Here is a 113505-nt window from a genome sequence, read left to right as displayed (position 1 = left end):
CGCGAGCACGACCTTGTCGCGGTGCGCGGGGCTCTTGGCGAACCAGGTGCCGATGATCTCCTCGGTCCGCCCCTTGTTCTCACCCCACCCGTACACATTGGCGGTGTCGAAGAAGTTGATGCCGGCGTCCAGCGCCGCGTCCATGATCGCGTGACTGTCGGCCTCGTCGGTCTGGGGGCCGAAGTTCATGGTGCCGAGGACGAGTCGGCTGACCTTGAGTCCGGTGCGTCCGAGCTGCGTGTACTTCATGGTCACCCACCCAACGGCGTGGAGTGCGCTCTAGGCAAGCACCGCGTCAGCCGTCCTGCCAACGGAACCCGACGACCGGGCCGCCCTTCGGCGCCTGAGGCATTGGGTGACGGCAGCCCCCGGGCGGTCAGTCGCGGGGGAACTCGTCGGTCTTGAGGGTGAGGCCGAGGTCCGTGACGGTGAGGTCGACATCGCCGCCGAAGGTGACCGTCGTCTCCGTGATGTAGTCGCCGTCCTTGGGCTGGGTGTACAGGTGGCACTTGCCCTGGTAGGGGTCGGCGATGAGGTAGACGGGGACTTCGGCGACGGCGTAGGCGGTCTTTTTGGGGCCGTAGTCATTGGCCGCGGTGCCTTTCGAGATGACCTCGGCCACGAATGCGACGTCTCGGCAGTTCCAGAGGCCCTTCTCGTCCTTCTGTGCGGCCTCGGTCACGAGGGTCACGTCGGTGGCGAAGCCGTTGAGGTGCCCTGGATAGTCGATGCGGACATCGGACTTCACGCGCTTGCGCGGGTACTTGGTGCGCAGTTGCTCGTAGATGTCGGCGATGATCTCCCAGTGCGTGTCCCGCTGCGGCGACATGAAGATGGCCCCCTCGACGATCTCGACCTTGTAGCCCTCGGGGGTCGTCCGCTCAAGCGACTCGAACAGGCTGTCCAGAGTCAGCTCGCCGCTGTCGTCGGCCATCTCGATCCTGTCTTCAAGGACGGTCATCGTGGCGCTCCTCCCCGGCTGCCCAGGTCGGGTGCGGCCGCGCGGTTCAACGATACGCACGGTGACCGGGCAACGGCGGAAATCGGTCAATCCGTTCCGGCCTCGTACTCCTGTCCGACCCCCCACCCCTGCCACATCGCCTTCGCGAACGCCTCCGCTATCCGGTGCTCGCCGCTCGCGTTCGGATGCGTGCCGTCGTAGGTGTCGGTGTGGATGTCGTACGACTCCGGCGGTGACGCGAGCAGGAGAGGGGACCGGGGTTCGTCCAGGTCGGCCACGGCTTTCGCCAACAGGTCGTTGAAGAGCGCCACTTGTTCGGCGAACGGCTCGTCCGACGTGGCCCGGACGTTAGGGATCACCGGCAGCACGACCATGCGGACACGCGGCCTGGTCTCCCGCGCCGCCGCGACGAAGGACCGTACGTTCGCCGCCGTCTGCTCCGCGTTCGTGTAGAAGCCCAGGTCGATCAGGCCGAGGGAGACCAGCAGGACATCGGCGCGACAGGACCGCACCGCCTCCCCGATCAGCGGGGCCATGTGCAGCCAGCCCTCGCCCCAGCCGGCCAGGTGCGCGCGGGGGAAGTCGGGATCGGCGTAGGCGTACGACGTGGGCGCGTCGGCGAGCTTGTCGTACAGCGCCTCGCGCGGGCCGACCAGCGTGAACGGGCCGCCGTACGTCGCGCACAGGTGCTGCCACATGCGGTACCGCCATGTGTGTTCACCCGTGCTGCCGATCGTCATCGAGTCCCCGACGGGCATGAACCTGAGCATCCGCTCATGATGGACGATCAGGGGGAGGGGCGGGGTGTGAGTACCGCCACGTCCCCCGTCATGAAACACAGGGCGGGATGGCAGGCTTGGGCCCATGCGCCGACGATCACTCGCTCTTCTCGCCGGGCTCCTGCTCACGGGTGCCCTCGCCTCCGCACCCGCCGCCTCCGCCACGGACGGCACCGGCGACGAGGGGTTCACCATCAAGGATCCGCGCATCACCGAGTCCAGTGGTCTCGCTGCCTCCCACCTCCATCCTGGCATCTACTGGACGCACAACGACAGCGGTGACGGCCCGTACATCTACGCCGTCGACAGCGCGACCGGGAAGACGGTCGCGAAGGTCACGCTCACCGGCGTCGGCACACCCCGTGACGTCGAGGCCATCTCGATAGGGCCCGACAACCAGATCTACGTCGGTGACATCGGCGACAACTTCGACGGCCGGTGGCCGTACGAGTGGATCTACAAGCTGCCCGAGCCCAAGAAGCTAGTCGACCAGACCGTCCGCGCCACGCAGTACGTCGTCAAGTACGCCAACGGCCCCCGTAACGCCGAGTCGCTCATCGTCCATCCCAAGACCGGGCGCGTGTACATCATCGACAAGAAGGAGGACGGCGGGCATCTCTACGAGGGCCCGGCCACCCTTTCCTCCTCCGGCGCCAACATCTTCAAGCCCATCGCCACCGTCGACCTCTGGGCCACCGACGCCGCCTTCTCGCCCGACGGCAAGCAACTCGTCGTACGCGGCTACTTCGGCGGCATCTACTACGACTGGAACGGCGGCGAGATCAAGCGGGAGGGGCGGCTCGACGTGCCGCTGCAGAAGCAGGGCGAGTCGGTGAGCTACTCCACCGACGGAACCAGGCTGATGTACGGCAGCGAGGGGTCCGACAGCCCCGTGCAGGCCGAGGACGTTCCCGGCGGAAGCGGTAAGTCTGCTTCCAGCAGCGGGAGTTCGGCCTCCGGTGGGGGCAGCGGCAGTCCCGTGACCGGCGGGGTCAAGACCGGCGCGATCGCCGTCGGCGTCGTCGTGCTCGCGCTCTTCGGGCTCCGGCGACTGCGGCGCACCCCTGCGCGCCGTCACTGATCCGGACGGGGAACGGGTCGCCGTACGTCTTGACGTGATGATGGTGCGTCAGTTTCCTGGGAGGTACGCGGCGCATGGGAGCGCTCCCATCGGTTCCGGGGCCGCGCCCCCTCCCGAGAGGAACATGCCATGTTCCGCTTACGCAGCCTGCGAAGAGCGCTGTGTGCTGCCGCCGCCGCGCTCCTCCTGCCCCTGGTGTCGCTCGCCGGCGCGGACTCCGCGCACGCGACGACGACCGCTGTCGGGGCCCCCACCAGGGCCACCACCGCGGCCACCACCGCCGGCGCCGCCGTCGAGGCGAACGCCGGGGCCGGCTACTGGCACACCAGCGGCCGGCAGATCCTGGACGCGGCCGGGCAGCCGGTCCGGATCGCCGGGATCAACTGGTTCGGCTTCGAGACCGCCAACTACGTGGTGCACGGCCTCTGGTCGCGCGACTACAAGAGCATGATCGACCAGATGAGGTCGCTGGGCTACAACACCATCCGGCTGCCCTACAGCGACGACATCCTCAAGAGCACGACCGTCCCCAACAGCATCGACTTCAGCAACGGCAAGAACGCCGATCTGCAGGGGCTGAATTCACTGGGCGTGCTCGACCGGATCGTGGCGTACGCCGGCCAGGACGGCCTCAGGGTCATCCTCGACCGGCACCGCCCGGACGCCGGCGGCCAGTCGGCGCTCTGGTACACGTCGGCGGTCCCCGAGTCGACGTGGATCGCCGACCTGAAGGCGCTGGCGGCGCGTTACGCGTCCGATCCGACCGTCATCGGCATCGACCTCCACAACGAGCCGCACGATCCGGCCTGTTGGGGCTGCGGGGACGCCTCCCTCGACTGGCGGCTGGCCGCCGAGCGCGCCGGGAACGCCGTCCTGTCCGTCAATCCCGACCTGCTGATCTTCGTCGAGGGCGTGCAGACGTACAACGGCGTCTCGGGCTGGTGGGGCGGCAACCTGATGGGCGTCGCCCAGTACCCGGTGCAGCTGTCCGTGGCGAACCGGGTGGTGTACTCGGCCCACGACTACGCCACGAGCGTGGCCCAGCAGAGCTGGTTCAGCGATCCGACGTTCCCGGACAACATGCCGGGGGTGTGGGACAGGTACTGGGGCTACATCTTCAAGCAGAATCTCGCGCCCGTGTGGGTCGGCGAGTTCGGTACGACGCTCGCCTCGACCGTGGACCAGAAGTGGCTCGCGGCGCTGGTGAGTTACCTGCGTCCGACCGCGACCTACGGCGCCGACTCCTTCCAGTGGACCTTCTGGTCCTGGAACCCCAACTCCGGTGACACGGGCGGGATCCTGAAGGACGACTGGGTGACCGTGGACACGGTGAAGGACGGGTATCTGGCCAGCGTCAAGGCGCCGTTGTTCCCGAGCAGCGGGGGCGGCGGGAGCGGCGGGGGCGGAAGCGGCGGCGGGGGTACGTCCGCCGCCTGCTCGGCCTCCTACGCCGTGAGCAGCGACTGGGGGAGCGGCTTCAACGCCGACGTGACGGTCACCAACACCGGTACGACCGCGATCGGTTCATGGACGGTGACCTGGATCTGGAGCGGCTCGCAACAGGTGACGAACATGTGGAACGCGTCGTACACCCAGAGCGGACAGACGGTGACGGCGGTGAACGCCTCGCACAACGGGGCTGTCGCGGTGGGCGGTTCGGCGAGCTTCGGGTTCGGGGGCGCGCCGGGCGGCGGGGGTGTGCCGAGTGTGAGCTGTACGGCGACATGAGGTGACGTGATGTCAAAGAAGGGCGCCCGGTGCCTTGTCCGTGCACCGGGCGCCCTTCACCGCTGTACGCGCTACAGCTTCTCGATCACGTAGTCGACGCACTTCGTCAGCGCCTCGACGTCCGCCGGGTCGATCGCCGGGAACATGGCGACGCGGAGCTGGTTGCGGCCGAGCTTGCGGTAGGGCTCCGTGTCGACGATGCCGTTGGCGCGCAGCACCTTGGCGACGGCGGCCGCGTCGATCTCGTCGGCGAAGTCGATCGTGCCGATGACCTGGGAGCGCTTGGCCGGGTCGGAGACGAACGGGGTGGCGTACTTCGACTCCTCCGCCCAGGTGTACAGCCGGGTCGAGGAGTCCTTCGTGCGGCCGGTGGAGAAGGCGAGGCCGCCCTGGCCGTTCAGCCACTCCAGCTGCTGGTTGAGCAGGAAGAGGGTGGCGAGGGCCGGGGTGTTGTACGTCTGGTTCTTGCGGGAGTTGTCGATCGCCGTGGGAAGCGAGAAGAACTCCGGCACGTGGCGGCCGGACGCGTGGACGCGCTCGGCGCGCTCGATCGCGGCCGGGGAGAAGACGCCGATCCACAGGCCGCCGTCGGAGGCGAAGGACTTCTGCGGGGCGAAGTAGTAGACGTCGGCCTCGGCGATGTCGACCGGGAGGCCGCCGGCGCCGGAGGTGGCGTCCACGAGGACCAGCGCGCCCTCGTCGGCGCCCGCGACCCGCTTGATCGGCATGGCGACACCGGTCGAGGTCTCGTTGTGGGTGAACGCGTAGACGTCGACGCCGGCCTCGGCCTGCGGCTCCGGGTGGGTGCCCGGGTCGGAGGCGATGACGGTGGGCTCGGCCAGCCAGGGGGCGAGCTTGGCGGCCTTGGCGAACTTCGACGAGAACTCGCCGAAATTGAGGTGCTGCGACTTGTTGTCGATCAGACCGTGGGTGGCGACGTCCCAGAAGGCGGTGGATCCGCCGTTGCCGAGGATGACCTCGTAGCCGTCCGGGAGGGAGAACAGGGAGCTGATGCCCTCACGGACCTGGCCGACCAGGTTCTTGACCGGGGCCTGGCGGTGGGAGGTCCCGAGGAGGGACGTACCGGTGGCGGCCAGCGCGTCCAGCGCCTCCACCCGGACCTTGGAGGGACCCGCGCCGAACCGACCGTCCGCGGGCTTGATGTCAGCAGGAATCTGGATGTCAGCCACGAGCCGGAGGGTATCCCTTCGCTGAAACGGGACGGAAACGTGTCCGTCCGATGAGACGAGATCGCCAAGCCGTGGACTTGTGAGGTTGTACGACGATATTGGCCCGGCTGTGGAAAAGTCTCGGTGACTGAGTGTGATCGGATGCATCCTGGACGCATGACGGAACTGGCGGCGGAATTGCGGAGTGCCGTCCGGGGCGACGTCGGCTTCGATGTCACGTCCCGGGCGCTGGTCACGATGGACGCGTCCAACTACCGGCGGGTGCCGGTGGGGGTGGTGGCGCCCAGAGACGCCGACGATGTGGCGGCCGCGCTGGAGGTGTGCCGGTCACGCGGAGTGCCGGTGGTCGCGCGCGGCGGGGGCACGTCGATCGCCGGGCAGGCGACGGGCACGGGTGTGGTGCTGGACTTCACCCGCCATATGAACCGACTGGTCGATCTCGACCCGATCGGATGTACGGCCGTGGTCCAGCCGGGCCTGGTCCTGGACCGCCTCCAGGAGGCCGCCGCCCCGCACGGCCTGCGCTTCGGCCCGGACCCCTCCACCCACGGCCGCTGCACGCTCGGCGGCATGATCGGCAACAACTCCTGCGGATCGCACAGCGTGGCCTGGGGGACGACCGCGGACAGTGTGCGCGAGCTGGACGTGATCACCGTGAGCGGACGGCGGCTGCGGCTGGGGCAGGGCTGGTCGGGCGCCCCGGACGGCCTGCGTGCCCTCGTGGACGGGGAACTCGCCCGGCTGCGCACCGGCTTCCCTGACCTGCCCCGCCGTATCTCCGGGTACGCGCTGGACGCGCTGCTGCCCGAGAGGGGCGCGGACGTGGCCCGCTCCTTCTGCGGGAGCGAGGGCACGCTCGGGATCCTCACGGAGGCGACCGTCCGCCTGGTCGCGTCACCGCGCGCGCGTGCGCTGGCCGTGCTGGGGTACGCCGACGAGAGCGCGGCCGCGGAGGCGGCGGCCGGTCTGCTGGCCTTCGGCCCGCTGACGGTGGAGGGCATGGCCGCCGACCTGGTGCGGTCCCCGGCCGGACTGCCGCGCGGCGGGGCCTGGCTGTTCGTCGAGACGGGCGGGGAGACGGGGGAAGAGGCACGCGCGCGTGCGGAGACGATCGTCCGCGCGGCCGACGCGCTGGACACGACGGTGATCACCGACCCGGCGGAGCAACGGGCCCTGTGGCGCATCCGCGAGGACGCGGCCGGTACGGCGACACGCATGCCGGACGGCTCCGAGGCCTGGCCGGGCTGGGAGGACTGCGCGGTACCGCCGGCCCGGCTGGGCGCGTACCTCCGGGACTTCAGAAGCCTGCTGTCCGCCCACGGCCTGCGAGGCACCCCGTACGGCCACTTCGGCGACGGCTGCATCCACGTCCGTATCGACTTCGACCTGCTCGGCGAGGAGGGCGTGGCCTGCTTCCGCCGCTTCTCGGAGGAGCTGGCCGGGGTGGTGGTGGCGCATGGCGGCTCCCTCTCCGGGGAGCACGGGGACGGCCTGGCGAGGGCGGAGCTGCTGCCCAGGATGTACGGCACGGAGATGGTGGCGCTGTTCGAGCGGGCGAAGGGGGTGTGGGACCCCGACGATCTCCTCAACCCCGGCGTCCTGGTCAGGCCGGCCCCCCTGGACGCGAACCTCCGTTTCTCCGTCCTCCCCCGCGAATCGGTGGACGTGGCCTTCGGCTACCCGTCCGACGGCGGCGACTTCTCGGCGGCGGTCCGCCGCTGCGTGGGCGTGGCGAAATGCCGTACGACCGAGGTCTCCGGCCCGTCCGTCATGTGCCCGTCCTTCCGGGCGACGGGCGAGGAGGAGCACTCGACGCGGGGCCGGGCCCGGCTGCTGCACGAGATGCTGGCGGGTGAGGTGGTGACGGACGGCTGGCGTTCGACGGAGGTCAGAGACGCCCTCGACCTCTGCCTGTCCTGCAAGGGGTGCCGCTCGGACTGCCCGGTGGGGGTGGACATGGCGACGTACAAGGCGGAGTTCCTGCACCACCACTACGCGGGCCGGCGCCGCCCGGCCGCCCACTACAGCATGGGCCGGCTGCCGGTGTGGCTGCGCCTGGTGGCCCGCACCCGTACGGCGGCGGTCGTCAACGCGCTGGCTTCCGTACGACCGCTGGCGGCACTGGCGAAACGCCTGGGCGGGATCGCGCCCGAGCGGAGGATCCCGCGCCTCGCGAGGGAACCCTTCAGCCGGTGGGAGCGGCGACGGCAGCGGAAGCGGCTGGGGGAGTGGGTGACGGCCGCGCAGGCGGGACGCCGACCGGACCTCCCGGCGCAGACGGCCTTCCTCTGGCCGGACACCTTCACGGAGTACCTGTCACCGTCCGTGGGGCGGGCGGCCGTACGGGTGCTGGAGGCGGCGGGAGTGGCCGTGCTGGAGCTGCCTGCGCGGCGGTGGAAGGCACGTCGATCGAACGACGGCGGGCTGGAAGGCTACGGCATGTCCGTCCTGAACCCTCGCCGGCCCCGCGCCTGCTGCGGCCTCACATACCTTTCGACGGGCCAACTGGACCGCGCCAGAGCGGTGTTGCGCCAGACGCTGGACCTGCTGGAGCCGTTCCTCCTGCTGGGCTCGGACCTGGACGTGGAGCCAGAGTCGGACCCGGACCCGGACCCGGCCCCGGAGCTGGAGTCGGACGAAGAGTTCCGGTACCCGCCGCCGTTCGTCGTCCTGGAGCCCAGCTGTGCCGCCGCCCTCCGGTCCGACCTGCCGGAGCTGCTCCCCGACGACCCCCGAGCGGCCCGTCTCGCCGCGAGGGTGCTCACCTTCGCGGAGGCTCTGGAGCGCCTGGCCCCCGACTGGACCCCGCCCCGCCTGGACCGCCCGGTCACGGGGCAGACCCACTGCCACCAGCACGCGGTACTCGGCGACGCCCCGGACCGCCGCCTCCGCGAGGCCGCCGCCCTCACCGGGGACCTCGTCGGCGGCTGCTGCGGCCTGGCGGGCAACTTCGGCTTCGAGAAGGGCCACTTCGAGGTGTCGAGAGCTTGCGCGGAGGAACAGTTGCTGCCCGCGGTGAGGGAGGCGGACCCGGGCACGGTGGTCCTGGCGGACGGCTTCTCCTGCCGGACCCAGCTGGAGCAGCTGGCGGGGGTGCGGGGAAGACACCTGGCGGAAGTGCTGGCGGAGGCCCTGGAGAGCTAGGGACTAGAGAGCCAGGGCACGGTAGCGGGCCAGGGCCTCGCGGGCGTCCGGGACGAAGGAGTCCCGGGCGGCCAGGCCGGACAGTTCGGCGGGCGTCACCCAGGCGTGCCAGGCGACCTCCGAGGGATCGGGCCGGACCGGTCCCGTGACGACGACCTCGTGCAGGCCCAGCCAGTAGGGGGAGATCACGCCCTCGCACAGGAACTTGAGCAGGAAGCGGGGCCGGGCCACGACCCCCAGCTCCTCGGCCAACTCCCGTGCGACCGCGGCCTCGTACGACTCGCCCGCGGCGACGGCTCCGCCGAGCATCCAGTTGAACTGCCCGGGGAAGAGAGGAATGGTGTCGGCCCTGCGGTGCACGAGGAACCGCCCGTCGGCATCCCGGCACACGGTCGTCGCGATCCGATGCAGCAGTCGGCACCGGATCGCCGCGCCCCGCTCCACCACGCCCACCACTCGGTCCCGCTCGTCCACCTGATCGACCAGTTCACCCAGTTCGCCCAGCTCACTCGGTTCGCTCATGGCGACACGATGGCAGGAGGTGCCGTGGTAGGGAGGGGAGATGATCGGTCGGCTGCCTCTGGATGACCAACTCGACGCCCTGCGTGGTGTGTTGAGCCGTAACGACGTCCTCGTGGAGGTGCTGGAGCGGAGTGCGGCGCTCGGGCTGCCCGGGTGGTACGTGACGGCGGGGTGCCTGTTCCAGACCGTGTGGAACGTGGTCACGGGGAGACCGCCTGCCAACGGCATCAAGGACTACGACCTCTTCTACTTCGACGGTGACGACCTGTCCTGGGAGGCGGAGGACCGGGTGATCCGGCGCGGGCGGGAGGCGTTCGCCGGGGTGCCGGCCGAGGTCGAGGTGCGGAACGAGGCCCGGGTGCACCTCTGGTACGCGGAGAAGTTCGGGGTGCCCTGTCCGCCGTACGGGTCGACCGAGGCCGCGATCGACAGCTTCGCGGCGACCACCTGCTGCCTGGGCGTCCGGCTGGAGGAGGGCGGCCGATGGCGGGTGTACGCCCCGCACGGGCTGTCGGACGTGTTCAACCTCGTCGTCCGGCCCAATCCGGTGCTCGCCCCGCGGTCCGTCTACGAGGAGAAGACGGCCCGCTGGCGCGCGTGGTGGCCCGAGCTGACCGTGCTGGAGTGGCCGTGAGCGACACGCCCTCCGCGCTGTGCGGAAACGGGTGGGGAGCACCGCGCGTCTGTTGTTCTTGATCGCATCATCGGTCCGAGAACCCGAGGAGCCCCCGCGCATGACCGCAGACCTCCGCCACCGCCTCCACCTCCGCCTCCAGCCCGTGTCCCGTGCCGAGCACCTCGCCTTCGTCGGCTCCCGTTCCTCCGCCAGCCATATGCAGCTGCCGTCCTGGGGAGACGTGAAGCCCGACTGGGAGGCGGAGAGTCTGGGGTGGTTCGACGGGGAGGGGCGGATGGTCGGGGCCGGGCTGGTGCTGTTGCGGCCGTTGCCCAAGGTGAAGCGCTATCTGGCCTATCTGCCCGAGGGGCCCGTCATCGACTGGCACGACCCCGACCTGGACCGCTGGCTCGATCCGCTGCTGGCGTATCTGAAGGAGCGCGGGGCGTTCTCCGTGAAGATGGGGCCGCCCGTCGTCGTACGACGGTGGAGCGCGGAGGCGGTCAAGGCGGCGATCGCCGATCCGGCGGCCCGGCGGCTGCGGGACGCCGAACCGACCTCGTACGAACCCCACGCCCTCGACCTCGCCGAACGGCTGCGCCGGACGGGCTGGCGGCAGGCGGAGGCGGGCGGCGAGGAGGGGTTCGCGGTGGGCCAGCCCCGGTACGTGTTCCAGGTGCCGTTCGCCGGGCGGTCGTTGGACGACGTCCAGCGCGGGCTCAACCAGCAGTGGCGGCGCAATGTGAAGAAGGCGGAGAAGGCGGGCGTCAAGGTGGTCCGCGGCGGGTACGAGGACCTGCCCGCCTTCTACACCCTGTACGCGGAGACCGCCGAGCGCGACCGTTTCATCGCACGTCCCCTCTCCTACTTCCAGCGCATGTGGACCGCGCTGACCGCCGAGCACCCCGACCGTATGCGCCTCTACCTCGCCCACCACGAGGGCGATGTCCTCGCCGCCGCGACCATGATCACCGTCGGTGCGCACGTCTGGTACTCCTACGGCGCCTCCACCGGCCACAAGCGCGAGGTCCAGCCGAACAACGCCATGCAGTGGCGGATGATGTGCGACGCCCACGAGCTCGGCGCCGCCGTCTACGACTTCCGGGGCATCACCGACACGCTGGAGGAGTCCAACCACCTGCTGGGGCTGCTCCGTTTCAAGGTGGGCGCCGGCGGGGAGGCCGTGGAGTACCTGGGCGAGTGGGACTTTCCGCTCAACAAGCTGCTCCACAAGGCGTTCGACGTGTACATGGCCCGCCGCTGACCCACGTTCGGGCCGGCCGGAGCGTTCAGCTTCCTCAGTCTCATAAGGAGACTCTCAGGTTCGTAAGAGAACTCTCAGGTTCGGGGTCGTTATACAGCTGTTACCCAGGTATTCACAGCGCCTGTTTGCCTTTCGAAAGCCGACTTTGCCGTTCCTTGAGGTCTGGGCCGTGTAAGTTCATCGGTGTCGGGCGGCGGGGATTGCCGAGGATGACGATCCGAAATCCCCGTACAACAGCCCAAGAGAATTCTCGCACCACTTGCACTATTGCACTTCGAAACTCTCAAGGAGTCGGAATGAGCTTCAAGAAGCTGGCCCCGCTGCCCCCCAAGCCGAAGAAGCAGGTCCCCCCGCCGCCGCTGCCGAAGCCCAAGAAGAAGGCTCCGAAGCCGGCCCCCAAGCCGATCCCCGGCGACCAGGACAACTGAGTCAGCCATAAAAAGGACCGACGGTTCGCCGTCGGTCCTTTTTCGCTCCTGAATTTCCGTGATTCCAGTGTCGGAGAGTGGAGGTATGTGAAATGCGCGTGAAGGAGAGTGAGGGCGCAGAATACGAGTACGAAGTCGACGACTCGGAATACGAGGACGACGACGATGACGACGAGTACACGCCCACCATCCCGTCCCGCACCGCCTTCCGCCGCTTCTGGCCGCTGACCAAGGGGCTGCGCGGCTGGCTGGTGATCGTCTGGGTGTGCACGGTGATCGCCGCGCTCGCCGAGACCGAGGCCATCCTCCTCTTCAGCGACCTCACCGACCACGCCCTGCAGAAGGGCTCCCTCAGCGCCTTCTGGAGCCCGGCCGGCAAATGGCTGGGCATCGCGATCGTCGGCGCGATCGTCGCGTACGCCGGCAACTCCCTTGCCGCCTGGGTCACCGAACGCTTCGTCATGCGGCTGCGCGAACACATCTTCGACCATGTCCAGCAGCTGCCCCCGCACTTCTTCCAGCGCCACCGCCAGGGCGACCTGCTCTCCCGTCTGACCAGCGACGTCGAGGCCATCGAGACCATGGTCGTCTCCGGGCTCATCGGCGCCGCGTCGGCCCTGTTCAGCGCCCTGTTCTACGCGGCCGCCGCGTTCTGGCTGCGCTGGGACCTGGCCGCCGCCACCTTCGTCCTCGCCCCGCTGTTCTGGCTGGCCGCCCGCCGTTTCTCCGGCTCCATCAAGGACGTGTCACGGGACGGCCGGGTCGCCGACGGCGCGATCACGTCCGTGGTCGAGGAGTCGCTCGGCAACATCGTGCTGACGCAGGCGTACGGCCGCCGCGACGCCGAGCGCCGCCGTCTGAACGAGGAGGCCAACGCCTGGTTCCGCGCCTCCGTCCGCTCCACCCGCCTCAACGAGGCCTACGGACAGCTCGTCGCGGTCATCGAGACCGTCTGCGTCCTCGCGGTCATCGGCATCGGCGCCTGGGAGATCTCCACCGGCCGCATGACCCTCGGCCAGCTCCTCGCCTTCTCCGCCTTCCTCGGCTACCTCTACCCGCCGGTGCGCGGCCTCGCCCAGCTCGGGCTCACGATCACCGCCGCGACGGCGGGCGCGGAGCGGCTGATCGAGATCCTGGACGTGGAGCCGTCGGTCACCGACCCCCGGCGCGGCTCCGGCACCGACGCCGGCCGCCCCGACGGCACGGTCGAGCTCCGCGACGTCGGCTTCCGCTACCCCGGCGCGGACAAGACCGCGCTGGAGGGACTCTCCTTCAGCGTCAGCCCCGGCGAACTCGTGATCATCACCGGCCCCAGCGGCGCGGGCAAGTCCACCGTCTCCAAGATGCTGCTCCGCTTCTACGACCCGGACAGCGGCGAGGTCCTCCTCGACGGCGTCCCGATCCGCGACTTCCCGCTCGACCGCTTGCGCGAGTACATCACCCTTCTCCCGCAGGAGACCCTGGTCCTGCACGACACCGTCCGCGCCAACATCGCCTGCGGCCGTCCCGGCGCCAGCGACCAGGCCATCGAGGACGCGGCGAAGGCCGCCGACGCACATGACTTCATCATGAAGCTCCCCGAGGCCTACGACACGAGGGTCGACCCCAACTCGGCCCGTCTCTCCGGCGGCCAGCTCCAGCGCCTCGCCATCGCCCGCGCGATCCTGCGCGACGCCCCCGTCCTCGTCCTCGACGAGCCGACCACCGGCCTGGACGCGATGGCCGCCCGCCGGGTCGTCAAGCCGCTGCGCCGCCTGATGACCGGCCGTACGACCATCATGATCACCCACGACCTCAACCTCGCCCCCGACGCCGACCGCATCCTCGTCGTCGACCGAGGCCGCATCGTCGAGACCGGCCGCCACGACGAACTCCTCGCCCGCGGCGGCGCCTACTCCCGGCTCCACCGCTCCCAGAACAACGCGATCATGGACACCGGCGAACTGCGCCTGCCGCTGTTCGTCGAACAGGGAGCACCGGCGGAAGCGGCGGCACAGGCTCCGTACGCGGCGACCGCGGCGCAGGCTCCGTACGCGGCGGCCGCGGCTCAGGGCGCCGGCGGCGGGTACGCCTACCAGCAGCCGTACGGGAACGTGTACGACTACGACTACGACGCGTACGCGGCCGCCGGGCTATGGCCCCAGCCCATGTACCAGGCACCCATGGAATCGGCGATGCCCATGGAGGCGGTACCCATGGAGGCGGCCCATATGGACGCCGGATACGGCGCAACCGTCCCGACCACCCTCTCCGACGGCCGCCCACTGTTCCGCGACGAGGAACCCTGGCCGGGCATCTGAGCGGCCCCGGCCCGGCATCCGGGCCGCCCTCCGCGCCTGAGACCCTTCCACCACCCGCCCACGGCCGAGCGGCCGGCGGGTGCCTCACCCGGTGGCCGGCTCGCGCGGCGACGCCGCGTCAACGGCTCTCTCGTTCCGCTGGTCGTCATCACCGCGGTTCTCGGGGGACTGTTGGGTGGCAGCCCCGCCCCGACGGGGCCCGCCAGAACGAGAGAGTGAGAAACGAGTGGGCAAGAGCGGATTCGGCATACCGCCGAAAGCATCACCGGACGTCATCGCCGCACGAAATGTACTGGCTGACAAGGTATGCCGGGAACTGGAGCGGGGCGGGCTTCCCGTCCATCGGGGCGATGTCGAAGGCGACTCGTCACACGAGGCATCCGGCACGTGCGTGCACGTCGACCCGTCCATCAGCGGTGGCGTCTTCGCCGAATGGTGCACGGGTGAAGATCTGAGAGACGCTGCTGTGGAGATTCTCGAAAGGGGCGACTTCTCAAGCATCCCTCCGGCGCTCCGGCATCACGAAACCGTCGTCCAGTGCATGGCCGCGGCTCTCGCGGGAATTCTGGCCTCGGCGGGATTCGAGGTCCAGGAGGCCGATCCGCACACACATGGGAGAGCGGTCCTCGTCAAGGGCATCCACGCATAATGCGCCCCTGATTTCCGGCGTCAGGTTGCCGAAGCCGAGACCTCACGGCTTCGGCAGCCTGGCCCGCGACCGTGTTCGGCGTACCGGGCTGTTGTGTGATGGCGTCTGCGCCGGGCTTGGCTTCCTGAGGTCAGCACGCGCATCAGCTCCTGGCCGGACGTGGTCGGTGCGCCGTACGACGTCACCTCCACCGCGTCCTCGGACGGGTTCTGCACCGGTACCAACGGCTGTGACTCCCTCCTGACCTGTGACTTCCCGGACACCGCACTCGCCGACTGCGTGGGCGACACCTCGGTGGACGCCACAGCCAAGGCACGAGGCACCACGGTCGCAGGCCTGGGCAAGGACGTCCTGCGGGCGAACAAGACTGAGAACTGCGCGCTGATGACGTCTGTACGACTACGACGACCAGGTCCGTACCGTGACCCCGCAGAACCCCAGCGCCGGACCGCGCGCCGACCTGATGCGGTACATCCTGGAGAACCGGTAGCCGATGCGTATCCGAATCAGCGCCTACGAGGGGCCGCTCACCGTGCAGTTCGAGCCTTCGGGCATGGAGTACGAACTGTCCTTGGGAGACCACCTCGACGTCCTTTTCCCGCCCGCGCCCGATGACCAGGTCGGTGGCCATGTCGCGTACGTGCCGGGCATGGCGACCGTGTTCGCCTCCTCGGACGCACCAGGGTTCACCCGGGCCTGGAACGCGAACGGCGAGGAGGTGACCACCTGACGTCGCCGCTCGTCCCGGAATCACCGGAATGTGGGCCGGGCCCTCAACCCCTGCGTCCCGGGGCCCCGGCGCTTGATGTGGCTCGCATCTCACCATCCAGGACAGTCCCATAAGGGGTTCGCACGCCTGTCTCAGTCCATTACCCTGGACTGAGAAGTGCATCGTAATGAACAACGAATCCCCTGGACCGCCCGTGACCACCCCCAGCACCTCACAGCCGACGTCGACGTCCATACCGGCCCCGGTGTCCGTGCCCGCCGCCACCGGCATCGCGGGCCGGTTCGGCTCGCTCGGGCCCGTCGGGCTGGTGCTGGCCGGCGGGATCTCCGTGCAGTTCGGTGGCGCCCTCGCCGTCACCCTGATGCCCAGGGCGGGCGCGCTCGGCGTGGTGACCCTGCGGCTCCTCGCGGCCGCGGTGATCCTGCTCGTCGTCTGCCGGCCGCGGCTGCGCGGCCACTCCCGCACCGACTGGGGCACGGTGATCGTCTTCGGCATCACCATGGGCGCGATGAACGGCCTCTTCTACGAGGCCGTCGACCGCATCCCGCTGGGCCTCGCCGTCACCCTCGAAGTGCTCGGACCGCTCGCCCTGTCCGTGCTGGCCTCCCGGCGCCTGATCAACACCCTCTGGGCGGGACTCGCGCTGGGCGGTGTCTTCCTGCTCGGCGGGGGAGGCTTCAGTGATCTCGACCCCATAGGTGTCGCCCTCGCCCTGGGCGCCGGCGCCATGTGGGCTACCTACATCATCTTCAGCGCCCGTACCGGCCGCCGTTTCCCGCAGGCCGACGGTCTGGCGCTGGCCATGGCGGTCGCGGCCCTGCTGTTCCTGCCGCTGGGCATCGCCGAGGCGGGCACCAGGCTCCTGGACCCGACCACCCTCGCCCTGGGCTCGGCGATCGCGGTCCTCTCCTCCGTCCTGCCCTACACCCTCGAACTCCTCGCCCTGCGCCGCCTCCCCGCCCACACCTTCGCCGTCCTCATGAGCCTGGAACCGGCCATCGCCGCCACCGCCGGCTTCCTCATCCTCGACCAGGCCCTCACGGCCACCGAAGCGGCCGCCATCGCCCTCGTGATCGCGGCGAGCATCGGCGCCGTCCGCACCCAGGTGGGCCGCGGCCGCAGGGCGGCCAGTGGCTCGCAGCCGGATCCGGCGGGCGGCTCCCGGCCGGAGCCGGTGACCGGCCCTCAGCCGGAGGGGAACGGCAGCGCGTCCTGATAGCCGTTCAGCGGCCGCTGGATCTTCTTCACGGTCTCGGCGTCCAGCGCGACCGGCGCCGACTTCGTGCCCAGCCTCCCGCCGGGATGCCAGTTCCCCGTGACCGACACCCAGGTGTTGGCGGGCGGGATGCTGCTGCCGTAGATCCGCACCTTCACGGACTGAGCGTCGGCCGCGCAGCACGAGATGATGATCCGGGTCAGATCCCAGCTCCCGCCCCCCGCGACGGGCGTGACCAGCCCGCTCATCTGCACGGTCCGCCCCTTGATGGCCAGCGAACGGTCCTGTTGCACGCGGGTGGTGAAGTCCGTGAGCGTGATGGGCAGGGGTGAGGTCCCGGGCAGCGGATCGAAGCTGTCCTGCTCCGCCACCACCTTGGCGGGCTGCCGGGCGGCGGTGTACGCGCCGAGCGCCGGCGGGGCGTAGAAGAGCAGGCTCAGCGCGGGGAACAGCAGCAGCCAGGCGACACGGGGGACGGCCGAGTGGTCGTGACCGTGGTGCTGCCCGTCGTTGTCATGTGGTCCGGCGCCATGTGGTTGGCCCCCATGCTTCCCGTGTCCCTTCCTTCCCTCCCGCGCCGCCGCCTCCACGATGCCCAGCACCAGCAGCACGAACCCGGACACGATCAGCAGCGGACGCATCCCGGGCTTGACGTAGCGCAGGCACAGGTCGGTGAAGAGGGAGGCGTGCAGCAGGCCCAGGCCGCTGAGGACCAGCAGGGTCACCTGAAGCGGACGTCTCACAGCAGCACCCCTCCGACCACCACACTGCACAGGACCGCGACGACCGTCGTGGCGGCCGAGAAGCGCGCGGCGAAGGCCCGGCCGAAGGTGCCCGCCTGCAACGCGATCAGCTTGAGGTCGACCATGGGGCCGACCACCATGAACGCCAGCCGGGCGGTGGGGGAGAACCCCGTGAGCGAGGACGCCACGAACGCGTCCGCCTCCGAACACACCGCCAGGATGATCGCCAGCGCGGCCAGGAACAGCACCGACAGCCACGGCGAACCGGAGAAGGTGTCGAGCACCGAGCGCGGTACGGCCACGTTGAAGGTGGCCGCGGCCATCGCGCCGACCACCAGGAAACCGCCCGCCTGCAGGAAGTCGTGCTGGAAGGCGCGCCGGAACTCCGTCCAGCGGCTGTGCCCCGGCTGGTGCCCGGTGTGCCGTACGGCGGGCCGCAGCCACTCCTCCCGGCCCAGCCAGAGCCACAGCCAGCCCATCACGGCGGCGGTGACCAGCGAGGCGAGCAGCCGGGCCAGCACCATCAGGGGGCTGCCCGGGAAGGCGATGGCGGTGGCGGTCAGGACGACCGGGTTGATGGCGGGCGCGGAGAGCAGGAACGCGAACGCGGCGGCCGGCGCGACCCCGCGCCCGATCAGGCTGTTCGCCACCGGCACCGACGCGCACTCGCACCCCGGCAGCACCACCCCGGCGATCCCGGCGACCGGCACGGCCAGCGCGGGCCGCTTCGGCAGCAGCCGGGTGAACACCCGCTCCGGCACGAACGCGTTGATCGCCCCCGACAGCGCCGTACCGAGCAGCAGAAACGGTGTCGCCTGCACGGCCACGGCCAGACACACCGTCTGCCAGGCCTGCAGCGCGGCCTTGCTCACGCCCTGGCCGAGGAGGAAGAGGGCGGTGCCGGGCAGCACGGCGGCGGCCACCAGGAGCAGCGGCCAGAGGCGGGGGAGTCCACGCGCGGGTGCGTCGTCGACCGTCGTGGCCACCGCGTAACCGCCTGCCGGGGGCTCTACGACGACCGTCGCCTCCGGCCCCATGGCGAGTTCGTCAGTCCTCCGCACGCCCCGCACGCCTCACACATCACTCCATCGCCGGATGTTCGCATCGAACATAGGGCATGGGGACAGCGGTGGAACGGCGGGCCGCCCCAAGGATTGCCCCAGGGTCGCCCCAGATGTCCCCAAGGAGCCCCAAGCAGGGCAGATCCCGGGGCGGGCCGGCGGGGCAAATTCATGCAAGCACGCTTGATTGTTTCTGTCGCCGCTGCCATGCTCCTCCCCATGTCCGACCCGACGCCCGTCATCGACGACCTGCGTGAGGAGAGCGCGGAACTCGACCGGCTCGTAGCCGAGTTGGGAACCGAGCAGTGGGCTCTCGCCACCCCCGCGCCCCGCTGGACCGTCGCCCACCAGATCGCCCACCTCGCCTGGACCGACCACTCCTCGCTGCTGGCCGTGACCGACCGGGACGCCTTCGCCCGCGAGGTCGAGAAGGCGCTGACCGCGCCCGGGGACTTCGTGGACAACGGGGCGGAGGACGGCGCCGCCAAGCCCCCCGCACAGTTGCTCGCGGACTGGCGGGCCGGGCGCGACGCCCTGGCGGAGGCGCTGCGCGCGGCGCCCGAGCGGGCGCGTTTCCCCTGGTACGGCCCGCCCATGTCGGTCGCCTCCATGGCCACCGCCCGGCTGATGGAGACCTGGGCGCACGGCCTGGACATCGCGGACGCGCTGGGCGTGACCCGCACCCCCACCGACCGGCTCCGGCACATCGTCCGGCTCGGCGTCCGCACCCGCGACTTCGCCTTCGGCGTGCACGGACTGCCCGTGCCGTTCGAGGAGTTCCGCGTCGAACTGACCGCCCCGTCCGGCGAGCCGTGGACCTACGGTCCCGAGGACGCCGACGACCGTGTCACCGGCCCCGCCCTCGACTTCTGCCTCCTGGTCACCCAGCGCGCCCACCGCGCCGACCTCGCCCTTCGCGCCGAGGGCCCCGAAGCCGACCGCTGGCTGGACATCGCCCAGGCCTTCGCGGGCCCGCCCGGCCCCGGCCGCACCCCGAAGGGCGGCCCCGAGTGACCCTGCGCATAGGCAACGCCTCCGGCTTCTACGGCGACCGCTTCGACGCGCTGCGCGAGATGCTCGACGGCGGCGAACTCGACGTCCTCACCGGCGACTACCTCGCCGAGCTGACCATGCTCATCCTGGGCCGCGACCGCCTCAAGGACCCCGGCGCCGGATACGCCCGCACCTTCCTGCGCCAGCTGGAGGACTGCCTGGGCCTGGCCCACGAGCGGGGCGTGCGGATCGTCACCAACGCGGGCGGCCTCAACCCCGCCGGACTCGCCGACGCCGTACGGAAGCTGGCCGACCGGCTCGGCATCCCTGTGCGCGTCGCACATGTGGAGGGCGACGACCTCACCGCGGCCCACCCCGGCAGCCTCGCCGCCCACGCCTACCTCGGCGGGTTCGGGATCGCCGAGTGCCTGCGGGCCGGCGCCGACATCGTGGTCACCGGCCGGGTCACCGACGCGGCCCTGGTCACCGGGCCGGCCGCCGCCCACTTCGGCTGGCGGCCCGGGGAGTACGACCGGCTCGCGGGTGCCGTGGTCGCCGGCCACGTCCTGGAGTGCGGGACCCAGGCCACCGGCGGCAACTACGCCTTCTTCGCCGAAGCGGAGGCCGCCGGCCGGGACATGCGGCGCCCCGGCTTCCCGCTCGCCGAACTCCACGAGGACGGCAGCTGCGTCATCACCAAGCATCCCGGCACCGGCGGTCTCGTCGACGTCGGCACGGTGACCGCCCAGCTCCTGTACGAGACCGGCGGCGCCCGGTACGCCGGACCCGATGTCACCGCCCGCCTGGACAGCGTCCGGCTGAGCCAGGACGGCCCCGACCGGGTGCGGATCGAGGGGGTACGCGGCGAGGCACCGCCCCCGACCCTCAAGGTCGGCCGCAACAAGCTCGGCGGCTTCCGCAACGAGGTCGTCTTCGTGCTCACCGGGCTCGACATCGAGGCGAAGGCCGCGCTCGTGCGGGAACAGATGGGCGAGGCGTTCACCAAGGCGCCCCCGTCGGAGATCCGCTGGGAACTCGTCCGCACCGACCGCCCCGACGCGGACACCGAGGAGACGGCCAGCGCGCTGCTCCGCCTCGTCGTACGGGACCGTGACCAGGAGGCCGTGGGCCGGGCGCTGAGCGGAGCCGCCGTGGAACTGGCGCTCGCCGGCTACCCCGGCTTCCATGTGCTCGCACCACCTGGGAAGGGCTCGCCCTATGGGGTCTTCGAGGATGTCTACGTCCCTCAGGAGGAGGTGCCCCATGTGGCCGTCCTCCACGACGGGCGACGGATCCCTGTGGCACCGGCCCAGGACACCCTCGTACTCCAGGATCCGCCCGCACCACCCCTGCCCGAGCCGCTCCCCGTGGGCCCCACCCGACGGGCGCCCCTCGGACTCGTCGCCGGGGCGCGCAGCGGCGACAAGGGCGGCAACGCCAACGTCGGCGTCTGGGTGCGGTCGGAGGAGGCCTGGCGGTGGCTGGCGCACACCCTCACCGTCGACACGTTCCGCCACCTCATCCCCGAGAGCCGCGAGCTGACGGTCACCCGGCACCTCCTCCCGAACCTGCGCGCCCTCAACTTCACCGTCGAGGGCATCCTCGGCCGGGGCGTGGCAGCCCAGCACCGTTTCGACCCCCAGGCCAAGGCCCTCGGCGAATGGCTCCGCTCCCGCCACCTGGACATCCCGGAGGCCCTGCTGTGACGGTCATCGAGACCACGCTCGACACCCGCGCCCCCGACTACCGGGCGAACCGCGACGCCATGCTCGCCAAGCTCACCGACCTGGAGACCGAGCACGCCAAGGCCCTCGCGGGCGGCGGCGCGAAGTACGTCGAACGGCACCGGAAGCGCGGCAAGCTCCTCGCCCGCGAGCGCATCGAACTCCTCCTCGACCCCGACACCCCCTTCCTGGAGCTGTCGCCGCTCGCGGCCTGGGGCAGCGACTACGCCGTCGGCGCCTCGCTCGTCACCGGGATCGGGACCGTCGAGGGCGTCGAGTGCCTGATCACCGCCAACGACCCGACCGTGCGCGGCGGCGCCAGCAACCCCTGGTCGCTGAAGAAGGCCCTGCGCGCCAACGACATCGCCCTCGCCAACCGGCTGCCCTGCATCAGCCTGGTCGAGTCCGGCGGCGCCGACCTGCCCTCGCAGAAGGAGATCTTCATCCCCGGCGGGGCCATCTTCCGCGACCTGACCCGCCTCTCGGCCGCCGGAATCCCCACCATCGCCGTCGTCTTCGGCAACTCCACGGCCGGCGGCGCCTACATCCCCGGCATGTCCGACCACGTGATCATGGTCAAGGAGCGCGCCAAGGTCTTCCTCGGCGGACCGCCCCTGGTGAAGATGGCGACCGGCGAGGAGAGCGACGACGAGTCCCTGGGCGGTGCGGAGATGCACGCGCGCGTGTCGGGTCTCGCCGACTACTTCGCCGTCGACGAACCGGACGCGCTGCGGCAGGCCCGGCGAGTGGTCGCCCGCCTCAACCACCGCAAGGCACACCCGGATCCGGGCCCGGCCGAACCGCCCAAGTACCCCGCCGACGAACTGCTGGGCATCGTCCCCGGCGACCTCAAGATCCCCTTCGACCCGCGCGAGGTCGTCGCCCGGCTCGTCGACGCCTCCGACTTCGACGAGTTCAAACCGCTGTACGGCAGCAGCCTCGCCACCGGCTGGGCGAGCCTGCACGGCTACCCGGTCGGCATCCTGGCGAACGCCCAGGGCGTCCTTTTCTCCGAGGAGTCCCAGAAAGCCGCCCAGTTCATCCAGCTCGCCAACCAGCGCGACATCCCGCTCCTCTTCCTCCACAACACCACCGGCTACATGGTCGGCAAGGAGTACGAACAGGGCGGGATCATCAAGCACGGCGCGATGATGATCAACGCGGTCAGCAACAGCCGCGTACCGCACCTCTCCGTCCTCATGGGCGCCTCCTACGGCGCCGGCCACTACGGCATGTGCGGGCGCGCCTACGACCCCCGTTTCCTGTTCGCCTGGCCCAGCGCCAAGTCGGCCGTCATGGGCCCGCAGCAGCTCGCCGGCGTCCTCTCGATCGTCGCCCGCCAGTCGGCCGCCGCGAAGGGGCTGCCGTACGACGAGGAGGGCGACGCCGCCCTGCGCGCCATGGTCGAGCAGCAGATCGAGTCCGAGTCGCTGCCGATGTTCCTGTCCGGGCGGCTGTACGACGACGGCGTCATCGACCCGCGCGACACCCGCACCGTCCTCGGCCTGTGCCTGTCCGCCCTCCACACCGCCCCCTACGAGGGCGCGCGGGGCGGCTTCGGCGTCTTCCGGATGTGAGGCTCATGATTTCCACCCTGCTGGTCGCCAACCGCGGCGAGATCGCCTGCCGGATCTTCCGCACCTGCGCCGAACTCGGCATCCGGACCGTCGCCGTGCACTCGGACGCCGACGAGAACGCGCTCCACGCGCGCGTGGCCGACACGGCGGTACGACTGCCGGGCGCCACACCCGCCCACACCTACCTGCGCGGCGACCTGGTGGTGAAGGCCGCCGTGAGCGCCGGCGCGGACGCCGTGCACCCCGGCTACGGCTTCCTCTCCGAGAACGCGGACTTCGCCCGTGCGGTCCTCGACGCCGGCCTGCTCTGGATCGGGCCGCCCCCCGAGGCGATCGAGGCGATGGCGTCCAAGACGCGCGCCAAGGAACTGATGGGGATCGCGCCGCTCGGTGACGTCACCGAGTCCGACCTGCCGGTGCTGGTGAAGGCGGCCGCGGGCGGCGGCGGGCGCGGAATGCGCATCGTGCGCCGCCTCGAAGAGCTGAGCGCCGCACTGGAGGGCGCCCGCGCCGAGGCCACGAGCGCCTTCGGCGACGGCGAGGTCTTCGTCGAGCCCTACATCGAGCGCGGCCGCCATGTGGAGGTGCAGATCCTCGCCGACACGCACGGCACGGTGCGGCCACTGGGCACGCGCGACTGCTCGCTCCAGCGCAGACACCAGAAGGTGATCGAGGAAGCACCGGCCCCCGGGCTCCCCGAGGGACTGGAGAAGGAACTGCACGCGCAGGCCGTGCGCGCCGCCCGCGCCGTCTCCTACGTCGGCGCGGGCACCGTAGAGTTCCTCGTCGCCGACGGCAGGGCGCACTTCCTGGAGATGAACACCCGCCTCCAGGTCGAACACCCCGTCACCGAGGCGGTGTTCGGCATCGACCTGGTCGCCGAACAGCTCCGCGTCGCCGAGGGCCACCCCCTCCCGCCCGACGCACCACGCGCGCGTGGCCACGCCGTCGAGGCCCGCCTCTACGCCGAGGACCCCGCCCGCGACTGGGCCCCGCAGACCGGCACCCTGCACCGGCTCGCCGTACCCGACAGCGTCCGCCTGGACACCGGCTACACCGACGGCGACGACATCGGCGTCCACTACGACGCGATGCTCGCGAAAGCCGTCGCACACGCCCCCACACGCGCCGAGGCGCTGCGCAAACTGGCGCACGCGCTCGAGAACGCCACCCTGCACGGCCCCACCACCAACCGCGACCTCCTCGTCCGCTCCCTGCGCCACGAGGAGTTCACGACGGCCCGCATGGACACCGGCTTCTACGAGCGCCACCTCACCACCCTCACGGCGCCCGCCCCCGACCCGTACGCCCCGCTCGCGGCCGCCCTGGCCGATGCCCACGGCCGCTCCCGCTTCGGCGGCTGGCGCAATGTCCCCTCGCAGCCGGGGACCAAGCGCTACCTCATGGCCGACGAGGAGCACGAGGTCCACTACCGGCACACCCGCGAGGGCCTCACGGCAGACGGCGTACGGGTCGTGCACGCGGGCGCGCGTCTGGTCGTACTGGACATCGACGGCGTACGCCGGAAGTTCGAGGTGTCCAGGTACGGCGACCAGGTCCACGTCAACAACACGGCCCTCACCGCCCTGCCCCGCTTCCCCGACCCGAAGGCCCAACTGGCACCGGGTTCCTTGCTGGCCCCGATGCCGGGAACGGTCGTACGCGTGGCGGACGGCCTGGAGGCCGGTTCGGCGGTGGAGGCCGGCCAGCCCCTCCTCTGGCTGGAGGCGATGAAGATGCAGCACCAGATCACGGCGCCGGTGACGGGAACGCTGAGCGAGTTGCGGGTCGTGGTCGGACAACAGGTAGACCCCGGCTCCCTATTGGCGGTAGTACAAGCGCCCTTTTAGGGGCGCGGGGAACTGCGCGACCAGCCACGACGATCCCGCACCCGAAGGAGCCACCATGCCCCCCCAAATCGAATCCGACGAACACAAGGCACTCCGCGCAGCGGTAGCCACCCTCGGCGCCAAATACGGCCGCGACTACATCACCCGAGTCATCGCCGAGGGTCGGCACCCCACCGAACTCTGGCAAGAGGCGGGCAAACTCGGTTACCTCGGCGTCAATCTCCCGGAAGGGTACGGCGGCGGAGGCAGCGGCATCACCGAGCTCTCCATCGTCCTCGAAGAACTCGGCGCGGCAGGCTCACCCCTGCTCATGCTCGTGGTCTCGCCGGCCATCTGCGGCACCGTGATCTCCCGCTTCGGCACCGAGGAACAGAAGCGGGCCTGGCTTCCCGGACTCTCCGACGGCTCGCTCCTCATGGCCTTCGGCATCACCGAACCCGACGCCGGCTCCAACTCCCACCGCATCACCACCACCGCCCGCCGCGACCCGGACACCGGCGACTGGCTGCTCACCGGCCGCAAGGTCTTCATCTCCGGCGTCGACATGGCCGACGCGGTCCTGATCGTCGGCCGCACCGAGGACGCCCGCACCGGCAGCCTCAAGCCCTGCCTGTTCATCGTCCCGACGGACGCCGAGGGCTTCCACAAGCACCCGATCGACATGGAACTCACCGCGGCCGAGAAGCAGTTCGAGCTGACCCTGGACGACGTACGGCTGCCCGCGGACGCGCTCGTCGGCGACGAGGACGCGGGCCTGCTGCAACTGTTCGCCGGTCTCAACCCGGAGCGGATCATGACGGCCGCGTTCGCGATCGGCATGGGCCGCTACGCGCTCTCCAGGGCCATCGAGTACGCGCGCGACCGTACTGTCTGGAAAACGCCCATCGGCGCCCACCAGGCCATCGCGCACCCGCTCGCCCAGGCGCACATCGACCTCGAACTCGCCCGCCTGATGATGCAGAAAGCGGCATACCTGTACGACGCCGGGGACGACATCGGCGCAGGTGAGGCCGCCAACATGGCGAAGTACGCGGCGGGCGAGGCGTGCGTCAGGGCGGTCGACCAGGCCGTGCACACCCTCGGCGGCAACGGTCTCACCCGTGAATTCGGGCTCGCGTCTTTGATAACAGCCGCGCGCGTGGCTCGTATTGCTCCGGTGAGCAGGGAGATGATTCTCAACTACGTCTCCCACCAGACCCTGGGCCTGCCCAAGTCGTACTAGGCCGCCGCGCCCGCCTTGGAGGAACCGTGTTCCGCAGTGAGTACGCAGACGTTCCGCCCGTAGAACTCCCCATCCACGAGGCGGTGCTCGGCCGGGCCGCCGAGTTCGGTGACACGCCCGCCCTGATCGACGGCACCGACGGCACCACCCTCACGTACGCACAACTGGACCGGTTCCACCGGCGGATCGCGGCCGCCCTCGCCGACGCCGGCGTCCGCAAGGGCGACGTCCTCGCCCTGCACAGCCCGAACACGGTCGCCTTCCCGACGGCGTTCTACGCGGCCACGCGCGCGGGGGCCTCCGTCACCACCGTGCACCCGCTCGCCACGCCCGAGGAGTTCGCCAAACAGCTCAGGGACTCCGCCGCCCGCTGGATCGTCACCGTCTCGCCGCTCCTGGAGGCGGCCCGCCGGGCGGCCGAACTCGCGGGCGGCGTGGAGGAGATATTCGTCTGCGACAGCGCGCCCGGGCACCGAAGCCTGCTCGACATGCTGGGCTCCACCGCCCCGGAGCCACAGGTCGACATCGACCCGGCCGAGGACGTCGCCGCGCTGCCGTACTCCTCCGGCACCACCGGCATCCCCAAGGGCGTGATGCTCACCCACCGGCAGATCGCCACCAACCTCGCCCAGCTGGACGTCTCCGTCCCCTCGGGCCCCGGCGACCGCATCCTCGCCGTCCTGCCGTTCTTCCACATCTACGGCCTCACCGCGCTCATGAACGTGCCCCTGCGCAACGGCGCCACCGTCGTCGTGCTGCCCCGCTTCGAGCTGCAGAGCTTCCTCTCCGCGATCCAGAACCACCGCATCACCGGCCTGTGGGTCGCCCCGCCGATCGTCCTCGCCCTCGCCAAGCACCCGCTGGTCGAGCAGTACGACCTGTCCTCGCTGAAGTACGTCATGAGCGCCGCCGCACCCCTGGACGCCCAGCTCGCCATCGCCGGCGGACAGCGCCTGGGCCTGCCGCCCGTCGCGCAGGGCTACGGCATGACGGAACTCTCCCCCGGCACGCACATCGTCCCCCTCGACGCCCTGCGCCAGGCACCGCCCGGCACCGTCGGCAAGCTCATCGCCGGCACCGAGATGCGGATCGTGTCGCTCGACGACCCGCACAAGGACGTCGGCGTCGGCGAACCCGGCGAGATCGCCATCCGCGGCCCCCAGGTCATGAAGGGCTACCTCGGCAAACCCGACGCCACCGCCGCGATGATCGACCCCGACGGCTGGCTGCACACCGGCGACGTCGGCCATGTCGACGCCGACGGCTGGCTCTACGTCGTCGACCGCGTCAAGGAGCTCATCAAGTACAAGGGCTTCCAGGTGGCCCCCGCCGAACTGGAGGCACTCCTGCTCACCCACCCGGACATCGCCGACGCCGCCGTCATCGGCGCCTACAACGAGGACGGCAACGAGATCCCGCACGCCTTCGTCGTCCGCCGGCCCACCGCCGACGGCCTCACCGAGAACGAGACCATGCTCTACGTCGCCGAACGCGTCGCGCCCTACAAGCGCGTCCGCAAGGTCACCTTCATCACCGGCGTGCCCCGCGCGGCCTCCGGAAAGATACTCCGCCGCGAACTGCGCGAACTCGCGAAGACCGGGGAACCCGAGGAGGGCCCATGACGTTGATCGGACACACGCGCGCGCGTGCCGTCGCCTCCCTCAGCCTCGACGCCTCCGACACCCGCAACGCCCTGTCCGCCGCCCTCGTCACCGAACTGGCCGAGGCCCTCACCGACTGCGCCAAGGACCCCGACGTCCGCGCGGTCGTCCTCACCCACACCGGTACGACCTTCAGCGCCGGCGCCGACCTGCGCGACCCGCCCGACCCCGACGCCCTCGTCCACCTCCTGCGCCAGATCGTCGAGCTGCCGAAACCGGTCGTCGCCCGCGTCACCGGCCATGTCCGCGCGGGCGGCCTGGGCCTGCTCGCCGCCTGCGACATCGCCGCCGCGTCGACCGGGTCCACCTTCGCCTTCACGGAGGTGCGCATCGGCGTCGCCCCCGCGGTGATCTCCCTCCCCCTCCTCCCCCGCACCGACCCCAGGGCCCTCGCCCGCCACTACCTCACCGGCGAACGCTTCGATCCCGCGGAAGCCGTCCGCCTGGGCCTGCTGACCACGGCCTCCGACGACGTGGACGCCGCCCTCACACCCATCCTCGACGGCATCCGCCGCTCCTCCCCCCAGGCCCTGGCCGAGACGAAACAGCTGCTCACAGCTAGGGTGCTGGAAACATTCGACCGGGACGCGGCCCACCTGACCGCGCTCTCGGCCCGGCTGTTCGCCTCCGACCACGCGCGCGAGGGGATGACGGCCTTCCTCGAACGACGGGATGCGGCGTGGGTGGTGTGAACACGAGTGCGGGTACGGCGGAACGCGCGCCGAAACAGGACCGCAGCCGGGCCACCCGGCAACGGCTCCTGGAGGCCGCCGTGGCCTGCCTCGCCGAGCACGGCTGGGCGGGCTCCACGGTCGCCGTCGTAGCCGAACGCGCCGGCGTCTCCCGGGGCGCCGCCCAGCACCACTTCCCGACCCGCGAGGACCTCTTCACGGCGGCCGTCGAGTACGTCGCCGAGGAACGCTCCACGGCCCTCCGCGCCCTGTTCCCCCAGGGAGCCGCGGGCGACCGCAGAGCCGTCGTCTCGGCCCTGGTCGACCTCTACACCGGCCCCCTCTTCCGCGCCGCCCTCCACCTCTGGGTCGCCGCCTCCAACGAGGCCCAGCTCCGCCCCCGGGTCACCGAACTGGAGGCCCGGGTCGGCCGCGAGACCCACCGCATCGCCGTGGACCTCCTGGGCGCCGACGAGACCCGCCCCGGCGCCCGAGAGACCGTCCAGGGACTCCTGGACATGGCGAGAGGCCTGGGCCTGGCGAACCTCCTGACGGACGACAGGGCGAGGCGGCGGCGGGTGGTGGAGCAGTGGGCGGCGCTGCTGGACGAGGTTCTATGAGAATCAGGGCGCGAAGCGCCTGATTCTCAGGGGCGCGGGGCGTTATCAGGCAACTCAGTGGGCGATATCCACATACCCCTCGATGTCCTGAGGCTTCCGCACCCCCGGCCCCACATACTCCGCCGACGGCCGCACCAACCGCCCCGTCCGCTTCTGCTCAAGAATGTGCGCCGACCACCCCGCCGTCCGCGCACACGTGAACATCGACGTGAACATGTGCGCCGGCACCTCCGCGAAGTCCAGCATGATCGCGGCCCAGAACTCCACGTTCGTGGCGAGCACCCGGTCCGGCCGACGGTTGTGGAGCTCCTCCAGTGCCGCCTTCTCCAACGCCTCCGCGATCTCGAACCGCGGCGCACCCAGCTCCCGCGCCGTCCGCCGCAGCACCCGCGCCCGAGGATCCTCGGCCCGGTACACCCGGTGCCCGAACCCCATCAGCCGCTCACCCCGGTCCAGCGCCTTCCTGACGTACCCGACCGCGTCCCCGGTCCGCTCGATCTCCTCGATCATCCCGAGCACCCGGGAAGGCGCACCGCCGTGCAGCGGCCCCGACATGGCCCCCACCGCACCGGACAGCGCGGCGGCGACGTCCGCGCCGGTGGAAGCGATCACACGCGCCGTGAAGGTCGACGCGTTCATGCCGTGCTCGGCGGCCGAAGTCCAGTACGCGTCCACGGCGGCGACATGCTTCGGGTCCGGCTCCCCCCGCCACCGGATCATGAACCGCTCGACGACCGAGTGCGCCTTGTCGATCTCCCGCTGCGGCACCATCGCCAGCCCCTGCCCACGGGCGGACTGGGCGACGTACGACAGTGCCATGACCGCGGCCCGCGCCAGGTCGTCCCTGGCCTGCGCCGCGTCGATGTCGAGGAGGGGCTTGAGCCCCCACACGGGTGCGAGCATGGCGAGAGCGGACTGGACATCCACCCGGATGTCACCCGAATGGACGGGGATCGGGAACGGCTCGGCCGGCGGCAGCCCGGGATTGAAGGCCCCGTCGACGAGCAGCCCCCAGACGTTCCCGAACGAGACATGCCCGACCAGATCCTCGATGTCGACGCCCCGGTACCGCAGGGCGCCCCCCTCCTTGTCCGGTTCGGCGATCTCCGTCTCGAACGCGACGACTCCTTCGAGCCCGGGTACGAAGTCGGACATGGCGGCTCCTCATGAGGTGTACGGCGGAGGCAAGTGCACCATAACCCCGAGTGCCAGAGTTGGGGAGCCCAACGGCACTCAGTGCCACTCCGTCACTCCCCGGTGCGGCACAGGGCGATACGGCAAGATGACCGCGTGACCGACCGCGACGCCGCCGCCTCCGACGACCTCATCCTCGACCCCGCCGCGATGCGCAAGCACTACCGGGCCGAGGGCCTCGACGAGAACGACCTGGCCGCACACCCCATGGACCAGTTCACCCGCTGGTTCGAACAGGCCGCGCGGGCGGCCCGCGACGGCATGATCTACGAACCCAACGCGATGGTCGTCTCCACCGCCGACGCCGAGGGCCGCCCCAGCTCACGCACGGTCCTGATGAAGCAGTACGACGCCCAGGGCTTCGTCTTCTACACCAACTACGACTCCCGCAAGGCCCAGGACCTCGCCGCGAACCCGTACGTCTCGCTGCTGTTCCCCTGGCACGCGATCGCCCGCCAGGTCGTCGTCACCGGCACCGCCCGCCGCACCGGCCGCGACGAGACCGCCGCCTACTTCCGCACCCGCCCGCACGGCTCCCAGCTCGGCGCCTGGGCCAGCGCCCAGTCCTCGGTCATCTACACCCGCGCGGAACTCGACGCCGCCTACGCCGAACTGAGCGCCCGCTACCCCGAGGGCGAACAGGTCCCGGTCCCCCCGCACTGGGGCGGCTTCCGCATCGCCCCCCAGACGGTCGAGTTCTGGCAGGGCCGCCAGGACCGCCTCCACGACCGCCTCCGCTACGTCGCCGACCCCGACGGCACCTGGCACGTGGAACGCCTCAGCCCCTGAGCGGGGCCCGCACACACAGACGACCCGCGAGCTCGGGTCCCTCCGCCTTACGACGAAGAAGCCGGCCGGACGTACCGGCGAGCTCGCGGGTCGGGTGACTGCTTGGGATTGGGCCGGCTGTACGCATCTGTCACGTGCTGGTCCGGCACCGCACTGGTGTGGTGTCGGGCCGCTAGCCCGCAGCCACCTCACGCGTCCGGTTGTCATACATCTGCCGAACCACCTCCCTTCTCGTGTGCTCCACACCCTACGAAGCGGACGGAGACCGCTCAAGGGATTTTTTTGAAGGTGACGTGTCGCGGCGGAGCCCCCTAGCGTTCCGGGCATGGCAGAGCGGCGGGTGATTCTCAGTGGGTCCGTGTTCGAGGAAGAGATCGGGTATGCGCGGGCGGTGGTGGACGGGGACTGGGTTCATGTGTCGGGGACGACCGGGTTCGACTATGCGGCCATGACCATCTCCGAGGACGTGGTCGAGCAGGCCGAGCAGTGTCTGCGGAACATCGGGTCGGCGCTGGCCGAGGCCGGGTGTGGGTTCAAGGACGTGGTCCGGGTGCGGTACCTGCTGCCCGCGCGGGAGGACTTCGAGCCGTGCTGGCCGGTGCTGCGGCGGGTGTTCGGGGACGTGCGGCCGGCCGCGACGATGATGGTGTGCGGGCTCTCGGACCCCCGGATGAAGATCGAGATCGAGGTGTACGCACGGCGGACGGCGGGGCGGTGAACGGCGGCTTGCAACGATTCCTTCAATCTTGCGGGAACACGGTGTGGGCTGCGTCACGTTCCAGTTGAATGAAGGTGAGTGAGTGAACCGACGCGCCGTGCGTGCGGACGCAGCCTGATGGGGGTCCAGGTGAGTGCTTCCCGGCGTAGTGGGACCACGGACGAGCTGGGGCCCGACGAGCCCGAGCCGGAACCGGAGCGTGAAGGTCCGGAGGACTCGGGTGGCTCCGACCTGCTCGCCGCGCTGCTCGACGGCATGGACGCGGCGCTGTGTGCCTTCGACGCGGACGGGTTCGTGACCCATTGGAACCGTGAGGCCGAGCGCATCCTGGGGTGGAGCGCGGCCGAGGCGGTGGGGCGGCACGGGTTCGCCGGGTGGGCGGTGCGCGAGGCGGACGCCGACGAGGTCGAGGGGCGGCTGATGGCCGCCATGCACGCGCCCGGGCGTCAGGTGCATGAGTTCGCGCTGCTCACCAAGGACGGCGGGCGGGTGCTCGTACGGACGCAGTCGGCGGCCGTGCGCGGTCCGGACGGCAAGCCCGCGGGTGTGTACTGCGCGTTCAGCGAGGTGCACGCGCAGATCGACCTGGAGCGGTCGATCGCGCTGAGCGAGGCCCTGTTCGAGGACGCGGCCTGGGGCGTCGTACTCGTCGACGCGGATCTACGGCCCGCCGTCGTGAACGCGCACGCGGCCCGGGCGCTCGGTATCGGGCGTACGTCGGCGCTGGGGCGGCCGCTGGGCGAGCTGCTCGCGCAGGGCGTGGAGGACCTGGAGGGCGCGCTCACGCACGTGCTGGCCGAGGGCGCGCCGCCCGCGCCGGCCGAGATGTGGGTGAGCGTACGGACGGCGGAGGGCGAGCAGCGCCAGTGCTGGCGTTCGGGGTTCGTGCGGCTGGCGTCGCCGCTCGCGGAGGAGCCGGTGCCGCTCGGGGTCGGCTGGCTGTTCCAGGACGTCACGCAGGCCAAGCAGGGCGAGCAGGAGGCGGCCATGCTGCGCTTCCGCGCCAACCAGCTGCATCGCGCGGCCCGCGCGGCCGCGGAGTGCGAGGACCCGGCGGAGGCGGCCACCGTCCATCTGGACTTCGCGCTGGCCGGGTTCGCCGATCACGCGGTGATCGACCGGGTGGTGGGCGGTTCCCGGGCCGACGGGGACGTGGGGCCGGTCCGGCTGGTGCGGATCGCGGCCACGCCCGCCGGGACGCCGGGGCCGAGTCTGCTGACGGGCGCGGCGGGGCTGCCGGTGCGCTACGAGGAGGGGCATCCGGCGCTGCAGTGCGTGGTGCGGGCCGGGAGTGTGCGGGCGGATGCCGGGTCGGTGCCGCCGGACCGTGCGCGGGCGTGGGCGCTGGACCGGCAGTGGCCCGGTGACGCGGTGCACGCGTTGTGCGCGGTGCTGCGCAGCCGGGGGCGGACGCTGGGCGTGGTGACGTTCCTGCGCGGGCCGGGCCGCAACCGTTTCGAGCGCGCGGACGCGACGTACGCGGAGGATGTGGCCGTACGGATCGCCGCGGCGCTGGACCTGACAGGGCTGCTGAGGGAGCGCTGAGCGCTTCGCTGGAAGTGCCGCGCAGTTGATCGTCTGCGGCGCCGTGGGGGCTGGTCGCGCCCACGCGGCGGTAGCCGCACATGAATACAGCCCCGCGCCCCTTCGGGGCGCCCCGCCCGCTCAGTGCTGGTAGAAGATCCGGTCGCGGTACTCCTCGAACACGCGGGCGTTCCACTCGTGGCCGCCGTCGACGTTGCCGGAGCGCAGCAGCGGGGGTTCGGTGCCGCGGTCGGCGAGGGTGGCCGCGGTGGTGGCGAGGACCGCCTGGAGCAGGGCGCTGGTGACGACCGTGGAGGCGGGTGCGAAGGGCGCCGGGATGGTGTCGAGGGTGAGTTCGGCGTCCCCGACGGCGATCTTCGAGTCGAGGACGACGTCGCAGTGGTCCTTGAGGTAGGTGCCGGAGGAGTGCCGGGAGCTGGTCTGCGTGGCGTACGCCACGGAGGTCACGCCGATGACCTTGGCGCCGCGGTCGCGGGCACCGATGGCCATCTCGACGGGCATGGCGTTGCGGCCGGAGAGCGAGATGATCACGAGGGCGTCGCCGGTGCGCAGGGGCGAGGTGTCGAGGACGGCGGTGGCGAGTCCGTCGACGCGTTCGAGGCGGGAGCCCAGGGTGGCGGGCATCACGTCGACGCCGACGAGACCGGGGACGGCGAGCAGGTTCATGAGGGCGAGGCCGCCGGCGCGGTAGACGACGTCCTGGGCGGCGAGGGAGGAGTGCCCGGCGCCGAAGGCGAACAGCCGGCCGCCGGCCGTGACGGTGTCGGCGAGGAGGGTGCCGGCGGTGGCGATGGCCTCGGCCTCCTCGTCGCGGACCCGTTGCAGGAGGCCGATGGCGGCGTCGAAGAACAGGTCGGCGGGCGTGCCGTCGCTCATGCGGTGCCCCTTCGCAGCGTCAGCGTGTGTGGCGGTGCCGTGTCGCGGATCACCCTCCGGTCTGGACCATCTCGGTGTCAATACGGCCGGGGCGGCAGCGGCCGGCCGAGTTGCCCGGCCCCCGTTCTTTCCGGTGTCGCCCGGTTGTCGGTGGGATCCGGCAGAATTGGTTGCAGGGCCAGCGCACGCGGCCGGGCTTCCGGCAGAGGTAATCGAGGGGCACGTATGTCCGGACTGATCGACACCACGGAGATGTATCTCCGCACCATCCTCGAGCTCGAAGAGGAAGGCGTGGTCCCCATGCGCGCCCGCATCGCGGAGCGGCTCGACCAGAGCGGGCCGACGGTGAGCCAGACGGTGGCGCGGATGGAGCGCGACGGACTGGTGTCCGTCGCCAGCGACCGCCATCTGGAGCTGACCGACGAGGGCCGCAGGCTGGCGACGCGCGTGATGCGCAAGCACCGGCTCGCCGAGTGCCTGCTGGTCGACGTGATCGGCCTGGAGTGGGAGCAGGTGCACGCCGAGGCGTGTCGCTGGGAGCACGTGATGAGCGAGGCGGTGGAGCGGCGGGTGCTTGAGCTGCTGCGGCACCCGACCGAGTCGCCGTACGGCAACCCGATCCCGGGTCTGGAGGAGCTGGGGGAGAAGGACGGCGCGGACCCGTTCCTCGACGAGGGCATGGTGTCGCTGGCCGACCTGGACCCGGGCGCGGACGGCAAGACCGTGGTCGTACGACGGATCGGCGAGCCCATCCAGACCGACGCGCAGCTGATGTACACGCTGCGGCGGGCGGGTGTGCAGCCCGGTTCGGTGGTCAGCGTGACCGAGTCGGCCGGCGGGGTGCTGGTGGGCAGCGGCGGCGAGGCGGCCGAGCTGGAGGCGGACGTCGCCTCCCATGTGTTCGTCGCCAAGCGCTGAGCGCCGGGCGTCGAGCGCCGGGCGCTGAATCCGGAGCTTCGTTCAACTTCCGTTGCTCGTGGGGAAGTTGACGTGTCTTTCCGGCTTTCCCTCGACGTCCCTCCCGGGTTTGTCGAACGCGTCGAATCCAAGATTCAGTGCGCGGAATCGCAGCGGTCGAACGTTTCGCGTGCGAGGCTGTCGCGGGAGGCATATGACCTGAGGGGGGCGGGGAGGATGTGCCGAAGACGTGGAAGATGTGGGCATGGACATGGGGTTGGCCCCGGCACCTTGCGGTGCCGGGGCCTGTCCTCCCCAGTGCTGACCCGGAGCCCCGAGCTCTCAGGGTCATCCCCTCGGACCGTTTTCCCCGAGCGGTCCGCCCCCCGCAGAACAAATCCCCCCGGCGGCGCCGATCATGCCTGGGTGAGGGTCACTCGAACGAGGGGTGTTGCCCGCAGGGACCCGATTTTCGAATAGGTATTCGATAGTCTGCAGCGGTACCGACGCACCACGAAGCGATACGAGGCGACACTAGGCACGCGGAGCTAGGGGGGTGCCAGGCCCATGGCACGGCGCATCGACGTGACAGGAGCCGGCGGCGTACACCTCGCCGCCTGGGAGTTCGCGGACCCGCCCAAGAACGACGATCCGGACCACTCGTCCCCCGGCGTGCTGTTACTGCACGGCCTGATGGGCCGCGCCTCGCACTGGGCGTCCACCGCCCGCTGGCTCTCCGACCGGCACCGCGCCGTCGCCCTCGACCAGCGCGGCCACGGTCAGAGCGACAAGCCCCCGCAGGCCGCGTACACCCGGGAGGCGTATGTCGAGGACGCTGCGGCCGCCGTGGAGCAGCTGGGCCTCGCGCCCGCCGTGCTCATCGGCCACGCCATGGGCGCGCTGACCGCCTGGCAGCTCGCCGCGAAGCGCCCCGAACTGGTCCGGGGTGTGATCATCTGCGACATGCGGGCGTCCGCGCTCGGCGCGGCGTCGCAGCGCGAGTGGGCCGACTGGTTCAAGTCCTGGCCCGTCCCCTTCGCCACGCTCGCCGACGTACGCAAATGGTTCGGCGAGGACGATCCCTGGGTGGAGCGGCCGAACCCCGTGCGCGGGGAGTTCTACGCCGAGGTGATGCACGAGTCCGCCGACGGCTGGCGGCCCGTGTTCGACCCCGACCGGATGCTGAAGTCCCGGGAGACCTGGGTGTACGACGCGCACTGGGAGGAACTGGCCCAGGTGCTGTGTCCCGCGCTGGTCGTGCGCGGGGTGGACGGGGAGCTGGGGCGGGCGGAGGCGCAGGAGATGGTTCGGGTGCTGCCCCGAGGGGAGTATGCCGAGGTGGCGGACGCGGGTCACTTGTTGCCGTATGACCGACCGGAGGCGTGGCGGGCGGCGGTGGAGCCGTTTCTTGATCGGGTGGGGGAGTGACGTAGCGCCTCTTGGGCAGGGGGATGATCGATTTCGGCGGGTGCGGGTGCGTTGTGGCTGATCGCGCAGTTCCCCGCGCCCCTAAAGGGGCGCTTTCCGTCACCCCCTGCTGACAGCCGTCAGGATTTCCGGCAAGTAGGCCGCCGTGCGCGGTGCCGCCAGCCGTAGTCCCGCCCATGTGATCGTCGCGCCGTACACCGCGCCCACCGGGAGCAGTACCCACGTCCACTCCCCGCCCCCCGCGCTTACGTTCAGCGCGATCGTCAGGGCGATGACGGGGGCGCACAGCAGGGCCGCCGACACCATGCCGCCGAAGATCGCGATCCAGGCCAGGCCGGTCTGGCCGGCGGCGACGTTGCGGTGGCCCTCCTGGGGGATGGAGTACGGGAAGCGGGCCGAGGTCCAGGCGCCGGTCGCCAGCATCGCGCCCAGGAGGGCGAAGGAGAGGCCGAGCACCTCGGGCAGCCGGGGCCAGTCGCCCAGCATCGCCGTGGTCAGGACGGTCACCAGGGTCGCGTACGGCAGGGTGATCATCAGCAGGGCCAGCGCCCGTCCGCGCAGTTCGACGTAGGCGTCCCGCGAGGAGGAGATGGTCATGGCCACCATCCAGAACGCCGACGTGTCCTGCCCGAACTGGTTGTACATCTGGATGCCGAGCATCCCGGCCGCGAAGCACGCGAAGTAGATCGACCCGGTGCCCTGCAACGCGTTGAAGACGGGCACGATCAGGCCGATGGCCAGCGAGGTCACCCAGGCGGCCTTGGTCTTGGGGTCGCGCCAGATGTAGCGCAGGCTGCGCGCCATGACCGTGCCGGTGCGTCCGGCGGGGAGCAGCCGGCCCAGCCCCTCACCCGACGACGCGCCCCGCTCGGCGGAGTCGGGCGCCTGGAGCGTCGAGCCGTCCGGTGCGGTCATCAGCCGGGTCAGCGTCCGCGCCCACGCGGCGACGAGCAGCGACAGCGCGACGGCGGAGACGGCGAGTTGGGCGGCGGCCATGCCGTACGCCCCCTCGCTCGCCGAGTGCACCGCCCCGATCGCCGAGGCCGGCGGCAGCCACCGCACCACGTCGGCGACCGGCGCGAGCTGTCCGAGCCCGGCCGAACCCAGGCTCCGCGCGCCGAAGTTGACCAACTGCGCCCCGACCGCGATGACGAGGCCGCTCAGTACGGCGAGGTCACGACCCTTGCGGCTGGTGAGCAGCCGTACGTTCGCGGCGGCCACCGCCCGGGCCAGGGCCACGCAGATCAGCAGCGCGAGGGCCACGGCGACGACCGCGACGCCGAACCCCGCGGCCCCGTGCGCCACGGACACCGCACAGCCCACCAGCAGCAACAGCGTGAACAGAGGTCCGATGCCGACGAGGGAGGCGGCGAGGAGAGCCCGTACCAGCGGCCGGGGCCGGAGCGGGAGCATCACCAGGCGGGTCGGGTCCAGGGTCTCGTCGCCGCTCGGGAAGAACAGCGGCATCACCGCCCACCCCAGTGCCAGTACGGCCGTCCCCAGCACGGCCACCGCGTCCGCGTGCGCCTGCCCGCGCAGCAGGATCAGGCCCAGCAGCTGCAGCACCCCGAACAGCAGCGCGACGACCGCCGACGCGACGAACGCGGCCCGCCGGCCACCGGACTGCCGCAGCCCGTTCCGCAGCAGCGACAGCTTCAGCCGTACGACGGTGGAGGTCACGTCCGTCATCGGGCCGCCCCGCCGCCCAGCCAGTCCAGATCCGAGCCGGCGTCCCGGCCGCTCGCCCCGACCAGCTCCAGGAACGCGGCCTGCAGGGTGGCGTGCGCCCCGCGCACGTCCTCCAGGGTCCCCGTCGCGCGGATCCGCCCGGCGGCCATCACCGCGACCCAGTCGCACAGCGACTCGACGAGTTCCATGACGTGCGAGGAGAAGACCACGGTCGCGCCGGAGGCCGTGTAGCGCTCCAGCACGCCCCGGATGATCTGCGCGGACACCGGGTCGACGCCCTCGAACGGCTCGTCCAGGAAGAGGACTTCGGGATTGTGGAGGAGAGCGGCCGCGAGCCCGATCTTCTTGCGCATGCCGGTCGAGTAGTCGACGACGAGTTTGTGCTGGGCACCGGCGAGATCGAGTACGTCGAGGAGCTGGGTGGCCCGCTTGTCGACCTCGGCGCCGGGGAGGCCGCGCAGCCGCCCGGAGTAGCCGAGCAGTTCGCGCCCGGAGAGGCGCTCGAAGAGCCGGAGCCCTTCGGGGAGGACACCGATGCGCGCCTTCACCGCCACCGGGTCACGCCACACGTCGTGCCCGACGACCTCGACGCTTCCCTGATCCGGCCGCAACAGCCCGGTCACCATGGAGAGGGTGGTGGTCTTCCCGGCTCCGTTGGGCCCGACAAGGCCGACGAACTTCCCGGCGGGCAGGGACAGATCGATGCCGGCGACGGCGACCTGCTGCCCGAACCGCTTCCAGAGACCATGAACACGAACGGCATCGGTCATGGACGAACACTACGGGGAGGACCGCAGCGCCCCGTAGGGGCGCGGGGCTGTATTGAATTTGCGGCTACCGCCGCGTGGGCGCGAGCAACCACGACGTACCCGCAGTCGCCGACGACACGGCACCCGGCAACCCGATGGGCGCCTACCGATCCCTCCCGCACGCATAAGCCAACGGCGAGATCAGCTCCTCCGCATCCGGCAGCCACCGGTTCGCCGGCGTCGGCCGGCAGGCCCACTGCACCGCCCCCCGCGACCCGTACCGCGTCGGCGGCGCGGAGACGTACGCCCCCTCCCCCAGCGCCGTGAGGTCCAGCGACATCGGTGACCAGCCCAGCTTCCGTACCAGTTCCGGCACCTTCACCGCCGCCCCCGGCAGCACGAAGAACTGCATCCGGCGGTCGGGCGTCAGCGTCACCGGCCCGAGCATCAGCTCCATCCGCTCCATCCGGGCGAGGGCCAGGAAACCCGCCGTCTCCGGGACGGACAGCGCGTCGAAGGTACGTCCCGTGGGCAGCAGGATCGACGCCGTCGGCTGCTTCTGCCACATCCGGCGCGCTACCGTCGCACTACCGGTCGCCTGCGACGCCCAGTCCGTGCGCGCCGCGTGCGCGCCGGGCGCCGCGCACGCGACCTCCCCGCAGGAGCAGCGCTGCACCCCCTCGGCCGCTTCCAGCCAGGTGCCCGGGAAGACGTCCCAGTGGCGCTCCTCGGCGTAGCGTACGGCGGTCTCCAGCAGCGATTCCCCACGCTGCTTCGGAATCTGAGCGGCTTCGGTGCCCACGATCGTCTCTTCCACGCTCAACACAACTCCCGCGCCCACCTGGAGTTACGGGCGTAGCGCGCGCGGGGGAGGAGCATCTTTTCCGCAACTGGGGCGCATGGATGCACGTGTGGGGGCGCGCAGGAGGAACCGGGGCGTGAGCGGGTAGTCACAAGTGGGGGGTTGGCAGCGGTGGTACTCACAGTTCCGCTGCGTTTACCCGGCAATCCTCGCATGTCCTGCATTTTCGGTATGTCCGCTGGGCAGTGATCGGCAAGGCCGGATCTTTTCCCTACAGGGAGTTCGCAGGGGGTACGCCATGGCCGCAAGGCCTCTCGTCGCGCGGCAGCCGAACGAACGGTTGCAGGCGCTCATCCAGGAGGCGGGGTGCTCGAACGCCGGGCTCGCCCGCCGGGTCAACATGTGCGGCGCCGAGCACGGTCTCGACCTGCGGTACGACAAGACGTCCGTGGCCCGCTGGCTGCGCGGCCAGCAGCCGCGGGGCCGGGCGCCCGCGATCATCGCCGAGGCGCTGGGGCGCAAGCTGGGCCGTACGGTCACGATCGACGAGATCGGCATGGCCAACGGCAAGAACCTCGCGTCCGGCGTCGGTCTCCAGTTCTCGCCGACGGTACTGGGGGCCATCGAGCAGGTCTGCGAGCTGTGGCGCAGCGACGTGGGGCGCCGGGACTTCCTGTCCGGCTCCTCCGTCGCCGCGTCCGCCCTGGTCGAGCCCAGCCGGGACTGGCTGATCTCGGCACCGGACGCGCAGGTCGCGCGGCAGGCGGGGCCGCGGGTCGGGCCGTCCGACGTCGAGGCCGTGAAGGCGATGACACAGGCGCTGACGGACCTGGACCACCAGTTCGGCAGCGGGCATGTGCGCCCGGTCGTCGTGCACTACCTCAACAGCGTGGTCTCGGGGCTGCTGGCGGGCTCCTACCGGGAGTCGGTCGGGCGGGAGTTGTTCGCCGCGGTGGCCCGACTCACCGAACTCGCCGGGTACATGGCCGTCGACACCGGCCAACCGGGGCTGGCCCAGCGCTACTACATCCAGTCCCTGCGCCTCGCGCAGGCGGCCGGTGACCGCGGTTACGGCGGTTATGTGCTCGCCGCCTCGATGAGCCACCTCGCCGCGCAGCTCGGAAACCCGCGGGAGATCTCCCAGTTGGCGAGGGCGGCGCAGGAAGGGGCGCGCGGTCGCGTGACCCCGCGCGCGGAGGCCATGTTCTTCGCGGCCGAGGCCCGCGGCCACGCCCTACTGGGCGATGCGCGGGCGGCGCAGCTGGCGTCCGGGCGGGCGGTCTCGGCGATGGAGGCGGCCGATCCGTCCTCCGGGGACGACCCGGCGTGGATCGCGCACTTCGACGAGGCCTATCTGGCCGACGAGTTGGCGCACTGCCACCGCGACCTGGGCCAGGCCGAGGCGGCCGCGAGGTGCGCCCGGCAGTCGCTGGACGGCCACCCGGAGACCCGGGCGCGGCGCCGGGCGATCGGCTATGTGCTCCTCGCCACAGCCCAGGTGCAGCAGCGCGAGATCGAACAGGCCTGCGCCACCGGCATGAAGGCGGTGGAGCTCCTGGAGACGGTCCGCTCCAACCGGGGCGCCGAGTACCTGGACGACTTCCAGCAGCGGCTGGAGCCGTTCCGGGACGAACCGGTCGTCAGGGAGTTCGGCGCACGCCTGGACCTGCAGGCGGCCGCGTGAATTCATGCCCCGCGGATGCGTGAACGTGTGGGAAACCACACCTTGCCGCGCAAGAAGCGGCATATACAGCGCACCGCGGGGCGGGTTTGTTACTGCTGTCACAGGGAACAAGATCGCGCCTTCGGCTGCGTGGCACCTGGCTGAGGGGACCCGGTAGCGTGAACCGACGATTCACAAGGTCCCCCATTAGTAGGAGTCCCGGTGACGCAGAGTGGACAGGGCGAGCCCGCGCGCGAAGGCATCGTGCTGCCCTCCGACGGTAGCGAGCCCCTGTTGCCGGGCATGACGGCCGGTCCCGTACCCATATCGCCCCCGCCCGCCCCCGCCCCGGCGCCCTCCGAGGGCCAGGCCTGGGGGCAGCCGTGGGGCCCCGGCCACCAGCAGGGTGCGCCGCAGTCCCCGCAGGGCTGGCCGCAGGCGGCCGGCCAGGAGTGGATCGCCCCCGAGGAGCCCCCCGCCTGGAACGGCCAGTCGCACGCCGGCCAGGCGCAGGCCCCGGGAGCCGGCCCGCTCCCGCCGGAGGGGATGTCCGCACCGTCGTACGGCGGCGGCTACGAGCAGTCGTACGGCTACGGCGCCCAGCCCCAGCAGTCGTACGGCGCACCGCTGCCCCCGGCCGCCGGGCCCGACCCCTACGGCGCTCCGGGTGCCGCGCTGCCCTCCGCCGTCCCGCACGGCGGTCACGGCGGTCTCCCGGGTCTCCCCGGCGCGCTGCCGTCCGCCGACGAGGGCGCGACCCAGTACATCCCGCCGGTGCCCGCCGCTCCGGTGGACGAGGGCGCCACGCAGTACATCCCGCCGGTGGCGGCCGCCCCCGAGGGGGCCACCCAGCTGATTCCGCCGGTGGGCCCCGGTGCGCTGCCGCCGGAGAACTCGCACGAGCAGACCGCCTACCTGGGCCGGCAGCCCGCGCAGCACTCCGACGCCGAGGCCACGCAGTACATCGCGCCGTACCCGGCCGGCGGCCCGCAGGGCACCGACCGGCAGCCGCCCGCGGAGTTCGACAACCTCTTCCGCAGCGCGTCGGGCGGCGAGCCCCCGGCCGCGTCCACGGCCCAGCTGCCCCGTTTCCAGCAGCAGCCGCAGCCGTCCTACACCCCGCCCCCGCCGTCGTACGACCACTACGGCCAGGGCCATGACGGCGACGGTGACGGCCGGGGCGGTCGTACCAAGTCGAAGGTGCCGCTGATCGCGGCCGTCGGGATCGGCATCGCCGTCCTCGGGATCGGGGCCGGTGCCCTGCTCAGCGGGGGCAACGGAAGCTCGGGCAGCGACAGCAAGACGGTGTCCGCCTCCGCGTCCGCCACCGGCGGCTCCTCGTCGGCCGCGGCCGATCCGGCGAAGGCGCAGGCCGTCGCCCTGGACAAGCTGCTCGCCGACAGCGGCAGCAGCCGGGCCTCGGTGATCAGCGCCGTCGCCAGTGTGAAGCAGTGCAACAACCTGGACGGTTCCGCCTCGGATCTGCGCACCGCCGCCCAGCAGCGCACGGAGCTGGTCACCCGGCTGTCGAAGCTGTCCGTCGACAAGCTGGCGAACAACGCCGAGCTGACCGCCGCCCTCACCAAGGCCTGGCAGGCCTCCGCGAACGCCGACAACCACTACGCGGCCTGGGCCGACCAGGTGGGCGGGAAGCACGGCTGCCGCAAGGGCCAGGCCCGCAGCACCGGCCAGACCGCCGCCGGCAACCGCGAGAGCGGCACCGCCAGCAGCCAGAAGGTGAAGGCGGCCGCGCTGTGGAACACGATCGCGAGCAAGTACGGACTGACCCAGCGGCAGCCGACGCAGCTCTGAGAGCGGTGCGGCCGGCCAGGCCGGCTCAGCTGAGGTCGGCGTTCTCCAGGATCGTCGTCATGTCGAGGGCGCCCTTGTTCGCCGACTGCAGCAGGCCGCCCTTGACGGTCTGGACGTTCACGTCGGCGTTGACCAGCCGGGAGAAGCCGGCCGCGGCCAGCTTGCCCTGGTAGGGCCAGCTCAGGGTCGGGGTGAGGTCGCCGGTGGATACCTTCAGGCCGTTGTTGAGGGTACGGCGCACGCTGTCGGAGCTCACCTCGCCGCCGCCGATCTTGTTCAGGGCGGCCGTCAGGACCTTGAAGGCGACCCAGGTGGTCTGCACCCCGGCGTCGGCCGGGTCGATCCGGTTGTCGCCGAAGGCCTCCTTGTTGATGACCTTCTTCATGTCGTCCCAGCGCGAGTCCGAGGCCACCGGGTACCAGCCGGTGATGTACGACCCCTCGTACGGGCCGCTCGCACCGCCGGTGGAGTTGATCACCGTCTGGTCGACGCTGCCGATCTCGGCGGCCGTCTTCACCTTGGGGTAGTCGTTGCGGGCGCGCTGGAAGTTGTCCATGAAGGTGGCCGTGCGGTCCCCGAGCTCGGGCACCACGCAGCCGGTCTTCAGCGAGTCCGAACTGGCGCTCTGCAGCGCCTTCTGCGACTGCTGGTCGTACTCGGTGAGGTCCTCGGCCGCGAGCTGGTCGATCGACTTGGCGTGGCCGCCCGCCTTCAGGCCCGAGTCGAGCAGCTGGGGCAGCTGGTCGCCGGCGATGCTGTCGGGGCGGACCAGGGTGACCGGGCCGCAGGTGTCGGCGAGCGCCTTTCCGAGCCCGGCCAGCAGGGTGAGCTGGCCGCCGTTGACCGGGTAGGAGACGGGGCTGGTGAACTCGTCGTTCGACGCCCCGTAGCCGCCTATGTAGGGGATGGCCGCGCCCTCGAGAGGGGCGAAGTAGGAGTCGCCGTACTGGCTGTAGGAGCCGACCACGGCGACGACGTCCTCGTCGACCGCGCGCTGGGCGCAGTTCGCGGCGCCCACGCTGGTGTTGTGGTCGTTGCAGGTGAGCAGCTTGAGTTTGTGGCCGCTGATGCCGCCCTGGGAGTTGATCCAGCGGACGATGGCGGAGGCCATGGCGGGCATGCCGGGCTTGTTGGTGGCGCTGGTGCCCTGCGGCGCCCAGGTCATGACCTTGATCTCGTCGCTCCCGGAACCCGACATCCCTGGGACGGTGCCGCAGCCGGCGGCCAGTGACGCACAGGCCGCCATGGCCACCGCCGACAGGGCGGTGGCCCTGACGGGACGACGGGTCGAGGGGGGGAAGGTGCTGCGCTGGGGTCGCCTGCCGGTCATGGACACGCACGATTCCGCCACATCAATAACCCGGGAGTGACCCATGGTCAACGAGAGGTGACACGGAGGTGAATTGCGGGGGCCTGTCGCGTGCGGGTGGCGGGGAACGTACGATCGATGACCGTGCAAGGTTCGGAGAACTCTTCCCGTCGTGGCCGTCGCTCCTCCACCATGGGCGACATGCCACTCAATGACATGCCGTGGTGGCGCTGGCGCAGCAATGTGCGCTCCGCGCTGCACATGCTCTCCGACCCGGAGTTCCAGCGGAACGTCTGGCTGGCCGGCCAGGACGGGTACGGCGATGTGACCGACGCGGTCTACCGGCTGGTCGAGGACACCTGGCTGGACAACTGGTCCGCCGAGAAATACGTCGGGACGATATTCCGCGACTCGCAGGAGGCGGCGCTCGTCGACACCGCCGTGCTGCGGGTGCTGCGGATCATGCACCAGGTGGGGCCGGACGCGGCGGTCTCCGTGTACCTCGACCACGAGGCGTGGCCGGACGCGGTCCGCGCGGCCCGGGACGCGCACATACGTCTCGCGACGAGCGACGGCGACGACCCGGAGACGCCGCCGCGCAGCCTCGAGGTGCTGCGGATCATCACGCGGGCCGCGTAGGCCCGTGCAGGTCCGCGTGGCGGACAGGAACCGACGTGGGCGGCGGGGCATGAGACCCTGTGGTGCATGACCGATCAGTCCACCCGAGCCCAGGCCGCCCCGGCCGACCAGTACGTCCTCACGCTTTCCTGCCCGGACAAGAAGGGCATCGTGCACGCCGTGTCGAGCTACCTCTTCATGACCGGCTGCAACATCGAGGACAGCCAGCAGTTCGGGGACCACGACACTGGTCTGTTCTTCATGCGCGTGCACTTCTCGGCCGAGGCGCCGGTGACGGTCGACAAACTCCGGGCGAGCTTCGCGGCGGTCGGTGACTCCTTCCGCATGGACTGGCAGATCAACCGGGCGGACGACAGGATGCGCGTCGTCCTCATGGTCAGCAAGTTCGGGCACTGCCTGAACGACCTGCTCTTCCGTGCCAGCATCGGTGCGCTGCCGGTGGAGATCGCGGCCGTCGTCTCCAACCACACCGACTTCGCCGAACTGGTGGAGTCGTACCACATTCCCTTCCGCCATATCCCGGTGACGAAGGAGACGAAGTCCGACGCCGAGGCCGAGCTGCTCGACCTCGTCCGGGACGAGGACGTCGAACTGGTGGTGCTGGCCCGCTATATGCAGGTCCTCTCGGACGACCTGTGTAAGCAGCTCAGCGGCCGGATCATCAACATCCACCACTCGTTCCTGCCGAGCTTCAAGGGCGCGAAGCCGTACCACCAGGCGCACGCGCGGGGCGTCAAGCTGATCGGGGCGACGGCGCACTACGTGACGGCCGACCTCGACGAGGGCCCGATCATCGAGCAGGAGGTCGAGCGGGTCGGCCACGACGTCACCCCGGACCAGCTGGTCGCGATCGGCCGCGACGTGGAGTGCCAGGCGCTGGCGCGGGCGGTCAAGTGGCACGCGGAGCGCCGCATCCTGCTGAACGGCCGCCGGACGGTCGTCTTCGCCTGACGGTTCCCTTCCGGGCGAGGGCGAGGTGCCGCTCAAAGGGCGAGGTGGTCCGGTCGTGGCGCGAGTGCGGGTGGTGCGTGGTTGCTCGCGCAGTTCCCACCCACCCGCAGCCGCCGATGACTGCGCAACCCACCTCCCCCGTGGGCTACATACGGCTCAGGCTCGCCGCCGCGAAAAGGACGTCCCTGATCGCGGCCCGGTCCCCGAGCTGTCCCGCGGCCGCCTCCTCCGGGGACACGTGGCCCGCGGCCAGCCGGCAGAACTCCACGTCGTCCAGCGCCACGTGCGCCACCTCGTGCTCCGCCGAGCCCACCGCCCCCGGCGAGTCCAGCGGGATCAGCCACTCGCCGCCGCCGTTGCCCTCGATCTCCAGCCGCAGGCTTCGGCCCGGCCGTCCCGCAGGGACCAGATGGGGGGTCTGCCCGGGCGACGCCAGCCCCGCCCGCCGGCGCTCGGCCAGCACGGAGGGCAGCATGCGCGCCGCGAGGTCGATCATCCCGTGCAGGTGCCTGGGGGCCGGGGGCCCGTAGGGGTAGTCCACGGCCTCCGCGATGTCCTCCGCGTGCACCCAGCACTCGAAGGCCCGGTCCAGCATCGCGTCGTGCAACGGCAGCGCGAAGTCGCCGTACGACACCCCGAGCCGCCCGGCGCTGCCGCCGGTGAAGGAGACGGTCTGCACGAGCTGGTGGCTCTGCTCCCGCCAGGGCACCCGCACCGCACGGGTCGGCGGGAAGTGCGAGGCCTGCCAGAAGGCCTCGGTGCGGGCGGCCGGGCCCGGCGCGGGCGAGTCCCCGAGGGGGTCGTCCAGGCCGAGTGCCACCGCCACCAGCCCGTCCACCGACAGCAGATGGGCGATGACCCCGGCGACCGTCGTACGGCGGCTCGTCGGCGCCTCGCCGTCGAACCAGCGCAGCCGCACCGGTGTGTGCCACTCCGCGTCGCCGATGTCCTGGAGCAGCGCGTCCAGGCGGGCGGTCTCGGCGTCGTAGGGTGCCGCCCAGCCGGGGACCGGGATCCGGGCCGGCCGGCGCTCCAGGCAGCTCTCCAGGACGCGGGTGCGCAGCCCGGGGTCGAGGTCGAGGCTCTCCGGCTGGTGCAGCAGGCCGACCGCCTCGCGCAGCCGCCGCGCCTCGTCCGCGCAGGCCCCGCAGTCGCCGAGGTGGACCTCGACGGCAAGGGCCTCCGCCGTCGAGCACGCGGCCAGCGCCCATGCCCCGAGCAGCGACTTCAGGACGTCGTGCGGCAACTCCAGCGGTACGGGCGGCAGGTCGTCCGGTGCGGGCAGCGGCTGCCCGCCGTCCTCGACGGAGGCCCGGGGCAGCGGTATGCGCGGCGGGCCGCCGGGTTCGCCGCCGCCGTCGCGCGGCACGTCACCGCCCCCGGAGCCGCCCGGTGCCTCGAAGGCGTCGCTCACGCGCCACCCCCGTATCCCGGCGGTGAGCCGGCGTCGTGCGCGGTGGACAGCAGCTGCAGGCCCAGGCGCAGCCGGCGGCGGGCCTCGTCCTCGGTGACGCCGAGGTCCACCGCGGTCTGCCGGTAGTCGCGGCGCTGGAAGTAGGCGAGCTCCAGGGCGGTGCGCAGCGGGGTCGGCATGGAGTGGACGATGTAGTCCGCGCGGGCGGCGACGGAGGCGCGCCGCACCTTGCGCTCCAGCTCCTGAGCGGCCTCCTCGAAGCCGGGGTCGCCCGGGGTGAGCGCGGCGGTCTCGGTGGCACGCAGGCGCTGCACGGCGAGCCGGTGGGTCAGCGCGGCGACCCAGGAGCGCAGCGGGCCCTGCCGGGGGTCGTAGGCGTCGGGGTGCTCCCAGACATGGGCGAAGACCTCGCGGGTTATGGAGTCGGCGGCGCTCTCGTCCCCGAGGACGCGGTGGGCGAGGCCGTGCACGAGCGAGGCGAAGCGGTCGTAGAGCTCACCGAGGGCGGCCGCCTCGCCGCGCGCGAGCCGCTGCTGCATCGTGCGGTCCCAGCGGGGCGGTACGTCCTTCTTCGCCATGCGGCCCCCTCCCCGTGCCCGTGTCCAGCGTGTCTCCACCGTCACCTCGAATGTAGTCGGCACGTCCGACCACGCACGCCCCTTTGTGGCAATGCGCGCCCCCTGACGGACTGCGGGTGGTATGAGGCCCCCTCCTTGTGTTCTTTCAGGTGTTCTTCCGGCTCTTGATCGAACAGGATCGATAGTGACCGAAACGAGACCCTTCCTGATCGTCGCTCGTTTGTCATCCAAGGTTTCGGGGAACGGCCGCTGGGCAGCCGCGCGAAAAGAAGCGTAGGAACTGGCTCCGTTTCCGGGCGGTTCCGGGAGATCCGGCGAGCGGAGGGCTGAGCCGTGGCTTTCAAGGTGACCGGCGTCGAACAGGACGGGTGGGCTGTTCTCGGGGTGTCGGGCGAACTGGACCTGGTGACCTCACCGGTGCTGCGCCAGCGGGTGCACGACGCGGTGGCCGAGGGGCACCACAGCCTGGTCCTCGACCTCTCCGACGTCTTCTTCTGCGACTCCAGCGGTGTCGGCGTCCTCATCGCCGCCCGCCGGCTGATCCGCTCCTGCCGGGGCCGGCTGCGGCTGATACTGCCCGCCCACGGCGCGAGTGACGGTTCTCACGTCAACCGGGTCCTCGGTGCCCTCGGCGTACGACGGCTGTTCGATGTGTACGCCGACATCGACAGCGCGACCGCGGACGAGGAGGACCCGCTGTCCGCGTAGCCGGTGGTCCGCGGCGCCCACGGCCGACAGCGCCCATAGCCGACGATCACGACAGTGCCACATTGTTGTCGCGGAATTCCCCCGGTCTTGGCACAACCGTCGTTTTCGCGCTCCCGGGCCGCCGCCCGCGTCGTACGCTCCCTGCGAGATGAACCCCCACGTCACGTAAGGCGGCCCGAACAGACATGGTCAGCACCGAGTACGAGCGACGGATCGCCGCCCGGTTCGCAACCTTCGACCAGGACGGCAACGGCTGGATCGACCGCGGGGACTTCAACGCGGCGACCAAGGCCCTGCTCGCCGAGTTCGGCACCCCCGCCCGCTCGGACCGGGGCCAGGCCCTGTACGCGGGCGCGGAGGCCTTCTGGCAGGGCATGGCCGGCATGGCCGACCGGGACGGCGACCAGCGCATCACCCGCGAGGAGTTCGTGAGCGGAGCCGTCAAGCGGCTGCACGACAACCCCGACCGGTTCGGCGAGATCGCCCGCCCCTTCCTGCACGCCGCCCTCGCCCTCGCGGACACCGCGGGCGACGGCACGGCGAGCGTCGCCGACACCGCGCGCGTGCTGCGCGTCCTCGGGGTGCCCCCGGAGATCGCGCAGGCGGTCGCGGCCGGCCTCGACATCGACGGCGACGGCCGGGTCGCGGAGGCGGAGATCGTCCCGGCGTTCGCCCGCTACTTCACGATCCCGGAGTAGGGCTCGCGCCCTGCGCGGCCGTCCCCGAGAACCGCTCGCGCAGCTTGTACTTGAGCACCTTGCGCAGCGTCTCGTTGCGCGGAAGGGCGTCCACCACCTCGAGCCGCTCCGGCAGCTTGTGCACCGACAGTCCTTCCGCGCGCAGGTGGGCCACCACCTCCGGGAGCGTCAACACGGCTGCTCCCGGCGGCTGTTCGACGACCGCGCACACCAGCTCCCCGCGCTCCGCGTCCGGCAGCCCGACCACCGCCGCGTCGCCGACCGCGGGATGCGCGGCGAGCAGATCCTCGATCTCCTTCGCCGAGATGTTCTCGCCCTTGCGGATGATCACGTCCTTGAGCCGCCCGGTGAGGACCAGGTGACCGGTTCCGGTCATACGGCCCAGGTCGCCGGTCCGCAGGAACCCTTCCTCGTCGAAGGCCTCCGCGGTCTGCGCCGGGTCCAGATACCCCTGGCACACCGCCTCCCCCCGCAACCGCACCTCGCCGCCCTCGGCGATCCGGATCTCCATCCCCTCCGGCGGCTTCCCCTCGGTCGTCGCCAGGTTCTCCGCCGTGTCGTCCGGCGCCCCCATCGTGATCATCGGCACCTCGGTCATGCCGTACCCGTGCGTCAGCTGCACCCCCATCTCGCGTACCACCGCGTGGTACACCTCCGGCGGCTTGGGCGCCCCGCCGCCCGCGAGCAGCCGCAGCGAGGGAATCACCGCAACCCCCGGCTGCTTGCGCTGCTCGGCCAGGAACATCGAGTAGAACGCCGTCGAGCCGCCCGCCACCGTCACCCCGTGCGCGCGGTACTCCGGCAGCGCGTCCGGCAGCGCGAACTGCTCGAACATCACCGCCGGGAAGCCGTACAGCAGCAGCATCACCGTGTAGTCCGGGCCGGCGATGTGCGCGTACGGGAACGCCATCGAGCCCACGTCGTCCGCCGTGAGCCGCAGCGCGTGCGCGAGGCACGAACCGCCCGCGATGAGCGAGCGGTCCGTATGCAGAACGCCCTTGGGGTCCGAGGTGGTTCCCGAGGTCCAGTAGATCCATCGGACGGAGGTGCCCTCGGCGGGCGGGGCGGGCAGCACGGCCGGATCGCCGTCGGGCAGCCGGTCGCCGTCGTACGCCTCGAAGATTCCCTTCGCGCCCAGCCGCCGTGCCATCTCCGTGTGGTCGAAGCCGCGCCAGACGCCCGGCACGGCGAAGAACTCGGCCCTGGACTCGCGCAGGGCGAAGCCGACCTCGCGGTCCCGGTAGAAGGGGATGACGGGGGACTGGACGGCGCCCAGCCGGGCCAGCGCGAAGGACAGCACGGCCGTCTCGATCCGGGTGGGCAGCTGCCAGGCGACCACAGTGCCGGGGCGCACACCCATGCCGTACAGCCCGGCCGCCACGCGTTCGGCACGCGCGCGCAGCCCGCCGAAGGACAGGGTCCGGTCGCCCTGGAGGAACACCGGCCGGTCAGGGGTGAGTTCGGCGCGGCGGACGACCAGGTCCCAGAGCGTGCGGGAGGCGCCCAGTTCGTGTGCGACGGCCTTCGGATCGTGTGCGGTGGCGTTCGTGGCGTCCATGGCCGGGCCCCCTGCTCGCTCCGTTTACTGACGAGTCGTCAGATCGTAGGTCCTGGTGCCTTGTCGGTCCAGAGGCGCGGGGCTAGCCTGCGATATCTGACGAACCATCAGCTCCGTGGGGGTGTCTGCCGGTGGACCTGTCGTACACGCCCGAGGAGGAGGACTTCCGGGCCCGGCTGCGGGAGTGGCTCGCCAAGGCGCTGCCCGGCCTCCCGCCGAAGCCGGCGCCCGAGGACTGGCCGGGCCGCCGCGCCTACGACCTCGGCTGGCAGCGGATGCTGTACGACGCCGGGTACGCCGACGTCCACTGGGACGCCTCCCCCACCGTCCGGCTGATCTTCCTGGAGGAGACCGAGAAGGCCGGCGCGCCCTATGTGGGCGCCAACTTCGTGGGCCTCCTGCACGCAGGCCCGACCATCGCCGCCGAGGGCACCGAGCGGCAGCGGGCACGCTGGCTCGCGCCGATCCTGCGCGGCGACGAGGTGTGGTGCCAGGGCTTCAGCGAACCGGGCGCCGGCTCCGACCTGGCGGCGCTGCGCACGCGCGCGTGGCGCGACGGCGACGACTACGTGGTGAGCGGTTCCAAGATCTGGACCTCGCACGCGGAAGTCGCCGACTGGTGCGAGCTGCTGGTGCGCACGGACCCCGAGGCGCCCAAGCACCGGGGCATCACCTGGCTGGCCATGCCCATGGACGCCCCGGGCGTCACCGTACGGCCGCTGCGCACGCTCGCCGGGTCGGCCGAGTTCGCCGAGGTGTTCCTCGACGAGGTGCGGGTGCCCGTGGCCAACCGGGTGGGCGACGAGAACGACGGCTGGCGCGTCACCATGGTCACCCTCTCCTTCGAACGCGGCACGGCCTTCGTCGGCGAGGTCGTCGCCTGCCGCCGTGTCCTCGGCGACCTCGCGCGCGTGGCGCGTGGGAACGGCACCTGGGACGACCCGGCGCTGCGCCGCCGCCTCGGCCGGCTGAACGCCGAGTTCCGGGCCCTGCGGCGGCTCACCCAGTGGAACGTCAGCGAGGCGGAGGGCAAGGGCGTGCCCGGCGTCGGCGGCTCGGTCTTCAAGCTGCGCTACTCGCACGCGCGGCAGGAGCTGTACGACGCGGCGGCCGACGTGCTCGGCCCGGACGCGCTCGACCTGGACCGGCCCTGGGTCCTCGACCGCCTCTCCTCCCTCTCGTACACCATCGCGGCGGGCACGTCGCAGATCCAGCGGAACATCGTGGCCGAGCGGATCCTCGGCCTGCCGAAGGGGCGGTGACGTGCGTATCCGACGGACTGCCGAGGGGGCAGCGACGTGCGCTTTCAACTGACCGGCGACCAGCGGTCGTTGCGGGACGGAATGCGGGAGCTGCTCACCCGGCGGTTCGGCCCCGGGGTGCTGCGGGCGGCCGTCGGCGCGCCGGGGCGGCTCGACCGGGGCCTGTGGCGGGAGCTGGGGGCGGCCGGGTTCTTCGCGCTGCGGCTGCCGGAGGCCGACGGCGGGGTCGGACTGGGGCTGCCCGAGGCCGTGTTGGTCTTCGAGGAGGCCGGGCGGGCACTGCTGACCGGCCCGCTGGTGGCCACGCACCTCGCGGCGGCCGACGTGCCCGGCGCGGCCGACGGGGCGACCGTGGTGGCCCGCGCGGACGGCGGCCTGGTGGAGTGGCTGGCCGAGGCGGACGCGGTGACGGGGGACGCGTCGGGGGCCGTACCGCTGCGCTCGGTGGACCCGCTGACGCCCCTGCACCGGATCCCCGGGGCGGCCTCTGCCACGCCCCCCGACCCGGTGGCCGTGCTCCTCACCGCCGCCGAGCAGCTCGGCACGGCCACGCGCGCGTGCGAGCTCGCCGTGCAACACGCGCGGACGCGCGAACAGTTCGGACAGCCGATCGGGGCGTTCCAGGCGGTCAAGCACCTGTGCGCCGAGATGCTGGTGCGCGCCGAGACCGCGCGTGCGGCCGTCTACGCGGCCGCCGTGACCGCCGACCCGGTGGACATCGCGGCGGCCCGGCTGCTCGCCGACGAGGCCGCCGTACGCGGCGCCCGGGACTGTCTCCAGGTGCACGGCGGGATGGGCTTCACCTGGGAGGCAGAGGTGCATCTCCACCTGAAACGGGCCTGGGTGCGGGCACAGCGTGGTGGTGGAAACACGGAGAGTGAGGAGATGTTGGCCGCCGAACTGCTCGGTTGAGCGTTCGAAACGGCTCTGGTCTGCGGAATCACTGGTGCGGGTGGTCCGGATGTCGCGGATTGTGGCATACCGGAATCACGGAGCGTTGATACCGGGTTGTGTCCAACGCGTGACTCGTCACGGCCTGGAGTCGAGTGTCCCCTCGGGTACCTTCTGTGGGATGCGAGTGGTTCCGAGGACGAGCCATGCCGGCGGTGCCGTCGAAGCGGCCCCGCGGCTCATGGTGCGCGCCGCTGCTCGCAGGGCGGTAAGGGCTTGCGCCCCCGCTTGTTCGACTCCCCGCCGCGAGCGTCGCACAGTATGCCGTAGGCGTACTCCTTCGCGCTGGAATATGCCCGAAGCGCTTGTTGGGGTGACTGTACGTCAACCATGCTGTCTCGTAAGGGAATCACGTTCTGTGACCCTTGCTCTGGCCGTTGTTCTGGCCATGCAGAAAATGGCTACGATCGTGGCCTTCGTCGTACTGGTCGTCATGGCTCCGGCCGTGGCGCCGGCTCGGCGCGGGTTCATGTGTCCGCCGGTTCGGATGGTGTGAGCGGTGCAGGTGCTTCAAGTGCAGCTGGAGATCCGGCCCGACCCCGCGGAGGTGGGACGGGCCAGAAGGTGGGCCCGCTCGCGCCTCGCCGGGTCCGGCATAGCGGCGGACGAGCCGCTGGCCGAGACGATCGTCCTGCTCGTCTCCGAGCTGGTCACCAACGCGGTGGTGCACACCGGCCGTCCGGCCGTGCTGCGGCTCTCGCTGCCGGGTGCGGACCGCAGAAGCGCCGAGGAAGAGGAAGCGGTCACCGTACGGCTGGAGGTCGCCGACACCAGCAATCGCGCGCCCGTGCCGCGGTGCGCCGGCGGTGACGCGACCGGCGGCCGCGGCCTCGCCCTTGTCGACGGGCTCGCCGACCGCTGGGGCTGGAGTCCCGAAGGCGCCGGCAAGCGCATCTGGTGCGAACTCGACCGGTGTTCGGAGACCCGGCAGGGCGCGGCCATGGCGTACGGGGGCGGACTGGCCTCGTTCGAGGGGCTGGCGTTCGAGGCGGTGTGATCCCGGTGTGCGGTGATGCGCCGGGGGTTGCATCCGTGCGCGCCCATGGTGAACCGGGGCATAAGGCATAAAACGCCGGACGGGTGTTGACGCCTTGTGACCGTGTGATCACGCTTGAGGTCTGCGATTCGCCGCGAGGGGACGGCGAGGGTCTGGACGACGGACGCCCTCGCCGAGTGTGGGTCGAGTCGGACGGCGGCGTGCGGGGCCGGGTTCGGGGCCGCCCGGTGCGTGCGGCCGTCCGGGTATGGGGGGAATGGGGGAGGGTCGGTGTCACGCCGGCTTCGGCGTGACACCGGCTTCCGTGCCGGACGGCCTTCCGTGCCGTCCGGTGTCGTGCGATCTCACAGGACGGCCACGGGTGCCACCGGAGTGCCCGTCGCCCCGACGAACGGCTCGGGCATCGCCGACAGCAGGAACGCGTACCGGCCGGTTTCTCCACAGGCTGTGGACAACTCTTCGAGATTCCAGTTCTGGCCCTGGAGCATCCCCATCTCGACCAGGTCGAGGGCGTGCACGGGCAGCCACAGGTCCTCGATCTCGGGCGGGAAGATCTCGAACGTGAGGGTGTCGTTCGCGACGGCGGCCACATCGCGCGCGTGGAACCACTCCGGGGTGTGCACCGAGAGACCCGGTGACGGATAGCCGTACCCGTGCTTGTCCCCGGCGAGATACACCTGCACCTGCCCGGTCCGCACGAGGACGACGTCGCCGCTCCGGACGGTCGTCCCGGCGAGTTCCTCCGCCGCGTCCAGGTCCTCCGGCGTGACGGCGTGACCGCCCGCCAGCCGGTCCACGCCACGCGCGCGTGCCACGTCCAGCAGCACCCCGCGCGAGACGATGTGCCGCGCCGTGGCGATCCCGCTGAACTCCGCGCCGCCGTGCGCGGTCACGGTGTCCGCCGGACGGCCGTTGTACAGCTTCCCCGAGTGCGAGACATGGGTCAGCGCGTCCCAGTGGGTGCCGGCCTGCAGCCCCATGGTCACGGCGTCGTCGCTGCACGCGACGGTCCCCGGCCCGAAGAGCTCCTGGTTGATCTGCACCATGGCGTGCAGGGGGTTGACCCGCCCGGGGATCATCCCGGTCTGCACGCCGTCCTCCCGGAGCGGCAGGGCGAGGGGGACGCGGCGGCCGGTCCGTACGGTCGCCGCCGCCTCCCGCACCACCTCGTCGGTGATCAGGTTCAGCGTGCCGATCTCGTCGTCGGCTCCCCAGCGGCCCCAGTTGTTGACGCGCTTGGCGATGTCGTGAAACGCGGGATGAAGAGTCGGCGCTGACATCTCGGTCCTCCCCGGGGCTTGTGTCCGCACATCTGACGCGCCATAGAATCTAACGGTCCGTCAGAAACCGCGGGAAGGGGCCGGGCGTGGGGAACTTCTTGGCAGGCAAGGTCGTCGCCGTGACGGGTGCGGGGCGCGGTATCGGACGGGCGGTGGCGCTGGCGGCGGCCGCCGAGGGAGCCAAGGTCGTCGTCAACGACTACGGCGTCTCGATGGACGGCGGCTCGCCCACGAGCGAGGTCGCCGAGGCCGTCGTCAAGGAGATCGGGGCGGCCGGCGGGGACGCGGTCGCCGTGGCCGACGACATCTCCACGATGGCGGGCGGGCAACGGGTCGTGGACGCCGCGCTGTCGTCGTACGGCCGTCTCGACGGCGTCGTCTGCGTGGCGGGGATCCTGCGCGAACGGATGCTGTTCAACATGACCGAGGAGGAGTGGGACCCCGTGGTCGCCACCCACCTCAAGGGCACGTTCACGGTGTTCCGGGCGGCGTCGGCGGTGATGCGGAAGCAGCGCGCCGGCACGCTGATCGGCTTCACCAGCGGCAACCACCAGGGCTCGGTCTCCCAGGCCAACTACAGCGCGGCCAAGGGCGGGATCATCTCGCTGGTCCGCAGCGCGGCGCTGGGCCTGCACAAGTACGGGGTGACCGCGAACGCGGTGGCGCCGGTGGCCCGGACCCGGATGTCGGCCGGGGTCCCGATGGAACTGACGGAGATCGGCGAGCCGGAGGACGTGGCGGCGTTCGTCGTCTACCTCCTGTCGGACGCCGCGCGGGACGCGGGAATCACCGGGCAGGTGTACACGGTGGCCGGGCCGAAGATCGCGGTATGGGCCCAGCCGAGGGAACTCCGGGCCGCGTACGCGTCGGAAGGGCCCTGGACTCCGGAGCGCATCGCGGAGTCTCTGCCGGGGAGCGTGGGGGTGGATCCGATGCCGATGCTGGCGCGACTGGCGGCGATGGAGGCGGCCGCGCGGGCCGGGGAGCGGCCGAACACATGAGACGGCGGGCCGGACGCCTGCCCGCCGTTGCGGGTCACGGCGCGTGCGCGGGTGCGGCGGCACTGCGGCCGGTCGCGCGGTTCCTCGCGCCCCTGGGGGCGTGCGGTGGGTGCGCGGGTGCGGCGGCGTCGTGGCTGGTCGCGCAGTTCCTCGCGCCCCTGGGGTGTTGCGGCTGCCGGTGTGTGTATGTGCGGGGCCTCGGTCGGCTCCGCGGTTTTCGTACGGTCCCAACCCGACGCACCTCTGGAGGTCACCGTGGATTTCGGCGCAGAGCCGGAGGACGAGGTGTTTCGCAGTGAAGTCCGGATCTGGCTCGGTGAGCATGCCGAATCCGGCATGGACCGGCGCAGTTGGGAGTGCACGCTCGGGGCCGCCGGGTGGATAGGGCTCGGCTGGCCGGAGGGCGGCTACGGCAACCGCACCGCCACGCTCACCCAGCAGGTCGTCTGGGCCGAGGAGTACGCGCGGTCGGCCGCGCCGCCGCGGTCCGGGCACATCGGGGAGAACCTGCTCGCCCCGACGCTCATCGCCCACGGCACGGCCGAGCAGAAGGCCCGCTTCCTGCCGCCCGTCGCCGCGGGCGAGGAACTGTGGTGCCAGGGGTACAGCGAGCCGGGTGCCGGGTCCGACCTCGCCGGCGTGCGGACCGCGGCCGTACGGGACGCGGACGGCTACCGCGTCTCCGGGCAGAAGATCTGGACCTCGCTGGCGCACGAGGCCGACTGGTGCTTCGTCCTCGCCCGCACCGACCCCGGCTCGCGACGCCACCACGGCCTCAGCTTCCTGCTCGTGCCCATGGACCAGCCGGGCCGTATCGAGGTCCGCCCCATCCGCCAGATGACCGGCACCAGCGACTTCAACGAGGTCTTCTTCGACGGGGCGCACGCGCGCGTGGAGCACGTCGTCGGCGGCGAGGGCAACGGCTGGCGCGTGGCCATGAGCCTGCTCGGCTTCGAGCGCGGGGTGTCGACCCTCGCCCAGCAGATCGGGTTCGCTGAGGAGTTGGGGCGAGTGGTGCGGGACGCCATGGCGACCGGCGCCGCCGACGATCCTGTCGTACGGGAGCGGCTGGTGCGCCAGTGGGCGGAGTTGCGGGTCATGCGGTGGAACGCCCTGCGCACGCTGGGCGGTTCGGCCGCCGAACCGGGCGCGCCCAGCGTGGCCAAGCTGCTGTGGGCCGGCTGGCACCAGCGGCTCGGAGAACTCGCCGTGCAGGTGCGCGGCGCGGCCGCGAGCGTCGGCCCGGCCGACTGGTCGGCCTCCGCGCCGTACCGGCTGGACCCCGCCCAGCACCTGTTCCTCTTCTCCCGGGCCGACACCGTCTACGGCGGCTCGGACCAGATCCAGCGCACGATCATCGCCGAGCGCGTGCTCGGCCTGCCGAGGGAACCGAAGGGGGTCGAGTCGTGATGCGCGGTGTCGTGTTCGACGGCAAGCAGGTGCAGGTCGTCGACGATCTGGACGTACGGGAACCGGGGCCGGGGGAGGTGCTCGTCGCCGTCGCGGCGGCCGGACTCTGCCACAGCGATCTGTCCGTGGTGGACGGGACCATACCTTTCCCCGTTCCTGTGGTGCTGGGCCATGAGGGCGCCGGCGTGGTCGAGGCCGTGGGTGTGGGCGTCAGCCATGTGGTGCCGGGGGACCATGTCGCGCTGTCCACGCTCGCCAACTGCGGTGCCTGCGCCGACTGCGACCGGGGCCGGCCGACCATGTGCCGCAAGGCCATAGGGCGCCCGCAGAAGCCGTTCACGCGCGGCGGGCGGGCGATCTACCAGTTCGCGTCCAACTCGGCGTTCGCGGAACGCACGGTCGTCAAGGCCGTGCAGGCGGTGCGGATCCCGAAGGACGTGCCGCTGACGTCGGCCGCGCTGATCGGCTGCGGCGTGCTGACCGGGGTGGGCGCCGTACTCAACCGCGCCCGCGTCGACCGCGGCGACACCGTGCTGGTCATCGGCACCGGCGGGATCGGGCTGAACGTCATCCAGGGCGCGCGGATCGCGGGCGCCCTGCGGATCGTGGCCGTGGACGCCAACCCGGCCAAGGAGGAGGTGGCCCGGCAGTTCGGGGCGACCGACTTCCTGACCTCGACGGAGGGCGTCAAGGACCTGCTGCCGACCGGGGTGGACCACGCCTTCGAGTGCGTCGGCCGGGTCGAACTGGTCCGCCAGGCCGTCGACCTCCTGGACCGGCACGGCCAGGCCGTCCTCCTCGGCACCCCCGCCGCCACCGCCGAGGCGTCCTTCGTCGTCGCCTCCATGTTCCTCGACAAGTCCATCCTGGGCTGCCGCTACGGCTCCTCACGCCCCCAGCACGACATCGCCCTGTACGCCGAGCTGTACCGCCAGGGACGCCTGATGCTCGACGAACTGGTGACCGAGACCTACCCGGTGGAGGACTTCGAGAAGGCCCGGTCCGACGCGGAGGCGGGACGGGTGGCACGGGGCGTGCTCACGTTCTAGGAAGCGCGGGCGGGCGGGTTGTCCACAGGGCCGGGAAAACCCCTCGGCGTTGTCGGTGCCCGGCCCTACCGTCGTCCCATGCCCTACCGAGACGTCGTGTCCAAACAGGTCCTGATCTGGGCCTGCACCGCCGTGGGTGCCCGGATGCCGGTCGCCATGGCCCCGTTGGCGCTGGTGTTCCTGGTGCGGGAGCGCCCCGGTGGCTACTCCCTGGGCGCGATGATCGCGGCGGCGTACGTGATCGGCGAGATCCTGTGCGCGCCCGTGCTCGGGATGCGGCTGCGACCCGAGCGCGCCCGGCTGCACCTGGCCGTCGGACTCGCGGTCGGGGCCGCGGCGTTCGCGGGGCTCGGCGGCCTCCCCGACGCGCACCCGGCCGTCCTCGCCGGGCTCGCGTTCGTCGCCGGTGCCGCACCGGCCGCCGCCACCGGGGGCCTGCGGACCCTGCTCACCACGCTGGTCCCGGAGCGTGCGGCCGCGCAGGCGCTGTCCGTCGAGTCGATCCTGACGGCCGCCGTGTGGGCCGCCTCCCCGGCCGCGGTGGCCGGTCTGGCCCTCGGGGCCGCCCCCGCCGTCCCGTTGCGGCTTGCGGCCGTCCTCATGGCCTCGTCGGCGGCCGGGCTGTGGTTCCTGCCGGCTGCCTGGGGCGTGGGCGGGCGGGCCGGGGCCGACGCACCCCTCGCGCGCGTGCTGGCCGGTGCCTGGCCGGTGTACGTCACGGGCGCCGCCAGTCTGACCCTGCTCGGGCTGTCCGAACTCGTCCTGCCCGCCCTGCTCGAACAGCGCGGGATCGGCGTCGGCTGGTCGGGTCCGCTGCTGGCCGGGATGGCGGTGGGCGGCGGGCTCGGCGCGTTCCTGCACGGCCTGCGCGCCTGGCCGGGCCGGCTGCGCACCCACAGCATGCTGCTGATGACCGGTACGGCGGCCTGCACGACGCTCGCCGCGCTGATACCGCACACGGCGGGCATCGCGGTCGCGCTCGTCGTGGGCGGCATGCTCCAGTCCGCCGCGATGCTCACCCGCAACCTGGCGCTGCGCGCGGCCCTTCCGGCGCGTGCCCATGCCGCCGGGTACTCGGTCATGTACGCGGCCGCGGGCGCCGGTTACGCGGCGACCGGCTCCCTCGCCGGTGCGCTGCTGCGGGTGGTGGCGCCGTCCACGGCCGTGCTGGCCGGGGTGGGGGTGACGCTGCTGCTCAGCGCGGTCGGCTGGTGGGGTGAGGTGCGGCGCGCCGGGAGGTCAGCGCGGGGCGCCGACGCCGCCGTGGCGGGCACCGGTGCTCGCCCCGGTGCTCGCCCCGGTGCGGAAGGTCCGGCGATAGGCGGTCGGGGTGACGCCGAGCACTGCCTGTAGGTGCTGGCGCATCGACTGGGCGGTGCCGAAGCCGGCGTCGCGGGCCACCTGGTCGACGGAGAGGTCGGTGGACTCCAGGAGGTGGCGGGCCCGTTCGACGCGCTGCTGGGTGAGCCACTGGCCGGGGCTGACGCCGGTCTCCTCACGGAAGCGGCGCGTGAAGGTCCGTACCGACATGGCCTCCTGTTCGGCCATGTCACGGAGCTGGATGGGCTCGTGGAGGCGGCCCAGGGCCCAGGCGCGGGCCGCCGTGGTGGTGGCGACCTGGGCGTCGGGGACCGGGCGGTGGATGTACTGGGCCTGGCCGCCGTCCCGGTGCGGGGGCACGACCGTGCTGCGGGCCACGTTGTTGGCGACGGCCGTGCCGTGGTCGCGGCGGACCATGTGCAGGCACAGGTCGATGCCGGCGGCCACCCCGGCGGAGGTCAGCACGTCGCCGTCGTCGATGAACAGGACGTCCGCGTCCACCTCCAGCTGCGGGAACAGCTTCTGCAGGTGGTCCGCGTGGGCCCAGTGCGTGGTCGCCGGGCGGCCGTCGAGGTAGCCGGCGGCGGCCAGGACGTAGACGCCGGTGCAGATGGAGGCGAGCCGGGTGCCGGGGCGGATCCGGGCCAGGGCGGCGGCCAGCTCGGGGGTGAGGACGCCCTCGTCGAAGACCGGGCCCAGCTCGTACGACGCCGGGACGATCACCGTGTCGGCGGTGGCCAGCGCCTCCGGGCCGTGCGTCACGTGGATCGCGAAGTCGGCCTCGGTCTCGACCGGCCCCGGCGGCCGGATCGAGCAGGTCACGACCTCGTACAGAGGCCGGCCCCGCGCGTCCTTGGGGCGGCCGAAGATGCGGTGCGGGATGCCCAGCTCGAAGGGGAGCAGGCCGTCCAGGGCGAGGACGACGACGCGGTGCGGACGGAAACCGGGGCCACTGCTCATGGCCCGATCCTAACGAATACTGTCCTCCCGGCCACTCGATGGAGTGAATCCGCTGGCCGAAGCTTTATGGCGTGACCCAGACAACCGAACCCGCAGCAGCCGTCGCGGACTCGAAGCCGCCCCGCTCCCCGCGCATCCACCGTGCCTGGTTCGTCGCCGCCGTCACCTTCGTCACGATCATCGGCGCGGCCGCCTTCCGCTCCCTGCCCGGCCTGCTCATCGACCCCCTGCATCAGGAGTTCGGCTGGTCACGCGGCACGATCGGCGCGGCCGTCTCCATCAACCTCGCGCTCTACGGGCTCACCGCGCCCTTCGCGGCCGCCCTGATGGACCGGTTCGGCATACGGCGGGTGGTGGCCGTGGCCCTGACCGTCATCGCGCTCGGCTCGGGCCTGACCGTGTGGATGACGGCGGCCTGGCAGCTGCTGCTGTGCTGGGGCCTGCTGGTCGGCCTCGGCTCGGGCTCGATGGCGCTCGCCTTCGCCGCCACGGTCACCAACCGCTGGTTCACCACCCGCCGCGGCCTGGTCAGCGGCATCCTCACCGCGGCCTCCGCCTCCGGGCAGCTGATCTTCCTCCCTCTCCTCTCCTGGATGGTCGAGACGTACGACTGGCGCCCGGCCGCCGTCACCGTCTCGCTCGCCGCCCTCGCGGTCGTCCCCTTCGTCTGGCTGCTGCTGCGCGACCACCCGGCCGACGTGGGCCTGAAGCCGTACGGCGCCGTCGATTTCATACCGAAGCCGGCACCGGTCACCGGGGCCGCCCGGCGCACCCTCGCGGTGCTGTCCTCCGCCGTCCGCACCGGGCCCTTCTGGCTGCTGGCCGGCACCTTCGCGATCTGCGGGGCCTCCACCAACGGCCTGGTCCAGACCCACTTCGTGCCCGCCGCCCACGACCACGGCATGCCGATCACGGCGGCGGCCTCGCTGCTCGCGGTCATCGGCGTCTTCGACGTCGTCGGCACGATCGCCTCCGGCTGGTTCACCGACCGCTTCGAACCCCGCCGCCTGCTCGCCGTCTACTACGCCCTGCGCGGCGTCTCGCTCCTCTTCCTGCCGATGCTGCTGGCCCCGACGGTCCACCCCCCGATGATCTTCTTCATCGTCTTCTACGGCCTCGACTGGGTCGCCACCGTCCCGCCCACCCTCGCCCTGTGCCGGGAGCACTACGGCGAGGACAGCGCCATCGTCTTCGGCTGGGTCCTCGCCTCCCACCAGGTCGGCGCGGCCCTCGTCGCCTACCTCGGCGGTGTCGCCCGCGACGTCTTCGGCACCTACGACATGGTCTGGTACGCCTCCGGCACCCTGTGCGCGGCGGCGGCCCTGATGGCCCTGGTGATCCGGCGGCGACCGGTGGCGCCGGTGCCCGCCCTGGGGGTCTAGCCGTCCAGTTGGGCGAACCGCCCCTGGTGGAACAGCAGCGGTCCGACGGGGCTCTCTCCCGTGCCCAGCGCGTTCACCCGTCCGACCACGATCAGATGGTCGCCCCCCGTGTGCACCGCGTGGATCGCACAGTCGATCCACGCGGCGGCACCGGCCAGCCGGGGCGCGCCCGACACCGGGGCCGCGTCGTACCTGACGCCCGCGAACTTGTCCGCGCCGCTCACCGCGAAGGCACGGCACAGCTCGCCCTGCCCGGCGCCGAGGACGTTGACGCAGAAGACGCCGGCGCGGGCGATGCGCGGCCAGCTGGTCGACGTACGGCCGACCATGAAGCAGATCAGGGGCGGGTCGAGGGAGAGGGAGGAGAAGGACTGGCAGGCGAAACCGGCGGGGGTGGAATCGCCTTCGGCGGCCGGTGCGGTGACAACGGTCACCCCGGTCGCGAAGTTCCCCAGCACCCGCCGGAACTCCGTCTGGTCGACCGGCGCCCGCTCGTCCGCGCGCACGCACCGCAACTCCGGGCGCGGCAGCGCCTCCACGGGCCCCGGCGCGGGGGCCGACCTGAGGTAACGGACGGCGGCCGCGGCCGCCCCTGCGTGTCCCATCACCCCTCCATTGAAAGTGACGGGTCGTCAGATGGGAAGGGATACGGCCGGTAAATCAAGGGATGCGGCCGGTATGTCGCTGTCATCGGCCCTGGAAACCGGGGCTTCTGCGCTCCACGAAGGCCCGCAGCCCCTCCTGGGCGTCCCGCGTTGTCATGTTGATCTCCTGCGCGGCGGCCTCGGCGGCGAAAGCGGTCGCCCGGTCGCTGTCCAGCGACGCGTTGACCAGCTGCTTCGTCAGGGCGAGGGTGCGGGTGGGGCCGATGGCCAGGCGCCCCGCCCACTCCCGGGCCGTCTTCGCCAACTCCCCGTCCGGCACGACCCGGTTGACCAGGCCCAGGCGTTCCGCCTCCGGGGCGGAGAGGGCGTCGCCGAAGAACATCAGCTCCTTGGCGCGGTGCGGCCCGATCAGGCGGGGGAGGAGGTACGCGCCGCCGCCGTCGGGGACCAGGGCGCGGCGGACGAACACCTCGATGAAACGGGCCGACTCGGCCGCCAGGACCAGATCGCAGGCGAGCGCGAGATGGGCGCCGAGACCGGCGGCGGTGCCGTTGACCGCCGCGATCACGGGCTTCTCGCAGTCGAGGACGGCGGCGACGAGGCGCTGGGCGCCGAGGCGGATGGTGCGGGCCACGTCACCGGGGACACGCTCGGCCGTGGCGCCGCCGCGCAGGTCGGCGCCCGCGCAGAAACCCCGGCCCGTTCCGGTGATGACCACGGCTCCGATCTCCGGGTCGGCGGAGGCCTCGGAAAGAAGTCGGATGACACGTTCCCGCTGGTCAGGGGTGATGGCGTTGAGGGATTCGGGGCGGTTGAGGGTGAGGCGGGCGACCCGATTGTCAGTGGCGTGCAGTACCAATGACTCAACGGATATTTCCGGCTCTTCGGGGGAATTGGACATGTTCATCTCAGTGGTCGTCTCGTTCGTCATCTCAGCGACACACCGCCAGCGCGTCCAGCGCCACCGCGCCCTGCCCCTGGGGCAGCACCATCAGCGGGTTGATGTCGAGTTCGGCGAGCTGGTCCCCGAGTTCCAGGGCCATGCGCTGGACGCGGAGGATCACCTCGACGAGGGCCTCGACATCGGCCGGCGGCCGCCCCCGGACCCCGTCCAGCAGGGCCCGCCCGCGCAGTTCGGCGAGCATGTCCCGGGCCTGCTCCTCGCCGAACGGCGGCACGCGTACGGCGGCGTCGTGCAGGACCTCGACCAGCACCCCGCCGAGTCCCACCGTCACGGTCGGGCCGAAGAGGTCGTCGTGCGTGACCCCGACGACCATCTCCACACCCCGCTCGACCATCTGGCACACCAGCACGCCGTCGAGGGTCACCCCCTCGTAGCGGGCGATGTCCGTCAACTCGCGGTAGGCATCCCGGACCTGGCTGGCGGAGGTCAGTCCGATCTTCACCAGGCCCAGCTCGGTCTTGTGCGCGATCTGCCCGCCGGACGCCTTCATCACCACCGGGTAGCCGACCAGCCCGGCCGCGCGCACGGCCGCCGCCGCGCTGGTCACCAGCTGCTCGCGCGGCACCCGTATGCCGTACGCGCGCAGCAGCTGCTTCGCCGCGTGCTCGCTCAGCTGCTGTCCCGGCCGCATCAGCGCGAGCGCCTTGCGGTAGGAGGGCGAGGGGGTGCGCGGGGCCTCGTCGAAGGGGGAGCGGTAGGTGCGGACGAAGCGGTGGTGGTCGAGGTAGGCGCGGACGGCGGTGAGGCAGTTGCCGACCGTGCGGAAGGTGGCCACCCGGGAGGAGCCGAGGAGGACCTCGCGGTAGGCGGCCTCCGTGCCGACCGGCGAGCCCCACACCACGCACACCAGCTTGTCGCTGGCCTCGGCCGCGTCGACCAGGTCCCGGACGAGCTTGTCGCTCAGCGGCGGGAAGGGGCCGGTGATCGGGCAGATCAGCACCCCGACCTCCGGGTCGGCGAGGATCGAGTCGATGATCTTCCGGCCGCGCCAGTCGCCCACCGGATGCCCGCCGTTGTCGACCGGGTTGGCCACGTTCAGGTACTCCGGTATCCACTGGTGCAGCTCGGCCTGCCGCGCCTGCGACAGCGTCGGCAGCCGGAGCCCCAGCCCGGAGGCCAGGTCGGCGACGTGCGCGCCCGTGCCGCCCGAGATCGAATAGACGACGACCCCGTCGGCGTGCGGCGCCCGTGCCCGGGCCAGCAGGGCGGCGGTGTCCTGGAGTTCGTCCAGGCCGTCGACGCGGATCACCCCGTACTGCCGTAGCGCCGCGTCGATCACGTCGTCCGCGCCGGTCAGCTTGCCGGTGTGGGAGGCGGCGGTGCGGGCGCCGGCCTCGGTGCGGCCGACCTTCACGGCGACCACCGGCACCCTGCGGCGGGCCGCGCGGTCGGCGGCGAGCAGGAAGGCCCGGCCGTCCTTGAGGCCCTCGACGTAGCAGGCGATGGCTCCGACCTCGGGGAGTTCGGCGAAGTAGGAGATGAAGTCGGCGGTCTCCAGATCGGCCTCGTTGCCGGTCGGGGCCCAGTGCGAGAGGCGGATGCCCAGCTCCTGGGCGGCGAAGACGGGCCGGCCCTGGTGGCCCGACTGGGTGATCAGGGCGATCGCCGGGCCGTCCAGGTCGTCGCGGAAGCGCTCGAAGGCGTTCAGGTTGGTGTTCGGGCCCAGCAGCCGGAGCCCGGAGCGCCGTACGGCGGCCGCGAGGCGGATCTGGGCGGCCGCGCCCTCCTCGCCGGTCTCCGCGAACCCGGAGGCGAAGGCGACCGCGAACTTCACCTTGGCCTCGGACAGTTCCTCGATCACCGGAAGGGGGTCGGCGACCAGGAGTACGGCGAGATCGACCTGCTCGGGCAGGCCGGCGACGGAAGGAACGCAGGGGATGCCGAAGACCGACGGCCGGGTCGGATGCACCGGGTGCACCCGGGCCCCGACCCGCCCGGCCCAGTCCAGCAGCTGCCGGGTGATACCGGTGTTGGGCCGGCCCTCGGTGTCCGAGGCGCCGATCACGGCGACGGACTCGGGCCGGAAGAACCTGTCCAGATCGGGTACGTCCGCGTACAGCGGCCGCCCGCTGACGTCCAGCTCGTCCTCCACGTCGGCCGCCCGGCCGTGGACGGTGGGTCCCGGACGCTGCTCACCGCAGGCGAGGACCCGGGCCCGGCGGGAGTCGGTGGTGAGGGTGCCGTGGGTTGATCCAAGCATCGTTCCGCCCGCTCCTGTGTGACAGCACAATTAACTGACGCAGTGTCAGATTACTGAACTGACACTGCGTCAGGAACTGGTCTGCACGCAAAGTTGAGGCCGAAAACGACCGGCACCCCGGCCGCGGGCGGCTCCCGCCCCTACCCGAGGGCCGCCAGCACCTCCTTCGCCACCCGCTCGCCCGACCGCACCGCCCCGTCCATGAAGCCCGTCCAGAAAGTGGAGGTCTCCGTACCGGCCCAGTGGATCCCGCCCGCCGGTTCGCGCAGCGCGGCACCGTACTCGGTCAGTACACCGGGCGGCGCGTAGGCCACCGGACCGCCGCGTGAGAAGCCTTCATTGTCCCAGCGCTGCAGCACGAAGGAGGTAGGTGATTTGGCCTTGCTGCCGAAGTAGTTGACGTAGTCGGCCAGCACGGCGGTCCTGACGTCGGCCTCGCTCGCCGCGTCGTACGCCCGCATCTCGTCGGCCTCGATGAAGCCCATCAGCGCCCCGTAGGAGGCGTCCGGCGGGGAGTTGTCGAAGGTCGAGCGGACCACGCCGGAGTCGCTGACGGCCTGCCCGTTGAGGCCGTCGGCCCGCCAGAAGGGGGTGTCGTAGACGGCGATGGCCTTGCCGATCGAGCCCATCGGCATCCGCTGGGTGAGCTGGTCGCGGGCGGCCGGCAGCAGCGGGTCGTAGCTGATGCGGGCGGCCAGCGGGGGCGGCAGGGCGACGACGACCCGGGTCGCGGTGACCGTGATGCCGTCCGCCGTGACGACGTAGGAACTGCCGGACTTGGTGATGGAGCGGACCGGGGCGCTCAGCACCACCCGGTCGCCGAGGGTCGCGGCGAGCTTGATCGGGACCTGCTGGGAGCCGCCGACGAAGCGGGACTCCTGGGCGCCGTTCGCGGTGTCGGTGAGGCGTTCCAGGGTGCCGGCGTTGGAGTCGTTGCCGGCGGCGGCGATGTAGTACAGGACGTAGAGAAGGGAGAGTTCGCGGGGCTGGGCCGAGAAGATCGACGTGCAGGCCAGGTCCAGGAGGAACTTGGCGGAGGGGACGATCGCGTTGGCGTTCAGCCAGCTCTCGAAGGTCTGCTTGTCCCACTCGGCGGCCTTGGCGGCGGTCCAGGGTGTGTCCACCGGCACGGTCGCGGCCATGCTGTCCAGCTCGGACTGCACGATCGCCGCGTTGGCGAGCCCGGCCGCGTCCACCGGCGGGACCGAGCCGAGCAGACCGCTGGTGTCGTACGGGGTGCGGGTGCCGTCCTTGTAGAGGAGGTTGTTGCCTGTGTTGTACGTGGTGAAGGTCGCCACGCCCAGGGAGTCGGCGAGGGCCTTGATGCGGTCCTGGGTGGGGCCGATGAACTCGCCGCCGCCCTCGGTGAAGCCTCCGTTGGCCAGCTTCAGGTTCACCACCCGGCCGCCGACCCGGTCCCGGGCCTCCAGGACGGCGACCGTCCTGCCGCCGGCCACCAGGTCGCGGGCCGCGGTGAGCCCGGCGATGCCACCGCCGACGATCGCGACGTCGACGGTCCGGGAGGCGGCCGAGGTCGCCGCCGCTGCCGTACCGGCGGAGACCGCGGTGAGGCCGGCGGCCCCGGCGGCGGCACCGCCGAGCAGGGAACGGCGGGAGAGGGACCTCGCGGGGGCGGGCCGGGGGGAGAGCTGTCTTTCACGTGCCACGTGCGTCCTCCGTGATGAGCGAGAGGGGTGGAGCCGGAAAGTTGAGCAGGGCTCACATTCTGGTCCCGCGCGCACGCAAGGGGCTACCGCCGGTAACAAACAGCTCCTGTCACATCAGTCACATGAGTAACGGCGCCCGTACGTAAGGAGGTTGAGGGTTCCTACGCCACCCGCTGCCGCTTGGCGGCTGCCTTCGCGGCTGTCCTCGCGACCGCCTTCGCGATCTTCTCCGCGTCGATCGCCATCTCGCGGAACATGCCGCTGATCGGGTTGGTGTAGCCGGTGAAGTAGAGGCCGGGGGCGTTCTTCGGGGTGCGGGGGCCGTGGGCGACCGGGCGGCCGCGGTCGTCGAGCACGTCGAGGTGGCCGACCAGGCCCTCCAGCGCGCGGACGTATCCGGTCGCGGCGATCACCGCGTCGGGGGAGACGCGGGTGCCGTCGGCGAGGGCGACCTTGCCGTCCTCGAAGCCGTCGACGGCGGCCACGATCTCGACCTTGCCCCGGCGCACCGCGTCGATGAGGCCGACGTCCAGGATCGGGATGGAGCCCTGCTTGACCCGGCTGTAGAGGCCGGAGTCGGGGCGGGGCAGACCCTGGGCGGCGAGGTCGGGCACGCTGACCTTGGCCATGGTCCGGGCGAGCCGGTCGACGAGGGCCGTCGGCAGGCGCCGTACCAGGATCGAGTTGTACTGGGCGGCCCAGCCCGCCGTGGAGCGGCGCACGAGGTGCGGGACCGTGCGGACGGCGAGCCGTACCCGCGAGGCGCCGCCCTCGACCAGGTCGACGGCTATCTCGGCGCCGGTGTTGCCGGTGCCGACGACGAGGACGTCCTGGCCGGCGAAGGGCTCGGCGTTGCGGTACTCCCCGGCGTGCAGGAACCGGCCGCCGTAGCCGTCCAGGCCGGGCCAGTCGGGGATGCGCGGGGTGTGGTTGAAGCCGGTGGCGACCACCACCGCGGAGCCGGTCAGCTCACGCCCGCCGGAGGCGTGCAGCAGCCAGCCGGCACCGTCGGGCGAGCGCTCCACGCGGGAGACCTCGACGCCGGTGACGATCTCCAGCTCGTGGTGCTCGGCGTACTTCTCCAGATAGCGCACCACGTCGTCGCGGGAGACCCAGCGGCCGAAGCGGCGCGGCATGGGCAGCCCGGGCAGGGCGGAGAGCCGGCGGGTGGTGTGGAGGTGGAGACGGTCGTAGTGGCGGCGCCAGGACGCGGCGACGTCGTCGGACTTCTCCAGGATCACGGCGCGGATGCCCCGGGCTCGCAGCGCGTACGCGGCAGCGAGCCCTCCGGGGCCGGCGCCGATGACGTAGACGGGCGAGACGGTAGGGGGGAACACGGCCATGAGCGGGAGCGTAATCACAGGTGACGTTGATGGGTCTCGGTCAAGACCGGAATTGGTTGCGAATTGATCACACCCGTAGGAGAAGTGGGTGGGATTTGTGGCGTAGCCCACCTCATCTGTGCTCATCCGTGAAAAAGAAAGGCCCGTGACGTCGGGCCCCGGTGCGCTGGGGCCCGACGTCACGGGTGGGCGGTGTCCTTGGACAGACGGGAAAGGACACCGCGTTCGGGGAGGCTATCGCGGCTTCGAGAGCGCCATCACGATTGTGAGAGCTTCTTACTTCCGCGGCGGCCTATTGGTTCCGCTTGCCCTTCTTGCCCTTGCCGGAGCCCGTCACCTTCGCGATCCAGGTGATGAAGTCACCCGGGTCGGTGTTGGCGCCGTGGCCCTGGTCCCAGTAGTAGAGGTGGTTCACGTCGTCGCCGAGGTTGTCCAGGCGGGCGGCCAGGTTCGCGGAGATGACGTGCGAGGTGTCGGAGTCGCTGGTGCCGAGGCGGATCCACCAGTGCTTGGAACGGCTGTCGTTGACCCTCTCCACCAGGTGGTACATCGGGTTCATCAGGCTGAGCTTCTCGGGGATGTCGGCGGCGACCCGCTTGGTGCTGAGGCCGGTGGAGTCATTCTTCGCGCCGTACGCCGTGAAGTGGCGGGTCTCGGTCGTACCCGCTCCGAATTCATTGTTCTCGCCGGCCGACAGGTCGAAGGCGTCGAAGGCCGGGGTGTCCTTCTTGCGGGCGCCCACGTGGGTGAGGAAGTCGTCCCAGGTGAAGGCGGCCTTGCCGCCGGACCAGGTGATGAAGGTGTTCGTCGAGAGGTACGTCTCGCGGTCCGAGTCCGACAGGTCCGTCAGGTACTTCGTGGCCGACGGCTGCAGATACTGCTCGACCAGGTAGTCGTCGTAGTTGCGGGCGTTCAGCGGACCGAAGCCGTTCAGGCCGCGCAGCTTGAGGCCCGCCTGGTACTCGGCGAACTGGGCCCTCAGCTCCTTGGAGACGGTCTGGTCGACCTGCTTGCCGGTGGAGAGGTCGTTGGCGCCCCAGTTCCACTCGTAGGCGCCGTCGGCGTGCTCCAGGTCGGTGATCGGGCACCAGGCGCCGACCGCGAAGATCGCGTCGGAGGCGTCGGCCGCGCCGAGCTCCTTCAGGTACTTGTCGTAGATCGGGCTGTCGCCGGACGCGCCGAGCAGCGAGGACAGGGCGCCGCCCGCGCTCGTACCGGCGGACACGATCCGCTCGACGTCACCGGGGATGACGCCCTTGTTCGCCTTGATGTAGCGGACGGCGGCCTTGAGGTCGACGATCGCGGCGGGGGCGGTGCCGTAGTACTCGCCGTCGGAGTTCTTGAGGGTACGGCCGCGGGCGCCGGGCTCGATCACGACGTACCCGGCGGCGAGCGCGAGGAGCTGGTTGCTGGAGGTGGCGCCGCCGGTGGCGTTGGTGTTGCCGTTGGCGCCCGGTGCCGCGCTGGTGGAGGAGCTGGGGGCCGCACCGCTGGGGGCCGCGCCGCCGCCCATGGCCGAACCGCCGCCGCCGACCTCGGTGGCGTCCGCCACGGAGGAGGGCATGTAGCCGCCGATGGAGTTGGCGAGCAGGATCGGGGCGTCCGTCGGGTCGACCGCCGTGCCGTCGATCTCCACCGGGGCGCTGACGATCAGGGACTGGTAGGTCTCGTCCACGGGGTTGGCGACATAGGTGATCGCCTTCCAGAAGTGGTAGGTCACCGAGTGCTCGGTGCCCTCCGTGTCCGTGATGGTCTTGGTCAGCTTCGTGTAGGCGTCCGGGTCGAACGCCAGGGAGTCCGAGGAGCCCGACGAGGAGGTGCCCGACGCCTGCGCGCTGAGCGCGATGCCGCCCACCGCCGCGACACCGGCCGTGGCGCCGATGCCCATGACGATCGTCCTGCGCTTCACTGCCGTGTGCTTCACCTTGCTGCCCCTCGTCTGCTGACTCCTTGGCCTTGCGGCTGCGAACGTATGCGAGTATCAACAAAATCGTCAACAATTCTACGGGATTCATGGGTGCCCCACAGCGGCATGGGGCATGCACAGCCCCTTCCCATCCGGTTCCCACCCGGCTCTGGGCTTTTCCCTCCATCTGACATAACGTCAGATTCATGGATGCGACGACCGCCGAGCGGCGCTTCGACCTCCCCGAGCCGGACGCCTTCACCCGCCCCTACTGGCAGGCGGCGGCCGAGGGACGGCTCCTGCTGCGCCGCTGCCGCTCCTGCGGCCGGGCCCACCACTACCCCCGGGAGTTCTGCCCGCACTGCTGGAGCGAGGACGTCATCTGGGAGCCCGCGACCGGCCGCGCGACGCTCTACACCTGGTCCGTCGTCCACCGCAACGACCTCCCGCCGTTCGGCGGCCGGGTCCCGTACGTCGCCGCCGTCGTCGACCTGGCCGAGGGCCCGCGCATGATGACCGAGCTGGTGGACGCACCCGAGCCGCGCGCCGGTCTGGACCTGACAGTCGCCTTCCGGGAGGGCGTGCCGGTGTTCCGCCCCGCGGCGGACTGAGGCGGGCTGGGCCACCACCCGGCGCAGGGCTTTCAATGGCCCCATGGCCCAGACCGACGAGCAGCCCTCCGCCCACCGCACCTCCGCCATCCCGTACGGTCGCGGTCACGACCTGCGGCTCGACCGCTGGGACCCGGACGCGCAGGCCCACGCCGAGGCCTGGCTGCGCGGCCGTACCGACCCGGACTTCCGCCGCTGGAACACCCCGCTCAAGCTGGAGACGGACCTCGCGGGCGCCCGCGCCGCCATGGTCAGGCAGCGGGAACAGGCCGCCGACGGCACCTGCGCGCCGTTCCGCATCACGGACGCGGAGAGCGGTACGACCCTCGGTCACATCGGTATCAACATGATCGACCGGGTGTCCCGGTCGGCCCGGGTCGGCTACTGGGTGCTGCCCGAGGCGCGCGGCCGCCGGGTCGCCACCCGCGCCCTGGTCCTGGCCGCCCGCTGGACCTTCACCGAGCTGGGCCTGCACCGCCTGGAGCTGGGACACGCCCTCGGCCACGAGGCGTCCTGCCGCATAGCGCAGACCTGCGGTTTCCCGTACGAGGGGACGCTGAGGGGCGCGATGTTCGAGGCGGGCCGGCAGGACGCGTTCCGGGACGTACACCTGCACGCCCGCCTCGCGACGGACCCCGGGACCGCCACAGCGCCCTAATTCGGGTGCGGGACAAGGCGATAGGACGCGACCATCGACCATGGCCCCCGAAAGACACGCATCCGGCTGGCACTTCACCTCGGATGTCGAGGAATTCCTCGCCCGTTCCCGGGACTTCCTTCACTCGCGTCCCGATCTGCACACCGTCCATCTGACGGTGACGGAGCAACTGCGCCGGAAGGGGCCGCGGGCCTACGGTGACCAGGCCCCGCTGCTCGGGCACCTGGTCCGGGCGGACGGTGGCGTGGGCGCCGCGCTGCTGCACACCCCGCCGTTCTCGCTGCGCACCACCCGGCTGACGGCCGCCGAGACCGAGACGCTGGTCTCCGACCTCCTCGACCTGGGCCACCCGGTGCCCGGCTTCTCCTCCGAGCGCGCCACGGCGGAGGCGTTCGTGGCGGTGTGGGAGCGGCGCACGGGGATGCCCGCGCGGCTCAGCGAGCGCCAACGGCTGTACCGGCTCGTCGAGTTGACCGACCCGTCGCCGATGCCCCAGGGGCGGGCGCGGGTCGCGGGTGAGGCGGACCGGGAGCTGCTGATCCGCTGGTACGACGGGTTCAACGCCGACGCGGGTGTGCACGCCGCCCAGGGCGGCGGGGACTGGGCCGACTTCCGGCTCTCGTACGGCGGCGTCACCCTCTGGGAGACCCCCGACGGCACCCCCGTCTCCATGGCGGGCGTCACCCCGACGGTCGCCGGCCAGGCCCGGATCGCGCCCGTCTACACCCCGCCGGACCTGCGCGGCCGCGGTTACGCCGGCGCGGTGACGGCGGAGGCCGGCCGGGCGGCGCTCGCCGGAGGGGTCGGCGAGCTCCTCCTCTTCACGGACCTCGCCAATCCGACGAGCAACGCCCTGTACCAGCGCATCGGCTACCGGGAGGTGGCGGACTGGGCGGTGTACGACTTCGGGGAGCGGACTTCCTGAGAGCCGCCGCTCAAGGCCACAGCAGCTCCTTCCGCCAGCTCCCGTCCGCCTCCCCGACGTACCGGAGCCGCACGTGCTGTCGTTCCGGGTCGCCCTGGAAGAACTCGATCTCCTCCGGGCGCAGCCGGTAGAGGGTCCAGGTCGGGGAGGGGGCGGCCGGGTCGGCGCGGGCCCGTTCCCAGGCCGCCCGGGACGCCTTCCGCAACTCCTCCAGCGAGGGCAGGACCCCGCTCTGCAGGCCCGTGAGCGCGGCCGCCAGGGCGCCTGTCGAGCGGGCGTGCAGGTCTGCCTGGCTCTCCTGGGAGGGGGCCGCGGTGACCGGGCCCCGGAGCCGGACCTGGCGGCCCAGCACCGGCCAGTAGAAGGCCAGCGCCGCGTACGGGTGGGCGCTCAGCTCGTGCCCCTTCCGGCTGGTCACATGCGTGCCGAAGGCCCAGCCGGCCGCGTCCGCGCCGTGCAGCATCACGATCCGTACGTCTGCCCGGCCCTCCTCGTCCGTCGTCGCCAGCGACATGGTGTGCGGCTCCGGCTGCCCCGCCGTCACCGCCTCCGCGAACCACGTGCTGAAGAGGGGAAGCGGGGCCGCGGGCGCCTGCGCCGGGTCGAAGGGCCGTAGCTCCGTCGTCCCGGGGTCCCAGACCCGGAGCTGCCTGAGGAGTGCGTGGAGATCCGTTGCTGCCATGGGGTGAGTATCACGCGGACGGCCGCGCGACACCGGTAGGACGGGGCAGGGGGCGCCGCCGCCGCGACCGAGCGTTCCGGCACGCTGTCTCCCCGAGTTTTTGCCGAACCTCTAACGCCCCGGTGCTCCCCTGCGGCACCGGGGCAGTGCCAACAGTGCGACGCTGGGGAGCTGTTCGGGGAGGACCGAACATGTCGGCGGCTGACCGAACGTGCCAATCGCCGGACAGGCGCTGTGAGGTGGCCGCTGTGTACTCGCTCGCCCTGCCGAAGATGGTGCTCGCGCGTGCGGCACACGGTCTGCGGGACGCGCGCCGGCTGGCGTTGGAGGCGCGGATTCCGGACTGGGCGGTGGACGACGGTCCCGGCACCGTCACCACCGTCTCCAACGAGTGCTTTCTGCGGACTCTGGAACTGGCCGAGCATCACAACGCCGACCCGGACACCGTGATGCGCATCGGCAGCACCTTCCGGCAGGGCCAACTCGGCGTCTACGACTACCTGTTCAGTTCGGGGCCGACCCTCGCCGAGGGGCTCGCGACCACCGTCAGGTACCAGAACCTGATCACCGGCGCCGGGAAGTACGTCCCGCTGGGCGGCGCCGAACCGGACGTCCGCGTCGGCATCTTCCTGTCCGAGGAGGAGGGGCGGGGCAAGGAACTGGCCGTGCAGATAGGGATCGCGGACGTGCTCGGCCGGGCCCGCTGGGCGACCGGACGGCGGGTGGACGCCGTCGAGGTGACCCTGCGGCAGCCGCCCCCGCGCCGCTCCGTCGGGCTCGCCCGGGCCCTCGGCACCACCCGCGTCACCTTCGGCGCCGACGTCGACAGCGTCCGGCTGCGCGCCGCCGACCTACGGCTGCCGCTGCGCACCGCCGACCCGGCGCTCGCCGCGCTCATGACCCGCTACGCCGACTCCCTGCCGCGTATCGCACCCCGGCCCACCACCTGGCCCGACCGGGTACGGCAGACCCTCGCCGTCGCCCTCGCCGAGAACGACGCCTCCCTGGACGCCGTCGCCCGCCGCCTGCTCACCAGCTCCCGCACGCTGCAACGCCGGCTCGCGGAAGCCGGCACCACCTGGCGGCAGGAGCTCGACCGCGCCCGGCAGGAACTCCTCGCCGCCCGGCCCCGCACCCCCGCCGCCCGCCTCGGCTACTCCGACGCCCGCGCACTGCGCCGCGCCCGCCGCAGATGGACGGCGAAGTAACGCAAACCACTGCGAACACGTGTGCGTTGCCCCCACACTGTCCGGGTCGAACGACGCGGAGGGAACATGAACGCGCAGAGGACCGTGAAAGTGGCCGTCCGCCACATACTCAGCGACGTGGTCAAGGGCGGGGTCGTCACGCCCAGAACCCGTACCGTCACCTGGGCCTCCGGCCAGTTCCAGCTGGTACGGCCCGCCGAGGGACGGCACAGCGTCGAACTGGAGTGCCCCGTCTGTACGGCGTCCATCCTCGCCGAGGTCAGCGACCACGCGCGGACCCGGCGCGTGCGGACCGTCTGGGCCACCGTGTCGGCGATCTCCCTCGTCGTCTTCGTCGTCGCCCTCGGCTACGTCATCGAGGAGGGCGGCAAGACCCTGCCCGAGGGGCAGTCCCTGCCGGTCCTCTTCCCGATCAGCGTGATCGCCGCCTTCGTCGGCTTCGTGATGGCGCCCACGGCGTTCACGGTGAGCCGCGGCCACATCGGCGTCACCATGCTCGACGCCCCCAAGCCCCGCCGCGGCCACCGGATCGTGCCGGTACGCGGTTAGCTCCGGGTCAGTGCCGGGCGAACTGCAGTCCCGTCTGCTGGACCGTGTCCGGGCGTACGGCCAGGGCGGGCACCGTGAGCTGTTCGCCGTAGATGTCGGTGAGGCGGATCTCGCTTCCGCAGCCGGTGCCCTGCTCGGAGAGGAAGTAGTTGTAGTCGGTGCGGGTCAGCGCCAGCCAGCCGCCGCCGGTGCGGACCTCCAGGCGGGCCAGCGGGTTGCGGTGGCCGATCGCCTGGATGCCGCACCAGTACTGGGTGGAGCCGGTCTTGTAGCGGATGGCGACGGTGTCGGAGGTGGCCGGGCTGACGAGGCCCCAGGTGATCGGGATCCGGCCCGCGGAGAGCGGCGCCAGCTTCGCGAACGCCTGTCGGCTGAGGTCGAGTTGGCCGACCGCGCAGGGTGCCGGGCACTCGTTGGTGATCCGTACGGTGATGGACTTGCCGCCCGCGCGGACGGAGATGTACGCCCCGCACGCCTTCGCCGTCTCGTAGTCCGCGGTGTTCATCGCCGCGGTCATCACGTCGGCGGTCGGGCCGAACGAGCAGGCGCCGTCGCCGTTGCCGACGTCGTAGGAGGTGGCGACCCCGTCGTACGTCGCCCCGGGGCGGATCCGGCCGGCCGCGGGGGCCGTGGTGGACGAGGTGCCGGCGGCGCCGCTCACCGCACGCCGGGCCGGGGCGGCGGACGCGGACCCGGTCGCGGTCGCGGTCGCCGAAGCGGACGCCGAGGGGGTGCCCCGCCTGCTCGCCGTGGGGCTCGGCGACGCCGACGACGGCTTCGGCGCGGCGGAGGAGGCCGTCTCCGTGGGCGTCGCGCTCGGTGCGGCTGCGGAGGCGGCGACCGCCCGGTCCTGGCCGGTGCCGGACGAGTCGCCGGGGCGGAAGGCCACGAGCAGGGTCGCGACCAGGGCGACGGCGGCCACGGCGGCGACCGCGAGCAACGGCCCGCGCACCGGGCGCCATTCGAAGTGCTGGTCCGGTTCCTGCGGGCGACGGCGATGTGAGGAGGAGGCCACGGAGGGATCCTTACGCGGTTCGGCGGTGCACGTCCTTCGAACGTCGAAGCTTCCGGTACGACAGTGGCCGCCGCGGCCCGAAAGGTTGCCGCCGTTCCGGAAAAGGTTGCCCGCGCCCCCGGTTCAGCCCCGCCCCAGCACCACCGTCCCCGAGGAGCAGAACCAGCCCCCCGTCCCGGACGCCACCCCCAGCTCCGGCAGCCCCCCGCCGGCCCGCCGCACCTGCCGGTCGCCGCCCTCGCCGCGCAGCTGCCGTACCGCCTCCACCAGCAGGAACAGGCCCCGCATCCCCGGGTGTTGGGCCGAAAGCCCGCCCCCGTCCGTGTTCACCGGCAGTTCCCCGCCCGCGACCCGCAACCGGCCCTTCTCCACGAACGCCCCGCCCTCGCCCTTCGCGCAGAAGCCCAGGTCCTCCAGAGTGACGAGGGTCATATAGGTGAACGCGTCGTAGATCTCCGCGAAGTCGATGTCGGAGGCGCTGACCCCCGCCCGCCGGAACGCCAGCCGTCCGCTCACCGCCGCCGGGGACACCGTGAAGTCCGCCCACTCCGACATCGTCGCGTGGGACACGCACTCGCCCGTCCCGAGGACCCACACCGGAGCCGTACGGCAGTCGCGGACGTACTCCTCGGCCGCCAGCAGCACCGCCGCGCCGCCGTCCGAGCGGATGCAGCAGTGCAGCTTGGTGAAGGGGTCGGCGATCATCGGGCCCGACAGGACCTCGTCGACGGTGATCGGGGTGCGGAACATCGCGTCCGGGTTCAGCGCCGCGTTCGCCCGCGCCTGGACCGCCACCTCCGCCAACTGCTCGATGGTCGTACCGTGTTCGATCATGTGGCGGCGGGCCGCCATCGCGTACTTGGCGATGAGGGTGTGGCCGTAGGGGACCTCGAACTGGAGCGGTCCCCGGGAGCCGAAGGACAGGTCGCCGGTCCGCCGCCCCGCCCTGATGTCGGCGCGGGCCGTCGACCCGTACACCAGCAGGACGGCGTTCGCACGGCCCGCGGCTATCGCGTCCGCCGCGTGCGCCGCCATGACCTCCCAGGTCGAGCCCCCGACGGAGGTGGAGTCGACCCAGGTGGGGCGCAGGCCCAGGTACTCGGCCACCTCCACCGGGGCCAGCGTGCCGAGCCCCGCCGAGGCGAAGCCGTCCACCACCTCCCGGCCGAGGCCCGCGTCGGCCAGCGCGCGGCGGGCCGCCTGGGCGTGCAGGGCGTAGGGGGTGGCCTCGTCCACCCGGCCGCAGTCGGACAGGGCCACGCCGACCACGGCGACCTTGCGGGGTCCAGTCATGAATCTGACGGTACATCAGATCTGTTCGGATCGGCCCGGCTCCGGCCCTGTGCATCCGCATCCCGCGCCCTTAATATGACGGACCGTCAGATCGTCAGGAGGTCCGGTCATGGACGCCCGCTTCACCGACGAGCAGGACGAGATCCGGCGCGCCCTGCGTGAACTGCTCCACAAACGCTGCGGTACGGAGGACGTACGGGCCGCCGTCGCCAGGGCGGAGGGCCATGACCCCGGCCTGTGGACCGCCCTGAGCGAACAACTCGGCCTGCCCGGGCTCGCGCTCCCCGAGACGTACGGCGGTGTCGGCTGCGGCGGCACCGAAGTCGCCCTGGCCGCCGAGGAGCTGGGGCGCGCCCTCGCCCCCTCCCCGTTCCTCGCCACCGCCGTTCTCGCCGCCCCGCTGCTCCTCGCCCTCGGCTCCGACGCCCAGCGCGCCGAGCTGCTCCCGAGGATCGCCGGCGGCGGCCTGACCGCGGCCCTCGCCGTCCCCGGCACCCGGCTCGGCACCGCCCTCGCCCTCACCGACTCCCGGAGCGGCGACTGGGCCGGCGGCGGGCGGGCCGGCGGGGTCCAGGCCAGGCACAGGAACAGCGGATGGCGGCTGTACGGGGAGGTCGACCAGGTCCTCGACGGGCACAGCGCCGGACTGCTGCTCGTCCCGGCCCACGCAGGGGGGTACGCCCGCTCGCGCGTCCTCCTCTTCCTGGTGGCGGGCGACGCGGACGGGGTCGTACGGACGCGGCGGACCGCCCTCGACGCCACGCGCAGCCAGGCCCGGGTGCAACTGCGGGACGTGCCCGCCGAGTTGCTCGGCACGGACGAGGACACCGACATCCGGCCCGCCCTCGCCTCCCTGGGCGACCCGGTGGCCGCCGTGCTCGCGGGCGAGGCAGTGGGAGCCGCCGACCGGGCGCTGGAACGGACCGTGGAGTACGTGAAGCAGCGCGAGCAGTTCGGGCGGGCGATCGGCTCCTTCCAGGCCGTCAAGCACCGGCTGGCCGATGTGTATGTGGCGGTGCGGGCGGCCGGGTCGGCCGCCTACTACGCGGCCTGGGCGACGGCGCACGGGGAGCGGGTGGGCGGGCTGGCGCTCGCGCAGGCGCTGGAGGCCCTGCGGATCGCCGCCGGGGAGGGGATCCAGCTGCACGGCGGGATCGGCTTCACCTGGGAGCACGAGGCGCATCTGTACTTCAAGCGCGCGGCCGGGGACGAGCTGCTCTTCGGGCCCGTGCACCGGCTGCGCGGCCACGCGGCCGCCTCGGCGGGACTGTTCGAGCGAGGGGAGGTGGCGGTGTGATCGGCGAGCGGCTGGTGCAGAAGGTGGCGGGCACCCGCGGGTTCCTGAAGGTCGCCCCGCACGTGGTCCCGGCCCTGGACCGGGCCGTGCACCGGCTCAGCCGGGGCAGGGTGCTGCTCAGCGCCCAGATGCTGCCGGGGGTGATCCTGACGTCCACCGGGGCGCGCAGCGGGCGGCCCCGCCGTACGCCGCTCGCGTGCATGCCCGACGGCGACGACGGCTGGTTCCTCGTCGGGTCCAACTACGGCCGGGCCGACCACCCCGCCTGGACCTACAACCTCCTCAGGCATCCGGACGCCGAGATCAGCTGGAAGGGGCGGGACGTCCCGGTCACCGCCCGGCTGCTGGCGGGGGAGGAGCGGGCGGCCGTCTGGCGGGAGCTGCTGGTGTTCTGGCCGCCGTACGCGACGTACCAGGAGCGGGTGGCGAGGGAACTGCGGGTCTTCCGGCTCGACCGGCGCTGACTACAGCGCGTGCTGGCGCGGGCAGGGCCGTCCGCTGCCGCGAGCCCGCCACCAGTATCGCGAGGCCCGCGACCGCCAGAGCGCCGTGTGCAGCGCGTACCGTTCCTCGGCAGTGGGCGGGAGTGAGCCCGCGTACCGGCACGCCCCGAACGGTCTTGAGCGCACTGGTCCCCGGCGTACTCGTCCCCGAGGCGGCGACACGCATCGCGTGCGTGGTCCGATCCCGGGAGGCCGGTTCCCTCACGACCTGGCCATATGGGTACGGCCAGAGGCGACGGGGAGGCCCTGAACCATCTCGCTGGTGGAGCAGGGGCCCCGCACGCTGGCGCCACACCCGGCGTCCCAGATCGCACCCACCACGCTAGCGTGGCCGCCGCACGGCACCGCAAGCCCAGGAGCCTACGATCACACGATCGAGTTAACCGAGCTCGCGCACACTTTCCATCGGGCCGTTCCAGGCCCGCCCCCGCACGCGTGACCGGGCGGCCGCGCACCCCGGCGGCGATCACATACGCCCAGTCGGCGCCCGGTACGCACACCAGCAGCAGGTCGACGGCGAGGAAGGAAATCAGGGGTCCGGTGTCCATGCGGGGGACATTAGGCGCTTATGGCCCGAAAGTGTTGTCGAAATTTGCCCCTGAGCGGCGGTTTCGGGGGAAGATCTGCCCCATGGACGACGTGGACCGGAAAATCCTTGCCGAGCTGCAGCAGGACGGGCGGCTGACCGTGACCGAGCTGGCCGGGCGGGTGCGGCTGAGTGTCTCGCCGTGCCACCGCCGGCTGCGCGAGCTGGAGCGCTCGGGCGCGATCAGCGGGTACCGGGCGGTGGTGGACCCGGCCGCCGTGGGCCTGACCTTCGAGGCGCTGGTCTTCGTGTCCATGCGGCAGGAGGACCGGGACACGGTCGCCGACTTCGAGCGCGCGCTCGCGGAGATCCCCCATGTGCTGGACGCGCAGCGGCTGTTCGGCGAGCCCGACTACCTGCTGCGGGTGGCCACCGCCGACCTCGCCGCCTTCCAGCGGCTGTACGACGAACGGCTCGCGAGCCTGCCGGGGGTGCAGCGCCTCACCTCGACGCTGGTGATGAAACACGTGGTGCGGGACCGGCCGTTGCCGGCATAGCGCAACAGGCGGCGGCCCACTTCGGGTGAACCGCCGCCTGCCAGACAGGACCCAGGGTGCGTTACTTCGTGGGTTTCTTCCCGGTCACGCCCAGGTGCACCAACAGCGCGAGGTTCGGCTTGAGTTCGGCCTGCTTCACGCCCCAGGTCTGGAAGCCCTTCTGGTGCGCGGCGACGGCCGCGAGCATCGCGACCAGCGAACCGGCCACGGCCGCCGGGTTCACGTCCTTGTCGATCTTGCCCTTGGACTGCAACTCCGCGATGGAATCGGTCAGGGAGTTGTTCACCGAGTTCAGGATCTTCATACGGATCTTGTAGAAGCGTTTGTCGCCCTCGGCCGCGCCCAGGTCGACCACGCGCAGAATCGCGTCGTTCCTGCGCCAGAACTCCAGGAATCCGTCCACGAGTTCCTGCGCGGTCGCCCAGCCGGCCTTGCCGACCCAGGAGCGTCCCGCGACCAGTTCCGTCAACTGGCCGCCCTCGGTGGCCATGTGCTCGGCGATCTCCAGGACGGCACCCTCGACGTCCGGGAAGTACTGGTAGAAGGTCGCGGGTGAAGTCCCCGCTTTCCGGGCGACATCGATGACCTTGACGTCCCGGTAAGGGGAGGAGCTGAGCATCTCGCTGAGGCAGTCGAGCAGCTTCTGCCGGGTCGCCTGCCCACGCCGGCCGGCCACGCGGCCGTCGACGGTACGCACTTGTCCTGTCATGCCGTCAGCTTACCGAGGGGTGATCGGAGCGCGATTCGGCCGACTGCAAATGGGGTGCACGGGTGTACGGGGGCTGGTGCGGCTGGTCTGCGGGGTGCGGGCCGGGCGGTTACTTTGACGACATGGCCGAAAACAGGGCATCCGAATACACAGAGGGCGTCCCGTGCTGGGTGGACGTGCAGCTTCCCGACGTCGAGGCGGGGAAGCGGTTCTACGGTGGGCTCTTCGGGTGGACCTTCGAGGACGCCGGCGGGGATGCCGTGTGGGCCCGTCTCGCCGGTGCGGACGTCGCCCGGCTGGCACGGAAGCGGGACGGCCGGCTGCCCACGGTCTGGACGGTGTACTTCGCGGCCCCGGACGCCCGCGAACTCGCCCGGCGCATCCTCGCGGCGGGCGGGCAGGTGGTGAGCGACCCCGCGCCCGTCCGCGACCTCGGCACCGCCGCCCTCGTCACCGACCCGCAGGGCGCGGTCTTCGGCCTCTGGCAGGCCGCCGCCCACCCGGGCTTCGGCCTGCGGCACGCCCCCGGCAGCTTCGCCTGGGCTCAGCTCTACACCAGCGACACCGACGCGGCCAACGCCTTCTACGGCCACCTCTTCGCCGACGCCCTCTTCGGCACCGACGCCGACCCGGACTTCGGCCGGGCCCCGGTGACCGAGGTGTTCGCGGCCGGGATGCCGTCCCAGTTCGTCGTCCACTTCCGCACCGGGGACGTGGAGGCCGCGGTCGGGGCCGTGCAGCGGCTCGGTGGCCGGGTGCAGGCGCCGCCCTTCGAGACGTCGTACGGAAAAGTGGCCGTCGTGACCGACAATCAAGGGGCGTCCTTCGCGCTGCTGCAACGCTGAGGCCAGAAAAATCCGGCGCTCAGTGGATAAATGTCTCACTTTGTCATGTGACACCCCGATTGGTCACCGGGTTCGCAACCTGTGCCCGGGCCAGGAAGAATCAGGGTGCGTACCGCCACGGCGGTGCGGTGGTGAGACGCTGCACGGGGTCGCGTACATATGTGGGTGGACGGGGCCCGTACGGGGAGGTGGCAGGCAAGTGGTGGATCAGCTGACGCAGCACGATCCGCGGCGGATCGGGCCGTTCGAGGTGCTGGGACGGCTGGGGGCCGGCGGCATGGGGCTGGTCTATCTCGCGCGCTCGGCGTCCGGCCGGCGCGTGGCGATCAAGACGGTCCGGACCGAGCTCGCCGAGGACCAGCTGTTCCGGGTCCGCTTCACCCGTGAGGTGGAGGCGGCCCGGGCGGTCTCCGGCTTCTACACGGCGGCCGTCGTCGACGCCGACCCGCGTGCCGCCGTGCCGTGGCTCGCGACCGCGTACGTGCCCGCGCCGTCCCTCGAAGAGATAGTGAACGACTGCGGGCCGATGCCGGCCCAGGCGGTGCGCTGGCTCGCCGCGGGCGTCGCCGAGGCGCTCCAGTCGATCCACGGCGCCGGGCTGGTCCACCGTGACCTCAAGCCGTCGAACGTCCTCGTCGTGGAGGACGGCCCCAGAGTGATCGACTTCGGTATCGCCTCGGGTGTGTCGAACACCCGTCTGACGATGACGAACGTGGCGGTGGGCACCCCCGCGTACATGTCCCCGGAGCAGGCCAAGGACTCCCGCAGCGTCACCGGCGCCAGCGACGTCTTCTCCCTCGGCTCCATGCTCGTCTTCGCCGCCACCGGCCACCCGCCCTTCCACGGCGCCAACCCGGTCGAGACCGTCTTCATGCTGCTGCGCGAGGGCCCGGACCTGGAGGGCCTGCCCGACGAGCTGCGCCCGCTCATCGAGTCCTGTATGCAGATGGAGGCCGCCGGCCGCCCCAACCCGGCCGACCTCCAGGCCCAGCTCGCGCCCCACCTCTTCGGTTCCGGCTCCGACGACAGCGGTACGGCCTCCGCCTGGCTGCCCGAGAAGGCGGTCGCGCTGATCGAGTCCCGCCGCGGCGGCCGGCCGGCCGTGAAACCCTCCGCCAGCCCGTCCGGCGCCCGCAGCGGCGGCCGCCCGATGCTTCCGCCGCCGCCCTCCTACGACCCCGCGGTCCCCGCCCCGGTCCCGGTCGGCGCCCCCGACATCGGCCCGGTGCGCCTCGCCGGCGCCCAGGTGCCGATCGGTCCCGGCCTGCGCGTCTCCGACACCCGCGCCGCCGCCGTCAAGGCGCCCCCGCCCGAGGCCGGGCTGGCCGCCAGCTGGTCCCGCCCGCACCCCGGCGTCAACGGCGCCGACCCCGCCGTACCGCCGGTGCCCGCGCTGCCGCCGGAGACCGCGTCCGGCTGGCGCCCCTGGCGGTTCCGGATGTCCAACGACGTCTGGGGCACCCCGTCCGTCGACGGCGACCTCGTCTACGTCACCTCCTTCGAGGTGCACGCCCTCGACGTCGCCACCGGCCGCCGCCGCTTCAAGACCCGCGACGTCGCCTGGTCCATGGCGGTCGCCGACGGCCGTATCCACGCCTCCGACGGCCCCACCCTGTTCGCCCTGGAGGCCCGCGAGGGCGGCGACCTGTGGCGGCTGTCCACCGACGCGTGGGTCTACTCCCTCAAGGCCGACCGCGGCACCCTCGTCACCGGCACCCGGGGCGGCGGCGCCCAGGCCTGGGAGGCGTCCAACGGGCAGAAGCTGTGGGAGATCAGCGGCTGCCAGACCGACTTCGAGGCCCCCGAGTCCGGGCCCTCGCTGCACGAGGGCACGGTGTACGTCTGGCAGGACGCGAGGCTGCGCGCGCTGGACGCCCGTACCGGCGACGAACGCTGGTCGTACCCCATCGGCGACGCGGCCTCCTGCGGGGGCGTCCCGGTCCGCCTCACCCACGCCGACGACGGCTTCGTGTACGCCTGCGCGGGCACCCGCGTCATCGCCCTCGACACCGCGACGGGACGCGTGCGCTGGCACTTCGAGGCGCCGGCGGTGTTCCTCTCCCCGCCGACCTTCGTGCCCGGCCCCGCGGTCACGGGCGGGGGGATCTATCTGGCCGACTACCTCGGCACGGTCTACGCCCTCGACGCCACCGACGGCCGCGACCGCTGGCGCATCGCGACGGAGGCCCGCGCGTCGACCGAGCCGGTGCTCGTCGCCGCGGGGCATGTCCATGTGGGGAGCGGCAAGGGCCTCTACACCCTGGACGCGGTCACCGGGACGCCCAAGTGGCGCTTCCAGGCGGGCGGCGACGTGGTGGGGGCGCCGACGGTGGCCGAGGGCCGTATCCACTTCGGCTCCACCGACCACCTGCTGTACACGCTGAAGGCCGACGACGGCCGGCTGCGGTGGAAGCTGGCGACGGGCGGGGAGATCACCGGGTCGCCGGTGGTGCGGGACGGGGTCGTGTACGCGTGCAGCAAGGACCGGTGCGTGTACGCGCTGGACGCGGAGAAGGGGACCGGGACGGCGCGCACGGCGTGAGTGCCGGGACCGGTTGACGGGCGGCTGCGGGTGCGTTGTGGCTGGTCGCGCAGTTCCCCGCGCCCCTTCAGGGGCGCGGGGAACTGCGCGAGCAACCCCCACTCACCCGCGGTCGAACTGCGTCGGCGCCCCCGGGACGGCCGTCGTACCAGTTGGTCGCACGGAAGGGCTGTGCACGGCGGCCGTCGCTTGAACGGTACGCCCGGGTGCCCCGGCCCGCCACGCGGTGCGTCAGCGGATGCGGGGCGGGGTCCTGGGCCGGTCGTGGAAGAGGCCGCTCTGCTGGTCACCGGGCAGGTTGCCCAGGGCGATCAGATGCGGGGCCTGGGCGAACCCCCGGTCCCGCGCGGCCTCCTTCGCCGCCCACAGCGCCCGTACGCTCCCCTGCACCCCCTCGGTCGGATACCCGGCGATCACGGTCGCGCAGCGCACCGCAGCCGCCAACGCCCCTCCGCCGGCCGTCACTTCAGACACCAGTCCCACCTCGTACGCCCTGCGCGCCCCCATCCGCTCCGCGTTGCCCATCAGCACCGTCCGGGCCACCTCCCCGTACGGCATCCGCTGCGCCAGCAGCACGGACTCGTACGCGCTGACCATGCCGTAGGAGGTGTGCGGGTCGAAGAACGTGGCGGTCTCGTCGGCGATGACGAAGTCCGCCTCCCCGAGGAGGTAGAAGGCACCCCCGCAGGCCATCCCGGCCACCGCGGCGATCACCGGCTTCCACAGGTCGTTCGTCTTCGGGCCGATCGCGATCAGCGGGTCGTCCTGGCTGTACGGCGAGGACGGCTGCGGCACCACGGCGTCCCGGTCGAGGCCGGTGCTGAAGGCGCGTCCCCCGGCCCCCGTGAGGACGACCGCCCGCACCGCGTCGTCGAAGCGCAACGCCCGCCAGGTGGCGGCGAGTTCGGCCGCCGTCCCGACGTCGACGGCGTTGAGCCGCTCGGGCCGGTCGAGGGTGACGACGGCGACCCCCGTCTCCTTGTCCACGTCCAGGCGCAGGCTCACGGCCGCTCCAGGACCCACTGCGGAAGCCCGTCCGCGAAGACGGCCTGGACCCGCGCCCCGATCCGGATCCGCTCGGGGGCCACCGAGTCGAGAGCCGCCCCGGCCGCGCCGACCACGTTGCCGACCAGCCGTATCCGGGGCGCGTCGTCGAGTTCCACCACGACGACGTTGTACGGCGCCTGGGCCGCGTACTCGGGGAGCAGGGGCGGGTGCGGGACGACGTAGGACCAGACGCGGCCGCGCCCGTTCGTCGGCCGCCACTCGCTCGCGAAGGACCGGCAGTGCGGGCAGCAGGGGCGGGGCGGGAAGCGGGGTTCGTGGCAGTCGGCGCAGGCCTGGACGCGGAGTTCGCCGCGTGCCGCGTACTCCCAGAAGGGGGCGCCGTCGGTGTCGGTGGCCGGTCGCAGCATCTCAGCTCCGGTTCGTGAGGAGGAGGGCCGAGGTCGGGACGCCCTCACCGGCGGTGACCAGGCAGGTGGCGGCACCGGGGACCTGGGCGGTACTGGTGCCGCGCAGCTGCTTGACGCCCTCGGTGATGAGGTTGAACCCGTGCACGTAGGCCTCGGAGAGCCCGCCGCCCCCCGTGTTGACGGGCAGCCGCCCGCCGATCTCCAGGGCGCCCCCCTCCGTGAACGCCCCGCCCTCGCCCCGCCCGCAGAAGCCGTAGCCCTCCAGGGAGAGCGGTACGAGGGCCGTGAAGGCGTCGTAGATCTGGGCGACGTCGACGTCCTCCGGGGTGATGTCGGCGTGCTTCCAGAGGTGGCGGGCGGCGGTCCAGGCGGGGCCGGTGAGGGGGTCGTCGTTCCAGTAGTTGACCATGCCGTGGTGCTGGGCGGGGAGGCCCTGGGCGGCGGAGTGGACGTAGACGGGGGCCTTGGCGCAGTCCCGGGCCCGCTCCCGGGAGACGACCACGCAGGCCAGCGCCCCGTCCGTCTCCAGGCAGTTGTCGAAGAGGCAGAGGGGCTCGCTGATCCACCGGGAGGTCATGTACATCTCGCGGGTGAGGGGGCGGTCGTACATCACGGCGGCCGGGTTCTGGTTGGCGCGGTTGCGGCAGGCGAGGGCGACGTTGAAGAGGTGGTCGCGGGTCGCGCCGTACTCGTGCATGTAGCGGCGGGTGAGCATGGCGATCTCGTCGGCGGGCCGGAGCAGGCCGAAGGGGCGGGTCCACTGGGCGGGGGTGGGGAGCTGGACGGTGGTGTTGGTCCAGGGGCGGGGTCCGGACCCGCGCTTGCGCGACCGCCAGGCGACGCCGACCGTGGCCTGGCCGGAGGCGATGGCCGCGGCGAGGTGCGCGACGGTCGCACAGGAGCCGCCGCCCCCGTACCCCACCTTGCTGAAGAAGGTCAGGTCGCCGAATCCGACCGCCTTGGCCAGCTCCACCTCGTCGGTCTCCTCCATGGTGAAGGAGGCGAGCGCGTCGACCTCGCCGGGGGCGATACCGGCGTCGTCGAGGGCGGCGAGGACGGCACGGCAGGCAAGGGTCTTCTCGTCCTCGTCGAGCCGTCTGGCGAAGGGCGTCTGCCCGATCCCGACGACGGCGGTGGCGTCCTTGATGCCTCTGGGACCGGCCATGAGCCCGCACCTCCACGGCTGTCGCGGTTTGCTGACAGGTCGTCAGGCTACAGCTAATCTGACGGGCAGTCAGCTATGCGTCCGGGGAGGCCGGTTGTGCGCGGTGACATGGAGTGGGGGACCGTTCCGGGGCTGGTGCGGTCGGCGGCGAAGCGGTACGCGGACGTGGAGGCGGTGGTCGACGGCCGCACCCGGATCACCTACGCCGAGCTGGGCGCCCGGGTGGAACGGGCGGCGGCCGCCTGCATCGCCTCCGGCGTCGGGACGGGCGACCGGGTGGGCATCTGGGCGCCGAACTCCCTGGAGTGGATCGTCGCGGCGCTGGGCGCGGTGTCCGCGGGCGGGGTGCTGGTCCCGCTGAACACCCGCTTCAAGGGCACGGAGACGGCGGACGTACTGCGCAGGAGCGGGGCGAAGCTGCTGTTCGTGACCGGGACGTTCCTGGGCACGTCGTACGTGGCGTCGCTGCGCAGGGCGGCGGGGGAGGGGGTGGGCGGCGCCGGACCGCTGCCGGGGCTGCCCGCCCTGGAGCAGGTCGTGGTGCTGTCGGAGGACGCGCCGGCGGACTTCCGCACCTGGAAGGACTTCCTCGCGGGCTGCGAGGGCGTCGGCGCCCGTGATGTCGCCTCCCGCGCGGCCGAGTTGGACGGCGACCGCCTCTCCGACATCATCTTCACCTCCGGTACGACGGGCCGTCCGAAGGGCGCGATGATCACGCACGCGCAGACGCTGCGGGCGTACGAGGTCTGGGCCGACCTGGCGGGCCTGCGCATCGACGACCGCTACCTGATCGTGAACCCCTTCTTCCACACCTTCGGCTACAAGGCCGGGGTGATCGCCTGCCTGATGCGCGGGGCGACGATGATCCCGCAGCCGGTGTTCAACGTGGAGACGGTCCTGGCGAACGTGGCCTCGGAACGGGTCTCGGTCCTCCCCGGCCCCCCGACCCTCCACCAGTCGCTCCTCGACCACCCGGCGCGCGATACGCATGACCTTTCGGCGTTGAGACTGGTGGTGACGGGCGCGGCGGTCGTACCCCTGCAGCTCGTGGAACGCCTGCGCGGCGAACTCGGCGTCGAGACGGTCCTGACGGCGTACGGCCTCTCCGAGGCGAGCGGGATCGTGACCATGTGCCGGCGCGGCGACGACCCGACGGTGATCGCGTCCACGTCCGGGCGGGCGATACCCGGGACGGAGGTGCGCGTGGACGAGGCGGGGGAGGTGCTGGTCCGCGGCTTCAACGTGATGCGCGGCTACTACGAGGACGCGGCGGCGACCGCCGAGACCCGCACGGCGGACGGCTGGCTGCGCACGGGGGACGTCGGCGTCCTGGACGCGGCCGGGAACCTGCGGATCACCGACCGGCTGAAGGACATGTTCATCGTCGGCGGCTTCAACGCCTACCCGGCGGAGATAGAGCAACTGCTGGGCCTGCACCCCGAGGTGGCCGACGTGGCGGTGATCGGCGTACCGGACGCCCGGCTGGGCGAGGTCGGCAAGGCGTACGTGGTACGCAGGGCGGCCTCGGTCCTGACGGGGGACGACCTGATCGCCTGGGCCCGCCGCGAGATGGCGAACTACAAGGTGCCGAGGACGGTGGAGTTCGTGGGCGAACTGCCACGGAACGCGAGCGGGAAGGTGGTGAAGGGGGAGCTGCGGGGACGGGCGGGTGGTTAGGCGGGCCTGGTGCGGACGATTCGGCGGTGCCGGCGGTCCAGGTGGTCCAGGCTGACTGGTGGTGCGGGTGGTGCGGCGATGTGCGCGATTCGGCGGTGCGGGCGATGCGGTGGTGCCAGCTGTCCGGCGGTGCTGCGTGCGGCGGTGCGCGCGGTTCGGCGGTGCTGCGGTTCGGCGGTGTTGCGGAGCAGGCTGTGCAGTGGCGCGAGTTGCCCGGCGGTGCAGGCGGTCCGACGATGCGGCGATGCTGCTGCGATGCGGTGCCGGCTGCCCAGCCGTGCGAGTTGCCCGGCGGTGCTGCCCGCAGCGGAAGCCGCTTCGGTGGCCGGACACGCCTCGGCCGCGACGGCTCCCCCTCCGCGCCGTCGCGGCCGTTCCCCGTCCCGGTGTGGTCCGGTCAGCCCTTCTCGTCCGTCGCGTGGTAGTCGGCGGCCGAGCTCAGGGGCTCTGACGTGGCGTGGTAGTCCTTGCTGGCGACGTCGTCCTTGCCGGCGGCCGGGACGGGCGTGGCGTCCGTGGCCGGCTTCGTGGCGGTGGCCGGGGCGGCCGCCGGGTCGAAGTCGGGCTTCGGGTCGACGACGAGAGCGGTGCCCGCGGCGTCGGCCGGCGCGCTCGTCGCGTGGTAGTCGTCGGGCTTGACGGTCCCGGTGTTGTCGGCCATGAGGTGCTCCTTGGGAAACAGCACGAAAACGAAGTGGGGATGCCCGCCCGGTCACTCCCCCGAGTGCCACCGGGCGGGCATCGCACGGCCGTTCACCTTAGTGGTGCGGCCACCGCACCGAGCCGTCTGCCCCCCGACGCGACGGTCCGGCACGACTGAGAGTGCCGGGCGGCGATAAACGAATGATGAACGCGGTCACCGGTCCCGGAACGGGCCCGCCCTCTACCCCACGGGAGCGGACGCCAGCAGCCCGCGTACGTCCGCCGCCTCCGGTGACCCCGACTCCTCGAACACCGACAGTGCCTCCTGCCAGCAGACCTTCGCGCGGTCGGTCTGGCCGATGCCGTACAGGGCGCGGCCCAGGGCCGTGAGGACGTTGGCGCGCCGCCACTCCCCGCCGATGCCGTGCAGCACCGCGAGGGCCTGTTCCGCGCAGGCCGCCGCCTGGGCGTGGCTGTCGTCGGTCAGGTGGAGTTCCGCGAGCCGGAACAGCGTCATGCCGTGCCACAGCTGCTGCCGGGCGTCCTGGAACATGGCCAGCGCGTCGGTGAGGGTCTCCAGGGCCAGCCGTGTCTCTCCGGCGCTGGTCAGCGCGAGCCCCAGCGCGTACTTGCCGTTGGCGAGCCGCAGGGCCATCCCGTTGTCGTCGCGTTCGTAGATGGTGACCCCCTGCCGGGCCAGGAAGACCGCGCTCTCGGTGCGGCCGGTCGCGAGGTGGACCCGGGACAGGTTGCACAGGGCGCTGGCCTCGCCGGGCGTGTTCCCGTCGGCCCGGAACGCGGCCAGGGCCTGGGTGAGGTGCTGCTCGGCCTCCTCGTGCCGCCCGGTGTAGATGGCGAGGATGCCCTGCTGGTTGGGTGCCTGGCCGCACACCACGGGATCCTCGGCGGCGAGACCGAGCCGCAGGGCCGCGCCCGCCTCCCGGTCCGACTCCGCGAACTGGCCGGAGACGCCCAGCACATGGCTGTGCACGAGGCGGGCCCGGCCCTCGGCGTAGGCGTCGCCGTGCCGCTGGGCCGCCGAGATGACCGCGGTGGCCGCCCGGACGTACTGGCGGGCACCGATCCCGGACTCCGCGAGGTCGGAGGCCACGACGAGGAGGTCGGCCGCCCGGCGCAGCCGGTCCGTCGTGCCGGCCTGCTGCATGGCCGCCAGCAGTCCGCTCGCCTCGGTGAACAGCCAGTCCAGCGCCTTGTCCCGGTCGGTGAAGGCGAGGCCCGGGTACGCGGTCCGGCTCAGGTGGTCCAGCGCGCGCTCGCCGGGCCGCTCGATCGCGTACACCTGGGCCGCGCTCGCCAGGTAGAAGTCCAGCAACCGCGACAGCGCCGCCTCGCACTCACCGGGCCGCTGCTCGTCCCGCTCCGCACAGGAACGCGCGTAGAGCCGTACGAGGTCGTGGAACCGGTAGCGGCCCGGGGCCGCCGACTCCACCAACGAGGTGTCGACCAGGGCCTCCAGGAGGTCCTCCGTCTCCTCCGGCGGGAGGCCGAGGACCGCCGCGGCCGCCGCCAGGGAGATGTCCGGGCCGTCCGCGAGACCGAGCAGCCGGAACGCCCGCGCCTGGGCCGGTTCCAGGGCGCCGTAGCCCAGTTCGAACGTCGCCTTCACCGCCAGGTCCCCGGCCTGGAGCTCGTCGAGGCGCCGGCGTTCGTCGGCGAGCTTCGCCGCGAGCACCGAGACCGTCCAGGTGCGGCGGGCCGCGAGGCGGGACGCGGCGATGCGGATGGCCAGCGGCAGGAAGCCGCAGGCCGCCACCACGTCCAGCGCCGCCTCCCGCTCCGACGACACCCGCTCCACGCCGACGATCCTGACGAAGAGCGCGAGCGCCTCCTCGGGGGACATCACGTCGAGGTCCACCAGATGGGCCCCGGCCAGGTCGACCATGCGCACCCGGGACGTGATCAGCGCCGCGCAGCCCTCCGTGCCCGGCAGCAGCGGGCGCACCTGGGCGGCGTCCCGCGCGTTGTCCAGGAGCACCAGCACCCGGCGGCCGTCCAGGACCGAGCGGTACAGGGCCGCCCGCTCCTCCAGGGACTCCGGTATCGCCGAGTCCGCGGTGCCCAGCGCCCGCAGGAAGGAGCCCAGGACCGTCTCCGGTTCGGCCGCGCGCGGTCCCGCGCCCTGCAGGTCGACGTACAACTGGCCGTCGGGGAAGACCGACCGGGCCTGGTGGGCGACATGCACCGCCAGGGTCGTCTTGCCGACGCCGCCGATGCCCGCCAGCGCCGACACGGCCATCACCCGGCCCTCGGCCGACGCCAGCACCTCGCTCAGCTCCGTGACGAAGGCGCCCCGGCCGGTGAAGTCGGGGACGGTGGCGGGGAGCTGGGCCGGGCGCACCGGGACCACCGCCGGCTCCGCCACCGGGGCGGACGGCTCGGCCAGCGAGGGGTCGGCCTGCAGGATCCGCTGCTGGAGTTCGCGGAGCTCCGGGCGCGGGTCCACGCCCAGTTCGTCCGCCAGCAGCCGGCGGGTGTCGGCGTACACCGCGAGCGCCTCCGCCTGGCGGCCGCTGCGGTACAGGGCCAGCATCAGCAGCTCGCGCAGGAGTTCGCGCAGCGGGTGGGCGGCGGTCAGCGCCGTGAGCTCCGAGACCGCCTCCGCGTGGTAGCCCTGCTCCAGGTCCATGTCCAGGCGGGATTCCAGGAGTTGGAGGCGCCACTCCTCCAGGCGGACCCGCTGGGTGTCCGCGTACGGGCCGGGCACTCCCGCCAGCGGCTCGCCGTCCCACAGGGACAGGGCGCGGTTCAGCACGTCCCGGGCCTGGCGCAGGATCCCGGCGCTCTTGGCCTTCTCCGCCTCCGCGGCCAGCTCCTGGGCCACCGCCAGGTCCAGGGCGTCCTCGCGCAGCCCCCGCACCGCGTACCCGCCCGACTCGCTGACCAGGACCCCGGAGTCCAGGACCTTCCGCAGCCGGGACGCGTACGTCCGTACCGCCGCCAGCGCCTGCGACGGCGGTTCGGGGCCCCACAGCGCGTCGATCAGCTCGGCCGCGGTCGCCGTTCGGCCCTCGCGCAGCAGCAGGGCGGCGAGCAGGGCGCGTTGCTGGGGGGAGCCGGTGTTGAGCGGCTCCTCGTCCCGCCAGGCCCGCACCGGACCGAGCACGCTGAAGCGCAGTGCCTCCGCCTCCTCCGAGGAGTCGGGGCCCCGCTGCTCCGGTACCCGCGGCCCGCCGTCCATGCCCGTCCCCCAGACATCCCGATTCACCCCGTCAGTTTGCCTTGTTCCGGGGGGTTGCGTCAGCCGGGCGAGACACCGATCACAGGGCGACACGCCGTGATCCACAGAGCCTTCACACGGCGGATCCGGCCAGCAGCGCCAGTTCATGGCGGAACGACTCCGCGAGCAGGTCCGCGTCTTCCGCGCCGGAGTTGGTGCACACGCTCAGGGTGTGGCCGCGGGCGCAGCCGCCCAGGGCGAAGGTGACCGTGTCGTGCGGCGGCACCATGGGGACCAGGCTGATCCGGCGCAGCGGGCGGCCGGCCAGCGTACGGCCCGACTCGCGGAGATGGACGTAGGTGCAGGCGGCCGGTGCGTAGTCCGGGGCGAACAGGCGGCCGCGGGCGAGTGCCTGGGCCGGGCCGGGCAGGGCGGTGACGGCCGCCTCGAACAGTTTCTCCGCCCTGGTGCGGGGGCGGGTGACGGTCGTGAGCAGACCGGCGCAGGCTTCGAGTCGGGCGGCCGGGTCGGCCAGGGCGACCGGCGCGGGCAGCCGGATGTTGCAGAACGCGTTGCCGAGGAAGTCGCCCCGGTCGGCGGGCCGTTGGTCGATGGGGACGGACAGCCAGACCGGTTCGGTGACCTCGGAGGGGGCGTCGGAGGCCAGCAGGCAGGAGCGCAGTACGCCGGTGACGGCGGCCAGGAACACGGTGTTGGTGGTCGTACCGGCACGGCCGCGTGCCGCCCGTACGAGGTCGGGGGGCAGCCGTACGAGCGCGTACGCGGTCCTCCGCTCGCCCTTGCCCGGCAGCGGCACCGCGAGGCCCGCCGTCAGCAGGCCCGGCTGGGTGCCGGGCGCGGGGGTCCGGCGCAGCTCGCCCGGCCCGGCCGTCGCGGCGGCGGCGTCCACCGGGGCGCAGCCGTCCAGGAGGGCGCGCAGCAGGGTGGTCACCGACCGTCCGTCGAGGAGGCTGTGGTGCATCCGGAAGAGAAGGGTGAACTCGCCGCCCGAGGGGCCGCGCAGGAGGTGCAGGTTCCAGGGCGGCGCGCCGGCCGGGAAAGGGGTGTGGAACCAGTCGCGTACGACGTCCTCCAGAGCCTGCCCGCCCGTGTCCCGGACCTGCTCGGCCGGGTCGTGACCGGCCCGTGTCTGCCAGCGGTGCCGGCGCGACCGGCCCGGCAGGGCCCGCCGTTCCGCATGGACCAACTGCACGGCCAGCCGCGGCAGATCGGCCCACCGCTGCCGTACCAGCGTCCGCAGTTCGCCGAGTTGGGGCGCGGGCCCCGCGAAGTCCAGCGCGATCCCGGCGTTGGGCGGGCCGAACGGCCAGCGGGCCATCCCCTCCTCCAGGAAGGGCAGCTGCGTTCCGGCCATGTGGCGGCTCCTGTCGTGACGACGATCCTCCACACCGCCCAACGCCCGCCGGTGACCTGCGGTCACGCCCGCGGGGTCAACCCGTCGCCTCGCAGGTCACCACGAAGGGGTTGTTTCCCGCCTGATGCCAGTCGCGTGACACGTGTCGGTGTCGTTGTACCGATCCCCGTCTCCCCACACCCACGGCCCCACACGAACCGACGGGCGTCCTCCGACGCGCCGTAACAGGAACAGGAAACGCCCATCGTGCCTGGCACCAGCCCCGCCGCCTCCTCGATCCCGCTCCTCCGCCAGCGCCCGGCGCACATCGCCGTGGTGAACCTGCCGATGCAGGGGCATGTGAACCCGACCCTGGGCGTGGTGGCGGAGCTGGTGCGCCGGGGCCACCGGGTCACCTACGCCATCACCGAGGACTTCGTGCACGCGGTGAAGGCGGCCGGTGCCGAGCCCGTCGTCTACCCGGTCGAGAGCGACGGCTCGGACGCGCCCGAGCGCCTCGCGGAGGGCTTCGCCCGCGCGGTGCACGCCTCGCTGGGCTCCCTGCCCGCGCTGACCCGCGCGTACGCCCACGACCGCCCCGACCTCGTCCTCTACGACGTCTACGGCTTCGCGGGGCTGCTGCTGGGCGCGCAGTGGGGCGTGCCGACCGTCCTGTGCTCGCCCACGCACATGGCCTACGACGGCCTGTTCCCCGAGTTCTTCGACGGTGCCGCCGGCCTCGCCGCCCTCCCCGGGTACGGCAGCCTCGCCGCCGCCTTCGCCGAGCGCGGCCTCGACCCCGCCCGCATCCACGAGGTGGAGCGGCCCGACCGGGCGATCGCCTTCCTGCCCCGCTCCTTCCAGCGCCGCGCGGAGACCGTCACCGCCCGCCGGGTCGCCTACGTCGGGCCCGCCCTCGGCGACCGCTCCTACCAGGGGTCCTGGCAGCCACCCCGCCCCGACGCGCCCGTGCTGCTGGTCTCGCTGGGCTCCCAGTTCACCCGGCGCCCGGAGTTCTACCGGGCCTGCGCCGAGGCCTTCGCCGACCTCCCGCACCATGTGGTGATGGCCGTCGGTCCGGATGTCACCGAGGACCAACTCGGCCCGCTGCCCGCCCACTTCGAGGTGCACGCGCACGTCCCGCAGCTCGCCGTGCTCGCGCACACGGACGTCTTCGTGACCCACGCCGGGATGGGCGGCACGATGGAGGCCGTCCAGCACGGGGTGCCGATGGTGGCGATCCCGCAGATGGCCGAGCAGCGCGTCAACGCGGGCCGGATCGAGGACCTGGGGCTGGGCGCGTACCTGCCGCGCGAGCAGGTCACCGCGCGGTCGCTGCGGGACGCGGTGCTGCGGGTGTCGAAGGACCCGGCGGTCCGCGCCGGGGTCGCCGCCCTGCGCGCGGAGATCGAGCGGTCGGGCGGGGTGCGGGCCGCCGCCGACCTGGCCGAGGACGCGCTGGGAGCCGGACAGTGAGCCATGCGACCCTGGCGGCCGTCCCCGCCCCCGTGCCCGCACAGCAGCAGCACCACCACCGCCCGCACCTCTACAGCCGCCCGGTCCGGATGAGCGATCTGGACCCCATGAACCACGTGAACAACGTCCGCCTCCTGGAGATGATCCAGGACGCCCACGTGGACTTCTTCTACCTCCAGGGCGGCCACCCCGGCCAGCCGGTGCGCGTCCGCGTGATCTACGCCCGCCACGAACTCGACTACACCGAGGCGCTCGACCTCCGTCCGGAACCGGCCGTCATCAGCACCACCGTCAGCACGATCCGCCGTACCTCCTTCCGGCTGACCAGCCGGATCACCCGCGGCGAGCAGGTGTTCTGCACCTGTGTGAGCACCTGTGTCGCCTACGACCCCACCGCCCGCCGCACCCGCAGGCTGGAGGACGAGGAGCTGGCCGTCCTGGCCCGGCACGCGGACTGCGAGTGCCTGACGAACCGTCATCCTGCTAGCTGACGGTTCGTCAGATCGGCGCTACCGTGAGCGCCATGGACACCGAGGACGGCACCTTTCCGCTGATCATCTCCGTCGACGACCACACCGTGGAGCCGCCGGACGTCTGGCAGTCCCGCCTCCCGAAGAAGTACCTGGACACCGGGCCGCGCATCGTCCGGGCCCCGCTGAGGGAGATGAGCTTCCTCGGCGGACGCTTCAAGCCGGTCATGGGCGGCCCGGGGGAGGACGGCCCGACAGGCGACTGGTGGATCTACGAGGACCTGCACCGCCCCCTCACCCGCCTCGACACCGCCGTGGGCTACTCCCGTGACGAGATCAAGCTCGAAGTGATCACGTACGAGCAGATGCGGGCGGGGTCGTACGACATCCCGCAGCGGCTCGCCGACATGGACGTCAACCACGTCCAGTCCGCCCTCTGCTTCCCGACCTTCCCCCGGTTCTGCGGGCAGACCTTCACCGAGGCCAAGGACCGCGAACTGGCCCTGCTGTGCGTCCAGGCCTACAACGACTGGATGGTGGAGGAGTGGTGCGGCCCACTGGCGCGGGGCCGGCAGATCCCCCTCATGCTCATCCCCCTCTGGGACGCGGAACTCGCCGCCGCCGAGGTCCGCCGCAACGCGGCCCGCGGGGTCCCGGCCGTCGCCTTCTCCGAGATACCCCCGCACCTGGGCCTGCCCTCCGTCCACACCGACTACTGGGACCCCTTCCTCGCCGCCTGCGACGAGACCGGCACGGTCGTCGCCATGCACATCGGCTCCAGCAGCAGGATGCCCTCCACCTCCGAGGACGCCCCGCCGGCCGTCGGCTCCACCATCACCTTCGCCAACTGCTGCTTCTCGATGGTCGACTGGCTGATGAGCGGCAAGTTCGAGCGCTTCCCCCGCCTCAGGGTGATGTACGCCGAGGGCCAGATCGGCTGGATCCCCTACATCCTGGAGCGCGCCGACGTCGTCTGGGAGGAGAACCGGGGCTGGGGCGGCGTCGCCGACAAGGTGCACCGCCCGCCCTCCGAACTCTTCGCCGACCACGTCTACGGCTGCTTCTTCGACGACGCCTTCGGCCTGAAGAACCTCGACGCGATCGGCCTCGGCAACGTCCTCTACGAGACCGACTACCCGCACTCCGACTCCACCTGGCCCAAGTCCCGCGAGGTCGGCGAGGCCCAGATGGGCCACCTGGCCCCGGACGTGGTGGAACGGATCGTCCGCGGCAACGCGATCGACCTGCTGGGCCTGACCCCCGACGGCCTGTGGGGCGGCGGTCCGCGGTGAGCCTCGCCTACGGCATCCAGCTCCCCGTCCAGTCCCAGTCCACGATCTACGCCGAGGGCTGGGAGGCCGGGGCGGGCGCCGCCGACCTCGTCGAGATCGCGCGGGCGGTGGACCGGGCCGGCTTCGCCTACCTCGCCGTCTGCGACCACGTGGCGATCCCGCGCCGGCTGGCCGAGGCCATGAGCACGGTCTGGTACGACCCGGTCGCCACCCTCGCCCACCTGGCCGCCGTGACCGACCGGGTCCGGCTGCTCAGCCATGTCGCCGTCGTCGGCCTGCGGCACCCCCTGCTCTCCGCCAAGCAGTACGCGACCCTCGACCACCTCTCCGGCGGCCGGCTGATCCTCGGGGTCGGCGCCGGGCACGTGGCGGAGGAGTTCGAGGTGCTGGGGGTGGACTTCCGGCAGCGAGGGGCGGTGCTCGACGAGGCGATCGACGCGCTGCGGGCGGCGCTGGGCCCCGACGAATTCCCCTCCCACCACGGGAAGTTCTACGACTTCGAGGGGCTCGGGCAGCGCCCCCGGCCCGCACAGGAACGGGTGCCGGTGTGGGTCGGCGGGTCGTCGCCGGCGGCCGTGCGCAGGGCCGCGCTCAAGGGCGACGGCTGGCTCCCGCAGGGCGACCCGAGGGACCGGCTCCCGGCACAGATCGAACGGCTGCTGCGGCTGCGCGAGGAGGCCGCGGTCGAAGAGCCGGTCACCGTCGGCGCGATCACCGAGCCGCTGTACGTCGGCACACCCGGGTGGGAGGTGGGCCGCCGCACCCTCAGCGGGCCCCCCGACGCCCTCGCCGAGTCGCTGCGGGCGTACGGCGCGATGGGCGTGCACCAGATCCAGGTGCGGTTCCGCAGCCGGAGCCGGACCGAACTCGTCGACCAGATCACCGCGTTCGGGGCGTCCGTCGCGCCCCTTCTGGACTGAGGAGCGATCGGCATGGGCAAGCTGGACGGGCGCGTCGTCATCGTCACCGGGGCGGCGCGCGGACAGGGCGAGCAGGAGGCGCGGCTCTTCGTCGCGGAGGGCGCGCAGGTCGTCGTCGCCGATGTGCTGGACGACCAGGGCGAGGCCCTCGCCAAGGAGATCGGGGCTGCCTACGTCCACCTGGACGTGGGCGTGGAGGAGGAGTGGAAGGCCGCCGTCGCCGCCGCGAAGAAGGCGTACGGGCGGCTCGACGGGCTGGTCAACAACGCCGGCATCCTGCGCTTCAACGCGCTCGTGGACACCCCCCTCGACGAGTTCATGCAGGTCATACAGGTCAACCAGGTCGGCTGCTTCCTGGGCATGAAGACGGTCGCGCCCCAGCTGGCCGACGGCGGGACCATCGTCAACACCGCCTCCTACACGGCGTTGACGGGGATGGCGGCCGTGGGCACCTACGCCGCGACCAAGCACGCGGTGCTCGGGCTCACCCGGGTCGCCGCGCTGGAGCTGGCCGACCGGCGGATACGCGTCAACGCGATCTGCCCCGGCGCCATCGACACGCCCATGTCCAACCCCGCACGCCTCGACCCGGGCGCGGATCCGGAGGAGATGACCCGCGCCCTGGACGAGCTGTACCGCAAGCTCGTGCCGCTGGGCCGGATCGGACGGGCGGAGGAGGTGGCCAGGCTGGCGCTCTTCCTGACCTCGGACGACTCCTCGTACATCACCGGGCAGCCGTTCGTGATCGACGGGGGGTGGCTGGCGGGGGTCAGTGTCATCTGACGGCCCGTCAACTATTGACCTTTCTGACGGTACGTCAGAAAGTCGTAGCACTCACGAAGTCGTAGGACTCACACGACTCACCTGGACTTGGGACGGTGAACCGCCTTGGAATTCGGGCTCTTTGTACAGGGATACGTGGGCAAGCGAGCCGAGACCGACCCGCTTGCCGAGCACAAGGCACTGATGGAGGAGACCGAGTACGTCATCCAGGCGGACCAGTCCGGCTTCAAGTACGCCTGGGCCTCCGAGCACCACTTCCTCGACGAGTACTCGCACCTGTCCGCCAACGACGTCTACCTGGGCTACCTCGCCCACGCCACCGAGCGGATCCACCTCGGCTCCGGGATCTTCAACCCCCTCGCCCAGGTGAACCACCCCGTGAAGGTGGCCGAGAAGGTCGCCATGCTCGACCATCTCACCGGCAACCGCTTCGAGTTCGGCAGCGGGCGCGGCGCCGGCTCGCACGAGATCCTCGGGTTCATCCCTGGTGTGACCGACATGAACTACACCAAGGAGATCTGGGAGGAGACCATCGCCGAGTTCCCCAAGATGTGGCTCCAGGACGAGTACGTCGGCTTCCAGGGCAAGCACTGGCAGCTGCCGCCGCGGAAGGTGCTGCCCAAGCCGTACGGCAAGTCGCACCCCGCGATGTGGTACGCGGCCGGGTCCCCGCCGTCGTACGCCATGGCGGCGAGGAAGGGCCTCGGGGTCCTCGGGTTCAGCATCCAGAAGGTCTCCGACATGGAGTGGGTGCTCGAGCAGTACAAGACGGCGATCGTGAACGCCGAGCCGGTCGGTGACTTCGTCAACGACAACGTCATGGTGACGACCACGGCGATCTGTGCGCCCACCCACGACGAGGCGATCCGGATCGCGGCGTCCGGGGGGCTGCACTATCTGCCCTCGCTGGTGTTCCGGTACCACGACACGTTCCCGCGGCCCGAGGGGTTCCCGGTGTGGCCGGAGACGCTGCCGGAGTACACGCCGGAGTTCGTGGAGCTGCTCGTCGAGGAGGAACTGCTGATCTGCGGGGACCCGGACGAGGTGCTGCGGCAGTGCAAGCGGTGGGAGCAGGCCGGGGCGGACCAGTTGAGCTTCGGGCTGCCGGTGGGGGTGCCGAAGGAGGAGACGCTGCAGACGATCCGGTTGATCGGGGAGCATGTGATTCCGAAGATCGACACGGATCCGGTTCACCGGACTACGCGGTTCCGGGAAGCCTCCTGAGGTTGTACGGCGGCTGCGGGTGTGTGGGGGCTGGTCGCGCACGCGCGGCGGTAGCCGCAAATCGATACAGCCCCGCGCCCCTTCAGGTGGGACCAGTCCCCACAGTGGAAAAGGGAGCCCCATGCTCGATCACGTCATCAAGGGTGCGACCGTCGTGGACGGGACCGGCGCGCCCGCCTTCGTCGCCGACGTCGGTATCCGCGACGGTCGTATCGCCGTCGTCGGGGACGTCGCCGAGGAATCACGTACGGCGGAGGACGCCACCGGCCTCGTGCTCGCGCCCGGGTTCGTCGATCCGCACACGCACTACGACGCGCAGCTCTTCTGGGACCCGTACGCGACGCCCTCCCTCAACCACGGGGTGACGACCGTCGCCGCCGGGAACTGCGGGTTCACCCTCGCGCCCCTGAATCCGGGACGCCCCGACGACGCCGACTACACCCGCCGCATGATGTCCAAGGTCGAGGGCATGTCGCTGGTCGCCCTGGAGGAAGGGGCGCCCTGGAGCTGGAACTCCTTCGGGGAGTACCTGGACGCGCTCGAAGGGCGGATCGCCGTCAACGCCGGGTTCATGGTGGGGCACTGCGCCCTGCGCCGGTACGTGATGGGGCCGGAGGCGGTCGGAGGGCAGCCGAGTGAGGAGCAACTCGCCGAGATCGTACGGCTGTTGCACGAGGCCATGGACGCGGGGGCATGGGGGTTCTCCACCACCCAGTCCAGCACGCACTCCGACGGGGACGGGCAGCCCGTCGCCTCCCGGCACGCCCGGCCCGCGGAACTGCTGGCCCTGGCCAAGGCGGTGGGGGAGCACGAGGGGACGCAGATCGAGGCGATCGTCGCCGGGTGCCTCGACCAGTTCAGCGACGCCGAGATCGAGCTGTTCGCCGAGATGAGCGCGGTGGCCGGGCGGCCGCTGAACTGGAACGTGCTGACCGTCGACGCCGCCGTGCCCGAGCGGGTGCCCCGGCAGCTCCAGGCCAGTGAACGGGCCCGGAAGGCGGGCGGCAGGGTCGTGGCGCTGACCATGCCCATCCTCACGCCGATGAACATGTCGCTCGGGACCTTCTGCGCGCTGAACCTGATACCGGGGTGGGGACCGGTCCTGGGCCTTCCGGTGCCGGAGCGGATCGCCAGGCTCCGGGACCCCGACGTACGCGCGGAGCTGCTGGAGCGCGCCCACTCCAAGGAGGCCGGGGTCTTCCGGCGGCTCGCCAACTTCGGGCGGTACGTCATCGGGGACACCTACAGCGAGGCCAACGCCGGGCTCAGCGGGCGGGTGGTCAAGGACATCGCGGAGGAGCGCGGGCAGGACCCCTTCCACTGCCTCGTCGAGATCTGCGCCGCCGACGGCCTCCGTACCGTCCTGTGGCCCATGCCCACCGACAACGACCCCGCCTCCTGGGCGCTGCGCGCCGAGACCTGGCAGCACGAGGACGTGATGCTGGGCGGCTCGGACGCGGGCGCGCATCTGGACCGGATGTGCGGGGCGCCGTACACCACCCGGTTCATCGGGGACTGTCTGCGCGGCCGGAAGCTGCTGGGCCTCGAACAGGCCGTGAAGATGCTGACCGACGACCCCGCCCGGCTCTTCGGGCTGCGCGAGCGCGGCCGGATCACGGAGGGCTGGCATGCGGACCTCGTGCTCTTCGACCCGGAACGGATCGCCGCCGGCCAGGCCACCCTGGTGCACGACCTGCCGGGAGACAGCCCGCGCCTGGACGCGAAGGCGATCGGCGTGCGGGCGGTCTGGGTCAACGGCGTCGAGGCCATCCGGGACGACGTGGTGAGCGGGGCCGTACCGGGGACCGTGCTGCGGTCCGGGCGGGACACGCAGACGGTGAGTACCCGGTGAGTGCCTTCGCGGAGTCCGACGGGCAGCGGCTGTTCGTCGGGGGGCGGTGGGTGGAGCCCGACGGCGGGCACTACGAGGTCGTCGACCCGGCGACCGAGGAGACCGTCGGCGGAGCCCCCGAGGCCTCCCGGGAGCAGGTGGCGGCCGCCTGCGCCGCCGCCCGGGAGGCCTTCGACGCCTGGTCGCGGACGCCGGTGGGGGAGCGGGCGGCGGTGCTCGGGCGGGCCGCCGACATCATCCGGGGGCGGCTGCGCGAGTACGCGGACCTCGCCCGCGCCGAGACGGGCGCGACCACCGGCACCGCGCGGGCCATGCAGGTGGGGGTGGCCGCGGCCCGCTTCCGCCGCTACGCGACCGTCGAACCGGCCGAGTGGGCGATCCCGCCGCAGATCAACGAGGCCGGGCCGATGGGGAAGGCCGGGGTGATGGGCGCGCTGGCCGTGCGGCAGCCGGTGGGCGTGGTCGCCTGCATCACCTCGTACAACAACCCGTGGGCCAATCCGGCGGGCAAGGTCGCGCCGGCGCTGGCCATGGGCAACACGGTGGTCGTGAAGCCCGCTCCGCAGGATCCGCTCTCCGTCTACCGGATGGCGGAGGCGCTGGAGGCGGCGGGCGCCCCGCCCGGGGTGGTGAACGTGGTCTCCGGGCGGGACGTGGGGGTGGGCGAGGCCGTCGTCGCGTCGCCCGACGTCGACATGGTGAGCTTCACCGGGTCCACGGCCGTCGGGCAGCGCATCGGCGAGGTGTGCGGGCGGGACATGAAACGCCAGTTGATGGAGCTGGGCGGGAAGGGCGCGGCGGTCGTCTTCGAGGACGCGGACGTCCGGTCGGCGGTGGCCGGCATCGGGACGACCTTCTCCTTCTACAGCGGGCAGATCTGTACGGCGCCCACGCGGGTGCTGGTGCAGCGGGGCCTGTACGACCGGCTGGTGGACGAACTGGCCGCGTACACGGGCCGGTTGAAGGTCGGAGACCCTTCGGAACCCGACACGGTGATGGGACCCGTGATCACCGCCGAGCACCGGGCGCGCGTCGAGTCGTACGTCGAACTCGCGCGGAAGGAAGGGGCGACGGTGGTGGCAGGCGGCGAACGCCCGCCCCTGGACCGGGGTTTCTACCTCGCCCCCACCCTCCTCGCCGACTGCACCAACGACATGCGGGTGGCCCGGGAGGAGATCTTCGGCCCGGTCGTCTCCGTCGTCCCCTTCGACGACGAGGAGGAGGGCATCGCCCTCGCCAACGACTCCGACTACGGCCTCATCGACTACGTCTGGTCCGGTGACGTGGCCCGGGCCTTCCGGGTGGCACGGCGGCTGCGGGCCGGGGGCGTCGGAATCAACACGGTCGGCCGGAACATGGAGGCGCCGTTCGGCGGCTTCAAGAAGAGCGGGGTGGGACGGGACGTGGGCTCGTACGCGCTGCACGCCTACAGCGAGGTGCAGGCGATCGTCTGGCCGGGATGAGGTGTCAACCAGGCCTGTTTACTTGCCCTTTGGGGATCGAGGGGCGTTCCGTGCGGGCAGAGATCGGGCAAACGGTTCCGGAAGGGGCGGCGGATCCGTAACCTCCGGGACACAAGGGGGTCGGCCGGTTTCCGGCTTGTCGATGTCCGGCCGACGCCCCCTTCCTTTGACACGCACGGAATCCTTCGGAGAACGCTCCATGAAGCACGCCAAGAGAATCGCCCTGACCGCCACGGCCCTCGCCGCCGGGGCCGCCGCCACCCTGCTGGGCACGGGCGTGGGCCAGGCCGCGCCCGCGGGGACCACCGCCCTTCCGGCCGTGCACGCGCCCGCCGCGCTCCAGGTGCCCGCCGGCAACAAGCTGACCGCCGTCTTCTCCGCCCGGGGTGTGCAGACCTACACCTGCACCGACGGCGCCTGGAAGTTCCTGGAGCCCGGCGCCGTCCTCTCCGACCGCGCCCACCGCCCGGTCGCCCTGCACTCCCGCGGCCCCGTGTGGGTGTCGACGGTGGACGGCAGCGCCGTCAACGCCTCGTCGGTCGCCTCGTCCGCCAAGGACGGCACCATCCCGGAGCTGCTCCTGAAGGCCACGGCCACCCGTGGCACCGGGGTGTTCGGGGACGTCACCTACGTCCAGCGCCTCGACACGACGGGCGGCGTGGCGCCGACCGACGCCTGCACCGGCACGGAGCAGGTGGGCGTGCGGTACACCGCGACCTACGCGTTCTACAAGGCCGCGAGCTGAGTCAGCCGGTGAGGTCGACCCGGATCGTCAGCAGCTGAGTCCCCAGCATCTTCACGGCCGCGCTGTTGCCCTTGGGCAGGGTGCGCAGGCGGGCGACCGGGTCGTCGTCGGGCAGCAGGTGGGCGGTGCCGTGATGCCACCGCCCACCGATCCGCACCCGCACCCGGGGATCGGCCTGGATGTTCCGCACGTACTGCGACTTCACCCCGAACTCCGACACCAGCCAGAACGAGTCCCCGACCCGCTTCCCCCCGAGCGGCGTCCGCCGGGGCAGGCCGGAAGTACGGCCGGTGGTCTCCAGGAGGGTCTGGAAGGGGAGGAGCCGGGTCAGCGGGTTGGCGACGTTCCGCTGGAAGGCGGTGGTGATCCGGAATCTGCGGTCTGACATGGTTCCTCTGTTTCCGAGGCGGGCCGGCGTCTCACTGTCCGTCGGAAGATTTCACCAGGTCGAGCAGGGCCCCGAAGGCCGCGGTGCTGACGGTGACGATGTTCCGGGGCGGGTCGGCGTCGGCTATGTGGACGGTGGCGGGGGAGGCGGGGGTGGTGGATATGTGGACACAGGCGTCGCCTTCCTGGCAGTAGGACGACTTCTGCCAGCGGTTCGGGGACATGTCGGCTCCTTCACAGGTTCTGGGCAATCGCGTGGATCAGGTCCCTGGACTTCTCCGGGCTGAGGGCGGTTGCTTCCACGATGTCGAGAAGGTTCCGGTACTTGTCCAGGAGGGCTTCGGCATCGAGAAGGACCGGGCCGTGGAACTGATCGAGTTGGGCTGTGTCGAGCAACGGAACCGGGCCGTACAAGTAGTTGATGGACTGGCCCGACCCGGGGAACGCGCCGATGTCGAACGGAAGCACGCGGATGGCGATGTGTTCCTGTTCGCTCATGTCGAGCAGGTGCTGCAACTGGGCACGGGCCACGCTCCGGCCGCCGACCCGCATGTGCAGAGCGGCCTCGTGGACAGTGGTTCGGTAGGGGGTCGGGTCGGTCCCGTACAACACGCCCTGACGTTTGATCCGGTGCGAGACTCGGTGCTCGACCTCTGGTGGTGTGGGTGCGGGGATGACGTGCCGGAAGATCTCCCGCGCGTGATCGGCGGTTTGGAGCAGTCCCGGCATGTGCGAGGTGTACGCGGTCCGCACAGCGATGGCGTGATGCTCGAGTTCGGCCAGGTCGAGCAGGCCTGAGGGCAGTACCTCGCGGTACGTCTCCCACCAGCCGAAGGTCCTGTCGGCCGCGATGCCGATCAGGGCTTCGACGAACGTTCGGTCCGAGCAGGAGTAGATGTTGGCCAGGGCTTCAATGCGCTCGCGGCTCACTCCGAACCGGCCCGACTCCACATTGCTGAGTTGCCCTTGGCTCGTGCCGAGTTCCCGGGCGGCCTCGGTGGCTGTCATGCCCGCGCGCTCGCGCATCTTGCGCAGTTCCACGGCGAGCCGGAGACGACGGGCCGTCAGCGGTGGTCTTGCGGGCATGTGCGCTCCTCTTGGACGTACGTTCCGTCGGCAGGTCACTCACACAGGTGAAATGGATCGAAGTATCTCCAGATCCCGCAAATGGCATTTGCTGAGCCTCTATCGTCGTTCTCAGGCGCCCCACCTGGAAGCGCACCGTGGGACGCCACGGCGGAGACACCAGGCACCTGTCCAACTCCCCTCAGCGACCGGAGACTTCCCATGGTCACCGTATCCCCGTCCTGGAACTACACCCTGCACCTTCCGCACGATCCACGCGCACCGGGTATCGCGCGGGGCACGCTCAGGCTGATTCTCGCCGCGCACGAGATGCCGGAGCTGACCCCGACCGCGGAGCTGGTGGCGGCCGAACTGCTGGCCAACGCGCACTGTCATACGAAGGGGCCGTACGCCCTCCGCCTCCGTTCGGCCGAGCCCGGTCGCCTCCGCGTGGCGGTATGGGACACCGACTCGCACGTACCGCCCGGCTTCTCGAACGCACCGGCTCCGCCACCCCCACCCGACGCCGAGCACGGCCGCGGGCTGCCCTTGGTGCGCGCCTGTGCGGACACGTGGGGCGCGTCGGTCCTGCGTGGGCCGGGCGTGTCGAAGGGCGGGGGCAAGCTGCTGTGGGCCGAGTGCGGAGGCGGGGTGACAGCGTGGTGACCGGGGCCATACTGGGAGCTGGAGCGATGTCCGTTCATCAGGAGCTGATCATGAGCGCACAGCCCGAGCACGGCTGGGGAACGATGCCCCTCCCGGAGATCCGGACCGTGGACGACCTGCGCAGCGCGCTCAGCCGCTACGGTTTCCCGGGCGACCGGGAGCGTTTCGAGGAGGAGCTGGCTGCCGCCGTAGGAGCTTCCCCGACCAACGACTTCGCCGGCGCCGCGGCCGTGGTCCGCGCCTACCGGCACCGGGTCCTGATCAGGAACTCGCCCGAGATCATGACGGCACTGGAAGACGCGCGAGCCGGAGGCGGCGGCGCGTGAACGAAGTTCCGTTGGAGGAGGCCGAGCCTGCCAGGAAGGCATTCGGCGATCTGACGGAGGGGGAGCGGGAAGTGGTCCGGGACGCGCTGAGCGTGATCGCGCGGGATCCGTCGGCCGGTCGCGAAATTCCTGGCTGGCGCCCTCCTTCCGTCGAGTACACGTACACGACACCTCTCGCCCGTGACTCGGCCGAGGCGATCACGGTCGTGTATACACACACCCCAGGAATGGGTGTGACCGTCGTGTACTACTTCCGTGATCCACAGGTGGTGGACTGAGCCCCCCTCGTGTCCCCGAGCGCCGAAGGATCGCAGCAGATTGCGGGCTGAGGCCGATGTCGGAGGGTTGCGCGCAACCGGGTGTCAGGTGAGTACGCCATTCACCGTGCCGGTGCCTACTTCATGTCGAGTGCGTACTCGCAGCGCACGTTCTGGGTGTACTTTCCGCTGCCTTGTGTGTAGTTGACGCGGCAGCCGGTGAGGTGCTTCTTGATGTGCCCGACAATCCTGACCGTCACCATGAAGTAGTAGTCACCACTGTCCTGGTGACCGCGTATCACTAGGGGTTTGTCGGCGTAGTCCGGCATTGTCGTCATGTCCCTGGTTCCCGGGGCGTTCTTGTCGCCCTCCAGGCTGTCCAGGATGTATCCGTCGGTGTCCTTCATCGAGTAGAGCGGGTATCCCTCGATCCGCGCGCCGGTCGGAACGTCGTCCAGCCGTACCGAGGTGATCCGGACCGTCGTCTTCGAGTTGTTGACGAACAGGGGGAAGGCGAATCTCCAGGTGGTTCCGAGTTTTGCGTCGGGGACGCCCAGGATCCCGAAGGCGGGGGGTCCGTCCGCCGTGAGGGCGTGCCCTGGTGGAGGTGTGGAACTCGTCGGGCTCGCGGCGGAGCAGAGGAGGGCGGCGGTGACACCCGTCAGCGTCAATCGGCTCACGCGAGCGAACGGTGATGTCATGCTCTCGGACGCCATCCGACCGACAGGCCCCAGTGGATTCCGGTGTCGGCTGTCACCGTGATGGTGACGTTCCGCTCGCTGCTGCTCAGTCGTATCTCGTTGTAGGTCGACGAGGGCGTGGCCTCGCACGGGATGGTGTACGTCGCCGATTTCCCGATGGCTATGACTGTTCTGCCCTCGCCGGTGCAGTCCGTCGCCACGGCAACCGTCCCGGCCTTGATGGTCGCGATCGCGGCCACCTCTTCCGATCCCGTCCTGTCCGCCAGGCGGACGAGGGCCTTGGTCGAGTCGGTGATGTCGGGTGGAGATTTCGGCGGATCAATGCCGGAAGGGGAGGTGGAGGGGGAGCTGGATGGGGAGTTGGAGGGGGCTGCGGAGGCTCTTGGATGTTTTTCCGGTGCGGCGGCCTGGTCGTTGTGCGTCGTACAGCCCGAGATGAGCGGAAGGCTCGCCGCCAAGGCGAACGTCACGGCCGCGCGGGCCTTGGCCTGCCACATCTGTGAACCCCCGTGTATTTACGGACTTCACGCCCGATGGGGATCATGTCCGAGTTGAGAGGATCGTAAGGATCACTTACTTCAAGGATCAACGATCACCGACTCAAGGGCACGTAAAGCCCTGGTCCGGCGAGTCGACCACCAGGACGATCTTTCCGCGTGCTCGGCCGGTCTCGCCGAAGCGGTGTGCCTGTGCGACCTCGTCGAGCGGGAAGGTCCGTGCGACGGGCAGCGAGAAGCGGCCGCTCCCGATCAGCTCGCCGATCCCGGCGAGCGCGTGGACGGCGCGGCCGTCCTCGCCCCGGCTGAACGTGACCCCGTACGTCCGGGCGCCCGTGAAGTCGGCGATCGTGACGACGTGGTCCGGGGTGCCGGCGAGCTCGACGAGGTCGGGCAGCACCCCGCTCCCCGCGACGTCGAGGGCCAGGTCGACCCCGTCGGGCGCGAGCGCGCGAACCCGTTCGACAAGGCCCTCGCCGTAGGCGACGGGCTCGGCGCCCAGCGCCCTCACGTACGCGTGGTTCGCCGGGCCCGCCGTGCCGATCACGCGCGCCCCGCGTGCCACGGCGAGCTGGACCGCCGCGCTGCCGACGCTTCCGGAGGCGCCGTTGACGAGCAGCAGGTCGCCGCCGCCCACGCCGAGCCGGTCGAGGGAGCGGGTGGCCGTCTCCACGGCGGCCGGCAGCGCGGCGGCGCCGGCGAAGTCGATCGACGGCGGGACCGGTGCCCAGTGGGACAGCAGTGCCCGCTCCGCCTGCGCGCCCCCCTCCTCGGAGAGGCCGAACACGCGATCGCCGACGGCGACGCCCGTGACGCCCTCACCGACCTCGTCCACGACGCCGGCCGCCTCGTGGCCCAGCGTCTGCGGCAGCCCCTCGTCCATCAGGCCCGCGCGCTTCTTCCAGTCGCTCGCGTTGACGCCGGCCGCGCGCACCGCGATCCGGATCCGGCCGGGACCGGGACGCGGATCGGGGAGATCCGCGATCTCCAGGACCTCGGGCCCGCCGAACCGGCTGAAACGGACTGCCCTCATCACTTCGCTCCGATCTGAACACGGGGGATGCCCCGGCGGCACGGAGCGCACGCGAAAGCGGCCCCTGGCGTAGGGTGGGACATCACGAACAGCGTACGTCACGAACGTCGTTCTTCACGAACAGTGTTCGTCAGGAACGGACGAGCGATGCAAGCGATACAAGCGATGCAGGAAGGTCCACCACCGATGACCCCCACGAGCCGCCGCCGCTCGACCCGGGACCGCCCCGCGAAGTCACCCCTGAGCGAGGAGGCGGTCGTGGACGCGGCCCTGGAGATCCTGAAGTCCGAGGGTCTGGACGCCGTGTCGATGCGGCGGGTCGCCACCGCCCTGGACACGGGCCCCGCCTCGCTCTACGTCTACGTCGGCAACCGCGAGGGACTGCTGCGGGCGATGCAGGACCGCATCTTCGCCATGGTCGAACTCGAAACCGTGGACCCCGCCCGCTGGCGCCCTCAGCTGCACTCCCTGCTCGACCGCCTGCGCGGCGTGCTGGCCGCGCACCCCGGGATCGCCGTGACGGCCATCGCCCAGCCGCCGTCGAGCGAGGCCACCCTGCGGCTCCTGGAGAACCTGCTGGGAATCCTGCTCGCCGGCGGCCTCGCCCCCCAGGACGCGGCCTGGGCCACCGACCTCCTGGCGATGCTCGTGAACCACGCCGCCATCGAAGCCGACGCACGGCACGCCGACCACCGGGACCAGGCCGACACCCTCTACCGGCACTTCACCGCCCAGTCGCCCGACCGGTTCCCCCTCGTCACCGCCTACGCCGCACAACTTGTCGCCGGCGACGTGGAGGAGCGGTTCCACCTCGCCGTCGACGTCGTCGTCGACGGCATGCTGGCCAGAGCGGCACGCCGGTGAGCCGTGCGGCCCGGGCAGGGCTCAGCCGTGGCGGTGCCCGAGGAAGATCGGGTTGGTGAGCGCCGCCAGGGCGCCGGGGACCGTGCCCGCCGCGGTCTCGTGGCGGAGTTCCGCGCGGACGTACGCCGCGTACGACGGGGTCGTCTGCCACTCCACCGTGCCCGAACCGGCCACCGGGAGGGGGTCGCTGGTGAGCAGGACGCCCTGGTCGGTGATGAAGCGGACCGTGCAGCGGGGGACGCCGGAGGCCTCCAGGCGGACGGTCACCGGGGTGTCGGCGTCGACCGAGAGACGCTCGCCGATCCCGGCCTGCTCGCCGCGCCCGCCCGTCACCGTGAAGTTCAGCGTCACGTACTTCGACTCGGCGATGTAGGAACGGCCCGCGCGCAGGCCCTCCTGGATGGCCTCGCGGGACAGATCGTCGGCGAGGACGACCGTCTGCGGCATGCCGACCGCGTCCGGGTCCCGGTGTGCGTCGCTGTTGCCCATGCCCGGGAGCCACTGCCGGTTGTCCCGCACCGACGCCACCAGCGTGGCGTCCCAGGCCGAAAGGGCCACCTCGTCGTCGGGTGTGTAGGGGCCGTTCCACACCTCGACGGCGTCCGCCTCCCCGAACCCGAACTTCCAGGCGCAGCCCACGCAGGTGGCATGCGGATGCGCCGGTACGACGAGACCGCCGGCCTTGTGGATCTGCTGGACGAAGTGGCCGAACCGGTTGTCCCGGGCCCGGTAGCGCCAGTCGACGAAGGTCCCCGGGTCGGTGCCGAGGGCGACGACGTGGCCGTTCCGCGTCGTGACCTCCTCGCCCAGCATGATCAGCAGGTCGTCGCCGGCCTGGTCCGCCCAGTGCGCGTGCGCCGAGTGCGTGTTGTGCTCGGAGGAGTTGATGAAGTCCAGGCCCGCGGCACGGGCGAGGGCCGCGATCTCGGCCGGGGTGCGGCGGCCGTCGGAGTACCAGGAGTGCAGATGGCAGTCGCCGCGGTACCAGTCGCGGCCCCGGCCCTTCGCACGGGAGGGCGGGTAGACCGGGCGGACCGGGGTGCCGGGCTCGCCGTAGGTGAGGGTGATCGTCAGCTCGTACGACAGGCCCTGCGGGGCGACCGTGTACGGGCCCAGGGCGACGTACCAGGTGCCCGCGCCGACCGGGCCCGGGATGTACCCGGGGGTCGCGTCGTCCGCGCGCACGAAGAACTCCGTGCGCGCACCGCCCGACCAGCCCCGGAAGCCCTTGCCGCCGAGCTCGGTGCCGTGCTGGTCGAAGATGCCGATGTCGAGCGCGTTGCCCGTGGTGCCGGCCGGGACGCTCGGTCTGTCGTAGGTGTAGGAGACCTTGATCTCCTGTACGCCGGTGGGGACTTCGACCGGTACGTACACGAAGTCCGGGGAGCCGGGCGGCAGGGTGCCGCGTACCGTCCGGGTCTCGGTGTCCTGACCGTCCGCCGCTGCGAAGCTCACGGGTCCCAACGTAAGGGCTGCCGCCGCGCCCGTCACGAACAGCGCGCGCCTGCCGATGCCGTGCGTGTCCTCACACATGCCGGTCACTCTCCCCTCTGGACGTGAACTCCCCCGGAAGGGCAGGGAATCCACAGGCATCCATATGTCATGTGCATAGCGATGTGAAGGCCGGGGCGTCCGATGCCGGCCAGTCGGCCGCGCGCTGATCGGCGGGGCCGCGGCGCCGAAGCCGTTCGCGCACATCGCCGAGTATGCGGACGGGTGGCTGCCGACCGGGGGACGCGGGCTCACCGAGTCGCTGCCGGCGCTCCGCTCGGTGTGGGCCGACGCGGGACGGGATCCGGCGGCGCTTCAGGTGGTGCCGCCTCCGGCGGGGGAGGCCGAAGTCCTGGGGGTGCCGGACGGGTACGCGGAGTACTTGTGAGCGGATTGCGCCGACTCGCGAGTTGAACCTCCTGCCGAGCCCTCCCGTTGTGCCGCTGTGGTAGGTCGGCACTGGTGCCGGCGAGAACTACAGGAAGGAATCTCGGCGATATGCCCGACATGGAAGCACATGGTTACTCTGAGCAATTGACCCGCCCGGAGTTTTTCATGGAAGCGGTGAAGATCTGGTGTGACAATCCCGCCACGAACTACCGTATTCCATCGGGCGATGACTCGGTGGCCTTGCAGGAGTATGGCGGATACGTCCCGCTCGGCGCCCTGATGGACCAACTCGATGTGGAGAAGGAGAGAGGCCTCAGGCCGAATTTCATGACACCGGAGTCGCTGGATCGGTTCGAATATCACGGGTTTTATATGGGAAAAAACGATGATGGGAGCCTTTGGCTGGAGCGTGCCGATCCGCGGCCTACCGGCTGGGAGGACTACATCACGGTCGAACTTGATGAGCGCGTCGCGGCTGCCCCTGATCAGAGGCTGGGAACCGAGGTATTTCGTTCGGGAACGCATCCAGATTTTTTCGACCGTACAATGACGACGCTGGCAGGTACGGGACTGAGTGCTTCGAACTGGCAATCTCTTCCGCAGCTGCGGGAAGCGTTTGAGACCCATCACATTCCGAGGAGGACTGCAAAAATTTACGGTAGGGACATGGTCATGATCGATGCTGATAAATATGAGACACAAATGCGGCAGCGGGATATCGCCGCCGCCGCGGTTGTGCCTCATACGTCTGACCGCCGCGACAGTTCTTCCGCCAGGCGTGCTGGGACAAGCAATGTCGGCAACCAGCGACGGCGGGCACGGTAACGGCCTCAGGGCGGTGCCGGTCCGGGCGGGCCGAACTCCCGACTCCGCGACGGGACCTGATGGGCCGAATGCCCAGGACCCCGGGGCTCCGAAGTCTTTGACCAAGGGGCGCGGGGGAGCTGCGCGACCAGCCACAACCGGTCCGCGCCCGGCAGCGCACCACAGCCCCCGCACCCCTGTGAGACCCGAACGTATGCTCAAAGAATGACGACTTCCGCGACCTCCGGAACCGGCCCCACCGAGAACTCCATGCGTCGCGCCCTCAAACGCGCCCGGGACGGCGTCACGCTCGACGTCGCCGAGGCGGCTGTCCTGCTCCAGGCGCGCGGTGAGGCACTGACCGACCTCGCCGCTTCCGCCGCCCGGGTCCGTGACGCGGGCCT

General features: G+C 71.7%; 103 protein-coding genes and 2 pseudogenes (1 of these 105 only partly in view). 63 read left to right on the top strand and 42 right to left on the bottom strand.

Annotated elements, in window-relative coordinates; genetic code table 11:
• The 3 genes from AB0D85_RS25610 to AB0D85_RS25600 all read right to left on the bottom strand — a co-directional run.
• Positions 1–249, bottom strand: partial view of an aldo/keto reductase gene (locus tag AB0D85_RS25610; RefSeq protein WP_362324416.1) — the start only. It extends 744 nt beyond the left edge of the window; the window shows 249 of its 993 coding nt (coding positions 1–249); it begins with the start codon at positions 247–249; its stop codon lies off the left edge, out of view.
• A 127-nt stretch (positions 250–376) separates the two neighbouring features.
• Entirely contained in the window at positions 377–961 is a 585-nt protein-coding gene (locus AB0D85_RS25605) for a Uma2 family endonuclease (RefSeq protein WP_362324413.1), read from the bottom strand.
• Positions 962–1047: 86 nt separating this feature from the next.
• Complete coding sequence (locus AB0D85_RS25600; protein WP_362324410.1) at positions 1048–1731, bottom strand: SGNH/GDSL hydrolase family protein; 684 nt, start codon at positions 1729–1731, stop codon at positions 1048–1050.
• 94 nt (positions 1732–1825) lie between these two features.
• Between AB0D85_RS25600 and AB0D85_RS25595 the strand changes: the two genes are divergently transcribed.
• Both AB0D85_RS25595 and AB0D85_RS25590 read left to right on the top strand, forming a co-directional pair.
• Entirely contained in the window at positions 1826–2821 is a 996-nt protein-coding gene (locus AB0D85_RS25595) for a WD40 repeat domain-containing protein (RefSeq protein ID WP_362324407.1), read from the top strand.
• A 129-nt stretch (positions 2822–2950) separates the two neighbouring features.
• Positions 2951–4549 (top strand): cellulase family glycosylhydrolase, encoded by a 1599-nt coding sequence (locus AB0D85_RS25590; protein ID WP_362324404.1) that lies wholly within the window; start codon positions 2951–2953, stop codon positions 4547–4549.
• A gap of 71 nt (positions 4550–4620) precedes the next feature.
• On the opposite strand, the gene serC is transcribed toward AB0D85_RS25590, so the two are convergent.
• On the bottom strand, positions 4621–5739 hold the full coding sequence (gene serC / locus AB0D85_RS25585) for a phosphoserine transaminase (protein ID WP_362324401.1): 1119 nt from the start codon (positions 5737–5739) through the stop codon (positions 4621–4623).
• A 156-nt stretch (positions 5740–5895) separates the two neighbouring features.
• On the opposite strand from serC, the gene AB0D85_RS25580 reads away from it, so the two are divergent.
• Positions 5896–8883 carry an FAD-binding and (Fe-S)-binding domain-containing protein gene (locus tag AB0D85_RS25580; RefSeq protein WP_362324398.1) on the top strand — a complete coding sequence of 996 codons (2988 nt, stop codon included), beginning with the start codon at positions 5896–5898 and terminating at the stop codon, positions 8881–8883.
• 3 nt (positions 8884–8886) lie between these two features.
• On the opposite strand, the gene AB0D85_RS25575 is transcribed toward AB0D85_RS25580, so the two are convergent.
• Complete coding sequence (locus tag AB0D85_RS25575) at positions 8887–9378, bottom strand: NUDIX domain-containing protein (protein WP_362325042.1); 492 nt, start codon at positions 9376–9378, stop codon at positions 8887–8889.
• Between the two features lie 67 nt (positions 9379–9445).
• On the opposite strand from AB0D85_RS25575, the gene AB0D85_RS25570 reads away from it, so the two are divergent.
• From AB0D85_RS25570 to AB0D85_RS25540, 7 genes are all read left to right on the top strand, one after another.
• On the top strand, positions 9446–10039 hold the full coding sequence (locus tag AB0D85_RS25570) for a nucleotidyltransferase family protein (RefSeq protein ID WP_362324395.1): 594 nt from the start codon (positions 9446–9448) through the stop codon (positions 10037–10039).
• A 100-nt stretch (positions 10040–10139) separates the two neighbouring features.
• A complete protein-coding gene (locus AB0D85_RS25565) occupies positions 10140–11285 on the top strand; it encodes a peptidoglycan bridge formation glycyltransferase FemA/FemB family protein (protein ID WP_362324392.1) in 1146 nt (381 codons plus the stop codon).
• A 296-nt stretch (positions 11286–11581) separates the two neighbouring features.
• Complete coding sequence (locus AB0D85_RS25560; protein ID WP_362324388.1) at positions 11582–11713, top strand: hypothetical protein; 132 nt, start codon at positions 11582–11584, stop codon at positions 11711–11713.
• Between the two features lie 92 nt (positions 11714–11805).
• On the top strand, positions 11806–14013 hold the full coding sequence (locus tag AB0D85_RS25555; protein WP_362324385.1) for an ABC transporter ATP-binding protein: 2208 nt from the start codon (positions 11806–11808) through the stop codon (positions 14011–14013).
• A 226-nt stretch (positions 14014–14239) separates the two neighbouring features.
• Positions 14240–14662 (top strand): hypothetical protein, encoded by a 423-nt coding sequence (locus AB0D85_RS25550; protein ID WP_362324382.1) that lies wholly within the window; start codon positions 14240–14242, stop codon positions 14660–14662.
• Between the two features lie 493 nt (positions 14663–15155).
• Positions 15156–15392, top strand: coding sequence for a hypothetical protein (locus tag AB0D85_RS25545; protein WP_362324379.1), 237 nt, complete (start codon positions 15156–15158; stop codon positions 15390–15392).
• Between the two features lie 193 nt (positions 15393–15585).
• Positions 15586–16608, top strand: coding sequence for an EamA family transporter (locus AB0D85_RS25540; RefSeq protein WP_362324376.1), 1023 nt, complete (start codon positions 15586–15588; stop codon positions 16606–16608).
• Here the strand turns inward: AB0D85_RS25540 and AB0D85_RS25535 are convergent.
• Positions 16578–17351 (bottom strand): TIGR03943 family protein, encoded by a 774-nt coding sequence (locus AB0D85_RS25535; RefSeq protein ID WP_362324373.1) that lies wholly within the window; start codon positions 17349–17351, stop codon positions 16578–16580. The two genes, AB0D85_RS25540 and AB0D85_RS25535, sit on opposite strands and share 31 nt — an antisense overlap.
• The gene (locus tag AB0D85_RS25530) at positions 17348–18412 is read right to left on the bottom strand and encodes a permease (protein ID WP_362324370.1); all 1065 of its coding nucleotides are present in this window, start codon (positions 18410–18412) and stop codon (positions 17348–17350) included. The genes AB0D85_RS25535 and AB0D85_RS25530 overlap by 4 nt, the downstream gene beginning before the upstream one ends.
• Positions 18413–18631: 219 nt before the next feature.
• Between AB0D85_RS25530 and AB0D85_RS25525 the strand changes: the two genes are divergently transcribed.
• Genes AB0D85_RS25525 through AB0D85_RS25490 form a run of 8 tightly spaced genes read left to right on the top strand, consistent with a single transcriptional unit; the run spans position 18632 to position 28730 of the window.
• On the top strand, positions 18632–19426 hold the full coding sequence (locus AB0D85_RS25525) for a TIGR03084 family metal-binding protein (protein WP_362324367.1): 795 nt from the start codon (positions 18632–18634) through the stop codon (positions 19424–19426).
• Positions 19423–21111, top strand: coding sequence for an acyclic terpene utilization AtuA family protein (locus AB0D85_RS25520; RefSeq protein ID WP_362324364.1), 1689 nt, complete (start codon positions 19423–19425; stop codon positions 21109–21111). The genes AB0D85_RS25525 and AB0D85_RS25520 overlap by 4 nt, the downstream gene beginning before the upstream one ends.
• Positions 21108–22706, top strand: a complete 1599-nt coding sequence (locus tag AB0D85_RS25515; RefSeq protein ID WP_362324361.1) for a carboxyl transferase domain-containing protein — start codon at positions 21108–21110, stop codon at positions 22704–22706. Before AB0D85_RS25520 ends, AB0D85_RS25515 begins: the two co-directional genes overlap by 4 nt.
• A gap of 5 nt (positions 22707–22711) precedes the next feature.
• Entirely contained in the window at positions 22712–24556 is a 1845-nt protein-coding gene (locus AB0D85_RS25510) for a biotin carboxylase N-terminal domain-containing protein (protein ID WP_362324358.1), read from the top strand.
• 55 nt (positions 24557–24611) lie between these two features.
• Entirely contained in the window at positions 24612–25778 is a 1167-nt protein-coding gene (locus AB0D85_RS25505) for an acyl-CoA dehydrogenase (RefSeq protein ID WP_362324355.1), read from the top strand.
• Positions 25779–25804: 26 nt separating this feature from the next.
• Positions 25805–27400: a 4-coumarate--CoA ligase family protein gene (locus AB0D85_RS25500; protein ID WP_362324352.1), complete on the top strand. Its 1596-nt coding sequence runs from the start codon at positions 25805–25807 to the stop codon at positions 27398–27400.
• Positions 27397–28131 carry an enoyl-CoA hydratase family protein gene (locus AB0D85_RS25495; protein ID WP_362324349.1) on the top strand — a complete coding sequence of 245 codons (735 nt, stop codon included), beginning with the start codon at positions 27397–27399 and terminating at the stop codon, positions 28129–28131. The genes AB0D85_RS25500 and AB0D85_RS25495 overlap by 4 nt, the downstream gene beginning before the upstream one ends.
• Positions 28119–28730, top strand: coding sequence for a TetR/AcrR family transcriptional regulator (locus tag AB0D85_RS25490; protein ID WP_362324346.1), 612 nt, complete (start codon positions 28119–28121; stop codon positions 28728–28730). The genes AB0D85_RS25495 and AB0D85_RS25490 overlap by 13 nt, the downstream gene beginning before the upstream one ends.
• A gap of 54 nt (positions 28731–28784) precedes the next feature.
• Here the strand turns inward: AB0D85_RS25490 and AB0D85_RS25485 are convergent, their stop codons facing one another.
• On the bottom strand, positions 28785–29885 hold the full coding sequence (locus AB0D85_RS25485; protein WP_362324343.1) for a citrate synthase 2: 1101 nt from the start codon (positions 29883–29885) through the stop codon (positions 28785–28787).
• A gap of 135 nt (positions 29886–30020) precedes the next feature.
• On the opposite strand from AB0D85_RS25485, the gene pdxH reads away from it, so the two are divergent.
• The 3 genes from pdxH (at position 30021) to AB0D85_RS25470 (ending at position 32976) form a co-directional block, all read left to right on the top strand.
• Entirely contained in the window at positions 30021–30713 is a 693-nt protein-coding gene (gene pdxH / locus AB0D85_RS25480; protein WP_362324340.1) for a pyridoxamine 5'-phosphate oxidase, read from the top strand.
• 325 nt (positions 30714–31038) lie between these two features.
• The gene (locus AB0D85_RS25475; RefSeq protein ID WP_362324337.1) at positions 31039–31431 is read left to right on the top strand and encodes a RidA family protein; all 393 of its coding nucleotides are present in this window, start codon (positions 31039–31041) and stop codon (positions 31429–31431) included.
• A 129-nt stretch (positions 31432–31560) separates the two neighbouring features.
• Positions 31561–32976 carry a PAS domain-containing protein gene (locus AB0D85_RS25470; protein ID WP_362324334.1) on the top strand — a complete coding sequence of 472 codons (1416 nt, stop codon included), beginning with the start codon at positions 31561–31563 and terminating at the stop codon, positions 32974–32976.
• A 120-nt stretch (positions 32977–33096) separates the two neighbouring features.
• Here the strand turns inward: AB0D85_RS25470 and AB0D85_RS25465 are convergent, their stop codons facing one another.
• A complete protein-coding gene (locus AB0D85_RS25465) occupies positions 33097–33852 on the bottom strand; it encodes an SIS domain-containing protein (protein ID WP_362324331.1) in 756 nt (251 codons plus the stop codon).
• A 225-nt stretch (positions 33853–34077) separates the two neighbouring features.
• On the opposite strand from AB0D85_RS25465, the gene AB0D85_RS25460 reads away from it, so the two are divergent.
• Together AB0D85_RS25460 and AB0D85_RS25455 are read left to right on the top strand one after the other, a co-directional pair.
• Positions 34078–34770, top strand: coding sequence for a metal-dependent transcriptional regulator (locus AB0D85_RS25460; protein WP_123976148.1), 693 nt, complete (start codon positions 34078–34080; stop codon positions 34768–34770).
• 546 nt (positions 34771–35316) lie between these two features.
• A complete protein-coding gene (locus AB0D85_RS25455; protein WP_362324327.1) occupies positions 35317–36177 on the top strand; it encodes an alpha/beta hydrolase in 861 nt (286 codons plus the stop codon).
• 99 nt (positions 36178–36276) lie between these two features.
• Here AB0D85_RS25455 and AB0D85_RS25450 read toward each other — a convergent pair whose 3' ends face one another.
• From AB0D85_RS25450 to AB0D85_RS25440, 3 genes are all read right to left on the bottom strand, one after another.
• Positions 36277–37866 carry a transporter gene (locus tag AB0D85_RS25450; protein ID WP_362324324.1) on the bottom strand — a complete coding sequence of 530 codons (1590 nt, stop codon included), beginning with the start codon at positions 37864–37866 and terminating at the stop codon, positions 36277–36279.
• Positions 37863–38636: an ABC transporter ATP-binding protein gene (locus AB0D85_RS25445; RefSeq protein ID WP_362324321.1), complete on the bottom strand. Its 774-nt coding sequence runs from the start codon at positions 38634–38636 to the stop codon at positions 37863–37865. The genes AB0D85_RS25450 and AB0D85_RS25445 overlap by 4 nt, the downstream gene beginning before the upstream one ends.
• Before the next feature lie 142 nt (positions 38637–38778).
• Positions 38779–39441, bottom strand: a complete 663-nt coding sequence (locus tag AB0D85_RS25440) for a bifunctional DNA primase/polymerase (RefSeq protein WP_362324318.1) — start codon at positions 39439–39441, stop codon at positions 38779–38781.
• 274 nt (positions 39442–39715) lie between these two features.
• Here AB0D85_RS25440 and AB0D85_RS25435 point away from each other — a divergent pair, with 274 nt between their 5' ends.
• Positions 39716–41101 carry a transcriptional regulator gene (locus AB0D85_RS25435; protein ID WP_362324315.1) on the top strand — a complete coding sequence of 462 codons (1386 nt, stop codon included), beginning with the start codon at positions 39716–39718 and terminating at the stop codon, positions 41099–41101.
• A gap of 201 nt (positions 41102–41302) precedes the next feature.
• A complete protein-coding gene (locus tag AB0D85_RS25430; RefSeq protein ID WP_362324312.1) occupies positions 41303–42892 on the top strand; it encodes a hypothetical protein in 1590 nt (529 codons plus the stop codon).
• Positions 42893–42917: 25 nt separating this feature from the next.
• On the opposite strand, the gene AB0D85_RS25425 is transcribed toward AB0D85_RS25430, so the two are convergent.
• Positions 42918–44222: an ABC transporter substrate-binding protein gene (locus AB0D85_RS25425; RefSeq protein ID WP_362324309.1), complete on the bottom strand. Its 1305-nt coding sequence runs from the start codon at positions 44220–44222 to the stop codon at positions 42918–42920.
• A gap of 117 nt (positions 44223–44339) precedes the next feature.
• Between AB0D85_RS25425 and AB0D85_RS25420 the strand changes: the two genes are divergently transcribed.
• Both AB0D85_RS25420 and purU read left to right on the top strand, forming a co-directional pair.
• A complete protein-coding gene (locus AB0D85_RS25420; RefSeq protein ID WP_362324306.1) occupies positions 44340–44840 on the top strand; it encodes a hypothetical protein in 501 nt (166 codons plus the stop codon).
• Positions 44841–44906: 66 nt separating this feature from the next.
• On the top strand, positions 44907–45791 hold the full coding sequence (gene purU / locus AB0D85_RS25415) for a formyltetrahydrofolate deformylase (protein ID WP_362324303.1): 885 nt from the start codon (positions 44907–44909) through the stop codon (positions 45789–45791).
• A gap of 145 nt (positions 45792–45936) precedes the next feature.
• On the opposite strand, the gene AB0D85_RS25410 is transcribed toward purU, so the two are convergent.
• On the bottom strand, positions 45937–47160 hold the full coding sequence (locus AB0D85_RS25410) for a maleylpyruvate isomerase N-terminal domain-containing protein (protein ID WP_362325039.1): 1224 nt from the start codon (positions 47158–47160) through the stop codon (positions 45937–45939).
• A 41-nt stretch (positions 47161–47201) separates the two neighbouring features.
• Entirely contained in the window at positions 47202–47783 is a 582-nt protein-coding gene (locus AB0D85_RS25405; RefSeq protein WP_362324300.1) for a sigma-70 family RNA polymerase sigma factor, read from the bottom strand.
• A gap of 333 nt (positions 47784–48116) precedes the next feature.
• Between AB0D85_RS25405 and AB0D85_RS25400 the strand changes: the two genes are divergently transcribed.
• Positions 48117–48491 carry an STAS domain-containing protein gene (locus tag AB0D85_RS25400; RefSeq protein ID WP_362324297.1) on the top strand — a complete coding sequence of 125 codons (375 nt, stop codon included), beginning with the start codon at positions 48117–48119 and terminating at the stop codon, positions 48489–48491.
• Between the two features lie 185 nt (positions 48492–48676).
• Positions 48677–49189 (top strand): EF-hand domain-containing protein, encoded by a 513-nt coding sequence (locus tag AB0D85_RS25395; RefSeq protein WP_362324294.1) that lies wholly within the window; start codon positions 48677–48679, stop codon positions 49187–49189.
• Here AB0D85_RS25395 and AB0D85_RS25390 read toward each other — a convergent pair.
• Positions 49173–50747, bottom strand: a complete 1575-nt coding sequence (locus AB0D85_RS25390) for an AMP-binding protein (protein ID WP_362324291.1) — start codon at positions 50745–50747, stop codon at positions 49173–49175. The genes AB0D85_RS25395 and AB0D85_RS25390 overlap by 17 nt on opposite strands.
• A 131-nt stretch (positions 50748–50878) precedes the next feature.
• Here AB0D85_RS25390 and AB0D85_RS25385 point away from each other — a divergent pair, with 131 nt between their 5' ends.
• The 3 genes from AB0D85_RS25385 (at position 50879) to AB0D85_RS25375 (ending at position 53957) form a co-directional block, all read left to right on the top strand.
• Positions 50879–52009, top strand: a complete 1131-nt coding sequence (locus tag AB0D85_RS25385; protein ID WP_362324288.1) for an acyl-CoA dehydrogenase — start codon at positions 50879–50881, stop codon at positions 52007–52009.
• Between the two features lie 36 nt (positions 52010–52045).
• Positions 52046–52921 carry an acyl-CoA dehydrogenase family protein gene (locus tag AB0D85_RS25380; RefSeq protein WP_362324285.1) on the top strand — a complete coding sequence of 292 codons (876 nt, stop codon included), beginning with the start codon at positions 52046–52048 and terminating at the stop codon, positions 52919–52921.
• 553 nt (positions 52922–53474) lie between these two features.
• Positions 53475–53957 (top strand): ATP-binding protein, encoded by a 483-nt coding sequence (locus AB0D85_RS25375; protein WP_362325036.1) that lies wholly within the window; start codon positions 53475–53477, stop codon positions 53955–53957.
• Positions 53958–54301: 344 nt separating this feature from the next.
• Here the strand turns inward: AB0D85_RS25375 and AB0D85_RS25370 are convergent, their stop codons facing one another.
• On the bottom strand, positions 54302–55237 hold the full coding sequence (locus AB0D85_RS25370) for a cyclase family protein (RefSeq protein ID WP_362324282.1): 936 nt from the start codon (positions 55235–55237) through the stop codon (positions 54302–54304).
• A gap of 86 nt (positions 55238–55323) precedes the next feature.
• Here AB0D85_RS25370 and AB0D85_RS25365 point away from each other — a divergent pair, with 86 nt between their 5' ends.
• From AB0D85_RS25365 to AB0D85_RS25350, 4 genes are all read left to right on the top strand, one after another.
• The gene (locus tag AB0D85_RS25365) at positions 55324–56238 is read left to right on the top strand and encodes an SDR family NAD(P)-dependent oxidoreductase (protein ID WP_362324279.1); all 915 of its coding nucleotides are present in this window, start codon (positions 55324–55326) and stop codon (positions 56236–56238) included.
• A 255-nt stretch (positions 56239–56493) separates the two neighbouring features.
• Entirely contained in the window at positions 56494–57648 is a 1155-nt protein-coding gene (locus AB0D85_RS25360; protein ID WP_362324276.1) for an acyl-CoA dehydrogenase family protein, read from the top strand.
• Positions 57648–58697, top strand: a complete 1050-nt coding sequence (locus AB0D85_RS25355) for an alcohol dehydrogenase catalytic domain-containing protein (protein ID WP_362324273.1) — start codon at positions 57648–57650, stop codon at positions 58695–58697. The genes AB0D85_RS25360 and AB0D85_RS25355 overlap by 1 nt, the downstream gene beginning before the upstream one ends.
• A 78-nt stretch (positions 58698–58775) precedes the next feature.
• Positions 58776–60050 carry an MFS transporter gene (locus AB0D85_RS25350; protein ID WP_362324270.1) on the top strand — a complete coding sequence of 425 codons (1275 nt, stop codon included), beginning with the start codon at positions 58776–58778 and terminating at the stop codon, positions 60048–60050.
• On the opposite strand, the gene AB0D85_RS25345 is transcribed toward AB0D85_RS25350, so the two are convergent.
• The gene (locus AB0D85_RS25345) at positions 59937–60977 is read right to left on the bottom strand and encodes a helix-turn-helix domain-containing protein (RefSeq protein ID WP_362324267.1); all 1041 of its coding nucleotides are present in this window, start codon (positions 60975–60977) and stop codon (positions 59937–59939) included. The genes AB0D85_RS25350 and AB0D85_RS25345 overlap by 114 nt on opposite strands.
• A 71-nt stretch (positions 60978–61048) precedes the next feature.
• Here AB0D85_RS25345 and AB0D85_RS25340 point away from each other — a divergent pair, with 71 nt between their 5' ends.
• Entirely contained in the window at positions 61049–62359 is a 1311-nt protein-coding gene (locus AB0D85_RS25340) for an MFS transporter (protein WP_362324264.1), read from the top strand.
• Here AB0D85_RS25340 and AB0D85_RS25335 read toward each other — a convergent pair.
• The 6 genes from AB0D85_RS25335 to AB0D85_RS25310 form a co-directional block, all read right to left on the bottom strand.
• Positions 62356–62964, bottom strand: a complete 609-nt coding sequence (locus tag AB0D85_RS25335) for a flavin reductase family protein (RefSeq protein WP_362324261.1) — start codon at positions 62962–62964, stop codon at positions 62356–62358. The two genes, AB0D85_RS25340 and AB0D85_RS25335, sit on opposite strands and share 4 nt — an antisense overlap.
• Positions 62965–63046: 82 nt before the next feature.
• Positions 63047–63865, bottom strand: coding sequence for an enoyl-CoA hydratase-related protein (locus tag AB0D85_RS25330; protein WP_362324258.1), 819 nt, complete (start codon positions 63863–63865; stop codon positions 63047–63049).
• A gap of 31 nt (positions 63866–63896) precedes the next feature.
• On the bottom strand, positions 63897–66128 hold the full coding sequence (locus tag AB0D85_RS25325; RefSeq protein ID WP_362324255.1) for an acetate--CoA ligase family protein: 2232 nt from the start codon (positions 66126–66128) through the stop codon (positions 63897–63899).
• A 140-nt stretch (positions 66129–66268) separates the two neighbouring features.
• Entirely contained in the window at positions 66269–67795 is a 1527-nt protein-coding gene (locus AB0D85_RS25320; protein WP_362324252.1) for an FAD-dependent oxidoreductase, read from the bottom strand.
• 161 nt (positions 67796–67956) lie between these two features.
• Positions 67957–69138 carry an NAD(P)/FAD-dependent oxidoreductase gene (locus tag AB0D85_RS25315; protein ID WP_362324249.1) on the bottom strand — a complete coding sequence of 394 codons (1182 nt, stop codon included), beginning with the start codon at positions 69136–69138 and terminating at the stop codon, positions 67957–67959.
• Between the two features lie 292 nt (positions 69139–69430).
• On the bottom strand, positions 69431–71026 hold the full coding sequence (locus AB0D85_RS25310; RefSeq protein WP_362325033.1) for a subtype B tannase: 1596 nt from the start codon (positions 71024–71026) through the stop codon (positions 69431–69433).
• Between the two features lie 224 nt (positions 71027–71250).
• On the opposite strand from AB0D85_RS25310, the gene AB0D85_RS25305 reads away from it, so the two are divergent.
• Genes AB0D85_RS25305 through AB0D85_RS25295 form a run of 3 tightly spaced genes read left to right on the top strand, consistent with a single transcriptional unit; the run spans position 71251 to position 73238 of the window.
• Positions 71251–71655 carry an OB-fold domain-containing protein gene (locus AB0D85_RS25305; RefSeq protein WP_362324246.1) on the top strand — a complete coding sequence of 135 codons (405 nt, stop codon included), beginning with the start codon at positions 71251–71253 and terminating at the stop codon, positions 71653–71655.
• Between the two features lie 43 nt (positions 71656–71698).
• A complete protein-coding gene (locus AB0D85_RS25300; RefSeq protein ID WP_362324243.1) occupies positions 71699–72313 on the top strand; it encodes a GNAT family N-acetyltransferase in 615 nt (204 codons plus the stop codon).
• A gap of 40 nt (positions 72314–72353) precedes the next feature.
• Complete coding sequence (locus tag AB0D85_RS25295; RefSeq protein ID WP_362324240.1) at positions 72354–73238, top strand: GNAT family N-acetyltransferase; 885 nt, start codon at positions 72354–72356, stop codon at positions 73236–73238.
• Between the two features lie 10 nt (positions 73239–73248).
• Here the strand turns inward: AB0D85_RS25295 and AB0D85_RS25290 are convergent, their stop codons facing one another.
• On the bottom strand, positions 73249–73920 hold the full coding sequence (locus AB0D85_RS25290) for a pyridoxal 5'-phosphate synthase (protein ID WP_362324233.1): 672 nt from the start codon (positions 73918–73920) through the stop codon (positions 73249–73251).
• 239 nt (positions 73921–74159) lie between these two features.
• On the opposite strand from AB0D85_RS25290, the gene AB0D85_RS25285 reads away from it, so the two are divergent.
• Positions 74160–75128 carry an AraC family transcriptional regulator ligand-binding domain-containing protein gene (locus AB0D85_RS25285; RefSeq protein WP_362324230.1) on the top strand — a complete coding sequence of 323 codons (969 nt, stop codon included), beginning with the start codon at positions 74160–74162 and terminating at the stop codon, positions 75126–75128.
• A gap of 66 nt (positions 75129–75194) precedes the next feature.
• Complete coding sequence (locus AB0D85_RS25280) at positions 75195–75677, top strand: hypothetical protein (protein WP_362324227.1); 483 nt, start codon at positions 75195–75197, stop codon at positions 75675–75677.
• A gap of 7 nt (positions 75678–75684) precedes the next feature.
• On the opposite strand, the gene AB0D85_RS25275 is transcribed toward AB0D85_RS25280, so the two are convergent.
• Together AB0D85_RS25275 and AB0D85_RS25270 are read right to left on the bottom strand one after the other, a co-directional pair.
• Complete coding sequence (locus AB0D85_RS25275; RefSeq protein WP_362324225.1) at positions 75685–76692, bottom strand: expansin EXLX1 family cellulose-binding protein; 1008 nt, start codon at positions 76690–76692, stop codon at positions 75685–75687.
• A gap of 123 nt (positions 76693–76815) precedes the next feature.
• On the bottom strand, positions 76816–77985 hold the full coding sequence (locus AB0D85_RS25270; RefSeq protein ID WP_362324223.1) for an acetyl-CoA acetyltransferase: 1170 nt from the start codon (positions 77983–77985) through the stop codon (positions 76816–76818).
• Between the two features lie 109 nt (positions 77986–78094).
• Between AB0D85_RS25270 and AB0D85_RS25265 the strand changes: the two genes are divergently transcribed.
• Together AB0D85_RS25265 and AB0D85_RS25260 are read left to right on the top strand one after the other, a co-directional pair.
• Positions 78095–79282, top strand: coding sequence for an acyl-CoA dehydrogenase family protein (locus AB0D85_RS25265; protein ID WP_362324221.1), 1188 nt, complete (start codon positions 78095–78097; stop codon positions 79280–79282).
• On the top strand, positions 79279–79746 hold the full coding sequence (locus AB0D85_RS25260; protein ID WP_362324219.1) for a nitroreductase family deazaflavin-dependent oxidoreductase: 468 nt from the start codon (positions 79279–79281) through the stop codon (positions 79744–79746). Before AB0D85_RS25265 ends, AB0D85_RS25260 begins: the two co-directional genes overlap by 4 nt.
• Before the next feature lie 473 nt (positions 79747–80219).
• Here the strand turns inward: AB0D85_RS25260 and AB0D85_RS25255 are convergent.
• A pseudogene (locus AB0D85_RS25255) lies at positions 80220–80333 on the bottom strand (LysE family translocator); the annotation flags it as partial.
• 82 nt (positions 80334–80415) lie between these two features.
• Here AB0D85_RS25255 and AB0D85_RS25250 point away from each other — a divergent pair.
• Positions 80416–80868, top strand: a complete 453-nt coding sequence (locus tag AB0D85_RS25250) for an Lrp/AsnC family transcriptional regulator (protein WP_362324217.1) — start codon at positions 80416–80418, stop codon at positions 80866–80868.
• A 61-nt stretch (positions 80869–80929) separates the two neighbouring features.
• Here AB0D85_RS25250 and AB0D85_RS25245 read toward each other — a convergent pair whose 3' ends face one another.
• Entirely contained in the window at positions 80930–81577 is a 648-nt protein-coding gene (locus AB0D85_RS25245) for a TetR family transcriptional regulator (protein WP_362324215.1), read from the bottom strand.
• A 122-nt stretch (positions 81578–81699) separates the two neighbouring features.
• Here AB0D85_RS25245 and AB0D85_RS25240 point away from each other — a divergent pair, with 122 nt between their 5' ends.
• On the top strand, positions 81700–82422 hold the full coding sequence (locus AB0D85_RS25240; protein WP_362324212.1) for a VOC family protein: 723 nt from the start codon (positions 81700–81702) through the stop codon (positions 82420–82422).
• A 199-nt stretch (positions 82423–82621) separates the two neighbouring features.
• Entirely contained in the window at positions 82622–84964 is a 2343-nt protein-coding gene (locus AB0D85_RS25235) for a PQQ-binding-like beta-propeller repeat protein (RefSeq protein WP_362324209.1), read from the top strand.
• A 231-nt stretch (positions 84965–85195) separates the two neighbouring features.
• Here the strand turns inward: AB0D85_RS25235 and AB0D85_RS25230 are convergent, their stop codons facing one another.
• Genes AB0D85_RS25230 through AB0D85_RS25220 form a run of 3 tightly spaced genes read right to left on the bottom strand, consistent with a single transcriptional unit; the run spans position 85196 to position 87544 of the window.
• Entirely contained in the window at positions 85196–85969 is a 774-nt protein-coding gene (locus tag AB0D85_RS25230) for an enoyl-CoA hydratase/isomerase family protein (protein WP_362324206.1), read from the bottom strand.
• On the bottom strand, positions 85966–86379 hold the full coding sequence (locus AB0D85_RS25225; RefSeq protein ID WP_362324203.1) for an OB-fold domain-containing protein: 414 nt from the start codon (positions 86377–86379) through the stop codon (positions 85966–85968). Before AB0D85_RS25225 ends, AB0D85_RS25230 begins: the two co-directional genes overlap by 4 nt.
• 1 nt (position 86380) lies before the next feature.
• Entirely contained in the window at positions 86381–87544 is a 1164-nt protein-coding gene (locus AB0D85_RS25220; RefSeq protein WP_362324201.1) for a lipid-transfer protein, read from the bottom strand.
• Between the two features lie 108 nt (positions 87545–87652).
• Between AB0D85_RS25220 and AB0D85_RS25215 the strand changes: the two genes are divergently transcribed.
• Positions 87653–89221 carry a FadD3 family acyl-CoA ligase gene (locus tag AB0D85_RS25215; protein WP_362325030.1) on the top strand — a complete coding sequence of 523 codons (1569 nt, stop codon included), beginning with the start codon at positions 87653–87655 and terminating at the stop codon, positions 89219–89221.
• 397 nt (positions 89222–89618) lie between these two features.
• Here the strand turns inward: AB0D85_RS25215 and AB0D85_RS25210 are convergent, their stop codons facing one another.
• The 3 genes from AB0D85_RS25210 to AB0D85_RS25200 all read right to left on the bottom strand — a co-directional run bounded on the left by AB0D85_RS25210 (position 89619) and on the right by AB0D85_RS25200 (position 94416).
• A complete protein-coding gene (locus AB0D85_RS25210) occupies positions 89619–89882 on the bottom strand; it encodes a hypothetical protein (RefSeq protein WP_362324199.1) in 264 nt (87 codons plus the stop codon).
• 222 nt (positions 89883–90104) lie between these two features.
• Positions 90105–93062 carry a BTAD domain-containing putative transcriptional regulator gene (locus AB0D85_RS25205; RefSeq protein ID WP_362325027.1) on the bottom strand — a complete coding sequence of 986 codons (2958 nt, stop codon included), beginning with the start codon at positions 93060–93062 and terminating at the stop codon, positions 90105–90107.
• 112 nt (positions 93063–93174) lie between these two features.
• Positions 93175–94416 (bottom strand): wax ester/triacylglycerol synthase domain-containing protein, encoded by a 1242-nt coding sequence (locus tag AB0D85_RS25200; RefSeq protein ID WP_362324197.1) that lies wholly within the window; start codon positions 94414–94416, stop codon positions 93175–93177.
• 246 nt (positions 94417–94662) lie between these two features.
• On the opposite strand from AB0D85_RS25200, the gene AB0D85_RS25195 reads away from it, so the two are divergent.
• The 9 genes from AB0D85_RS25195 (at position 94663) to AB0D85_RS25155 (ending at position 104620) form a co-directional block, all read left to right on the top strand.
• Entirely contained in the window at positions 94663–95871 is a 1209-nt protein-coding gene (locus tag AB0D85_RS25195; protein WP_362324195.1) for a macrolide family glycosyltransferase, read from the top strand.
• A complete protein-coding gene (locus AB0D85_RS25190; RefSeq protein WP_362324193.1) occupies positions 95868–96362 on the top strand; it encodes a thioesterase family protein in 495 nt (164 codons plus the stop codon). The genes AB0D85_RS25195 and AB0D85_RS25190 overlap by 4 nt, the downstream gene beginning before the upstream one ends.
• 32 nt (positions 96363–96394) lie before the next feature.
• The gene (locus tag AB0D85_RS25185) at positions 96395–97633 is read left to right on the top strand and encodes an amidohydrolase family protein (protein ID WP_362324191.1); all 1239 of its coding nucleotides are present in this window, start codon (positions 96395–96397) and stop codon (positions 97631–97633) included.
• Entirely contained in the window at positions 97630–98553 is a 924-nt protein-coding gene (locus AB0D85_RS25180) for an LLM class F420-dependent oxidoreductase (RefSeq protein ID WP_362324189.1), read from the top strand. Before AB0D85_RS25185 ends, AB0D85_RS25180 begins: the two co-directional genes overlap by 4 nt.
• Positions 98554–98565: 12 nt before the next feature.
• A complete protein-coding gene (locus AB0D85_RS25175) occupies positions 98566–99336 on the top strand; it encodes an SDR family oxidoreductase (RefSeq protein ID WP_362324187.1) in 771 nt (256 codons plus the stop codon).
• A 105-nt stretch (positions 99337–99441) separates the two neighbouring features.
• Entirely contained in the window at positions 99442–100560 is a 1119-nt protein-coding gene (locus AB0D85_RS25170) for an LLM class flavin-dependent oxidoreductase (RefSeq protein WP_362324184.1), read from the top strand.
• Between the two features lie 121 nt (positions 100561–100681).
• Complete coding sequence (locus AB0D85_RS25165; protein WP_362324182.1) at positions 100682–102412, top strand: D-aminoacylase; 1731 nt, start codon at positions 100682–100684, stop codon at positions 102410–102412.
• The gene (locus AB0D85_RS25160) at positions 102409–103875 is read left to right on the top strand and encodes an aldehyde dehydrogenase family protein (RefSeq protein ID WP_362324180.1); all 1467 of its coding nucleotides are present in this window, start codon (positions 102409–102411) and stop codon (positions 103873–103875) included. The genes AB0D85_RS25165 and AB0D85_RS25160 overlap by 4 nt, the downstream gene beginning before the upstream one ends.
• A gap of 199 nt (positions 103876–104074) precedes the next feature.
• Positions 104075–104620, top strand: coding sequence for a DUF3455 domain-containing protein (locus AB0D85_RS25155; RefSeq protein ID WP_362324178.1), 546 nt, complete (start codon positions 104075–104077; stop codon positions 104618–104620).
• Position 104621: 1 nt separating this feature from the next.
• Here AB0D85_RS25155 and AB0D85_RS25150 read toward each other — a convergent pair whose 3' ends face one another.
• Genes AB0D85_RS25150 through AB0D85_RS25140 form a run of 3 tightly spaced genes read right to left on the bottom strand, consistent with a single transcriptional unit; the run spans position 104622 to position 106093 of the window.
• Positions 104622–105008: a nitroreductase/quinone reductase family protein gene (locus tag AB0D85_RS25150; protein WP_362324176.1), complete on the bottom strand. Its 387-nt coding sequence runs from the start codon at positions 105006–105008 to the stop codon at positions 104622–104624.
• Positions 105009–105039: 31 nt separating this feature from the next.
• Complete coding sequence (locus AB0D85_RS25145; protein ID WP_362324173.1) at positions 105040–105231, bottom strand: DUF397 domain-containing protein; 192 nt, start codon at positions 105229–105231, stop codon at positions 105040–105042.
• A 10-nt stretch (positions 105232–105241) separates the two neighbouring features.
• Positions 105242–106093, bottom strand: coding sequence for a helix-turn-helix transcriptional regulator (locus AB0D85_RS25140; protein WP_362324171.1), 852 nt, complete (start codon positions 106091–106093; stop codon positions 105242–105244).
• Between the two features lie 201 nt (positions 106094–106294).
• Here AB0D85_RS25140 and AB0D85_RS25135 point away from each other — a divergent pair, with 201 nt between their 5' ends.
• Genes AB0D85_RS25135 through AB0D85_RS25125 form a run of 3 tightly spaced genes read left to right on the top strand, consistent with a single transcriptional unit; the run spans position 106295 to position 107342 of the window.
• On the top strand, positions 106295–106738 hold the full coding sequence (locus AB0D85_RS25135) for an ATP-binding protein (RefSeq protein ID WP_362324168.1): 444 nt from the start codon (positions 106295–106297) through the stop codon (positions 106736–106738).
• Positions 106739–106788: 50 nt separating this feature from the next.
• A complete protein-coding gene (locus tag AB0D85_RS25130; protein WP_362324166.1) occupies positions 106789–107064 on the top strand; it encodes a hypothetical protein in 276 nt (91 codons plus the stop codon).
• Positions 107061–107342, top strand: a complete 282-nt coding sequence (locus AB0D85_RS25125; protein WP_362324164.1) for a hypothetical protein — start codon at positions 107061–107063, stop codon at positions 107340–107342. Before AB0D85_RS25130 ends, AB0D85_RS25125 begins: the two co-directional genes overlap by 4 nt.
• A 116-nt stretch (positions 107343–107458) precedes the next feature.
• Here AB0D85_RS25125 and AB0D85_RS25120 read toward each other — a convergent pair whose 3' ends face one another.
• From AB0D85_RS25120 to AB0D85_RS25110, 3 genes are all read right to left on the bottom strand, one after another.
• Complete coding sequence (locus AB0D85_RS25120; protein WP_362324162.1) at positions 107459–108001, bottom strand: hypothetical protein; 543 nt, start codon at positions 107999–108001, stop codon at positions 107459–107461.
• 17 nt (positions 108002–108018) lie between these two features.
• Positions 108019–108519 carry a hypothetical protein gene (locus AB0D85_RS25115; protein ID WP_362324156.1) on the bottom strand — a complete coding sequence of 167 codons (501 nt, stop codon included), beginning with the start codon at positions 108517–108519 and terminating at the stop codon, positions 108019–108021.
• Between the two features lie 103 nt (positions 108520–108622).
• Entirely contained in the window at positions 108623–109552 is a 930-nt protein-coding gene (locus AB0D85_RS25110; protein WP_362324152.1) for an NADP-dependent oxidoreductase, read from the bottom strand.
• Between the two features lie 186 nt (positions 109553–109738).
• Between AB0D85_RS25110 and AB0D85_RS25105 the strand changes: the two genes are divergently transcribed.
• Positions 109739–110416 carry a TetR/AcrR family transcriptional regulator gene (locus tag AB0D85_RS25105; protein WP_362324149.1) on the top strand — a complete coding sequence of 226 codons (678 nt, stop codon included), beginning with the start codon at positions 109739–109741 and terminating at the stop codon, positions 110414–110416.
• Between the two features lie 21 nt (positions 110417–110437).
• Here the strand turns inward: AB0D85_RS25105 and AB0D85_RS25100 are convergent, their stop codons facing one another.
• Positions 110438–111949 (bottom strand): CehA/McbA family metallohydrolase, encoded by a 1512-nt coding sequence (locus AB0D85_RS25100; protein ID WP_362324146.1) that lies wholly within the window; start codon positions 111947–111949, stop codon positions 110438–110440.
• Between the two features lie 112 nt (positions 111950–112061).
• On the opposite strand from AB0D85_RS25100, the pseudogene AB0D85_RS25095 reads away from it, so the two are divergent.
• Together AB0D85_RS25095 and AB0D85_RS25090 are read left to right on the top strand one after the other, a co-directional pair.
• Positions 112062–112295, top strand: a pseudogene (locus AB0D85_RS25095) (LLM class F420-dependent oxidoreductase); the annotation flags it as partial.
• 110 nt (positions 112296–112405) lie between these two features.
• Positions 112406–113122 carry a hypothetical protein gene (locus AB0D85_RS25090; protein ID WP_362324143.1) on the top strand — a complete coding sequence of 239 codons (717 nt, stop codon included), beginning with the start codon at positions 112406–112408 and terminating at the stop codon, positions 113120–113122.
• Positions 113123–113505: the final 383 nt, after the last annotated feature.

The organism is Streptomyces sp. NPDC048277 (assembly GCF_040652235.1).
Taxonomy (GTDB): Bacteria; Actinomycetota; Actinomycetes; order Streptomycetales; family Streptomycetaceae; genus Streptomyces.
Note: the sequence above shows the minus strand (reverse complement) of the source record. Positions and strands in the feature narration are given on the sequence as shown.

Coding starts and splice junctions, on each gene's coding strand:
- AB0D85_RS25605 (WP_362324413.1), bottom strand. CDS start 961: ATGACCGTCCTTGAAGACAGGATCGAGATGGCCGACGACAGCGGCGAG.
- AB0D85_RS25600 (WP_362324410.1), bottom strand. CDS start 1,731: ATGCTCAGGTTCATGCCCGTCGGGGACTCGATGACGATCGGCAGCACG.
- AB0D85_RS25595 (WP_362324407.1), top strand. CDS start 1,826: ATGCGCCGACGATCACTCGCTCTTCTCGCCGGGCTCCTGCTCACGGGT.
- AB0D85_RS25590 (WP_362324404.1), top strand. CDS start 2,951: ATGTTCCGCTTACGCAGCCTGCGAAGAGCGCTGTGTGCTGCCGCCGCC.
- AB0D85_RS25580 (WP_362324398.1), top strand. CDS start 5,896: ATGACGGAACTGGCGGCGGAATTGCGGAGTGCCGTCCGGGGCGACGTC.
- AB0D85_RS25570 (WP_362324395.1), top strand. CDS start 9,446: ATGATCGGTCGGCTGCCTCTGGATGACCAACTCGACGCCCTGCGTGGT.
- AB0D85_RS25565 (WP_362324392.1), top strand. CDS start 10,140: ATGACCGCAGACCTCCGCCACCGCCTCCACCTCCGCCTCCAGCCCGTG.
- AB0D85_RS25560 (WP_362324388.1), top strand. CDS start 11,582: ATGAGCTTCAAGAAGCTGGCCCCGCTGCCCCCCAAGCCGAAGAAGCAG.
- AB0D85_RS25555 (WP_362324385.1), top strand. CDS start 11,806: ATGCGCGTGAAGGAGAGTGAGGGCGCAGAATACGAGTACGAAGTCGAC.
- AB0D85_RS25545 (WP_362324379.1), top strand. CDS start 15,156: ATGCGTATCCGAATCAGCGCCTACGAGGGGCCGCTCACCGTGCAGTTC.
- AB0D85_RS25525 (WP_362324367.1), top strand. CDS start 18,632: ATGTCCGACCCGACGCCCGTCATCGACGACCTGCGTGAGGAGAGCGCG.
- AB0D85_RS25510 (WP_362324358.1), top strand. CDS start 22,712: ATGATTTCCACCCTGCTGGTCGCCAACCGCGGCGAGATCGCCTGCCGG.
- AB0D85_RS25505 (WP_362324355.1), top strand. CDS start 24,612: ATGCCCCCCCAAATCGAATCCGACGAACACAAGGCACTCCGCGCAGCG.
- AB0D85_RS25495 (WP_362324349.1), top strand. CDS start 27,397: ATGACGTTGATCGGACACACGCGCGCGCGTGCCGTCGCCTCCCTCAGC.
- AB0D85_RS25485 (WP_362324343.1), bottom strand. CDS start 29,885: ATGTCCGACTTCGTACCCGGGCTCGAAGGAGTCGTCGCGTTCGAGACG.
- AB0D85_RS25475 (WP_362324337.1), top strand. CDS start 31,039: ATGGCAGAGCGGCGGGTGATTCTCAGTGGGTCCGTGTTCGAGGAAGAG.
- AB0D85_RS25465 (WP_362324331.1), bottom strand. CDS start 33,852: ATGAGCGACGGCACGCCCGCCGACCTGTTCTTCGACGCCGCCATCGGC.
- AB0D85_RS25460 (WP_123976148.1), top strand. CDS start 34,078: ATGTCCGGACTGATCGACACCACGGAGATGTATCTCCGCACCATCCTC.
- AB0D85_RS25455 (WP_362324327.1), top strand. CDS start 35,317: ATGGCACGGCGCATCGACGTGACAGGAGCCGGCGGCGTACACCTCGCC.
- AB0D85_RS25450 (WP_362324324.1), bottom strand. CDS start 37,866: ATGACGGACGTGACCTCCACCGTCGTACGGCTGAAGCTGTCGCTGCTG.
- AB0D85_RS25445 (WP_362324321.1), bottom strand. CDS start 38,636: ATGACCGATGCCGTTCGTGTTCATGGTCTCTGGAAGCGGTTCGGGCAG.
- AB0D85_RS25435 (WP_362324315.1), top strand. CDS start 39,716: ATGGCCGCAAGGCCTCTCGTCGCGCGGCAGCCGAACGAACGGTTGCAG.
- AB0D85_RS25425 (WP_362324309.1), bottom strand. CDS start 44,222: ATGACCGGCAGGCGACCCCAGCGCAGCACCTTCCCCCCCTCGACCCGT.
- AB0D85_RS25420 (WP_362324306.1), top strand. CDS start 44,340: ATGACCGTGCAAGGTTCGGAGAACTCTTCCCGTCGTGGCCGTCGCTCC.
- purU (WP_362324303.1), top strand. CDS start 44,907: ATGACCGATCAGTCCACCCGAGCCCAGGCCGCCCCGGCCGACCAGTAC.
- AB0D85_RS25405 (WP_362324300.1), bottom strand. CDS start 47,783: ATGGCGAAGAAGGACGTACCGCCCCGCTGGGACCGCACGATGCAGCAG.
- AB0D85_RS25395 (WP_362324294.1), top strand. CDS start 48,677: ATGGTCAGCACCGAGTACGAGCGACGGATCGCCGCCCGGTTCGCAACC.
- AB0D85_RS25390 (WP_362324291.1), bottom strand. CDS start 50,747: ATGGACGCCACGAACGCCACCGCACACGATCCGAAGGCCGTCGCACAC.
- AB0D85_RS25370 (WP_362324282.1), bottom strand. CDS start 55,237: ATGTCAGCGCCGACTCTTCATCCCGCGTTTCACGACATCGCCAAGCGC.
- AB0D85_RS25355 (WP_362324273.1), top strand. CDS start 57,648: ATGCGCGGTGTCGTGTTCGACGGCAAGCAGGTGCAGGTCGTCGACGAT.
- AB0D85_RS25350 (WP_362324270.1), top strand. CDS start 58,776: ATGCCCTACCGAGACGTCGTGTCCAAACAGGTCCTGATCTGGGCCTGC.
- AB0D85_RS25345 (WP_362324267.1), bottom strand. CDS start 60,977: ATGAGCAGTGGCCCCGGTTTCCGTCCGCACCGCGTCGTCGTCCTCGCC.
- AB0D85_RS25335 (WP_362324261.1), bottom strand. CDS start 62,964: ATGGGACACGCAGGGGCGGCCGCGGCCGCCGTCCGTTACCTCAGGTCG.
- AB0D85_RS25330 (WP_362324258.1), bottom strand. CDS start 63,865: ATGTCCAATTCCCCCGAAGAGCCGGAAATATCCGTTGAGTCATTGGTA.
- AB0D85_RS25325 (WP_362324255.1), bottom strand. CDS start 66,128: ATGCTTGGATCAACCCACGGCACCCTCACCACCGACTCCCGCCGGGCC.
- AB0D85_RS25315 (WP_362324249.1), bottom strand. CDS start 69,138: ATGGCCGTGTTCCCCCCTACCGTCTCGCCCGTCTACGTCATCGGCGCC.
- AB0D85_RS25310 (WP_362325033.1), bottom strand. CDS start 71,026: ATGGGCATCGGCGCCACGGCCGGTGTCGCGGCGGTGGGCGGCATCGCG.
- AB0D85_RS25305 (WP_362324246.1), top strand. CDS start 71,251: ATGGATGCGACGACCGCCGAGCGGCGCTTCGACCTCCCCGAGCCGGAC.
- AB0D85_RS25300 (WP_362324243.1), top strand. CDS start 71,699: ATGGCCCAGACCGACGAGCAGCCCTCCGCCCACCGCACCTCCGCCATC.
- AB0D85_RS25295 (WP_362324240.1), top strand. CDS start 72,354: ATGGCCCCCGAAAGACACGCATCCGGCTGGCACTTCACCTCGGATGTC.
- AB0D85_RS25290 (WP_362324233.1), bottom strand. CDS start 73,920: ATGGCAGCAACGGATCTCCACGCACTCCTCAGGCAGCTCCGGGTCTGG.
- AB0D85_RS25280 (WP_362324227.1), top strand. CDS start 75,195: ATGAACGCGCAGAGGACCGTGAAAGTGGCCGTCCGCCACATACTCAGC.
- AB0D85_RS25270 (WP_362324223.1), bottom strand. CDS start 77,985: ATGACTGGACCCCGCAAGGTCGCCGTGGTCGGCGTGGCCCTGTCCGAC.
- AB0D85_RS25265 (WP_362324221.1), top strand. CDS start 78,095: ATGGACGCCCGCTTCACCGACGAGCAGGACGAGATCCGGCGCGCCCTG.
- AB0D85_RS25250 (WP_362324217.1), top strand. CDS start 80,416: ATGGACGACGTGGACCGGAAAATCCTTGCCGAGCTGCAGCAGGACGGG.
- AB0D85_RS25245 (WP_362324215.1), bottom strand. CDS start 81,577: ATGACAGGACAAGTGCGTACCGTCGACGGCCGCGTGGCCGGCCGGCGT.
- AB0D85_RS25240 (WP_362324212.1), top strand. CDS start 81,700: ATGGCCGAAAACAGGGCATCCGAATACACAGAGGGCGTCCCGTGCTGG.
- AB0D85_RS25225 (WP_362324203.1), bottom strand. CDS start 86,379: ATGCTGCGACCGGCCACCGACACCGACGGCGCCCCCTTCTGGGAGTAC.
- AB0D85_RS25220 (WP_362324201.1), bottom strand. CDS start 87,544: ATGGCCGGTCCCAGAGGCATCAAGGACGCCACCGCCGTCGTCGGGATC.
- AB0D85_RS25215 (WP_362325030.1), top strand. CDS start 87,653: ATGGAGTGGGGGACCGTTCCGGGGCTGGTGCGGTCGGCGGCGAAGCGG.
- AB0D85_RS25210 (WP_362324199.1), bottom strand. CDS start 89,882: ATGGCCGACAACACCGGGACCGTCAAGCCCGACGACTACCACGCGACG.
- AB0D85_RS25205 (WP_362325027.1), bottom strand. CDS start 93,062: ATGGACGGCGGGCCGCGGGTACCGGAGCAGCGGGGCCCCGACTCCTCG.
- AB0D85_RS25200 (WP_362324197.1), bottom strand. CDS start 94,416: ATGGCCGGAACGCAGCTGCCCTTCCTGGAGGAGGGGATGGCCCGCTGG.
- AB0D85_RS25185 (WP_362324191.1), top strand. CDS start 96,395: ATGGACACCGAGGACGGCACCTTTCCGCTGATCATCTCCGTCGACGAC.
- AB0D85_RS25175 (WP_362324187.1), top strand. CDS start 98,566: ATGGGCAAGCTGGACGGGCGCGTCGTCATCGTCACCGGGGCGGCGCGC.
- AB0D85_RS25165 (WP_362324182.1), top strand. CDS start 100,682: ATGCTCGATCACGTCATCAAGGGTGCGACCGTCGTGGACGGGACCGGC.
- AB0D85_RS25155 (WP_362324178.1), top strand. CDS start 104,075: ATGAAGCACGCCAAGAGAATCGCCCTGACCGCCACGGCCCTCGCCGCC.
- AB0D85_RS25150 (WP_362324176.1), bottom strand. CDS start 105,008: ATGTCAGACCGCAGATTCCGGATCACCACCGCCTTCCAGCGGAACGTC.
- AB0D85_RS25145 (WP_362324173.1), bottom strand. CDS start 105,231: ATGTCCCCGAACCGCTGGCAGAAGTCGTCCTACTGCCAGGAAGGCGAC.
- AB0D85_RS25140 (WP_362324171.1), bottom strand. CDS start 106,093: ATGCCCGCAAGACCACCGCTGACGGCCCGTCGTCTCCGGCTCGCCGTG.
- AB0D85_RS25135 (WP_362324168.1), top strand. CDS start 106,295: ATGGTCACCGTATCCCCGTCCTGGAACTACACCCTGCACCTTCCGCAC.
- AB0D85_RS25130 (WP_362324166.1), top strand. CDS start 106,789: ATGAGCGCACAGCCCGAGCACGGCTGGGGAACGATGCCCCTCCCGGAG.
- AB0D85_RS25115 (WP_362324156.1), bottom strand. CDS start 108,519: ATGTGGCAGGCCAAGGCCCGCGCGGCCGTGACGTTCGCCTTGGCGGCG.
- AB0D85_RS25110 (WP_362324152.1), bottom strand. CDS start 109,552: ATGAGGGCAGTCCGTTTCAGCCGGTTCGGCGGGCCCGAGGTCCTGGAG.
- AB0D85_RS25105 (WP_362324149.1), top strand. CDS start 109,739: ATGACCCCCACGAGCCGCCGCCGCTCGACCCGGGACCGCCCCGCGAAG.
- AB0D85_RS25100 (WP_362324146.1), bottom strand. CDS start 111,949: ATGTGTGAGGACACGCACGGCATCGGCAGGCGCGCGCTGTTCGTGACG.
- AB0D85_RS25090 (WP_362324143.1), top strand. CDS start 112,406: ATGCCCGACATGGAAGCACATGGTTACTCTGAGCAATTGACCCGCCCG.